The sequence below is a fragment of the Streptomyces sp. MMS24-W38 genome (assembly GCF_059889265.1).
Genome location: NZ_JCBCPP010000001.1, coordinates 6,901,622 through 7,016,964, shown reverse-complemented (window position 1 = coordinate 7,016,964; position 115,343 = coordinate 6,901,622). Strand labels below are relative to the sequence as shown.

General features: G+C 70.8%; 88 protein-coding genes and 22 pseudogenes (1 of these 110 cut by a window edge). 58 read left to right on the top strand and 52 right to left on the bottom strand.

The window, feature by feature from the left end; translation table 11 throughout:
- Positions 1–582 precede the first annotated feature (582 nt).
- A complete protein-coding gene (locus AC6F7H_RS30955; RefSeq protein ID WP_500760920.1) occupies positions 583–1,869 on the top strand; it encodes an ATP-binding protein in 1,287 nt (428 codons plus the stop codon).
- A 334-nt stretch (positions 1,870–2,203) separates the two neighbouring features.
- On the opposite strand, the gene AC6F7H_RS30950 is transcribed toward AC6F7H_RS30955, so the two are convergent.
- Positions 2,204–3,205 carry a zinc-binding alcohol dehydrogenase family protein gene (locus AC6F7H_RS30950; protein WP_500762159.1) on the bottom strand — a complete coding sequence of 334 codons (1,002 nt, stop codon included), beginning with the start codon at positions 3,203–3,205 and terminating at the stop codon, positions 2,204–2,206.
- 200 nt (positions 3,206–3,405) lie between these two features.
- Here AC6F7H_RS30950 and AC6F7H_RS30945 point away from each other — a divergent pair.
- Positions 3,406–4,113 (top strand): annotated as a pseudogene (locus AC6F7H_RS30945) (IS6 family transposase); the annotation flags it as partial.
- Positions 4,114–4,376: 263 nt separating this feature from the next.
- Complete coding sequence (locus AC6F7H_RS30940; RefSeq protein ID WP_500760918.1) at positions 4,377–5,810, top strand: L-lactate permease; 1,434 nt, start codon at positions 4,377–4,379, stop codon at positions 5,808–5,810.
- A gap of 277 nt (positions 5,811–6,087) precedes the next feature.
- Here the strand turns inward: AC6F7H_RS30940 and AC6F7H_RS30935 are convergent.
- Positions 6,088–6,808 (bottom strand): annotated as a pseudogene (locus AC6F7H_RS30935) (IS6 family transposase).
- 870 nt (positions 6,809–7,678) lie between these two features.
- Here AC6F7H_RS30935 and AC6F7H_RS30930 point away from each other — a divergent pair.
- The 6 genes and pseudogenes from AC6F7H_RS30930 to AC6F7H_RS30905 all read left to right on the top strand — a co-directional run.
- Complete coding sequence (locus AC6F7H_RS30930; RefSeq protein WP_500760916.1) at positions 7,679–8,299, top strand: hypothetical protein; 621 nt, start codon at positions 7,679–7,681, stop codon at positions 8,297–8,299.
- A gap of 217 nt (positions 8,300–8,516) precedes the next feature.
- A pseudogene (locus AC6F7H_RS30925) lies at positions 8,517–8,639 on the top strand (IS6 family transposase); the annotation flags it as partial.
- Between the two features lie 346 nt (positions 8,640–8,985).
- The gene (locus AC6F7H_RS30920; RefSeq protein ID WP_500760914.1) at positions 8,986–10,224 is read left to right on the top strand and encodes an IS110 family RNA-guided transposase; all 1,239 of its coding nucleotides are present in this window, start codon (positions 8,986–8,988) and stop codon (positions 10,222–10,224) included.
- Positions 10,225–10,350: 126 nt separating this feature from the next.
- Positions 10,351–11,604, top strand: coding sequence for an IS256 family transposase (locus AC6F7H_RS30915; RefSeq protein WP_500760911.1), 1,254 nt, complete (start codon positions 10,351–10,353; stop codon positions 11,602–11,604).
- A 5-nt stretch (positions 11,605–11,609) separates the two neighbouring features.
- Complete coding sequence (locus tag AC6F7H_RS30910; protein ID WP_500762157.1) at positions 11,610–12,119, top strand: GNAT family N-acetyltransferase; 510 nt, start codon at positions 11,610–11,612, stop codon at positions 12,117–12,119.
- Between the two features lie 30 nt (positions 12,120–12,149).
- A pseudogene (locus tag AC6F7H_RS30905) lies at positions 12,150–12,755 on the top strand (IS6 family transposase); the annotation flags it as partial.
- Between the two features lie 95 nt (positions 12,756–12,850).
- Here AC6F7H_RS30905 and AC6F7H_RS30900 read toward each other — a convergent pair.
- Together AC6F7H_RS30900 and AC6F7H_RS30895 are read right to left on the bottom strand one after the other, a co-directional pair.
- Positions 12,851–13,813, bottom strand: a pseudogene (locus AC6F7H_RS30900) (hypothetical protein); the annotation flags it as partial.
- Between the two features lie 350 nt (positions 13,814–14,163).
- A complete protein-coding gene (locus AC6F7H_RS30895) occupies positions 14,164–14,610 on the bottom strand; it encodes an anthrone oxygenase family protein (protein WP_500760908.1) in 447 nt (148 codons plus the stop codon).
- Positions 14,611–14,701: 91 nt separating this feature from the next.
- On the opposite strand from AC6F7H_RS30895, the gene AC6F7H_RS30890 reads away from it, so the two are divergent.
- The 5 genes and pseudogenes from AC6F7H_RS30890 to istB all read left to right on the top strand — a co-directional run bounded on the left by AC6F7H_RS30890 (position 14,702) and on the right by istB (position 19,695).
- Complete coding sequence (locus tag AC6F7H_RS30890) at positions 14,702–15,280, top strand: TetR/AcrR family transcriptional regulator (protein WP_500760905.1); 579 nt, start codon at positions 14,702–14,704, stop codon at positions 15,278–15,280.
- Positions 15,281–15,790: 510 nt separating this feature from the next.
- Positions 15,791–16,513, top strand: a pseudogene (locus tag AC6F7H_RS30885) (transposase); the annotation flags it as partial.
- Between the two features lie 22 nt (positions 16,514–16,535).
- Positions 16,536–17,037, top strand: a pseudogene (locus AC6F7H_RS30880) (winged helix-turn-helix domain-containing protein); the annotation flags it as partial.
- A gap of 307 nt (positions 17,038–17,344) precedes the next feature.
- Positions 17,345–18,940 (top strand): IS21 family transposase, encoded by a 1,596-nt coding sequence (istA, locus tag AC6F7H_RS30875; RefSeq protein WP_500762154.1) that lies wholly within the window; start codon positions 17,345–17,347, stop codon positions 18,938–18,940.
- The gene (gene istB / locus AC6F7H_RS30870) at positions 18,937–19,695 is read left to right on the top strand and encodes an IS21-like element helper ATPase IstB (RefSeq protein ID WP_500760902.1); all 759 of its coding nucleotides are present in this window, start codon (positions 18,937–18,939) and stop codon (positions 19,693–19,695) included. Before istA ends, istB begins: the two co-directional genes overlap by 4 nt.
- 73 nt (positions 19,696–19,768) lie before the next feature.
- Here istB and AC6F7H_RS30865 read toward each other — a convergent pair whose 3' ends face one another.
- A complete protein-coding gene (locus AC6F7H_RS30865; protein ID WP_500760900.1) occupies positions 19,769–20,479 on the bottom strand; it encodes a hypothetical protein in 711 nt (236 codons plus the stop codon).
- Positions 20,480–20,623: 144 nt separating this feature from the next.
- On the opposite strand from AC6F7H_RS30865, the pseudogene AC6F7H_RS30860 reads away from it, so the two are divergent.
- Positions 20,624–20,839: pseudogene (locus AC6F7H_RS30860) on the top strand (transposase); the annotation flags it as partial.
- Positions 20,840–21,068: 229 nt separating this feature from the next.
- A complete protein-coding gene (locus tag AC6F7H_RS30855; RefSeq protein WP_500762152.1) occupies positions 21,069–21,452 on the top strand; it encodes a PPOX class F420-dependent oxidoreductase in 384 nt (127 codons plus the stop codon).
- A gap of 340 nt (positions 21,453–21,792) precedes the next feature.
- On the opposite strand, the gene AC6F7H_RS30850 is transcribed toward AC6F7H_RS30855, so the two are convergent.
- Both AC6F7H_RS30850 and AC6F7H_RS30845 read right to left on the bottom strand, forming a co-directional pair.
- A complete protein-coding gene (locus tag AC6F7H_RS30850) occupies positions 21,793–22,317 on the bottom strand; it encodes an Imm21 family immunity protein (RefSeq protein ID WP_500760897.1) in 525 nt (174 codons plus the stop codon).
- 169 nt (positions 22,318–22,486) lie between these two features.
- A complete protein-coding gene (locus AC6F7H_RS30845) occupies positions 22,487–22,930 on the bottom strand; it encodes a hypothetical protein (RefSeq protein WP_500760895.1) in 444 nt (147 codons plus the stop codon).
- A gap of 424 nt (positions 22,931–23,354) precedes the next feature.
- Between AC6F7H_RS30845 and AC6F7H_RS30840 the strand changes: the two genes are divergently transcribed.
- The 4 genes and pseudogenes from AC6F7H_RS30840 to AC6F7H_RS30825 form a co-directional block, all read left to right on the top strand.
- Positions 23,355–23,807, top strand: coding sequence for an SRPBCC family protein (locus tag AC6F7H_RS30840; RefSeq protein ID WP_500760893.1), 453 nt, complete (start codon positions 23,355–23,357; stop codon positions 23,805–23,807).
- 240 nt (positions 23,808–24,047) lie between these two features.
- Positions 24,048–24,437 (top strand): annotated as a pseudogene (gene tpg, locus AC6F7H_RS30835) (telomere-protecting terminal protein Tpg); the annotation flags it as partial.
- Positions 24,421–24,558: pseudogene (locus tag AC6F7H_RS30830) on the top strand (IS5/IS1182 family transposase); the annotation flags it as partial. The pseudogenes tpg and AC6F7H_RS30830, both read left to right, overlap by 17 nt.
- A gap of 52 nt (positions 24,559–24,610) precedes the next feature.
- A pseudogene (locus tag AC6F7H_RS30825) lies at positions 24,611–25,561 on the top strand (ISAzo13 family transposase); the annotation flags it as partial.
- Positions 25,562–25,577: 16 nt separating this feature from the next.
- Here the strand turns inward: AC6F7H_RS30825 and AC6F7H_RS30820 are convergent.
- Positions 25,578–26,936: an IS4 family transposase gene (locus AC6F7H_RS30820; RefSeq protein ID WP_500760890.1), complete on the bottom strand. Its 1,359-nt coding sequence runs from the start codon at positions 26,934–26,936 to the stop codon at positions 25,578–25,580.
- A 60-nt stretch (positions 26,937–26,996) separates the two neighbouring features.
- On the opposite strand from AC6F7H_RS30820, the pseudogene AC6F7H_RS30815 reads away from it, so the two are divergent.
- A pseudogene (locus AC6F7H_RS30815) lies at positions 26,997–27,746 on the top strand (helix-turn-helix domain-containing protein); the annotation flags it as partial.
- 26 nt (positions 27,747–27,772) lie between these two features.
- Here AC6F7H_RS30815 and AC6F7H_RS30810 read toward each other — a convergent pair.
- Positions 27,773–28,618: an IS5 family transposase gene (locus AC6F7H_RS30810; protein ID WP_500762150.1), complete on the bottom strand. Its 846-nt coding sequence runs from the start codon at positions 28,616–28,618 to the stop codon at positions 27,773–27,775.
- Between the two features lie 75 nt (positions 28,619–28,693).
- On the opposite strand from AC6F7H_RS30810, the pseudogene AC6F7H_RS30805 reads away from it, so the two are divergent.
- Both AC6F7H_RS30805 and ltrA (AC6F7H_RS30800) read left to right on the top strand, forming a co-directional pair.
- Positions 28,694–28,800, top strand: a pseudogene (locus tag AC6F7H_RS30805) (IS5/IS1182 family transposase); the annotation flags it as partial.
- 661 nt (positions 28,801–29,461) lie between these two features.
- Positions 29,462–30,934 (top strand): group II intron reverse transcriptase/maturase, encoded by a 1,473-nt coding sequence (gene ltrA, locus AC6F7H_RS30800; RefSeq protein WP_500754681.1) that lies wholly within the window; start codon positions 29,462–29,464, stop codon positions 30,932–30,934.
- A gap of 124 nt (positions 30,935–31,058) precedes the next feature.
- Here ltrA (AC6F7H_RS30800) and AC6F7H_RS30795 read toward each other — a convergent pair whose 3' ends face one another.
- The gene (locus AC6F7H_RS30795; RefSeq protein WP_500760888.1) at positions 31,059–32,720 is read right to left on the bottom strand and encodes an IS1182 family transposase; all 1,662 of its coding nucleotides are present in this window, start codon (positions 32,718–32,720) and stop codon (positions 31,059–31,061) included.
- 158 nt (positions 32,721–32,878) lie between these two features.
- On the opposite strand from AC6F7H_RS30795, the gene AC6F7H_RS30790 reads away from it, so the two are divergent.
- Positions 32,879–33,055: a calcineurin-like phosphoesterase C-terminal domain-containing protein gene (locus AC6F7H_RS30790; protein ID WP_500760886.1), complete on the top strand. Its 177-nt coding sequence runs from the start codon at positions 32,879–32,881 to the stop codon at positions 33,053–33,055.
- A 482-nt stretch (positions 33,056–33,537) separates the two neighbouring features.
- Here the strand turns inward: AC6F7H_RS30790 and AC6F7H_RS30785 are convergent, their stop codons facing one another.
- The 8 genes and pseudogenes from AC6F7H_RS30785 to AC6F7H_RS30750 all read right to left on the bottom strand — a co-directional run.
- A complete protein-coding gene (locus AC6F7H_RS30785) occupies positions 33,538–34,326 on the bottom strand; it encodes an ATP-grasp domain-containing protein (protein WP_500760884.1) in 789 nt (262 codons plus the stop codon).
- The gene (locus AC6F7H_RS30780) at positions 34,323–35,207 is read right to left on the bottom strand and encodes an ATP-grasp domain-containing protein (protein ID WP_500760882.1); all 885 of its coding nucleotides are present in this window, start codon (positions 35,205–35,207) and stop codon (positions 34,323–34,325) included. Before AC6F7H_RS30780 ends, AC6F7H_RS30785 begins: the two co-directional genes overlap by 4 nt.
- Positions 35,208–35,831: 624 nt before the next feature.
- A pseudogene (locus AC6F7H_RS30775) lies at positions 35,832–37,527 on the bottom strand (ISAzo13 family transposase).
- 101 nt (positions 37,528–37,628) lie between these two features.
- Positions 37,629–38,564 (bottom strand): AraC family transcriptional regulator, encoded by a 936-nt coding sequence (locus AC6F7H_RS30770; RefSeq protein ID WP_500760879.1) that lies wholly within the window; start codon positions 38,562–38,564, stop codon positions 37,629–37,631.
- Between the two features lie 56 nt (positions 38,565–38,620).
- Positions 38,621–39,547 (bottom strand): NADP-dependent oxidoreductase, encoded by a 927-nt coding sequence (locus AC6F7H_RS30765; RefSeq protein WP_500760876.1) that lies wholly within the window; start codon positions 39,545–39,547, stop codon positions 38,621–38,623.
- A gap of 410 nt (positions 39,548–39,957) precedes the next feature.
- Positions 39,958–40,395, bottom strand: a pseudogene (locus AC6F7H_RS30760) (transposase family protein); the annotation flags it as partial.
- A gap of 130 nt (positions 40,396–40,525) precedes the next feature.
- The gene (ltrA, locus tag AC6F7H_RS30755; RefSeq protein WP_500759461.1) at positions 40,526–41,962 is read right to left on the bottom strand and encodes a group II intron reverse transcriptase/maturase; all 1,437 of its coding nucleotides are present in this window, start codon (positions 41,960–41,962) and stop codon (positions 40,526–40,528) included.
- 589 nt (positions 41,963–42,551) lie between these two features.
- Positions 42,552–42,869: pseudogene (locus AC6F7H_RS30750) on the bottom strand (helix-turn-helix domain-containing protein); the annotation flags it as partial.
- A 99-nt stretch (positions 42,870–42,968) separates the two neighbouring features.
- On the opposite strand from AC6F7H_RS30750, the gene AC6F7H_RS30745 reads away from it, so the two are divergent.
- From AC6F7H_RS30745 to AC6F7H_RS30730, 4 genes are all read left to right on the top strand, one after another.
- The gene (locus AC6F7H_RS30745; protein WP_500760874.1) at positions 42,969–43,205 is read left to right on the top strand and encodes a hypothetical protein; all 237 of its coding nucleotides are present in this window, start codon (positions 42,969–42,971) and stop codon (positions 43,203–43,205) included.
- A 680-nt stretch (positions 43,206–43,885) separates the two neighbouring features.
- Entirely contained in the window at positions 43,886–44,878 is a 993-nt protein-coding gene (dhaK, locus tag AC6F7H_RS30740) for a dihydroxyacetone kinase subunit DhaK (RefSeq protein WP_500760871.1), read from the top strand.
- Between the two features lie 48 nt (positions 44,879–44,926).
- A complete protein-coding gene (gene dhaL / locus AC6F7H_RS30735) occupies positions 44,927–45,553 on the top strand; it encodes a dihydroxyacetone kinase subunit DhaL (protein WP_500760868.1) in 627 nt (208 codons plus the stop codon).
- Complete coding sequence (locus AC6F7H_RS30730) at positions 45,546–45,956, top strand: PTS-dependent dihydroxyacetone kinase phosphotransferase subunit DhaM (RefSeq protein ID WP_500760865.1); 411 nt, start codon at positions 45,546–45,548, stop codon at positions 45,954–45,956. Before dhaL ends, AC6F7H_RS30730 begins: the two co-directional genes overlap by 8 nt.
- 26 nt (positions 45,957–45,982) lie before the next feature.
- Here AC6F7H_RS30730 and AC6F7H_RS30725 read toward each other — a convergent pair whose 3' ends face one another.
- Positions 45,983–46,714, bottom strand: coding sequence for a glycoside hydrolase family 75 protein (locus AC6F7H_RS30725; protein ID WP_500760863.1), 732 nt, complete (start codon positions 46,712–46,714; stop codon positions 45,983–45,985).
- A gap of 208 nt (positions 46,715–46,922) precedes the next feature.
- Here AC6F7H_RS30725 and AC6F7H_RS30720 point away from each other — a divergent pair, with 208 nt between their 5' ends.
- Positions 46,923–47,951, top strand: coding sequence for a fibronectin type III domain-containing protein (locus AC6F7H_RS30720; RefSeq protein WP_500760861.1), 1,029 nt, complete (start codon positions 46,923–46,925; stop codon positions 47,949–47,951).
- Positions 47,952–48,115: 164 nt separating this feature from the next.
- Complete coding sequence (locus AC6F7H_RS30715; protein WP_500760858.1) at positions 48,116–48,652, top strand: hypothetical protein; 537 nt, start codon at positions 48,116–48,118, stop codon at positions 48,650–48,652.
- Between the two features lie 156 nt (positions 48,653–48,808).
- On the opposite strand, the pseudogene AC6F7H_RS30710 reads toward AC6F7H_RS30715, so the two are convergent.
- The 3 genes and pseudogenes from AC6F7H_RS30710 to AC6F7H_RS30700 form a co-directional block, all read right to left on the bottom strand.
- Positions 48,809–49,351, bottom strand: a pseudogene (locus AC6F7H_RS30710) (PadR family transcriptional regulator); the annotation flags it as partial.
- A 31-nt stretch (positions 49,352–49,382) separates the two neighbouring features.
- Positions 49,383–51,398, bottom strand: a complete 2,016-nt coding sequence (locus AC6F7H_RS30705) for an FAD-dependent oxidoreductase (protein WP_500760856.1) — start codon at positions 51,396–51,398, stop codon at positions 49,383–49,385.
- Between the two features lie 149 nt (positions 51,399–51,547).
- On the bottom strand, positions 51,548–51,919 hold the full coding sequence (locus tag AC6F7H_RS30700) for a hypothetical protein (RefSeq protein ID WP_202274544.1): 372 nt from the start codon (positions 51,917–51,919) through the stop codon (positions 51,548–51,550).
- 244 nt (positions 51,920–52,163) lie between these two features.
- Here AC6F7H_RS30700 and AC6F7H_RS30695 point away from each other — a divergent pair, with 244 nt between their 5' ends.
- On the top strand, positions 52,164–54,278 hold the full coding sequence (locus AC6F7H_RS30695) for a SpoIIE family protein phosphatase (RefSeq protein ID WP_500760853.1): 2,115 nt from the start codon (positions 52,164–52,166) through the stop codon (positions 54,276–54,278).
- Here the strand turns inward: AC6F7H_RS30695 and AC6F7H_RS30690 are convergent.
- Complete coding sequence (locus AC6F7H_RS30690) at positions 54,268–55,137, bottom strand: putative protein N(5)-glutamine methyltransferase (protein ID WP_500760850.1); 870 nt, start codon at positions 55,135–55,137, stop codon at positions 54,268–54,270. The genes AC6F7H_RS30695 and AC6F7H_RS30690 overlap by 11 nt on opposite strands.
- 367 nt (positions 55,138–55,504) lie before the next feature.
- Here AC6F7H_RS30690 and AC6F7H_RS30685 point away from each other — a divergent pair, with 367 nt between their 5' ends.
- The 4 genes from AC6F7H_RS30685 (at position 55,505) to AC6F7H_RS30670 (ending at position 59,373) form a co-directional block, all read left to right on the top strand.
- On the top strand, positions 55,505–56,110 hold the full coding sequence (locus AC6F7H_RS30685; RefSeq protein ID WP_500760847.1) for a sulfite oxidase-like oxidoreductase: 606 nt from the start codon (positions 55,505–55,507) through the stop codon (positions 56,108–56,110).
- A 73-nt stretch (positions 56,111–56,183) separates the two neighbouring features.
- Positions 56,184–56,903, top strand: coding sequence for a ferredoxin reductase (locus AC6F7H_RS30680; protein WP_500762148.1), 720 nt, complete (start codon positions 56,184–56,186; stop codon positions 56,901–56,903).
- Between the two features lie 190 nt (positions 56,904–57,093).
- Entirely contained in the window at positions 57,094–58,062 is a 969-nt protein-coding gene (locus AC6F7H_RS30675) for an acetylxylan esterase (RefSeq protein WP_500760844.1), read from the top strand.
- 243 nt (positions 58,063–58,305) lie between these two features.
- On the top strand, positions 58,306–59,373 hold the full coding sequence (locus AC6F7H_RS30670; RefSeq protein ID WP_500760842.1) for a right-handed parallel beta-helix repeat-containing protein: 1,068 nt from the start codon (positions 58,306–58,308) through the stop codon (positions 59,371–59,373).
- A 204-nt stretch (positions 59,374–59,577) separates the two neighbouring features.
- Here AC6F7H_RS30670 and AC6F7H_RS30665 read toward each other — a convergent pair whose 3' ends face one another.
- Entirely contained in the window at positions 59,578–61,269 is a 1,692-nt protein-coding gene (locus tag AC6F7H_RS30665) for a multicopper oxidase family protein (protein ID WP_500760840.1), read from the bottom strand.
- Positions 61,270–61,642: 373 nt separating this feature from the next.
- Positions 61,643–62,371 (bottom strand): class I SAM-dependent methyltransferase, encoded by a 729-nt coding sequence (locus AC6F7H_RS30660; RefSeq protein WP_500760838.1) that lies wholly within the window; start codon positions 62,369–62,371, stop codon positions 61,643–61,645.
- A gap of 88 nt (positions 62,372–62,459) precedes the next feature.
- Between AC6F7H_RS30660 and AC6F7H_RS30655 the strand changes: the two genes are divergently transcribed.
- From AC6F7H_RS30655 to AC6F7H_RS30645, 3 genes are all read left to right on the top strand, one after another.
- The gene (locus AC6F7H_RS30655) at positions 62,460–62,858 is read left to right on the top strand and encodes a nuclear transport factor 2 family protein (protein ID WP_500760836.1); all 399 of its coding nucleotides are present in this window, start codon (positions 62,460–62,462) and stop codon (positions 62,856–62,858) included.
- 439 nt (positions 62,859–63,297) lie between these two features.
- Positions 63,298–64,449 carry a transcription termination factor Rho gene (gene rho / locus AC6F7H_RS30650; RefSeq protein WP_500760834.1) on the top strand — a complete coding sequence of 384 codons (1,152 nt, stop codon included), beginning with the start codon at positions 63,298–63,300 and terminating at the stop codon, positions 64,447–64,449.
- 83 nt (positions 64,450–64,532) lie between these two features.
- Positions 64,533–65,723, top strand: coding sequence for a D-alanyl-D-alanine carboxypeptidase family protein (locus tag AC6F7H_RS30645; protein ID WP_500760832.1), 1,191 nt, complete (start codon positions 64,533–64,535; stop codon positions 65,721–65,723).
- 21 nt (positions 65,724–65,744) lie between these two features.
- Here the strand turns inward: AC6F7H_RS30645 and AC6F7H_RS30640 are convergent, their stop codons facing one another.
- Complete coding sequence (locus AC6F7H_RS30640; protein ID WP_500760830.1) at positions 65,745–66,761, bottom strand: asparaginase; 1,017 nt, start codon at positions 66,759–66,761, stop codon at positions 65,745–65,747.
- A 23-nt stretch (positions 66,762–66,784) separates the two neighbouring features.
- Entirely contained in the window at positions 66,785–67,522 is a 738-nt protein-coding gene (locus AC6F7H_RS30635; protein ID WP_500760827.1) for a FadR/GntR family transcriptional regulator, read from the bottom strand.
- A gap of 134 nt (positions 67,523–67,656) precedes the next feature.
- Here AC6F7H_RS30635 and AC6F7H_RS30630 point away from each other — a divergent pair, with 134 nt between their 5' ends.
- Positions 67,657–68,703, top strand: a complete 1,047-nt coding sequence (locus AC6F7H_RS30630) for a fatty acid desaturase family protein (RefSeq protein WP_500760825.1) — start codon at positions 67,657–67,659, stop codon at positions 68,701–68,703.
- A gap of 48 nt (positions 68,704–68,751) precedes the next feature.
- Here AC6F7H_RS30630 and crcB read toward each other — a convergent pair whose 3' ends face one another.
- The 6 genes and pseudogenes from crcB to AC6F7H_RS30600 form a co-directional block, all read right to left on the bottom strand.
- Positions 68,752–69,126: a fluoride efflux transporter CrcB gene (gene crcB / locus AC6F7H_RS30625; RefSeq protein WP_500760822.1), complete on the bottom strand. Its 375-nt coding sequence runs from the start codon at positions 69,124–69,126 to the stop codon at positions 68,752–68,754.
- The gene (locus AC6F7H_RS30620; protein WP_500760819.1) at positions 69,123–69,509 is read right to left on the bottom strand and encodes a DUF190 domain-containing protein; all 387 of its coding nucleotides are present in this window, start codon (positions 69,507–69,509) and stop codon (positions 69,123–69,125) included. The genes crcB and AC6F7H_RS30620 overlap by 4 nt, the downstream gene beginning before the upstream one ends.
- On the bottom strand, positions 69,506–69,952 hold the full coding sequence (locus AC6F7H_RS30615) for a fluoride efflux transporter FluC (RefSeq protein ID WP_500760816.1): 447 nt from the start codon (positions 69,950–69,952) through the stop codon (positions 69,506–69,508). The genes AC6F7H_RS30620 and AC6F7H_RS30615 overlap by 4 nt, the downstream gene beginning before the upstream one ends.
- A 166-nt stretch (positions 69,953–70,118) precedes the next feature.
- Positions 70,119–70,415, bottom strand: a complete 297-nt coding sequence (locus AC6F7H_RS30610; protein ID WP_500760813.1) for an ArsR/SmtB family transcription factor — start codon at positions 70,413–70,415, stop codon at positions 70,119–70,121.
- Between the two features lie 229 nt (positions 70,416–70,644).
- Positions 70,645–70,874, bottom strand: a pseudogene (locus AC6F7H_RS30605) (arabinogalactan endo-1,4-beta-galactosidase); the annotation flags it as partial.
- 81 nt (positions 70,875–70,955) lie between these two features.
- A complete protein-coding gene (locus tag AC6F7H_RS30600; protein ID WP_500754954.1) occupies positions 70,956–72,197 on the bottom strand; it encodes an IS110 family RNA-guided transposase in 1,242 nt (413 codons plus the stop codon).
- Positions 72,198–72,685: 488 nt separating this feature from the next.
- Here AC6F7H_RS30600 and AC6F7H_RS30595 point away from each other — a divergent pair.
- From AC6F7H_RS30595 to AC6F7H_RS30580, 4 genes and pseudogenes are all read left to right on the top strand, one after another.
- Positions 72,686–73,666, top strand: a pseudogene (locus AC6F7H_RS30595) (LacI family DNA-binding transcriptional regulator).
- Positions 73,667–73,736: 70 nt separating this feature from the next.
- The gene (locus tag AC6F7H_RS30590; RefSeq protein ID WP_500760810.1) at positions 73,737–74,126 is read left to right on the top strand and encodes a MarR family winged helix-turn-helix transcriptional regulator; all 390 of its coding nucleotides are present in this window, start codon (positions 73,737–73,739) and stop codon (positions 74,124–74,126) included.
- Between the two features lie 106 nt (positions 74,127–74,232).
- Positions 74,233–74,568: pseudogene (locus AC6F7H_RS30585) on the top strand (IS982 family transposase); the annotation flags it as partial.
- A 20-nt stretch (positions 74,569–74,588) separates the two neighbouring features.
- Positions 74,589–74,807: a hypothetical protein gene (locus AC6F7H_RS30580; RefSeq protein WP_500760808.1), complete on the top strand. Its 219-nt coding sequence runs from the start codon at positions 74,589–74,591 to the stop codon at positions 74,805–74,807.
- A 126-nt stretch (positions 74,808–74,933) separates the two neighbouring features.
- Here the strand turns inward: AC6F7H_RS30580 and AC6F7H_RS30575 are convergent, their stop codons facing one another.
- Positions 74,934–76,352, bottom strand: a complete 1,419-nt coding sequence (locus AC6F7H_RS30575) for a sugar porter family MFS transporter (RefSeq protein ID WP_500760805.1) — start codon at positions 76,350–76,352, stop codon at positions 74,934–74,936.
- A gap of 253 nt (positions 76,353–76,605) precedes the next feature.
- Between AC6F7H_RS30575 and AC6F7H_RS30570 the strand changes: the two are divergent.
- Positions 76,606–77,015, top strand: a pseudogene (locus AC6F7H_RS30570) (IS982 family transposase); the annotation flags it as partial.
- Positions 77,016–77,035: 20 nt separating this feature from the next.
- Here the strand turns inward: AC6F7H_RS30570 and AC6F7H_RS30565 are convergent.
- On the bottom strand, positions 77,036–77,440 hold the full coding sequence (locus AC6F7H_RS30565; protein WP_279337404.1) for an SseB family protein: 405 nt from the start codon (positions 77,438–77,440) through the stop codon (positions 77,036–77,038).
- Positions 77,441–77,654: 214 nt separating this feature from the next.
- Between AC6F7H_RS30565 and AC6F7H_RS30560 the strand changes: the two genes are divergently transcribed.
- Together AC6F7H_RS30560 and AC6F7H_RS30555 are read left to right on the top strand one after the other, a co-directional pair.
- On the top strand, positions 77,655–79,100 hold the full coding sequence (locus AC6F7H_RS30560; RefSeq protein ID WP_500760802.1) for a glyceraldehyde-3-phosphate dehydrogenase: 1,446 nt from the start codon (positions 77,655–77,657) through the stop codon (positions 79,098–79,100).
- A gap of 184 nt (positions 79,101–79,284) precedes the next feature.
- A complete protein-coding gene (locus AC6F7H_RS30555) occupies positions 79,285–80,259 on the top strand; it encodes a hypothetical protein (protein WP_500760799.1) in 975 nt (324 codons plus the stop codon).
- A 22-nt stretch (positions 80,260–80,281) separates the two neighbouring features.
- Here the strand turns inward: AC6F7H_RS30555 and AC6F7H_RS30550 are convergent, their stop codons facing one another.
- Positions 80,282–81,937, bottom strand: a complete 1,656-nt coding sequence (locus tag AC6F7H_RS30550; RefSeq protein ID WP_500760796.1) for an FAD-dependent oxidoreductase — start codon at positions 81,935–81,937, stop codon at positions 80,282–80,284.
- Positions 81,938–82,184: 247 nt separating this feature from the next.
- On the opposite strand from AC6F7H_RS30550, the gene AC6F7H_RS30545 reads away from it, so the two are divergent.
- From AC6F7H_RS30545 to AC6F7H_RS30515, 7 genes are all read left to right on the top strand, one after another.
- Positions 82,185–83,330 (top strand): SchA/CurD-like domain-containing protein, encoded by a 1,146-nt coding sequence (locus tag AC6F7H_RS30545; protein ID WP_500760794.1) that lies wholly within the window; start codon positions 82,185–82,187, stop codon positions 83,328–83,330.
- 68 nt (positions 83,331–83,398) lie between these two features.
- Complete coding sequence (locus AC6F7H_RS30540; protein ID WP_500760791.1) at positions 83,399–83,881, top strand: cupin domain-containing protein; 483 nt, start codon at positions 83,399–83,401, stop codon at positions 83,879–83,881.
- Positions 83,878–85,146 (top strand): beta-ketoacyl-[acyl-carrier-protein] synthase family protein, encoded by a 1,269-nt coding sequence (locus AC6F7H_RS30535; RefSeq protein ID WP_500760788.1) that lies wholly within the window; start codon positions 83,878–83,880, stop codon positions 85,144–85,146. Before AC6F7H_RS30540 ends, AC6F7H_RS30535 begins: the two co-directional genes overlap by 4 nt.
- Complete coding sequence (locus AC6F7H_RS30530; protein ID WP_500760785.1) at positions 85,143–86,399, top strand: ketosynthase chain-length factor; 1,257 nt, start codon at positions 85,143–85,145, stop codon at positions 86,397–86,399. The genes AC6F7H_RS30535 and AC6F7H_RS30530 overlap by 4 nt, the downstream gene beginning before the upstream one ends.
- A gap of 28 nt (positions 86,400–86,427) precedes the next feature.
- Positions 86,428–86,688, top strand: a complete 261-nt coding sequence (locus AC6F7H_RS30525) for an acyl carrier protein (RefSeq protein WP_109382202.1) — start codon at positions 86,428–86,430, stop codon at positions 86,686–86,688.
- 1 nt (position 86,689) lies between these two features.
- Positions 86,690–87,169, top strand: a complete 480-nt coding sequence (locus AC6F7H_RS30520; protein ID WP_363032667.1) for an SRPBCC family protein — start codon at positions 86,690–86,692, stop codon at positions 87,167–87,169.
- A gap of 28 nt (positions 87,170–87,197) precedes the next feature.
- Positions 87,198–87,533: a TcmI family type II polyketide cyclase gene (locus tag AC6F7H_RS30515; RefSeq protein WP_363032668.1), complete on the top strand. Its 336-nt coding sequence runs from the start codon at positions 87,198–87,200 to the stop codon at positions 87,531–87,533.
- Positions 87,534–87,713: 180 nt separating this feature from the next.
- Here the strand turns inward: AC6F7H_RS30515 and AC6F7H_RS30510 are convergent, their stop codons facing one another.
- The 14 genes and pseudogenes from AC6F7H_RS30510 to AC6F7H_RS30445 all read right to left on the bottom strand — a co-directional run bounded on the left by AC6F7H_RS30510 (position 87,714) and on the right by AC6F7H_RS30445 (position 107,011).
- Positions 87,714–89,252, bottom strand: coding sequence for a VWA domain-containing protein (locus tag AC6F7H_RS30510; RefSeq protein WP_500760780.1), 1,539 nt, complete (start codon positions 89,250–89,252; stop codon positions 87,714–87,716).
- Complete coding sequence (locus AC6F7H_RS30505; protein WP_500760778.1) at positions 89,249–92,149, bottom strand: hypothetical protein; 2,901 nt, start codon at positions 92,147–92,149, stop codon at positions 89,249–89,251. Before AC6F7H_RS30505 ends, AC6F7H_RS30510 begins: the two co-directional genes overlap by 4 nt.
- Positions 92,146–93,312, bottom strand: a complete 1,167-nt coding sequence (locus AC6F7H_RS30500; RefSeq protein ID WP_500760775.1) for a hypothetical protein — start codon at positions 93,310–93,312, stop codon at positions 92,146–92,148. The genes AC6F7H_RS30505 and AC6F7H_RS30500 overlap by 4 nt, the downstream gene beginning before the upstream one ends.
- A 5-nt stretch (positions 93,313–93,317) precedes the next feature.
- Positions 93,318–95,351, bottom strand: a complete 2,034-nt coding sequence (locus AC6F7H_RS30495; protein WP_500760773.1) for a hypothetical protein — start codon at positions 95,349–95,351, stop codon at positions 93,318–93,320.
- A gap of 476 nt (positions 95,352–95,827) precedes the next feature.
- Positions 95,828–97,900, bottom strand: a complete 2,073-nt coding sequence (locus AC6F7H_RS30490) for a protein kinase domain-containing protein (protein ID WP_500760770.1) — start codon at positions 97,898–97,900, stop codon at positions 95,828–95,830.
- A 12-nt stretch (positions 97,901–97,912) separates the two neighbouring features.
- Positions 97,913–98,113: a hypothetical protein gene (locus AC6F7H_RS30485; RefSeq protein ID WP_500760768.1), complete on the bottom strand. Its 201-nt coding sequence runs from the start codon at positions 98,111–98,113 to the stop codon at positions 97,913–97,915.
- 90 nt (positions 98,114–98,203) lie between these two features.
- On the bottom strand, positions 98,204–99,427 hold the full coding sequence (locus AC6F7H_RS30480; protein ID WP_500760765.1) for an RNA-guided endonuclease InsQ/TnpB family protein: 1,224 nt from the start codon (positions 99,425–99,427) through the stop codon (positions 98,204–98,206).
- A 384-nt stretch (positions 99,428–99,811) separates the two neighbouring features.
- A pseudogene (locus AC6F7H_RS30475) lies at positions 99,812–100,264 on the bottom strand (amidase family protein); the annotation flags it as partial.
- A gap of 80 nt (positions 100,265–100,344) precedes the next feature.
- Positions 100,345–102,339: a helix-turn-helix domain-containing protein gene (locus AC6F7H_RS30470; protein ID WP_500760763.1), complete on the bottom strand. Its 1,995-nt coding sequence runs from the start codon at positions 102,337–102,339 to the stop codon at positions 100,345–100,347.
- 75 nt (positions 102,340–102,414) lie between these two features.
- On the bottom strand, positions 102,415–103,224 hold the full coding sequence (locus AC6F7H_RS30465) for a 3-hydroxybutyrate dehydrogenase (protein WP_500760760.1): 810 nt from the start codon (positions 103,222–103,224) through the stop codon (positions 102,415–102,417).
- A gap of 54 nt (positions 103,225–103,278) precedes the next feature.
- On the bottom strand, positions 103,279–103,758 hold the full coding sequence (locus AC6F7H_RS30460; protein ID WP_500760757.1) for an NUDIX hydrolase: 480 nt from the start codon (positions 103,756–103,758) through the stop codon (positions 103,279–103,281).
- Positions 103,759–103,825: 67 nt separating this feature from the next.
- On the bottom strand, positions 103,826–105,439 hold the full coding sequence (gene lnt, locus AC6F7H_RS30455; protein WP_500760755.1) for an apolipoprotein N-acyltransferase: 1,614 nt from the start codon (positions 105,437–105,439) through the stop codon (positions 103,826–103,828).
- Positions 105,440–105,589: 150 nt separating this feature from the next.
- The gene (locus AC6F7H_RS30450) at positions 105,590–106,135 is read right to left on the bottom strand and encodes a phage holin family protein (RefSeq protein ID WP_500760754.1); all 546 of its coding nucleotides are present in this window, start codon (positions 106,133–106,135) and stop codon (positions 105,590–105,592) included.
- 90 nt (positions 106,136–106,225) lie between these two features.
- A complete protein-coding gene (locus AC6F7H_RS30445) occupies positions 106,226–107,011 on the bottom strand; it encodes a glutamate racemase (protein ID WP_500760751.1) in 786 nt (261 codons plus the stop codon).
- A gap of 39 nt (positions 107,012–107,050) precedes the next feature.
- Here AC6F7H_RS30445 and AC6F7H_RS30440 point away from each other — a divergent pair, with 39 nt between their 5' ends.
- The gene (locus AC6F7H_RS30440; protein ID WP_500760749.1) at positions 107,051–108,244 is read left to right on the top strand and encodes a glycosyltransferase; all 1,194 of its coding nucleotides are present in this window, start codon (positions 107,051–107,053) and stop codon (positions 108,242–108,244) included.
- Between the two features lie 19 nt (positions 108,245–108,263).
- Here AC6F7H_RS30440 and AC6F7H_RS30435 read toward each other — a convergent pair whose 3' ends face one another.
- A complete protein-coding gene (locus AC6F7H_RS30435) occupies positions 108,264–109,529 on the bottom strand; it encodes a TerD family protein (protein WP_500762146.1) in 1,266 nt (421 codons plus the stop codon).
- Positions 109,530–109,820: 291 nt separating this feature from the next.
- On the opposite strand from AC6F7H_RS30435, the gene AC6F7H_RS30430 reads away from it, so the two are divergent.
- The 4 genes from AC6F7H_RS30430 to AC6F7H_RS30415 all read left to right on the top strand — a co-directional run bounded on the left by AC6F7H_RS30430 (position 109,821) and on the right by AC6F7H_RS30415 (position 114,472).
- Positions 109,821–110,276, top strand: a complete 456-nt coding sequence (locus AC6F7H_RS30430) for a DUF6643 family protein (RefSeq protein ID WP_500760746.1) — start codon at positions 109,821–109,823, stop codon at positions 110,274–110,276.
- A 74-nt stretch (positions 110,277–110,350) separates the two neighbouring features.
- Positions 110,351–111,178: an MOSC domain-containing protein gene (locus AC6F7H_RS30425; protein ID WP_500760744.1), complete on the top strand. Its 828-nt coding sequence runs from the start codon at positions 110,351–110,353 to the stop codon at positions 111,176–111,178.
- A 147-nt stretch (positions 111,179–111,325) separates the two neighbouring features.
- Entirely contained in the window at positions 111,326–111,931 is a 606-nt protein-coding gene (locus AC6F7H_RS30420) for an Rv1733c family protein (protein WP_500760740.1), read from the top strand.
- A gap of 108 nt (positions 111,932–112,039) precedes the next feature.
- On the top strand, positions 112,040–114,472 hold the full coding sequence (locus AC6F7H_RS30415; RefSeq protein WP_500760737.1) for a right-handed parallel beta-helix repeat-containing protein: 2,433 nt from the start codon (positions 112,040–112,042) through the stop codon (positions 114,470–114,472).
- A 31-nt stretch (positions 114,473–114,503) separates the two neighbouring features.
- Here the strand turns inward: AC6F7H_RS30415 and AC6F7H_RS30410 are convergent, their stop codons facing one another.
- A protein-coding gene (locus AC6F7H_RS30410) for a hypothetical protein (RefSeq protein WP_500762144.1) crosses the window boundary here: on the bottom strand, positions 114,504–115,343 show its 3' end. It continues 1,425 nt past the right edge of the window; only the last 840 of its 2,265 coding nucleotides appear in the window; the start codon falls outside the window, past its right edge; its stop codon occupies positions 114,504–114,506.

Genomic DNA, 115,343 nt, shown 5'->3' with positions numbered 1-115,343 from the left:
ACAAAGACCCTCAATAAGGTGGAATTTCCAGGTCCGCGGAACCAAGGCATGTGGGCAATCCGGGGACACCCTTCTGCGCGACCACTACGACCAAGGACCGGTGTCAGGCCAGGATCGTGGCGGGCGCAACCGTGAAGACCCAGCCCGGCGTATGCCATCGACCCCGCCGGAGCTGGGCCGCTCGCCGTACTGCCGCCGTCCCGCACGGGCGAGCATGAGCAGACCGCACCGTCCGCCGTGGTCGAGGGAGCAGCTGCTGCCGCGAGGTGGCCGGGCCCGTCGTGGGCGCTCCGCTCAGCGCGGCGCCGTCGCGCCGACCGCCCGCCGGACCTGGCATGAAGGAGCACCAGGAGCACGTGCTCACCGTCTGGGAATAGGGACGGGGTCGTAGGGGCGGAGCCGAACGGCGGCGAGCCCACAGGGGCAACATCACGCTGAGCTACATGTCACTTGGTTCCCTGTACGTTGACGGCACCCTCGTTCGACGCGCGCCCGGAAGGCGCACATGGGGAGAATGAAGCAAGGATCCGCGGCGGGGCACTACCTGAGCCGGGGAGCGGTGGTGGCCCCCTCTCGAAGGTGATGACGATGCCGGCGTGGCGATTTCGGGACTTCCACGACGATGATCTGGACCGCGCCATCCAGATCTGGGACCAGAACCAGCAGGTGGACGAGGCTCCCGCCGTTTTCCCGGTATCGGAGGTCGTGGCCGCAGCCAGGGCCGCAGGACCGGCCGTGGTGGCGGTCGTCGGCGACGAGCTGGTGGGCGTCGGCGTGGCGCAGGTCTCCGGTGAGAGGGGCTGGATCATCCTGGTGGCCCTGGCCGGGACGGGGCGCAGCCGCGGCATCGGAAGCTTCTTGATCGCCGAGCTTGAGCGGCGCTTGCGGTCCCAGGGAGTCCGCCGGATCGGCGCGCTCCTGGCCCCGGGGGCGACGGGAGCCGTTGCCTTGGAAAATTCAGGCTACCGGTCCCGGACCGGGTTCGTCTTCTACGAGAAGGTCGAGCAGCTCGGTGCGAGCGACGCCGACCTCCTGGCGGAGCTGGGGGGAAGGATGCTTCCCGGGGATCTGTGGGACAGCCTTGCGGGAATGGAAGAGGTGAAGGAAGCCATCGAGCGGCGGATCGTGCTGCCGCTGGCCCGGCCCGCGCTGGCCGAGCAGTATGGAGTGAGGCCGCCGAAGGCGGTCATCCTCTTCGGGCCGCCGGGCACCGGCAAGACCAGCTTCGCCCGAGCGGTTGCCTCGCGGTTGGGGTGGCCCTTCGTGGAACTCTTCCCGTCCCGGCTTGCGTCGTTCCGGGAGGGAGGACTGGCGGCCTCGCTGCGGGATGTGTTCACCGAGCTGGCCGAGCTGGAGACGGTGGTTCTCTTCATCGACGAGGTCGAGGAGATCGCTTCTGCCCGGTCCGGTACGGCTGTCGACCCCAGTCATGGAGTCACCAACGAACTGCTCAAGCTGATCCCCGGCTTCCGCGACCACGACGACCGCCTCTTGATCTGCGCCACGAACTCCGTCCGCTTCCTCGACCCTGCGTTCCTTCGGCCCGGCCGCTTCGACTACGTCATCCCGGTCGGCCCGCCCGATCCGCAGGCCCGTTCGGCGGTCTGGCGACGCTACCTCGGGGCCGCCGCCGCCCACGTCGATCTCCGCCGTCTGGTGGAGGCAAGCGCAATGTTCACACCGGCCGATATCGAGTTCGCTGCTCGCAAGGGCGCCCAAACCGCCTTCGAACGCGAAGTCACCCAGGGGAAAGGCGCACCGGCCGGCACGGAGGACTACCTGCAGGCCATCGCACAGACCCGTCCCACACTCACCGACCAGGCACTGACGGACTTCGCCGAGGACACCGAGGAGTACGTACGCATGTGACTCTGCGCGTCATCCCGCGAGTTCGCCGTGGTCCTCGGTTCCTCGGCATGGGGCCTGACCAGGCACCTCGTCACCTTCGGCCTGTGCGTCTGTGCGTCTGTGCGTCTGTGCAGGACTCATGACGGTACTTCAGGAATCCCGAGGGGCCGTCATGATCTATGCGGATCCCTCGCTTCCGCCTGCCGGGCTGACCTGCAGCAACGGGAGATGAAAGCCAGGACGAACCCGCAGGATGTCGCATAACACACGCCGCTCGCGGCGGAACTTCTTCAACCACTCCGTCACCCGCTACCGCGACCTCTCGGGGCACGTCCAAGGAGTGCGTCGCGGCGGGTCATCCGGGCACGAGCACGGCGGCGCCGCTGACCCGGTCGGCGGCCAGGTCCCTCAGAGCCTGGTCGGCGCGGCTCAACGGATACGGGCTGACGGTGACCCGCACACCGATCCGCGCGGCCGTGTCCAGGAAGTCGCGGCCGTCCTGCCGGGTGTTGGAGGTGACGCTGCGCAGATTCCGCTCTTCGAAGAGGTGACGACGGTAATTGAGCACGGGGATGTCGGTGAGATGGATGCCCGCCACGGCGAGCGTTCCCGAACGGTCCAGTGCCTCCAGTGCCACGGGCACCAGATCCCCTACCGGTGCGAACAGGATCGCCGAATCCAGTGGTTCGGGCGGGCGGTCGTAGGCGCCGCCCACGGAGGAGGCACCCAGGTCGAGGGCGAGTTCACGGGCCCGTGCCGAACGGGTCAGCACGTGCACGGTTGCTCCTTCGGCCAGGGCGACCTGCGCCGCCAGGTGGGCCGAGGCCCCGAAGCCGTAGATCCCGAGCCGGCCGTTGGGTGGCAGGGCGCTGCGGCGCAGAGCCCTGTAGCCGATGATCCCGGCACACAGCAGCGGTGCCAGCAGCACGGCGTCCTGGTCGTCCGGGAGCGCGTAGGCGTAGTCCGCCGGAACGAGGGTGACATCGGCGAAACCGCCGTCCGCGTCCCAGCCGGTGTAGAGGGAGGCCGGGCAGAGGTTCTCGCGACCGGCCCGGCAGTAGCGGCATCGGCCGCAGGCGCTGCGCAGCCACGCCCCACCGGCTCGGTCGCCGACCCGGAACCCCGTGACGGACTCGCCGACGGCGGCCACGCGGCCGACGATCTCATGACCGGGAACGGTCGATGCCCGGTGCGGGCGCAGGTCGCCTTCGGCAAGGTGCAGGTCCGTGCGGCAGACGCCGCACGCCTCGACCCTCAGCAACAGCTCACCAGGCCCCGGCGAGGGCACGGTACGCCGCACGGACACCAGTGGGCCGTCCGCGATCGGACCAGGACTCTCGACAGCCCACCCGGTCAGCATGTTCGAAGCCGACGCGCGCACCATGTTCCCAGCCTGGCGCCGGTCGGCAGGTCCGGCAAACGCTCGCCGCAGAACGGCAGGCCGCAACCGCACGCCGCTTGGTGCGGCAACGGCCCTCGGCCGTTGGGGCGGCACTGTCATGTTGGCTGGCCGGGTGGGATGATCTTCTGGTTGGTCGTGCCGGGGAGGGTTCGCTCGTGTCGTCCGCGCCACCGTCGTACCCGGGGCACCGGTACCCGGTCGAGGTCGTCTCCCACTGCGTGTGGCGGTACCTCCGCCTCCCGCTCGGCTTCCGCGAGGCCGGGGAGCCGATGCTCACCCGCGGCGTCATCGTTTCCCACGAAACCGTCCGACGGTGGTGCGCGAAGTTCGGGCAGGCCCACGCCGACGGCCTGCGCCGCCGCCGGCTCCGGCCCGGGACACGTGGCATCTCGACGAGGTCTTCATCAAGATCAACGGCGAGCGGCACTACCTGCGGCGGGCGGCGGACCGGCACGGCAACGTGCTGGACATCCTGCTTCAGCCGAGGCGCGACGCCCAAGGCCGCCAAGCGGTTCATGGCCAAGCTGGTGAAGAAGCAGCGTCGGGTGCCCGGGGTGCTGGTCGCCGACAGGCTCCGCTCCTACGGCGTGGCCCGCCGGGAGCTGACGCGCTCGGTCGAGCACCGCTCGCACAAGGGCCTGAACAACCGCGCCGAGAACAGCCACCAGCCCACCCGCCGACACGAACGCGCGCTGAAGAGCTTTTGCTCCGCCGACGCCGCGCAAAGATTCCTGTCCGCCTTCAGCGGCATCTCACCCCACTTCAGGCCACGCCGGCACCTGATGACCGCCGTCGGCCACCGCGCCGAGATGAACATCCGCTTCGCGATCTGGGACCAGATCACCAAAGCTGCAGGCCGGCCCCAGCACATCCCGACATGCCATCAGCCGGTCACACCTCACCAACGTGACAACGCCCGCCCAAGCCCTCGACCACGCACGCCCGCACACCCGCTGATTCACCACAAGGAGCAACAGATGTTCACTGGCTGCGCACCCCCGACCTCTGCAGGGACAGGCATCGACCCGAACCACATCCGCGTGAACACGACCGAGCACTGCGCCGCACCCGCCCATGCTGCCGCCAAGGGAATGAGCGCCTGGCTCGACGGCGCCGAAAGCGTGCTATGACCCCGGATACGGTCGGTTTCCTCGTCGCTCTCGCGCCCGTCCTCGTCGTCCTGACCCTGCTCGCGTTCCGTCTGGCCTCGCTGTGGGCCGGCGCCGTGGGTCTGGCCGTCGCGCTGGTCGGTGCCGTTGTTTCCTTTCCGCTCGAAGGTCCACAGGTCGGGGCCGCTGCCTCGGGGATGGCCCCGACCGTCGTGGAAATCGCGGTCCTCCTGCTCGGCGGGGTCGGGCTGGCCGAAGCGATGACCCGCGGTGGTGCGCAGGACCGGATCGCCGCCTGGCTGGAGGGCGCCGAGACCAGTACCGACCACACCGTGACGCTACTGCTGCTCGTCTACGGGATGACGCCGTTCATGGAATCGGTCACCGGCTTCGGCCTGGGCGTGGTCATCACCGCCCCGCTGCTGATCCGCCTTGGCCTGACCCCGGTCAGGGCCGTCGTCTCCGGGCTGCTCGGCCTGGTGCTGGTTCCGTGGGGCTCCCTCGGACCCGGCACCCTCATCGCCGCGCAGCTCGGCGGGCAGGACTTCGCCCGGCTCGGGGTGTGGTCGGCGCTGCTCAGCCTGCCCATACTCGTGGTCAGCATGGTCGCGGTGCTGGGCCTCAATTTCGGCCGGCCCACGCCGCGTCAGCTCGTTCTGGCCGTCGGGGTCGTCCTTGCCGAATGGGGTGCCCTGCTCGTGGCGAACCTCACGGTCGGGACGCCACTGGCCGGCGTTCTCGCCGCAGCCGTGGTCATCGCCGGCCTCCTCGTCGTCACCCGGGTCGGCAACGGCCCGCTGCCGCGCATGTCCCGGCCACTGCTCACAGCCGTCGTGCCGTACCTCGTCATCGTCGGCGGCATCCTTGTCACGAGGGTCCTGCTGGCCGCTACGGGCACCCATGACGCGATCGAATGGACCGCGAGCCCTGCGCTCTGGCTGGTCATCGCCGCCGCTGTCGCCGTCGCGACCGCCGGCCTGCCCGCCGCCGATCAGTGGCGCCTGGTGCGGCACGGGCTGAGGCGATGGGTGCCGATCGCCGGGAACGCGCTGGTGTTCATCGTCCTCGGGATCGTCATGGCCGCGACCGGTATGGCCGAGCATCTTGCCACCACTGCAGAGCACTCCGGCTACGGCTTCGTCGCCGCGATCCCCGCCATGGGCGCTCTCGGCGGCTACCTCACCGGCTCGAACACGGGCGCCGCCGCGATGTTCTCCCCCGCCACCACGACCGCCGCCACCGGCCTCGGCGCGAACCCGCTGATCGCCCTCGCCGGGCAGAACGTCGCCGGGTCCTTCGCCATCATCGCTTCACCACCGCGGATCGCCCTCGCTGTCGGCGTCGCACTCGCTCCCGGTGAACGCCTCCCACGAGCCATGAGCGTCATACTGCTCGGCGCCGTCGCCACGACAGCGCTCATCCTCGGCGTCATCGTCCTGAGCCTTGCCTGAACTTTGGAAGAAACCCCATCGAATGCCAACGGCCTTCTGGCCGTGTCCATGGACAGGCCCCGTCGGGCAGGCCCCGGCGCGGTCCGGTAAGTGGCGTCAGCGTCGCCGGCATGCCGGAGGGGCGCACGTGCGGGAGATCTCGTGCTCCCACCGCTTCCGTATTACGCCTTGCCCCCGGGGTGACAGGAAACGATTCTGGGGCGCTGTCACGTTGTGGAGTGTGTGAGTGCCTGATGGCGCGTCGGGGTGTGGTGAGGGTCGGGTTTCGGGCCGGTGTTCAGGCCGCGGCAGGCCGGCCGACGGCGCCGGTGATCTGGTCCCGGACGGCGAAGCGGGTGCTCATCTCGGTGCGGTGTTCGGGGGGGGGCGGTCATCAGGTGGCGGCGGGGCCGGAAGCGGGGGGAGATGCCGCTGAACGCGGCCAGGAACCGCTGCGCCCCGCCGACGCCACGGAAGCCTTTCCTGGCGCGTTCGCGCTGCCTCGTCGGCTGATGACTGTTCTCCGCCCGGTTGTTCAGGCCCTGGTGCGAGCGGTGTTCCACCGAGGGCATGACCGCGCGGTGCGCCGCGCCGTAGGAGCGGAGCTTGTCCGTGACGATCCCCCTCGGCACGGCCCCGATTCCTTTGCGGAGCCGGCGGAAGAAGCGCCTGGCCGCGGCCTTGTCGCGCCGGTTCTGGACGAGGACGTCGAGGACGTTGCCGTTCTGGTCGACGGCCCGCCGCAGATACTTCAGCCCGCCGTTGATCTTGATGAAGACCTCGTCCAGGTGCCCCTTATCACCGGGCCGGGGCCGGCGGCGCAGGCCGTCGGCGTAGGCCTGGCCGAACGTGGCGCACCAGCGCCGGATCGTCTCGTACGAGACGAGCACACCGTGCTCAAGCATCGGCTCCCCGGCCTCCCGGAAGCCGAGCGGGAAGCGGAGGTACCGCCAGACGCAGTGGGAGACGATCTCCACCGGGTACCGGTGCCCCGGGTACGACGGCGGCGCGGACGACACGAGCGAATCCTCCCCGGCACGGTCAACCACAAGATCATCCCACGCCGGTCAGCCAACGTGACAACGCCCGGTGGGCGGCTTCTGCGGCCGCCCACCAAGTTTTGCGACAGCATGCCGCCCGCCGTCGGCGACGGGACGGCGGCCTGCCCGCGCCGTCCGCGCGCCGGCCGGTGCGGAGGCCGGCGACGGGGGCGGACGGGTGAGTGGAAAAGCGCGAAGGGGCCGAGCACCGGACACGCCGACCCCGGGTGTCCGCGACTGGCTGGCGGCGAGGGGCATCATGTTCCTGGCCTGCTCGCGCGGTGGCGCGCGGGGACCCGGTGACCCGGGTTCCGGTTCGCCGGGCGAGCCGCCCCCGCCACCGTGGACACAGCCCGTTGCGGGTGGCGGGCACGTGTTCAGGGCGCTCGGGTGGGCCCGCCGGCCGGCCGCGGGTGCCCGGTGCCGGGGACCTGGGGCCGGCGTCAGGTCGTCGCCTGCACCGGGACGTTCTGCAGGAACGCCCCGGTGCGAACGGCGGCACGTCACCGGCCTGCCCGCGCGCCCGGGCACCCCGCCCGCCGCCCGGCAGCACCACGCGAAGAACGGTTTCACCCGATGTGTCAACGAGCGACACGCCGCGGCCACGGGTGAGCAGACACGCGAAAAGTCCCCCGGACGGCGTATCGGGGCATCAAATCCACTACAGGAAAAGTCATCTGATTCACTGTCAGCACGCCATGACACGTCATGAAGGCTTCCGCTATGACCTGATTGGAGTCAATCCGCTGACTTCCCCTTATGTCTCGATATGACAGGTATGGGAATCGGTCAGTACGTTCATCACAAGTCGGCTGGCCAGCCGATTTCCCGAGACAGGAGAAGCGCGTGATGAAGACCCGTCCCAACGTTGTTACCGCGGCCGTCGCGGCCGCCGCGGCCCTGGCCGCCACCGGTATCACCTATGCCTCGGCGTCCGCCTACGAGCCGGCCCAGGCCGCCCCCGCGGTCCAGCAGGCGGCCGCCCCGGCCGCGGCCCCGATGGGCGGCGAGTCCGGCCAGGAAAACGAAGGCCGAGGCTTCGAGGGCAAGGGCAACGAAGGCCGAGGCTTCGAGGGCAAGGACCACGAAGGAAGGGGCTTCGAGGGCAAGGACCACGAAGGAAGGGGCTTCGAGGGCCGGGGCTTCGAAGAGAAGGAATTCGAAGGCCGGATCCACATCAACGAGCGTTCGTTCTCCGCCCGCCCGGACGGCTGCATCACCGTCGCGAGCGGCCTGGGCTCCAAGAGCTTCAACATCCGCAACGACAGCAAGAGGACCGTCGAGTTCTTCCGCGGGGTGACCTGCGACAACGGCGCCCCCGTCGCAACGGTCGGCCCCCACAGCGAAGCGAACGGCATCAAGGTGCACCACACCAAGGGGGTCCGCGTCAAGGACGGAGTGGTGGGCAGCTTCCGAGTCGTCCACCGCTTCGGCGGACACGGCGGATTCGGCGGACACGGCGGATACTGACCGAACCGCCACCCCGGCACCACGCAAAGACCCCGGCCCGCTGGAATCGGGCCGGGGTTCTGCCTGCAGCATCCCACCCCGAACACCCGCTTTCACGCACCCGCCGGGCACCCCAGCGTCAATCCGGACAACGACGCCCTGCCAGCCCAGCGGCGCTGTCACGTTGGCTGACCGGGTGGGATGCTCTTCGGGTTGATCAGGCTGGGAGGGATCGTCCGTGGACAGCGCGCCGTCGTACAGGGGGCATCGGTATCCGGCCGAGGTGATCTCTCACTGCGTGTGGCGGTGCTTCCGCTTCCCGCTCAGCTTCCGGGAGGCCGGGGAGCCGATGCTCCAGCGGAGCAATGCTCAAGACCTAATAGCAGTACACGGTGACGGGTGACCCCTACTCAAGACCTGGAGCTGGACTCCTCTCCACAGGCAGAGGGCCCCGTCACCGTGCATCTGCCGGAGTACGTCGCACATCTCCACGATGACGTCATGATCGTGACCTGAGCCGTCCGTACGGCCACCTCTCCCTCACTACGCGAGCCGCCGAGCTCCTTCCAGAGACCGGGGACCGTGCGGGGAGCTGGGGCTGCGAACTGCTCATCGGATGTCGGGCCATCGAGCCCTCCTATTAGGTCGCGGCGCGCCCTGCGCAGGTTCACACACCAGGAAGAGCACGAAGAGCAGGGAGCTTGAAGTTGACGATCACGTGCGGGATCGACTGGGCGGAAGACCACCACGACGTGGCCCTGGTCGACGAGACGGGAAAGCTGGTCGCCAAGCAGCGCATCAAAGACGACGCGGACGGTTTCCGCCAGCTGCTTGCCCTGCTCGCTGAAGCCGGTGACTGCGCTGAGGCCCCGATACCGGTTGCGGTGGAGACCGCCCGCGGCCTGCTGTTCTCCTGCCTGCGTACCACCGGCCGCAAGGTGTACTCGATCAACCCGATGGCGGTGGCCCGCTACCGCGAGCGGCACCGCAGTGCCCGCGCGAAGTCCGACCACGCCGACGCAATGACGCTGGCCAATATCCTGCGGACCGACGCCGACGTGCACCGGCCGCTGCCCGCCGACTCTGAACTGGTCCGGGCGATCGCCGTCCTCGCCCGCGCCCAGCAGGACACGGTGTGGAACCGCGCCCAGCTCAACAACCAGCTGCGCTCGCACCTCAAGCAGTACTACCCGGCCGCCCTCGCGGCGTTCGCAGTCCGCGGCGTGGGCCTGGACTCCAGGGAGGCCCGCGCGGTCCTCGCCGTGGCACCCGACCCGAACGCCGCCGCCCGCCTGCCCCGTGCCCAGCTGCGGGCCGCCCTGCGCAGATCCGGACGGCAGCGGAACACCGAGGTCTGGGTGGAACGGCTGCGCACCGTTTTCACCGGCGACTACCTGCACCAGCTGCCGCTTGTCGAGCAGGCTATGGGGCGGCAGACCCTCGCGCTGGTGTCCCAGTTGGATGCCGCCTGCCGGGCCGCCGACGACCTCGCCGAGGCTGCGGCCGAGGCGTTCGCCGGGCATCCGGACGCCGAGATCCTGGGCAGTTTCCCCGGGATCGGGCCGCTGACTGGCGCACGCGTCCTGGCCGAGATCGGCGACGACCGCACCCGCTTCGCCGACGCCCGCGCTCTGAAGGCGTATGCCGGCTCGGCGCCGGTCACCATCGCCAGCGGCAAGAGCCACCTCGTGCGCCACCGCCGGGTGAAGAATCAGCGCCTGGCCGCTGCAGGCTACGTTTGGATCTTCGGCGCACTGCCCTCCGCACAGGTCAAGGCTGAATACGACAGACGCCGGGGCCTTGGCGACCGGCACACCGCCGCCATGCGTAACGTCTTCAACCGCTTCCTGGGATGCCTCCACCATTGCCTGCAGACCGGGCAGAAGTTCGATCCCGGCAAGGCATTTCCCGCTGCGTCCACGCCGCCGGTGACGCTCGCGGCTTGACTTCTTAGCAAGCTCGGATGTCTGTGGATCGGCCTCGGGTTGGGACGTGAAAGGGCGTACCTTCCCGAGTGATCGATAGGTCACCGAGTAGACCGACGTTGCACCGTCGGTTGGGAAGGCACGCCCATGCTCAGCGTAGTCAACGAAGACGGCACCACGGAGTCCGGCTCCTTGATCGACGAGATCGTCCGGGAGGGCGCCCGCCGCATGCTGGCGGCCGCGCTGGAGGCCGAGGTCGATCAGTACATAGCCGATCTCGCCGCTGAGAAGGATGAGGCCGGGCGGCGCCTGGTGGTCCGCAACGGCCGCCACCGGCCGCGCACCGTGACCACGGCCGCCGGGCCGGTGGAAGTCACCGCGCCGCGGGTGAACGACCGCCGGGTGGACGAGGCTACCGGCGAGCGGGCACGGTTCTCCTCGAAGATCCTGCCGCCCTGGTGCCGCAAATCGCCGAAGATCAGCGAGGTGCTGCCCCTGCTCTACCTGCACGGACTGTCCTCCGGGGACTTCGTGCCGGCGCTGGAGCAGTTCCTGGGCGGCTCGGCCGGGCTGTCGTCGGCGACGGTGACGCGGCTGACCAAGCAGTGGCAGGCCGACCACGCCGCCTTCCAGGAACGCGACCTCTCGGCGTCCGACTACGTCTATGTGTGGGCCGACGGCGTGCACCCCAAGGTCCGCCTCGGTCAGGCCCGTTCCTGCGTGCTGGTCCTGATGGGTGTGCGCGTGGACGGCACCAAGGAACTGATCGCGCTCGCGGAGGGGCTGCGGGAGTCCACCGAGTCCTGGGCCGACCTGTTGCGCGACTGCCGCCGTCGCGGCATGCGCGATCCCGAACTGGTCGTCGGAGACGGCGCGATGGGCCTGTGGAGGGCCCTCGCGGAGGTGTTTCCCCAGGCCAGGCACCAGAGGTGTTGGGTTCACAAGATCCGTAACGTGGTCAACGCCCTGCCGAAGTCCGCGCAGCCCGGGGCGAAGAAGGCCCTGCAGGAGATCTACAACGCCGAGGACCGCGACCACGCCGAGAAGGCGGTACGCGAGTTCGCCCGGACCTACGAGGCGAAGTGGCCGAAGGCGGTGAAGAAGATCACCGACGAGACCGAGGAGCTGCTGGCCTTTTACGACTTCCCCGCCCAGCACTGGATTCATCTCAGAACGACGAATCCGATCGAATCCACTTTCAGTTCGGTGAAGCTCCGGACCAAGGTCACCCGGGGTGCGGGCAGCCCGGCCGCGGCCCTGGCTATGGTGTTCAAGCTCGTGGAGTCCGCGCAGGAGCGTTGGCGGGCGGTCACCGCACCCCAACTCGTCGCCCTCGTCCGCGCCGGCGCAGTGTTCAAGAACGGCGAGCTCGTCGAGCGCCCCGAGGCGGCCGCGGCGTGAGCATCATGACGGCCCGGACCATCAGCACCCGTCGGCTGGACCTGCTGCCGCTGCACGTCGAGCACGCCGAGGAGATGGCCGCGGTGCTGTCCGATCCCGCCCTGCACACCTTCATCGGCGGCACCCCGGACACTGCCCAGGCCCTGCGGTCGCGCTACCAGCGCATGACCGCAGGTTCCCCCGACCCGGCCGTGGCCTGGCTGAACTGGGTGATCCGGCTGCGTGACGAGTCCTGCCTGACGGGCACCGTCCAGGCGACGATCAGCCCCGGCGCCCGCGGCGCCGTCGCGGAGATCGCCTGGGTGGTGGGAACCCCGTGGCAGGGAAGAGGCATCGCCACCGAAGCGGCCCAAGGGCTCGCCGGCTGGCTCAGCCGGCCCTCGGTGCACGCCATCATCGCGCACGTCCACCCTGAACACCGAGCCTCCGCTGCCGTCGCCGCAGCCACCGGGCTCACGCCCACCAACGAATGGCATGACGGCGAGATCCGATGGCACCGGAGCGTCAGGCCGTAACTTCAGCGATCCACAGATCTTGACAATTGCTCCCTCCAGCGCGGCGTCATCGTCTCCTACGAGACCATCCGCCGCTGGTGCGCCACGTTCGGCCAGGCCTACGCAAACGGGCTGCGCCGCCGCCGGCCCCGGCCCGGGGAAACGGGGCACCTGGACGAGGTGTTCGTCAGGATCAACGGTGGGCTGAAGTACTTGTGGCGGGCCGTCGACGCCGACGGCAACGTGCTCGACATCCTCGTGCAGAGCCGACGGGACAAGGCCTCCGCCGGGCGCTTCTTCCGCCGTCTGTTGAAAAAGACGCGCGCGGTGCCGCGGGTGGCCGTCACGGACAAGCTCCGCTCCTACGGCGCGGCTCACTGCGAGGTCATGCCCTCCGTCGAGCACCGTCAGTCGAAGTACCTCAACAACCGGGCGGAGAACAGCCACCAGCCCACCAGGCAACGCGAACGGGCTATGAAGGGCTTCCGCAGTGTGAGCAGGGCCCAGCGGTTCCTGTCCGTGTTCAGCGGCATCTCCCCCCGCTTCCGGCCCCGCCGCCACCTGCTCACCGCCCCCGACTACCGAGCCGAAATGACCGTCCGCTTCGCCGTCTGGGACCACGTCACCGGAGTCGTCGGCGCGGCCGCAACGGCCTGACCCAGGCCGGCACTCGAGCCGACCACGCCCTGGCACACCATCAGGCCCGCGCACATCCAACAACGTGACAACGCCTCCATCAAGGTTTCCGGGCGTGGCGGTGAGGACGGCAGCGGAGCGCGCGACCAGCGGACGGGGTTGCCGTCGGGGCCGTCGGTGAGCCAGGAACCGTCGCCCAGGGGCACCAGTTCGTACGGGTTGGCCGTCTCGACGGCGATCTCGCCGCTGAGCGTGCCCGTGCGTACGTCGATCAGGTGGTGGCGGAACCACTCCTCCTCGTCCTGGCCCTCACCGCCCAGGGTGACGAAGGCCAGTTCGGGTGTCAGGTAGCCGCCGCTCCATTCGACGAAGGTCTCCTCCGGGTCGAACCCGAAGGCTTCGACGGGCAGGGTGAAGAGTACGTCCCCGCTGGGGTGGTGGTGGAAGGCGACGTCCGCCTGCCCGTGGTCGACGGTCATGAACTGCTGCCCGTCCGACGCCAGGTCGATCAGGCAGCGATCCCGCCACGGGTACGTCACGAACTCCGCCTCGCCGTCGGCCCCGGCCGTACTCCGAAGAATGACGGAGCCGTCCTGGCCCTCACCGATGTCAAGGTAGATGCTGCCGTCCACGGGGTGCGCGTGGTGGCCCGCGCCGTGCCCGACGGCCTCCAGCTCCCGGCGGGCGAGGACCGCCCCGCTGTCGGCATCGTGCACGACCCACTGGTCTCCGACCCCGCGTCCCGCCATCGCGTCCGGCCGGTAGGCCCACACGGTCCGGCCGTCCGCGGACAGCGCGCAGCCAGGCCGGTGGCCATGAGGCCGGTCGGAGTGCGGCTCGAAGTTCGATGCCCACACCAGGTCACCGGCGCGCGTGAGGCAGACGACGCCGTTCAGCGTCGTATACACGACTCGCTCCAGATCGGGCCGGACTGCCGCTTCCACGACCTCGTCGCCGGGCCGCGGCCGGAACACCGCGGCGGGCTCCAGCACCCCGAGAACGCCGGAATCCACCACGTAGGCATGGATCCACCCGTCGCGGTGACGTGTGATCACCCTCGGTTGCCGCGCAGGAATCATCCGCCGAGGCTAACGCGCGGTCCAGGCCGGCTGAGACCCGGGATCGGCGGGCGCGATGCCTTCCAGGGCGACCGCCTCCAACGGAAAGGACCGATCCGGTGACTGTCCTGTCGCAGCGCACCTTTCAGATAGCGAGCCGTTGGCCTGCTGGGATGCCAGGTCGTTCGAGAAGGCGGAGGCCTGGGGTTCTCGAACGACCTGGCTTTCGCGGAAGTCGCGATCTCGATCGAGGCAGAACCTCCGGTAGAGGGGGTCCGGGGTTCCGAGGGCGGTGTAGATCCACGCGAATCGTCGGCTACCGCCCGCGGAGCAGAGGAGTGCCGCCACCTGCGCGGTGTCGGCCCGCGGGCTCAGGCGAGGGCGGCGGCCAGCAGGGTGAAGGCGGCGATGATGACGGCGACGCGGACGTAGTGGAAGCGGTCCCAGCGGTTCTTCTGCTCCTTCCAGTCCTCGGGCCGGTTCTCGGGGGTCCACGTCTTGCCCCGGTTGTTGATCGGGACGAGCAGCAGGAGCGACATGATCACGCTCAAGATCAGCAGAGCGGCGGCGATGACGACCAGGCCGGCGCCGGGACGGTGCCATCCGGCGACGGCCCAGACGGCGGTGAGGACGAGCGAGGTGATGTACCAGACCGGCATCAGGGCGCCGAGCATCCGGGCCCCGTGGGCGCGGCCGAGCACGCCGCTGTCCTCGGGAAGTCCGTTGAGGATCGGGTTGATGACGAAGGCGACGGAGAACTCCACCCCCACCATCAGGCCGACGACCACGGTGGTGAACACCTCGAGTGCGTTGAACATGATGACCCCTCCAGGGATCTAGCGCCGCTAGACGATGAGGCAACGTTAGTGCTGCTGCCGCTCGATTGTCTAGCAGTGCTAGGGTCGAATCATGTCGGTACAGGAACGCAAGGAACGCGAACGGGCGGGCCGCGAGCGCCTCATCGTGGCGACGGCCCGCGAACTCGCCGAGCAGCAGGGCTGGGACGCGGTCACCACCCGCCGGCTCGCCGAGCGCATCGAATACAGCCAGCCCGTCCTCTACAGCCACTTCCGCGGCAAACGCGAGATCATCGGCGCCGTCGCCCTCGAGGGTGCCGCCGAGATGGCCGCAGCGCTGCGGGCCGCGGCCTCCGTCGCGGACGGCCCACGCGCCCGGGTCACCGCCCTCGCCCGCGCCTACCTCGACTTCGCCGCACGCAACCCGGCGGTCTACGACGCCATGTTCCAGCTCGACGGCGGCCTGGCGTTCGCGAAGGAGGACACCCCCGAGCCGCTGCAGGACGCCTTCGCCGCCCTGCTGGAGAGCCTCGGCGAGGTCGCCGGGGACGGCGTCCACCCGGCACTGTTCACGGAGACGTTCTGGGCGGCCCTGCACGGGCTGGCCACCCTGACCCGGGCGGGACGGCTGCCGTCGGAGGACACCGAGCGGAGGCTGGAGCTGCTGGTGGACCGGCTCGCCATGGCCTGACACACCGTCCGAGCGGACGGGTAGCCAGAATCCTCGGGCCTGGCTGCCGTCCTGCGGCATCGCTTCTGATCACCCGCGCCCACGCGGCGCAGCCGCAGCTCGCAGGGACCCCGCGCCCCTGACGGGGACCCAGGTCCATCGCCACCCCCTGCTCCGCATACCTGCCGAAAACGACCATGACAGGTACCGCGAGAACCGGACCAGGAAAATGAGATCACCCCCTACGTACGGGGCAAACGTCGTCGCTCAGCGCGCGACGCAATGAGAATTGTCCCGTCTCATTAGATCTTGCAGGGGCAGGGTCGTTGGCCTGCGGGGTGACAGGTCGAACCGCGACTTACTGGTGGAATGACAAGGCGTTTTGGAAGCTCCGTGGGCGGTGTAGATGGCGCGTCTCATGGATCATGGCGAGGGTGATGCCGTCTGAGCAGGACCTTGTCAGGATGGCGAGACGCTTGACGCCTGGTTTCGCACTGAAGAGGGCAGTTTCCTGATCAGGGGCCGCAGCAGTGGAAGAACGGCCTGTGTCGCCCCGAGGCCCACGCCCTGCTCAAGGCCTCCCCCACCCCACCCGCGCGGCCCGTCTGCCCCGCACACAGCTCCAAGCCACCCTCAAAGCGCGCCGGACGCCAGCGCGGCATCGAGGCGGAGGCCGACCGGTTGCAAGAGGTCCTCCGCGCCGAGTGGGCCCACCAGCCTCCGCTCGTGGAGGACGCCCTCGGCGAGCAGATGCTGGCCCTGCTGATCCAGCTGGAGGCCACCTGCACCGCCGCCGACCGGCTCGCGAAGGCGGTGGAGGAGGTGTTCCCTCAACACCCGGACGCTGACATCTACCTGTCCTTCCCCGGCCTCGGCATCCAGCTCGGCGCCCGGGTGCTCGCCGAGGTCGGGGACGACCGCACCCGCTTCACCGACGCCCGCGGCCTGAAGGCATACGCCGGCTCCTCGCCCATCACCCGCGCCTCGGGCAAGAAGTCGTCCATCACCCGCCGTTGGGCCAAGAACGACCGACTCAACGCGGCCGGCTACCTGTGGGCCTTCTCCGCCCCCAACGCCTCACCCGGCGCCAAAGCCCACTACCGCCACCGCCGCGACGACTGCGGCGACTGGCACGCCGGCGCCCAGCGCCACCTGTTCAACCGCATGATCGGCCAGCTCTACCACTGCCTCCAGCACACCGAACTGTTCGACGAACACACTGCCTTCCCCGTCGAACTAGCCGAAGCCGCTTGACACGCTGAACACCTGAGGTGTCTACAGCATTTCCGGGGCGACCCGGCTGATGCGCCGGGTCGGCTTCACCCCACAGATGCCCGCCCGCCGGGCGGCCGAGCGCGACGAGGCGGCGATCACCGCCTGAAAGGAGAGCACCTGGCCGGAGGTAAAAGGACAAGGGCAGCCGCCGGCGGCTGGATCTGCTTCGAGGACGAGGCCAGCCAGCAGCAGCGTCGGCCCCTGGGGGCGCCCCCAGGGGCCGACGCGGACACACCCCGCTGGTGAGGGTGTCCGGCCGCCGAAGCTCGGGCTGGATCTCCATGGCAGGACTGATCGCGATGCGGCCCGGGTCGCGGACCCGGCTGTGCTACCGCCTTCGGGTCCACCGCGGCCGCAGGGGCGAGCGGCGCAGCCTGTCGGAGGATGATTACATCCGGCTGATCGACAGCGCGCATCAGCTGGTGAAGGCGCCGATCGTCCTGCTCTGGGACCGGTTGGGCACCCACACCTCGAAGGCGATGCGGCAACTGGTCGCCGTGCGTGTCAGCGGTCAGGCAATTCCCCACGATCTTCATGATCAGCGTCACGTAATTCCCCACCCCCGTGGTCACGACTCCCCACCGGGACGCTGACCACCGAGGATGTCGCCGACCGTGCTCGAACTGGCGCAATGTTCCCTGTTTAGGGTGGTTTGAGTCACTGCGTACCATTCCCTGCGAATCGGTCGGGTTCCCCATGGGCATGCCGGTGCCGGGTCGAGGACCTGGGACCTCTCGGAGTCGTCGCGGTCCCTCGATCCGCGAGCCGAGAGGCCGACGGACACGCCGGATGGCAAGGAGAACGTTCACCGTGGTCGACATCGTCGAGATCTACGTGCACTGGTACGCGGGCCGCTCCAAGAGCCAGGTGGCCGCCTCGCTGGGGGTGGACCGCAAGACGATCAGGAAGTACCTGGCGCCGGCGGAGGCGGCCGGGATCACCCCGGGCGGGCCACCCATGAGTGAGACGGACTGGGCCAAGCTGGTCAAGAGCTGGTTTCCGGAGCTGGCCGGCCGGAAGCTGAACCAGGTCAGGTGGGCAGAGATCGAGCCGCACCGCGACGACGTCAAGGAACTGCTGAAGACGACGACGGTCACCACGATCCACCAACGCCTGCGGGATGAAGGCAAGTTGCAGGTGTCGCTGTCGACGTTCCGCCGCTGGGTGCACGAGAACCTGCCCGAGGAGGCGGCCCGCTCCAAGGTCACGGTGCTGCGGGAGGACGTCGAGCCGGGCTCGGAGGCCCAGATCGACTACGGCTTCCTGGGGCAGTGGATCAACCCGGCCACCGGCAAGCGGCACCGGATCTGGGCGTTCGTGATGGTGCTGCCCGCCTCCAGGCACATGTTCGTGCGCCCGGTGGTGCACATGGACCAGCACGCCTGGACCCTCGCGCACGTGGAAGCGTTCCGCTTCTTCGGCGGCATCCCGCGGCGTCTGGTGCCGGACAACCTGAAGACCGGGGTGGACAAGCCGGATCTCTACGACCCGCAGATCAACAAGTCGTATGCCGAACTTGCCTCCTACTACGGCACGTTGGTGGACCCGGCTCGCGCCTTGAAGCCGAAGGACAAACCGCGGGTGGAGCGGCCCATGCCCTATGTCCGCGACTCGTTCTGGAGCGGGCGGACGTTCACCTCGACCGAGCACATGCAGGCCGAGGCCCTGACCTGGGCGAGGAACGTCGCCGGGCAGCGGCAGTGCCGCCCGCTGGACGGCGCGAAGCCTTTGTCCGTGTTCGAGGCGGTGGAGGCACCGGCCCTGCTGCCGCTGCCGCCCGAGCCGTTCGTGCTGGCCCGATGGTCGAAGGCGATGGTCGGCCCGGACATCCACGTCAAGGTCGGCCGCACCCTCTACTCGTTGCCCTGGAAGCTGATCGGCCGCCGCGTCGATGTCCGCTCCACCGCCACCATGGTGCAGATCTTCCACGAGGGGGAGCTGGTCAAGACGCACGCGGCCCTGGAGCAGGGCAAGCGCACCGACAGAGGCGACTACCCGCCCGAGAAGATCGCCTTCCAGATGCGGACGCCGATCTGGTGCCGCGGCCAGGCATCCCAGGTCGGGGACGCCTGCCGGGAGGTGATCGACCAACTGTTGGAGGTCAACGCCCTCTACCGGCTCCGCGCGGCCCAGGGGATCCTCGGGCTGCGGAAGAAGTACGGCGACACCAGGCTCGAGGCCGCCTGCCGGAAGGCGGTCGCGGTCGGTGATCCGTCCTACCGCACCATCAAGGGCATCCTGGTCGCCGGCACCGAGACCGACCCCGAACCGGAGACCGGCGACGCCGGGGCCGCGGCCTTCCTGCACGGGCCCGAGGGCCTGTTCGCCGCCACCATCCCCGCCCAGATGCCGGGCGATGTCCACGACGACCAGGACCGCGGTGACGCCGAGGAGGCCGCCCGATGAGCGTGATGACTACCGCCCTGCGCGACTCGCTCAAGACGCTGCGGCTGTCCGGGATGCTCGAGACGCTCGACGCCCGCCTCACCCAGGCCCAGGGCGGCGAACTCGGACACCTCGACTTCCTCCAGGTCCTCTGCCAGGACGAGATCAGCCGCCGCGAGAGCGTCGCGCTCGAACGCCGCCTGCGCAAGGCCAGGTTCGAGCAGCAGGCCACCTTGGAGGGCTTCGACTTCACCGCTTCCCCGAAGCTGCCGGCCGCCCAGATCCGCGATCTGGCGGCCCTGCGCTGGCTCCACTCCGGCGAGTCCGTCATTTTGTTCGGCCCGGTCGGCGTCGGCAAGACGCACGTTGCCCAGGCCCTTGGCCATCAGGCCGTCCGCCAGGGCGCCAATGTCCGCTTCGCCAAGACCAGCCGCATCCTGGCCGAGCTCGCCGGCGGCCACGCGGACCGCACCTGGGACAAGCGCCTGCGCGAGATCGTCCGCCCCGACCTGCTCATCCTCGACGACTTCGCGATGCGCCAGCTGACCGCACCCCAGGCCGACGACCTCTACGAGCTCGTCTCCGAGCGGCAGGGCCGGTCCCTGGTCATCACCAGCAACCGGGCGCCCAGCGACTGGTATCCCCTCTTCCCCAACCCGGTCGTCGCCGAGTCGCTGCTGGACCGGCTGATCAACGCCAGCCACCAGGTCATCATGAACGGCCCCAGCTACCGGCCCAACAAGCGTCCCAAGGGAGCGGCCGTCCCGGCCAAGTAGCCGATGCCGACGCCAGGGGCTGGGGAATTACGTGACCACAGCCCCTGCGGAAACGCTGACCGTCGGCAGTCGGTCAGCTCTGCAGCCAGATCCGCAGCGGGCCGATCGTCTCGAACCCGTGGCGGACGGCAGCATTCAGGTCCTCACCGTGCTCATAGCCGACCACGGGCAGGCCGGGGAACAGCCCCTGCACCGCGTTCAGCACCACCGGCCAGACCGCGTCACCGCTACCCTCCCGCGCGAAGACGTTGGAGATCCCGACCACCTGGTCGCTGCGGCTGGCCACCGCCCCGGCGACCACGTGGCCGTCAGCGGAGCGACCGGCAAGCACGAAGGTGGCCGGATCGTCGAGCAACTCAGGCCGGAACAGGTCCGCGTTGCCCGCCCCGCCGTCCCAGGCGAGCGCCCAGGCCCGCAGCATCTTTGGACTGCGGACCGCGTCCCAGGCAAGGTCCGGAGCGGCGGCCGGAGCGCTCGCCGGGCGGTGGATCCACTGCGCGTCGAACAGCACCTGGAAGCCCGCCTGCGTCAGGTCGAGGTCGGCGAAGCTGTCCTTGACGCAGGCGCCGGGCACCCCAATATCGATCCGGGCCAGCAGCGCAGCCTCATCGGCACCCGGCACCAGCGTCACCGCGTCGGGGTAGTACAGCGGCGTCCGGACCGGAGCGGACCATGCCTGCCGACCGAACTCGCTGCTCACACCGTGCGATCGGCTCATCACCGCGCACCACTCTGCGTTGTTGCGGGCAGCCGCCTCGATCGGGAACCGCTTTGTCGCCGTCACGAGTGTGGATCATGGCCTGCCCGGGCCAGCGCCGTCGAACGATTTTGTTGCGGCCGCAGGGCGAACGCTCCGCGCTCTCTCGCCGGCTCCTGGGGAATTACGTGACCACACCCCCTGGGGAATTGCGTGACCGTCGACACCGTGCGGCCTTGGTTGACGGTCTTCCTGCTGCCCGCGTATGCGCCGGAGTTGAATCCGGTGGAGGGGGTGTGGTCGCAGTGCAGGGGAAGCCTGGCCAACCTCGCCGCCGGGACGGTCGGCCGACTCGCGGCCTTGGTCCGCAACCGGCTCAAGAGCCTGCAGTACCGGCCCACGATACTCGACGGCTTCATAGCCGAGACCGGACTGTCACTACCGTGACCCCAAAGCGCCGAAGTCAGTAACCACCAGGGGCGCGCAGGCTTGCCCTCACCTGAGGTCCCGAGAGCGTGCAGGTCGTGGGCCTGGCGGGGCCCGGCCAGGGCGGCCCGTTACGGTTGAACCGTCGGCCTCCCCGCCTCTTCGAGCTCGTGGACGTCGCGCTGAGCCGTTCGCACCGAGGAGACCGACGTTGGACATCAGAGCATCGCAGCCTGCTGACGGGGACGACATGTTCTGGCGGGAGCGCCGCACGTGCTTCCTGACCACGCTCAGGCCTGACGGCACTCCGCACCTCACCCCAGTCGGCGTCACCTACGACCCCGAGGCACGGATTGCCCGCGTCATCACCGACGGCGGCAGCAAGAAGGCGCGCAACGTCCGCGCCGCCCTGGCCGTCGGCACCGAGGCACGCGTGTCCGTGGGGCAGGTCGAAGGCCGGCGCTGGTGCACTCTCGAAGGCACAGCCGTGATCAAGGACGATCCCGCCTCCGTCGCCGATGCCGAGCGCCGGTACGCCGAGCGGTACAAGCCCCCGCGGGTTAACCCGAACCGGGTCGTCATCGAGATCACCGTCAGCCGCGTTATGGGCACCGCGAAGCCCTCCGGGTGGTGATTCCCAGCCTCGACCCGGGGGCGGCATACAGGCAGGCTTTCCGTGGCGTTGTCCCGTTGTTGAGTGCGTGGGTGTCTGACGGGGCGTTGGGGTGTGATGGCGCCGGGTGCGAACCTGCGTCTCCATGTCACCGGTTTCTGGAGTGGTGACACCAGCGCCCTCCAGCGCTGGTTTCAGGTCGGTGAGCTGGGAGTTCGCCACCCGGTATGGGGTGGTGGTGACCGCGGGGTGCGGTTTTTCGCTGTGACGGCTCGTGAGGTTGCCGCAGGCCGCGGGGTGTCCTTCCGGTGCAGATTCGCAAGCGGCCTGTGCGAGGACACCCGGCCCAGGCTCTTCCCGTTCAGGTGTCGGCGGGCAGAAGGTGAACCAGGCCGACCCGGGGCCCCTCATCCGTTTTGGTGTGGACCGCGCGGACCCTCCAGCGGCCGGCGGGCAGCGGGACCGGCGCCTGGGCGGGCCTCCCACCGCCGGGGTACTCGACGCCCAGTTCGGTGCCTGCCTCGACGGAGTCCATGAGCACGGCCGGGCCGTCCGTCACCCACGCGCCGCACTCCTCCCACACGGTGGCGGGATCCGCGAGCACGATCTCGGCCGCGGCCCTCGGCCCGGCCTCACCGTCGGCAGCGAGCCAGCGCAGGAAGGCCCGGCGCTCGGGCAGATAGCAGCTCGTGGCGGGCTCGTCCGCCAACACCAGCGCCTGCGCGCCGCTCTGCCCCACAGCGATCGCCCCGGCCGGGCCGTCCACCGCACAGGCCCGGTCGTAGTCGTCCGAAGCGGTTGCGTCTCCCACGACCATCCCCGTCTGCGTGCACCCGCCCCAGGCGGCCAGCGCCGAGAGGGGGACGACGACCAACGGGCCGCCCATCGACTCCACTCAGACCGGGCAGGCAGGGGCCGCATCGGCTGGGGTGGACGAGGAGACGTTCATCCCGTCAGTGTGCCCCCGGCCACTGACAACGCCTCGCCCGGGCGCACGCGGAAGCCAACAGCCCGGGGGCGGCCACCGACCACATGCGCCGTCGGTCGGCGTGCTGTCAGCGGAGGGTGTACTCGCACATGTGCTTGCCGTCGACGCCGCCCGGGTCCTCGGTAACCTTCTTCCCGTCCACGGTGATCGAGCAAGAAGCTGCGCCGAGCTGGCCGTTGGACAGCTTCACCGGCCCCGGCACGACGGACACGATGGTCCCGACCTTGCGTTCGGTGCTGTTCAAGGTGAGGCTGTCCGACTTCTTCCACGGCAGCGTGACCTGCTCGGAGCGGTTCGTGTCGAGGTTGTAGTAGACGCTGGACTTGCCCTCGCCGCCGACTTCGAGGGTGACCTGGTACGTCTTGTCCTGGCCCTCGGAGGCCGGCTTGGACGACGAGGTGGCCGTGCCCTTGTCGGCGCGCTCCTTCTTGGCGTCGTTGCCGCTGCTGCCGCACGCGGTCATCAGCCCGGCCGCCGCGATGAGCGCCGTGATGGTCGTTGCCCTGCGCATGTGTGTGCTCCCCCGTGGTGTGGATGTGACCCGGTGTGTGGAATGAGTCATACGGAGCATCGTAGGTGTGTGGTCCCTGACGTCGGCGGGTGGGCTGACGGCCGCCGGGCCCGGCGAGGGGGAACTCGTGAGGGTGTCGGTGGGCCAGTGCGATGTGTCGGGTTCGTGCCAGTGGAGTGGCCGGCAGTCGCCGGCGGCTGCTTTCCGCCGTCTTTTCGCTGGTCCCGGTGGGAGCGGGTGACGGTTTGCCGCTGACACGGGGATGACGCGGGCCTCGGATTTCCCTGTCATGAGGCGATGGATCCTCAGGTGGTCTGCTGACAGGAAGCCGAGAGGTCGCAGCACCCCGATGAGTTTCCGCGCCCGCGGGTGTCTACCGGTGTGACACCCGACCAAGGGCGAGACCGAGACCAGGAGACGAGACATGAGTGCTGAGCAGACCACCGCGGCCAACGGCTTCTCCTACACGTTGACCCGAACGTTGGACGCCCCCGTGGTGCAGGTGTGGCGCGCGTGGACCACCGCCGAGCAGTACGCCCGGTGGGCAGGCGCCGCTGCCGGCTCCGTCGAGATGGACGTACGGCCGGGCGGAACGTGGAAGGCGACGATGCTCACCTCCGACGGCGGACAGTTCCCGCTGACCGGCTCCTATCTCGAGGTCGCCGAGAACCGCCGTCTGGGGATCGGCATGGACGTACCCGGCAAGCCCGAGCCCGCAGCCATGACCATGGAACTCGACGAGCAGGACGGCCGCCACACACAGATCGTGCTCCGCCAGACCTGTGACACCGCTCAGGAACGCGACATGGCCGAGCAGGGCAGCACCATGCTTCTCGACAGCCTGAGCGCCTTCCTGGCCGCCGAGACGAGGGACTGAACGCTCTCCGCAGTCACCAGCGGGCCGTGGATCACGGGGCAGTCCGGGGACAAGCCCGGGCCTGCCCCCGGCCGACCGGCTACGCAGTTGCTCGCACAGCACGGATACTTGCCGCTGAAGCGGCTTGGCTGATCGGCGGTGCCGCTGGAACTCTCCGACATTTCTGCGGTGTCGAGCCCGCTCAAGCGTTCCCAGAACTCCCCGCCAGGCGTTGCCCCTTCTCCTCGCCAACACCACCAGGCCGACGCGCTCGGCATCTCCCAGCGCACCGTGGAGCGGTACGTGAAGGACCGGATCCGCCGGCCCCGTGCCGACCTCGCCCGGCGCCTGGAGGACGCGGTGCGCGCCCGCCGGTAGCCCCGCGTCCGCGAGCGCGCCCGCCGCCGGGCCGTCACCCGCACCGGCCTGGTCGTCGACACCCGCGCCCGGTTCGGCTTCACCGCCGCGCCCGGCACCACCGACGACGCCCGCCTCCGCCACCTCGCCCTCGCCCTGCCCCCGCAGCACGCGGCGCGCCTCTTCGACGCCCAGGAGACCGGCGCCAGTGAGCAGCAGCTGTGCGGCATGGCCGCCGAGGGCCTGGGTGAGGTCTACCTCCGCGACGGCGGACGCCGCGCCGCCGGCCTGGATGTCCGGAGCCGTCCACGACATCCGCGCGGCCCGCGAACACGGCATCATCGCTGCCCTGCCCGAAGCCGGCATCCGCTGCTGGGGGGACAAGGGGTACCACGGCGCCGGAGGCTCCCTAAGGGCGTGCAGATCTTTAACCCGTGGCTTCCCGCTCGACGGGTCGTTGCTCTGGTATGAGCGGGTTGGAAGGGCAACGGGACGTGCTGGCCGCCAAGTTCGAGGCGATCCTGCCGCATCTGGACGAGCGGCAGCGTCGTCTGCTGATAGGGGCAGAGGCCCGGTCGCTCGGCCACGGCGGAATCAGGGCGGTGGCCCGTGCCGCCGGTGTCCGTGAGGCCACTGTGTCGCTCGGGGTACGGGAACTCGACTCCGGTGAGACCCCGCTGGGACGTGTCCGCAGAGCCGGCGGCGGCCGCAAACGCGTCGTCGACCTCAACCCGGCACTTCGGGCGGCGCTCCTCGCCCTGGTCGAGCCCGACGTCCGCGGGGACCCCATGTCACCGCTGCGCTGGACCACCAAATCCACTCGCAGGCTCGCCGAGGAACTGACCCGCCAAGGCCACCGGATCTGCGCGGACACGGTGGGCGACCTGCTGCGAGAGGAGGGCTTCAGCCTGCAGAGCAACGCCAAGACCCTGGAGGGCAAGCAGCACCCCGACCGGGACGCCCAGTTCCGCTATCTCAACGACCAGGCCCGCCACCACCAGGACTGCGGCCAGCCGGTGATCAGCGTGGACACGAAGAAGAAGGAACTGGTCGGCCCCTTCAAGAACAGCGGCCGTGAATGGGAGCCCAGGGGCGAGCCGGTGCGGGTCGACACCCACGACTTCCCCGACCGCGAGCTGGGCAGAGCGGTGCCCTACGGAATCTACGACGTCGCCGCGGACACCGGCTGGGTCAATGTGGGCACCGACCACGACACCGCCGCGTTTGCCGTCGAATCCATCCGCCGCTGGTGGAACAAAGCAGGACGAGACGCCTATCCCACGGCGGGCCGGCTGCTGATCACCGCCGACGCGGGCGGCTCCAACGGGTATCGCACCCGCACCTGGAAGACCGAGCTCGCCCGGTTCGCAGCCGAGTCCGGCCTGACGATCACTGTCTGCCACCTGCCTCCCGGTACTCAATGCCGTTGTTTGACTACTGAACTATCGTCGCCTGCAGTGTGATGGTCCTGGCGGGTACGTGGCGTGGTAGGGCTTTCGGTTTGCCCTTCGGTCGGTAGGAGTACAGCGAGTTGGGCCGTTTCAGGAAGCGGTCTACCTCTCGCAGTCGGCGGGTGCCGCTGTCGAGTTTCCGGCGGACCTTCGCCGCCAGCGCGGTCAGGAACCTGCGGATCTTCGGCGGGGTGTCGGCGAGCTGACGGACCACGCTGCGTCGGGTGTGCTTGAGGACCTTGACGAACGAGATGCGGTCCGGGTCGATGCCGTTGCTGTCGGCAAGTTGCATGATGATGCCGGTCAGGCAGTGGTGCACGACCAGGTGCGCCCACACTTCCTGGCGCACCAGCTGCGGGTCGGTGGATCGCAGAACTTCCTGCCGGCCCCGCTGGAAGGTCTTGATCTGCCGATAGGCCGATTCCACCTCCCATCTTTCGTGATACAAGACCGCCAACTCCCTTGCTGGGTAGGCGTCGTGATCGAAGAGGTCGGTCAGCAGCCTGATCACTTCGCCCCCGTCGACGCGGTACTCGATCACGCGCACCAGCACACCGCCCGGATGGGCGCCCTTCTGCCCCGCGAGGTTCATGCGCGCCAGATAGGTGCCGTCGGGCAGGTGGCGTACCGGGCGGCGTGCCACACACGAGCGGGCCCGCAGCAGCAGGTGGGCACCGGCGCCGGTATACGCCTTCCATAACTCCACCCCGGGGAACCCCCGGTCCATGATCACGAGCATCCCGGAGGCCGAGGCGGCCATTGCCACGGCTGGGTCGCGTTCACCGCTGTTGTAGCCGCCCACCCGGGCGTCGATGGAAGAGTGCGTGCCGGTCTCGGTCAGCGTCACGACTCTCACCTGCGGAAACCCGCCCGGTTTCCCGCTGGAGTCTTTCGGGCCGCCGAAGGCGAGTCGGTTGGCCTCGTTGTCCGGCACGTCCAGCAGGAACCCGTCGACCGCAGCGAGACGCATCCCCCGGTAGAAGGCCCCGGCCAGCCCCGCAGGGGCCCGCGGACCGGCCAGGCGGTGGAAGATCCGCTCGACAACCTCCGGTCCCAGGCGCTCCCGAGCCCGGGTGAAAGACGCCTTGTGCGGGATGCACTCGCTCAACTCCTGTATTCCACCTACCAGTTGCTCTGCCACATCGTCGTAGGAGTCCTGGTGGAAGAGCGCAAGCGCGAGTGTGAAGTAGACCATGAACCCCGCCGGCAACGCTCCCGGCCGACGGTCCCGTTTGCGACACTCCGACAGGACCTCGTCCACCAACTCGGGCGTCACCCACTGTGTGATCAAGCCCAGCCGCACTCGCTCAGATACCCCGCTCCACGGATGCACACCCCGCATAACGGCGCGACGCTCAGTCCGTCACTACCAACTCAATGAACCTTCAAACAACGGCATTGTCCCGGTACTTCGAAGTGGAACCGGATCGAGCACCGGCTGTTCTCCCACATCACCATGAACTGGCGTGGCAGGCCCCTGACCAGTCACGAAGTCATCGTCCAGAGCATCGCCGCGACCACCACCAGAACCGGCCTGACCGTGCACGCCGAACTCGACACCAACCGCTACCCCACCGGCATCCAGGTCACCGACGACGAGATCGCCGCCCTGCCGATCACCCGCCACCGCTTCCACGGCGACTGGAACTACACCCTCCACCCCCAACCATCGCCGCAAGAGACCCCGGCCAGCCACACGACGAACCAGCAGCCGACGAACAACCCACCACCTCTGACGTCGCGTTCCCTGCGACACCCCGAACTCACCGGCATGTCCGACCGACAGCTCGGCGAACTGATCGACACACTGATTCCCGAGCTGGAACTGCAACGCGAGCAGACCCTTCGCACCCGTCGCGGGCACGAGCGCCTGGTAGCTCCCGGCACAGGCGCCAAAGCCAAACTCACACCCGAGGACCGGATCCTGGCCACCGTGCTCCACCTGCGCAAACTCGCCACCGTGAACCTCCTGGGCGAGCTCTTCGGTGTCGCCGCCGCGACCATCAGCCGAGCGAACCAGGAAGTCCGGCCTCTCCTGGAAGCACACGGCCACCACGTCAACGCCTCCACTGTCCGGTTCTGTACACCCGCCGACGTGGCCGCGTTCCTTACCTCAGACCCCACCCAAACGAAGATCAAAAGGACGAGTTAATAATCTGCACGCCCTAAGGGGTCCTTTCAGAATGCTGGGATCTTGCGGGCGAGGGTCATGCAGTGAGCAAGCCGGAGGAAGGCGTCGTGCATGTCGTCCCGGGTCTCCCAGCGGGTCCGTAGCCGGCGGGGGCCGTGGAGCCAGGCGATGGCGGACTCGGCGACCCACCGGATGCGGCCCAGACCCGAGCCGTGCGGCTGTCCGCGCCGGGCGATCTTCGGGACGATGCCGCGCTCACGCAGACGGCGGCGGTACAGCTCGTGGTCGTAGCCGCGGTCGGCGTACAGCGCGCCGGGCCTGCGCCGGGGCCGGCCCCGCTTGCCCCGCACCGGCACCAGGGCGTCGACCAGCGGCAGCAGCTGGGTGACGTCATTGCGGTGTCCACCGGTGTGCGACACCCGCAGCGGGGTGCCGTGCGCCTCGGTCAGCACGTGGTGCTTCGAGCCCGGCCGCCCGCGGTCAACCGGGCTCGGACCGACTTTTGGGCTGCTGCGCCCCCGCTTGGCCGGGACGTGGGTGGGGGTGCCCCCGGCGAAGCCAGGGGGAGCGTCGATGGTGGCACGGGAGAAGCCCAGGCGGCCCGCTTCCCGCAACCGGGCCAACAGCACCCGCTGCAGGTCCTCCCACACCCCGGCCTGCTGCCATTCGGCCAGCCGCCGCCAGCAGGTAGGCCCGGAGCCGAACCCCAACTCCTGCGGCAGGTACTCCCACTGGATGCCGGTGTAGAGGACGAACAGCACACCCTGCAGCGTCTTGCGGTCATCGATCCGCTTGCGCCCCGGGTGCCGGAACCGCCGCTCGTGCTTGGGCAGCAGCGGCTCGATCACCGCCCACAACTCGTCGCTGACCTCCCACGGCCTGCGCCGTGCCATGGTCACCCCCACGAAGCACGGGATCACGTACATCTCCACCGTGCCACAACAAGATCTTTCTGCAAGGACCTCTAAGAAACCCTCGCCGCCAGCTCCGAAGCCATGATCCACATCGCCTCGATCGACAATCTCGCCAGGCGCATAACGGACGAGAACACACAACTTGGCGAGTGACTCACTAGGGTATCAAGGGCAATCCGCCTAATTCAAACGCCCTCTCAGCTTGACTCTGTCGGGGATCTTGGTTGCGCCGTGAGGCGCTGTCGGTTCGAGTGGAGGTGGAAGACCTGCACCAACGCCCTGTCGCAGCAGGGATGTTGAAGCTGAGGGCAGCCTGATCCGGGTGGTGCCGGGGAGGGCGGGAAGCGGCCCTGACAAAGCCGGGACGTACCAGTACTGCCAGATGGTGCGGGTCCGGCGAGCGTGATGGAGAGGAGTACGCGAGGAACCGGCGTTTTACGTCTCTCAAAGCGACACCGGCTCGAACCTGGCGGATGGGGGCCGGGAGTGGCGCGTATCCGGGTCATCCGTTCGGGTGGTCCGGAGAACTCCTGGGGCGGTATTCAAGAGCTGTCCGGGAGGCCGTGGGGAAGGTCTGCGGCGTACTCGCGGCGATGCCACAGGGACACAGTCGGGCTCCTCCTTCATCGAGCGAACCGCAGTGAACACGGGAACCGTTCCGGTCCTTGCCCCGCACGCCGCGCCCGGCGGTGGGGGCGGGGCTGAGTCCACCGACGACTGACCGGTCCGGGACGGGGCGGAGCCGCCGTAGTACTCCGAGGCCGGGAGAGCCGGTCACATGGGGAAGGGCGGCAGCGGTATCGAGAAGGGAAGGATGCTGCAATGCCGGAAGACGCACTGCCGAACGGCGGTGCTCCGTCGGCGGACCCCGAACCGGGGCCCCGCCGGCGGGTATCGGAGATGCAGGCCAAGCTTCACCGTTGGGCGGCGGCCGATCCGGGCCGCAGGTTCGACGACCTGTTCAACTTCGTGCACGACCCGGCCACGCTGCGTGTCGCGTGGGACCGGGTCGCGGGCAATCAGGGGGCGCGGACTCCCGGCGCGGACGGGCGCACGGTTGTCTGGATCGAGTCCGAGATCGGCGTCCCGGTGTTCCTGGCCGACGTGCGTGAGCGGCTCAAGGCACGGGCCTGGCGCCCGATGCCGGTGCGTGAACGCATGATCCCCAAGCCCGGTGGCTCGGGGAAGGTCCGCAAGCTCGGGATTCCCCGGGTGGAGGACCGCCTGGTCCAGGCGGCACTGAAGCTGGTGCTGGAGCCCGTCTTCGAGGCCGACTTCGAGCCGGTCTCCTACGGGTTCCGGCCCGCCCGGCGGGCCCAGGACGCGATCGCCGAGATCCACTACTTCGGCACCCGAGGCTATCGATGGGTGCTGGATGCGGATATCGAGGCGGCCTTCGACAACGTCTCGCACCTCGCCGCCATGGACGCGGTGCGGGCCCGGGTCAAGGACAAGCGCGTGCTGGAGCTGGTCAAGGCGTTCTTGAAGGCCGGTGTCCTCACCGAGGACGGCCGGTATCAGGACACCCACACCGGCACTCCGCAGGGCGGGATCCTCTCACCGCTGATCTTCAATATTGTCCTGTCGGCGCTCGACGAGCACCTGCACGGGCCGTGGAAGGACGGCGGAGAGATGAGTACCAACTCCCGGCGGACGATGCGTCGTTACCGAGGGCTGCCCAGGTGGCGGCTGGTCCGTTACGCGGACGACTTCGTCGTTCTCGTGAACGGCACTCGCGATGACGTCGAAGTGCTGCACGAAGACGTCGCTCATGTGCTGGAGCCTCTGGGACTTCGGTTGTCACCGGCCAAGACCCGGATCGTGGACATGGCCGACGGGTTCGACTTCCTGGGGTTCCGCATCCAGTGGCGCCGCAAGCGAGGCACGAACAAGTGGTACGTCTACACCTTCATCGCCGACCGGCCCCTCCGGTCGCTGAAGGCGAAGATCCGTTCCCTGACACACAGGACGTCGCAACTCCCACCCAGGGGCGTGCTGATCCGTCTCAACCAGATCATGCGCGGCTGGGCCAACTACTTCAAGCACGCAGTGGCCAAAGACACCTTCAGTAAACTGGAGTACTTCGTCTGGTGGCGGGTGGTCCGGTGGCTGAGAGCCCTGCGTCGCTGGCGGTGGAAGGACGTCCGCCGGTGGCTCGCCGACCCCCGCGGGGGCTGGCGCCGCCCACACGCGGACGGGATCGAATTGTTCGACATCGAAGCGGTGACGGTCACCCGCTACCGCTACCGGGCGTCGAGGATCCCCAACCCCTGGACCAGCATCAACCACGCCTGACGGCAGGGACCGTGGAGAGCCCGTTGCGTTGAGAGGCGCACGGCGGGTTCGGCGAGAGGTCCGGAGAGACGGACCGGGAGCAATCCCGGCACCGCGCTCCGGGCCTACTCAGCAACTTCCGGGGTTAACTGCCGAGTTTTCGCCAGGACTTCGGCCGGGGGATTTTGTGTTGGTCGAGGTAGTTCTGGAAGGCGGTCGGCTGGCGGGACGGGGGCGCTTGCGTGGTCGGTGGCAGTCTGCTGAGGCGCTCGATGTTGACGGCGATGGCAATCAGGACGTGCTGGACGTGGGCTTTCTCTTGGCCGCGGTAGCGGCAGCGGCGCATGCCGTGGCCGTGGGCGAACTCGTTGACCGTGCCCTCTACTCCGGAGCGGACCGCGTAGCGGGTCTTCCATTCAGGCGTCTGCTGCTCGTCCCGGACGCGGACTTGGAGGTCGCGGAGCTTGCGCGGCGGAAAGCCGACGTTCCGTGAGCCGTCGCGCGAGCTGGTGCACCGGGCGCGGACGGGGCAGGGGTGGCACTGGCTCTTGGCGAACTTCGCCACGATCAGCGGGGCCGCGGTGGGTGAGGAGGTCGGGTAGGGGCCATGCCAGCCCTGGCTGACCTGGCCCTGGGGACAGGTGACTTGCCGGCGGTCGTAGTCGATGTGGAAGTCGTCCCGGCCGAAGCCCTCGCCTCGGCGGTGCTGGCGGGTGGGGTTGCCGGGCAGCGGTCCGGTGACGGTGACCTGATGTTGTCGGGTGGCCTGGTCCAGGTGGACCAGGGAGGTGTAGCCGCTGTCGACCAAGTGCTCGGCAGGCAGCAGGCCGCGGCGGTGCAGGCGGGTGTGGATGCCGGGCAAGACTTTGCTGTCGTGCGTGGTGGCCGCAGTGGTGGCCACGTCCGTGATCACGTTGGGGCCGTCGGGGGCGCAGGTCTCGGTCAGGTGAGCGGAGAACCCCTTCCATCTGATGATGTGTCCGTGGCGTGCGTAGCGGGCCGAGGTGTCGTAGGGAGAGACGATCGCCTGGGATGAGGGCGGCAGTCCGGGCCCGCCTTCCGTCTCGGCGGTGCGCCAGCGCAGGCGGCCTGCGGTGTCGCGGTGGTAGTTCTGCACCATGATCTGGCGCAGGGCCTGGACACGGGGGCCGGATGTGCGGTCTGAACCGTGCTGGTAGAGGTGTTCCAGGAGCCGGACGGCGTCGTTTCCGGTGGCGAGGATCTTGGTCTGGGGCTTGGTGGGGTTCTTGCCCAGGCGGACCGGCCGGCCGTAACGGCGTGCCCAGTCCTCGTCGACCAGTTCGTCCAGCAGGTGAGGAGAGGTGCCGGCGACTTCTTCCAGTGCGGCGCGTACCGCCTCGGTGATCAGTTCCAGGCGGGTCAGGTCGCGCACCGCGGCCAGGACGTGGGTGGAGTCGGTGCGCTGTGTGGTGCGCTCGCGCACCAGGCCGGACTCCTTGAGCCGGGCAAGTACGAGGTCGAGGAGGTGGTCAGCTCGGTCGCCTTCGGTGAGGCGGTCGCGAAAGTCGGCCAGCACGCTGTGGTGGAAGCCGGAGTCGTCCAGCTCCATGGCCATGGCGTACTTGAAGTCGATGCGGCAGCGCACCGCCTCGGCGGCCTGCCGGTCCGACAGGCCGAGCAGGAACTGCAGCACGCAGACGGTGGCCAGTTGAGCGGGCGAGAGGCCCGGACGCCCGTCACGCGGGTACCAGTCAGTGAAGTCCTCGTCGCGCCACAGCCCGTCGAGGCGGTCCCGCACCCATATTGCCGTCGTGCCGTCCGGGTTGCTCGCCCGCGCGATCTGCACGGTCAGAGGTGGGACTTGCTCACCAGAACGGGGACGGAGGGACAACGGGCACCTCGACAGCTGCATCGGTAACCGGAACTACCCGAGCATGCCCGTTGATCACGCTGCCGCACCGCGAAACTCCAAGATCCCCGACAGAGTCAAGCTCAGGCCCGGCGGTGGTCCTGACGCAGCTGTCCTACGGTATGCGGCTGCTGGCCGACAACACCATGCATCTGTGGCGTTATGACCTGCCGTCCGACCTCGCGGTAGGGACCCACACGGCTACGGTTACGGCGACCGACGTCTACGGACGTCAGTTCGTGGAGACGGTGGCCTTCGAGGTCACCGAGTAATTCGTGCCCTGAGGCCGACTTGATCGCCTGTGACGGACAGTATCCTCCGGGGCCAGGGCCCCGGAGGATACTGTCCGTCCCCAAGGGAGGAGCACGCCGCAGAGCCCTGACCGAGGCGGAACGCGCCGGTGAGCTTGCGAACAGTTGCTGCTCACCGGCTTTGGCGTACCCCCACGCCCCGTAGGGCCCCGGCCGCCTGGCGGCGTCTCATGGCACGGCGAGGGCGGGACGAACCACTGGCATCACCGCCCACCCCACCGCGCAGTGGGCGAGCCAGCAGGCTCGCCATCCGACCGCCGACCCCGGCGCACGCGTCGAGTCGCTCCGCTTCGTTCTCCGCGACCGCGACAACCTGCCGGTGTACGCCGCGGCGGTCAGGGCTCGGCGGCGGTCCCGGACTCCGGGACCCGCCGTACGAGGCGCTCCCGACCGCTCCTACCTGCATCTCCCGCACCACGGCATGCAAGCCGGTCCGTATCGGCTCAGTTGGCCCGGGACAGGGCCAGCGCTGCCAGAGCCTCGGGAGCGCCCGACTGGCCCCGGATGCCGGGGAAGGCGTTGATGTCCACGATCAGTGGGGCGCCGTGGCCGCGGTCGATGATGTCCACGCCGTAGACGTCGAGGGAGAACACCTCTCCGACGCGGTGCACCAGGGCCGACCATCCGGGCGGCAGGTCGTCGAGGCGAAGCGCTCGTGTGGGGCCGCGTCCCTCGGAGGAGAGTTCGGAGCGGCGCAGGCCGGCGAAGAGCCGGTCGCCGATCGCCCAAAGCTTGTAGTCCCAGCCGTCGTTGGGGGCGAAATCCTGGACCACGACCGGCTCGCCCGGATGGACGGCGGCCAAGTCCCGCAGGTGCGACGGGCTGTCGACGCGGGCCACCACATCGTGCCGCCGGCTGTGGCGGCTCTTGATCACCGCGGGTCCGGACAGCGCCGGCCCGGACGCCAGCCGGGCGAGGGTGGTGAAGGTGCGCGTGGCCGCGAAAGGGAGGTCAGCACTCAGGGCCAGTGCGGCCATGGACGTACGGTCCTGGCACAGCGCGGTCGCAGTGGCCGAGTTGATCACGCAGGCGCGACGTTGCTCCAGAACCCGGGCGAGTGCGAGGGCATGTGGCGTACGTGCCTTCAGCAGATAGACGTCAGCGAGCGGTTCGGAAACGGGCAGCGGCGTACGCGGATCCAGCACATCCACGTGGTGGTCGGGCGCGAGCAGGGCCGTAGTGAGGCTCAGTAGCGGGTGGCTGGGCTCAGACGTGATCAGACCGATTCTCATGCCGTCTTGCCTGCCGTCAGGGGGCCCGGAACGGCGCCGAGCGGCGGCTGCGCAGCCGCGGTCGCCCTGCCCGCGCCGGCCGCCAGGGCGAGGACAGCTCTTGCCAGGCGTACCGGCGCGTCGGGGACCTGGCGGAAGCTGGGAAAGTCGTTCACGTCGACGACCACAGGGCCATCCGGTCCCAGGACCACGTCCACACCGTACAGATCGAGGCCGTAGACCACGCCGACCTGACCAGCAATCGCGGCGATCTCGGCCGACAGCGGAACGCGGCGCTCCCGTACAGCGTGGTCCGGGTGGAGCGGGGAACGGCGCTCGGTGGCGTACAGCTCGTCACCGATGCTGTACACCTTGATGTCAACGCCAGAGTTGGGCACGTACGGTTGGGCAATGAGCATGCCCTCCCCCGCCAGGTCGGGGAGCATCTCGGCGAGCCGGCGCGGGGAGGACACCAGGTGCACGGCTCGGCCCGAGCTGCCGTCAGCGGGCTTGACCACGATCGGATACTCCGACTCGGGTATCTCCCCGAGCAGTTCGGGCAGCGCGGCCGCGTAGGTCGCAGGCAGGGGCAGCCCGCGGCTGAGGCCGATGGCGGCGGCCAACGCCTTGTCCCTTACGCCTCGTATCGCCCGGACGTTATTGATCGTCGTCAGGCCGGCCGAGGCTGCCGCTTCGAGAAGGGTGAGGCCCGGGCCGCCGGAGACCGTCTTGAGCACCCATGCGTCATGGATGCTCGTCTGTACGGCCTCTGTCAGGCGCAACAGGGAGCCACCGGGGCGCAACACGTCCACTTGGTGTCCCCAGGAGGCGAGTTGGCGGATCACTTCGACGGGCATACCGTCGTGGCGATACTGTTCCTCCACCAGAAAGCAGAGTTTCATCGTTCTTCCCCGTCACCGCCGGGCGCCCGTCTTACCGCCTGTCGTCCGGCATTCCGTAATGTCTTGTGGCGTTACAGGATGTCATGACCGGGCGGCCAGGAAGTCCTCTGCTGTCACGGGGGCGCTGTCACGTTGTTGGGTGTGTGAGTGCCTGACGGCGTATCGGGTGTGGTGGGGCCGGGTTCCGGCTTTCGTGCTCAGGCCGCGGCAGGCAGACCGGCGAAGCCGGTGACCTGATGCCAGAGGGCGAAGCGCGTGATCGTCTCAGCCTGGCTCCACCGCGTGAATTCTGATCACGCGGTGTGATTGGTTTCGGGGTGGATTTCCAGCTTTGGGCAGGGCGGGTTGCCGGATGGCCGTTCCGGTGGCGGGTTCTCCGAGGTCTTCCAGGTCGCGGGCGGGCAGCGGGTCCGGCGGGTCAGGTCTGCATGCGCCGGCCGGTAGCTGTCCACAGATCGGTAAAGTCGTCGGCTCAGCGCCAATGTTGGGGAAGATGCAGTACCACGCGTCGCCCTGGGCGGGCGATGCGAGCCGGGACGTGGATGAGGTGACGGCGGATCGTGCCGGTCCGGGCCCGTGCGGAGACGGGCCTTGTCCCAAGGCCAGGTAGTTGGGGCTTGCCGATCAATAACTCGCTGTCTTGATCTCTGGCGCGGGGACGCCGAGGTGTGTGGCGAGGTCGGTGAGGTCGCCGAGTGTGGCCAGGTGTGTCTCGGCGGGTTCGATGGCGTGTCCGATGTCGTGGAGGAGTCGGCGGGTTTGGCTGATGGCCCGGTCAAGGGTCACGGGTGTCACGGTGAAGAGCGGGGCGATGACGACCTGGGGAAGCTTGAACCTCTGGTAGAGGATGGTGGCCAGGAGCCGGTCGACGAGGGTGAGGCCGGGGCGTCGACCGGTGTAGAGGCCGGCGGCAGGGGTCTTCTGCCGGTCGCCGCCGCGTCGCTGATGGAGGTCTGCTTCCCGCTGAGCCGCGCGGGCCGCTGCCAACTCGGTGACCAGCGAGTCCCACTGCTCGTGCGGGATGCCGGTGAGGGCGGGATGGGTCAGCCAGTCGCGGCCGGGGCCGGCTTCGTTCTGGGGCGGGATCGGAAGGACGCCGTCCCGGCGGTGTTCCTGGGGGTGGAGGGTGTAGTTCCAGTCGCCGTGCCAGTCATGGCGGCTCAGTGGCAGGGCGTTCAGCTGCCCGTCACTGATGCGGACGCCGGTCTCGTAGATGGCGGTGTCAAGTTCGGCGCGGACTGTCAGCCCCGTGCGGGTGGTGGTCGCTGCGATCCTGTTCAGGATGACTTCATGGCTGGTCAGCGGCCTGCCCCGCCAGTTCATCGTGATGTGGGAGAACAGTCGGTGCTCGATTCGGTTCCACTTGGATGTGTCCGGAGGAAAGTGACACACGGTGATCTCCAGGCCGGTCTCGACAGCCAGCGCGGCCAGCTCGAACTTCCAGGCCCGGGTGCGGTAGCCGTTGGAACCGCCCGCGTCCGCGGTGATCAGCAGACGGTGCGAGCGCGGCCAGGTGTCGCGCCCGACCGCGTGCCACCAGCGGCGAACGGAGGCGACGGCGAAGGCTGCGGTGTCGTGGTCGGTGCCGACGTTGACCCAGCCCGTGTCCGCGGTCAGGTCGTAGATCCCGTATGGGATCGCCTTGCCCAGATCGGCATCGGGAAAGTCGTGGGTGCGAACCCGGACCGGATCACCTTCGCGACACCACTCGTGGCCGGCGTTCTTGTAGTTGCCGACCAACTCCTTCTTTTTGGTGTCCACGCTGATCACCGGGTCTCCAGCGGCCTGGAAGTCCTTGGCCTGGTCGTTGATATAGTGGAACTGCGCATCCCTGTCTGGGTGTTGGGCACCTTCGATAGTCTTGGCACTGCCCTGGAGACTGAAGCCCTCCTCGCGCAGCACGGCAGCCACGGTGTCCGCCGAGACCCGGTGCCCCTGCCGGGTCAGCTCGGCAGCCAGGTGCCGGGGCGACTTCGTCGTCCAGCGCAGCGGCGACATCGGGTCCCCCGCGTACATCTGGTTCCACCAAGGCCAGCAACGCGGGCCGAAGGCCCGGTTCCAGGTCCACCGCACGCTTGCGGCCCCCACCAGACCGACGCACCCGCCCCAACGGCGCCTCGCTGGACTCCAGTTCCGTCACCCCGCGCGACACGGTGCCCTCCCGCACCCCCGCCGCACGGGCAACGAGCCTGATGCCTCCATGGCCCAGCGACCGTGCTTCTGCTCCTATGGCCAACCGCCGCTGCCGCTCGTCGAGATGCGGGAACAGCGTCCCGAACTTCGCGGCCAGTGCTGCCTCGATCCCCTCCGGTCTCCCCATACCGCAACAACGATCCACAGAGCCGGAAGCGACGGCTTGTTTCCCGGCAAGCCCCAACTACCCGGCCTTGGGGGAACTTCACGTTGGTGGTGACCCTCCGGTCAGGCCGCGCGCACCTCACGGCGGTAACCGCCCGGGGCCTGCCCGTACTCGCGCTTGAAGGCCTTGGCGAAGGCGTACTCGGAGCCGTAACCGGTGCGCGCGGCGACCGCGGACAGCGGGACCTCGGACTCCCGCAGGAGCCGCGCGGCGGTCGTCATGCGCCAGCGGGTCAGATACGCCATGGGAGGCTCACCGACCAGGCCGTTGAACCGGCGGGCGAAGGCCGCACGGGACAGGCCCGCGCGGGCGGCCAGCGACTCCACGGTCCACTGGGCGCCCGGCTCCTCGTGGATCGCCGCCAGGGCCGGCGCGACCGCCGCGTCACCGAGCGCGGCGGCCCAGCCCTTGGCCTGCACGGCCGGACGTTCCTCCAGCCAGGCACGCAGGATGTACAGGAGCAGCGAGTCGATCAGCGCGGGCACGATGCCGACGGAGCCCGGCCGCGGCTGTTCCAGTTCCGTTCGCAACAGCTGGACGGCCGCAGCCAGTTCGGGATGTCGGACGGAGTTCGCAGGCAGATGGATGATCTCCGGCAGCTGTCGTACGAGGGGGTGCGGGCGGGCCTGGTCGAGGTGGTAGTTGCCGCACAGCAGGTTTGTGCGGGGGCCCTCGCCGCCGACGGTGACCGTGCCGAGCGGTGAACCCGGGCTGAACTGGGAGGCCCGCTCGACCTCGGCCGGGGTGTCGGGGTGGTCGGCCAGGATGTGACCGCGCCCGTCCCGCAGGAAGACCACGTCGCCCGGGCCGAGCGGGAGGGGCGGCTGATGCGCCGCGTCCTCCAGCGGGACGAGCCAGCACGTACCCGACAGCACCACGTGGAACCCCGCGCCGGCCACCGGGGGCAGCCGCAGCCCAAAGGGCGCCCGTCCGGTGGTCCGGACGGATGCCGGCCGGCCGGTACGCATCGAGGCCAGCGCCTCGGTGAGGATGTCCAACTCCCGCCCCTCTCCGTAGCTCTCCCGCTCTTCTTCCGCTCTCTGACCCGCCCTGCTCAGGCCACTGTCAGGATGACCTTGCCACGGGTGCGGCCGGAACCGACCAGCTCATGAGCCCTCGCGGCTTGTTCGAGCGGGAGCGTCACGGAGACGTGCGGGCGGATGCGGCCGGCGTCGATCAGGGCCGCGATCGCCTCCAGGGAGGCGTAGTCCGGTTCGACCGAGACCCCGGCGAAGCGGCGGCCCTCGTTCTCGACGCGGGCGGCGAGCTCGGTGTTCCAGTGCTCCATGATGCTGACCAGGGTGCCGCCGGGCTTCAGGACGCTCAGCGCACGCTCGCCCTCGGAGCTGGAGTCGAAGACGACGTCGATGTCCTTGGCCGCTTCGGTGTAGTCGGTGGTGCGGTAATCGATGATTTCGTCCGCCCCGAGTTCGCGTACGAAATTGTGGTTGGCGGCGCTTGTCAGGGCCGTGACGTGGGCGCCGCGCGCCTTGGCCATCTGCACCGCGAAGTGGCCGACGCCACCGGCCGACCGGTGGATCAACACCCGCTGTCCTTCGGTGACTCGAGCCGCGTCGACCAGGCCCTGCCAGGCGGTGAGCGCGGCGAGCGGCACGGCGGCGGCCTGCACGTGGTCGAGCGTCGCGGGTTTGCGGGCCACCTGGCGCGAGGGCACTGCTACGTAGTCGGCGTAGCCAGTGGCGGCGCGCGGAAAGAACGGCATGCCGAAGACCTCGTCTCCGGGCTTGAAGCGGGCACCGGGTCCGGCTTCCTCGACGACACCGGAGATGTCCCAGCCGACACCGAACGGCGGCTCGCCGAGGAGCGGGTAAGCGCCGGAGCGCACAGCCACATCGACCGGGTTGACGCCGCTCGCGTGAACGCGGACGAGGACCTCGCCGCCGAGCGGGGCGGGCTTGTCGCTCTCGGTGACCTCGAGGACCTCGGGGCCGCCGAAGGACTTCTGGATGACAGCACGCATGGTGAACTCCCTGTTGGGGTGGTGGTCTCGGGGCGACCGCCCCTCGTCTGTCTCCACGTTAGGAAGATCGAACGAGCTGCTGAATATCCTCCGGTCTTCGAAAGATGTCTGAGCGTCCACGGGAACGCCGGGCCGTGAGAGCCCTGGACCGTGCGGCCGGCGTTGCCGTGCACTCGGCATTGAACTTTACGGAACAGACCAACCCACCCCAGCCAAATGCATGGGGCCGCGCGGGCGTGGCGCCGTCCCGCGCGTTTCGCACGGCGCTCGGCCAACCCTTGGCTGTTGGCGGGGGCGGGCGGTCTGTTCCGTAAAGTTCATAGTCGGGCATCGAATTGGGTGCTCTCTCCAATCAGGCTGTTACGCGGTCGCGTCGGATGACCGTGGACGATGAGCCGTTTCCATCTTGATCAGCTGGTGAGTTCGAGAGTGACGATGGCGCGGACGACGGTGGTGATCCTCGTGGTGCTGCAGCGCAGTCTGCGAAGTACCCGCCAGCACTTGAGGGTGGCGATGGCGCGTTCGCCGAGGCTTCGGATCTTTGCGTGATCGCGGTTGTGGCGGCGGCGCCAGCCGCGCAGGTGCTTGCCCCGGATCGGGACGCGGACGGCGGGTCCGGCGCCCTGGCAGGCCTTGTCCGCCCAGCACTTGATGCCGTCGGCGGCGAGGGCGGCGGGGATGCCGTGGGTGCGGGCCGCGGTCAGATCGTGGACGGCGCCGGGCAGGGCGTCCGAGACCCAGAGCAGCCGTCCGGCCGGGTCGGCGAGGACCTGCACGTTCATCCCGTGGTGCTTCTTCTTTCCCGAGCAGTACGGGCGGTCGGCCGCAACACGGTCGATCGGCAGGAGGTGAGGTCGGCCCGGGGCGCCCTGCCGACGTTTCTGTCGGTGGGTTTCCCCGAGCCGCCTCCCGCACCCGCCGTGCGCGTCTCCACGCAACGGGCGCTCCACAAGTCCCGGTGGTTCAGCCGGTTTTCCCTCACGCGGAGCTCGGCCACGGCGAGGGGATCTTCGTTCCCCGATAGGAGTAGTAGACGATCTTTACTCCCGCCGGGTTGAACAAAGTCACCTCGCCGGTGGCGGGCCACCATCCGTCGCGGGTGTTCTTGCGACGGAGTTCCTTCCAACTGGTTCGCCGGTGCTTACGGCGAAGCCATCCAAATACCTGCTTCCAGGTGTAGGCCCGCAGGTAGTTGAAAGTCGCCTTCGACGAACCATGCCTGAAATAGGCGGTCCAGCCCCGCAGCACCCGGTTGAGCTGGTGCAGCAGGACATCGAGCGGCAGGTTCACGTCCCGCCAGCACAACTTCTTCACCTTGGCCATGATGGAGCGAAGCGCCTTCTTGGCTGGATAGAGGTAGACGAAGCGTTTACTGGTGCCTCGCTTCCGATGACGTTGGATACGCCAGCCGAGAAAGTCGAGACCGTCCTCGATATGGGTGATCAGCGTCTTCTCCCTCGACAGGCGCAGACCCATCGCGGAGAGCACGACTGCGATCTCCTCGCGCATTGCCTCCGCGTCAGCACGGGAGCCCGACACCGCCAAGCACCAGTCGTCCGCATACCGGATCAACCGGTAGTTGGGCAGACCATTTCGGCGGCGCTTGGCCCGCTGATGCGGCTTGGCCCGCGGTCCACCCGGCGCCTGGTCGATGTACTCGTCCAGGACGGACAGGGCCACGTTGCTCAGCAACGGCGAGAGGATCGATCCTTGCGGAGTACCGGCATCGGTCGCCCTCAGGGCCTTGTCCTCGCCGAGGATGCCCGCCTTGAGGAACGCCTTCACCAGAGCCAGAACGCGTTTATCCCCGACACGCTTTCGCACCCTGCCCATCAGGGCCGGGTGCGAGATTTCGTCGAAGCAGGCGGCAATGTCACCTTCCACGATCCACTCATAGGAGCGGGATGTCAGGTGGCGCACTTCCACCACCGCGTCCTGGGCCCGGCGCTTCGGACGGAACCCGTAACTCTGCGGGTGAAAATCCGCCTCGAAGATCGGTTCCAATACCAGCTTCAAGGATGCCTGGACCACCCGGTCGGTGACGGTCGCGATCCCGAGACGACGAAACTTGCCGTTCGCCTTGGGGATGAGCCGCTCACGTACCGGCAACGGGCGGAAACTGCGGTCCTTCAGCACCGACCGCAGCTCGTCGAGGAACACCTCAACGCCTCGCACGGCCTCGACATAGTGGGCGGTGTTTCCGTCCACACCGGCAGTGCGGGCACCCTTGTTACCCCGCACCCGAGCCCACGCGACCAGAAGGAACGCGGGATCGGTGACGAGGTTGAACAGATCGTCGAACCTGCGATGAGAATCACCGCTGGCCCACTGGTGCAGTTTGGTCTGAATCCCCAGTACCCGGCGCTCGCCCCAGTAAAGGGCCGACTCCAGCTCGTCGGTGTTCACCGGCGACATCCTCCTGGCATTCCAGTCTCCTCCCTGCTGACTTGCTGGTCCCCTTCGCCATGTGCACGCCTCTCGCGCGCTCGGACTACTACGGGACCTCCGCCCCACCCCGCGGCCCTCGGCCGGCGACGGGCCTGCCCTGGACCAGGCCGGCTGCCTGCTCCCGAGGGCGACCGGGGGTGGTTCCCACGTTCACTCGATGACCGGTCGACGAGGGAGGTGCCCAGCTCTTGCCCCGGCAGCATCGCCACGACTACGCCGCAGTTCTTCATCGTGGCCTCCTCACCGACGGCACTACGCGGCTTCGGAGTTGACCACCGAAGTGGCCACGCGCTGCATCCCGGCCCATATCCACCAGGTTGGAGCCGGTTCGCTCGCTTACGGGGCTTTACCACTGGTTCCTCGCGTACACCTTCTCGTCTCGCTTGCCGGGCCCGCACCGTCTGGCAGTGCCAGCACGTCCCGGCGTTGTCAGGGCCGCTTCCCACCCTCCCCGGCGTCCCCCGGGTCAGGCTGCCCTCAGCTTCAACCGGACTGCTGCGACAGCCCGGTGGCGGGGTCCTTTCACCCCCACCCGGTCATCAAGCGCCTCGTGGCGCACTGTGCCGTCGAGGATCACGTACGCCTTCCCGCGGATGGTGTGCATGGCCTGCTCCAGCGTCGGGGCGAGGGTGGCCAGGAGGCCGACGGCCTCGCGTATGGAGCGGTAGACCGTCGCGATCCCGACCCGGAAGCCGGCGGCGAGGCGGCTGTAGGTGTCGCCGCAGCGTAGGTGGGCGAGTACGAGCAGAGCCTGCCGGCCGCAGCTCAGGCGGCGCCAGCGAGAACCGATCCGGGGTCGGTGACCTGCCAGCAGACCGGAGAGGCGACGCAGGGTACGGCTGGACAGATCGATGGCAGACGGGTAGACAAGCACACGAGCTCCTGGCGGATGCGGTGATCTTGGTCGTGAACCCGTCTACCAGGAGCTTTTTCATGCCCGCCGCCGGGGCCCGCAGCCCAACCACCCGTCAGGTTGGAAGGGGCTCAGTGGAAGCAGCGCTTCCTCGAGGAGCTCGTCCTCACTGCACCCGTCGAGGTGCGCGGCAAGGTCGGCACGGCGATGCGCCTCTGCGACAGTGACGGGGCGGTGCGGGTGTGCCGCCAGGACCGGGACGGTCTTCGTCCCGAGGTGGCGGAGACAGCGGTGGCCGTCGGCAGCGCAGAACGCTTCGAAACCTTCCCGGACGAGTGCTTGATCAAGCCGGCGTAGCGCGGTCGGCCGGTCCGGCCCCTTGGTGAGGGCGTCGGCGGGACTCATCCGGTGGTCGATGAGCCTGCGGAAGGACTCCGGGGCCGAGCGGGACCGCCGTGCGGCTCGGCCGGCGTCGTGTCAAGGACGTCGGCCGCTCGACGGCGCCGGGGCGAGCCGTCGTGTATCCGGTCCGGGCCGAGCCCGGCGAAGAACTCGGGGAGGTACATGCCGGACCAATAAGGGAAACACTTCGGTTCCGATGAGCTGCCGGGATCGTCGGAGCCGGGGTTTTCGCACACCGGGCCACCAAGGGATTCGGGCGTTCTCTTCCTGAATTTCACGGCAGAGCCTCTCCCCGGCACCGCCGCGTCGGTCTCGCGGGCCCCGCCCTCATCGCGGCCCGCCGCACGACGAAGGCTGCGAGCCGTCCCACCTTCCGGGCACACCTGAGCGCCCGCGTACGTGACCTTCGCTCCCGCAAGGTCAATACTTCAGACAAGAGGACTTCAGCCGGCCCGCATCCGACCACCCAGCAGACTTGACGTTCCGTCATCAAAGTCAGCATTAAGTCAGCATCAGTACCGCCACAGCCCGCTCAAGGCCGCCACGGACCGTCGAGATCGAGAACTTCCCCTACCTGCTCTGACCAGCAAAACGCAGATGGAAAACCCACCTACTAACCTCCCTAGGAGGCACCCGTGAAGATGCTGATCAATGTGCCGGAGACCGTGGTCGCGGACGCGTTGCGTGGGATGGCGGCGGCTCATCCCGAACTCACGGTGGATGTGGAGAACCGGGTGATCGTCCGGCGGGACGCTCCTGTGGCCGGGAAGGTGGGTCTGGTCTCCGGCGGCGGATCGGGGCACGAGCCGCTGCACGGCGGATTCGTGGGACCCGGGATGCTCTCGGCGGCCTGCCCCGGCGAGGTGTTCACCTCCCCCGTGCCCGACCAGATGGTGCGGGCGGCGGCGGCCGTGGACAGCGGAGCCGGGGTGCTGTTCGTCGTGAAGAACTACACCGGTGACGTGCTCAACTTCGACATGGCCGCCGAACTCGCCGAGGACGAGGGCGTCCAGGTCGCGAAAGTACTGGTCAACGACGATGTCGCGGTGACCGACAGCCTCTACACCGCCGGCCGGCGCGGCACCGGGGCGACGCTGTTCGTGGAGAAGATCGCGGGCGCGGCGGCCGAGGAGGGGCAGCCGCTGGAGCGGGTGGAGGCCGTGGCCCGTCAGGTCAATGAGAACTCCCGCAGTTTCGGCGTGGCCCTGAGCGCCGTCACCACGCCCGCCAAGGGCAGCCCCACCTTCGATCTGCCGTCCGGCGAGCTGGAGTTGGGCATCGGCATCCACGGCGAGCCGGGCCGGGAGCGGCGGCCGATGATGACCTCGCGCGAGATCGCCGATGCCGCCGTCGACGCGATCCTCCAGGACCTCACCCCCCGCAATCCGGTCCTGGTCCTGGTCAACGGCATGGGCGCGACCCCGCTACTGGAGCTGTACGGCTTCAACGCCGAGGTGCAGCGAGTGCTCGGCGAGCGTGGTGTCCCCGTCGCCCGGGTCCTCGTCGGCAACTACGTGACGTCGCTCGACATGGCCGGTGCCTCGGTCACCCTGTGCCAGATCGACGAGGAGCTGCTGCGACTGTGGGACGCACCGGTGAACACCCCGGGACTGCGCTGGGGCGTCTGACGGGCACCGGGGTATCGGTTCACAGTGCCTATCTCGCAAGGAGTTCCAGTGCTCGACGCCGAATTCTTCCGCCGTTGGATGACGGTGACCGCCTCGTCCGTCGACCGTGAGGCGGAACGGCTCACCGCCCTCGACTCGCCCATCGGGGACGCCGACCACGGCAGCAACCTCCAGCGCGGGTTCACCGCGGTGCGGGCCGCGCTGGAGAAGGAGCCGCCCGCCACGCCCGGCGCGGTCCTGACCCGGTCCGGGCGCCTGCTCATCTCGAGCGTGGGCGGCGCGTCCGGGCCCCTGTACGGGACACTGCTGCGCCGCACCGGCAAGGCCCTCGGGGAGGCCACCGAGGTGAGCAGGCAGCAGTTGGCCGAGGCGCTGCGCACCGGAGTGGACGCGGTTCGGCAGCTCGGGGGCGCGGCGCCGGGCGACAAGACGATGATCGACGCCCTGGTGCCCGCGGTCGACGCGCTCGACGATTCCTTCGCCGCGGCGCGGGCCGCCGCCGAGGAGGGCGCGGTGGCCACGACGCCGTTGCGGGCCCGCAAGGGCAGGGCCAGTTACCTGGGCGAGCGGAGCATCGGGCACCAGGATCCCGGGGCCACGTCGGCGGCGCTGCTGATCGCCGGCCTCGCCGACGCCTCCGGCTCCGCCGAAGCCGCGGAGGCAGCCGGTGAGTGACGGAAAGCTGGTGGGGATCGTCCTGGTGTCGCACAGCGCGCAGGTGGCGGCCTCGGTCGCCGAGCTGGCGACGGGCCTGGCCGGCGCCGGTACCGCGGTGGCCGTCTCCCCGGCGGGCGGCACGGAGGACGGAGGTCTCGGTACGAGCGCCGAACTCGTCGCCGCCGCGGCGGCATCCGTCGACAGCGGCGCCGGGGTCGCCGTCCTGGCCGATCTGGGCAGCGCGGTGCTCACCGTGAAGGCGCTGCTCGCCGAGGGCGACGAACTCCCGGAGCACACCCGACTGGTGGACGCGCCGTTCGTGGAGGGAGCGGTGGCCGCGGTGGTCACGGCGGCGACGGGAGCGGACCTCGCGGCGGTGGAGGCCGCCGCGGCGGACGCGTACACGTATCGGAAGGTGTGAGGGCCGGGCTCCGGCGCAGTCGCCGTTCACTGGTCGCCGTCCACGAACTGCCGGGCGAGCCTCTCCCCCGTCGTCACCGCCGCCCGGCGGTCCTCGACGGGGGTCACCCGGCTGTCCCTGAACACGATGTAGGTGACACCAAAGGAGGTGCCGCCGCCCCGCGGGTCGGGACCGATACCGAGCGCTTCGGCCGTCGCGTAGGACGCCTCGCCGATGACGCCCGCGGGGCCGGTGTCGCCGACGACCGCGTACTGCACCCGCTCGCGGTACACGACGGCCACCACCGAGCCGCCTCGGACACCATGCGCCCGGTAGTCCCGGAGCGTGCTCGGCACCGGCACCACCACGAAGGGCAGGGTCTCGGATTTCAGGGGGCGGCCGTCGGACTGCGTGAAGGCGGTGGTGGCGGAGAAGTGCGGGTCGGTACGGGTGTTGCAACGAACACCGGGCTGTCCGTCGCAGTCGATGTCCATGTCGGCCTCCCGGAACACGACGTCGCGAGTGCCGCACACCGGGATGATGGCGCGGGCGCCCCGGTCGCTCCGGTAGTTGCCGTGGGAGGCGGGGGTGCAGTCACGCACCTCGGCCAGCAGGTCGGCGGCGCTGACGGCGCTGTCAGCGCTGTCAGCGCTGACGGAGTCTTCCTGCTGCACGACCGGTTGCTCCGTGCGGGCCTGGGACGAGGTGTTGTGGAGCGTCGCGGGGGCGAACAGGGAGACGCCGGCCACGGCCAGTACGAGCGACTGGACAGGGTTCACGGTGTGCGGGCCTCTCGTAGGGGACACTGACGAGCACTCGGCCGATCTCATCCCGGAGTGGTGCCGCGGCCACCGAGACAGGACCGTACGACGCACCCTCGGCCTCCTCACAAGGGCCCCGCCACATCCTCTTGATGTGGCCGCGTCAGCCACGCCATATTGGTACGGACCATTTCACCGTTTCCTGTGCCCTTCGGGAGGCAGAGCCGTGCGAGGCGTTCCTGTTGCCGTGCCCCCGCGCCGACGTGGCGTGCGCGGGATGCTCCGTGGCACGCTCTGCGGTGGGCTCCTGCTGATCGTCTCCTGTGGTGGGAGCGGTTCCGGGAACGGAAGCGGGAACGACGGTGAACGGCTGCCCGGGGCTCCGACGGGTGTCACGGCCGAGGCCGGCAGCGCCACCAGCGTGCATGTCATGTGGAACACCGTCGCCGCCGCGAGCGCCGAGGTGAGCCGGTACGAGGTGTATCGGGGCGCCACAAAGGTCAAGGAATTACCCGGTTCCGAACACATGGTGGATGTCACCAGGCTCCGGCCCGCCACCACGTATGTCTTCACCGTACGGGCGCGGGACACGGACGGGCGGCTCGGACCGCGCAGCCGGGAGGTCCGGGCGACGACACCCGCGGCCGCGGCGGCCGACCGGGCCGCACCCAGCCGCCCCACGGACGTCCGCGGCACAGCGGTCGGCAGCCGGGCGGTGCAGCTGTCCTGGTCGGCCTCGACGGACGACCGGGGCGTGCTCTCGTACGAGGTGTACCAGGGAGAGACGAAGATCCACAGCGTCGGCGGGGGTCAGACCGCCACCGTGGTGACGGGGCTGCGGCCGGGCACCCGCTACACCTTCACCGTCCGGGCTCGGGACGCCGCCGACAATCTCTCCCCCGCCGGCGCCCCCGTCCGCCTCACCACACCGGGCCGTGACGACGGTCGCGCCACGGCGCCCACCGGCTTCCGCGCCACGAGTCACCGCTCCGAGGGTGCCTACCACATCGACCTCAGCTGGGTGCCGCCGCGCGTGGACGGGGTGATCACCGAGTACGAGGTGCGGCTGGACGGCCGCGCGGCCACCTCACTCGTCTACGGAGGGGACGCGCCGCGCGACCGGGCGACGTACAGCTTCTACGCGGGTGAGGAGGCGGGGGTCACCCATCGGGTGCGGATCCGGGCCAAGCTGCCGGACGGGACCTGGGGCGGTTTCTCGGCGGAGCGCACGGTGACGACGGGCCCGCGCCGCTGAACACGTCTCGGTCCGGGCGACGGCAGTCGTCACCTGCCCGGCGGCAGCCGGAATGCGTCGCGGGCCGGGTACGCATTGGCTGGGCCCGTGGCAGCACGGGCGTTCCCCGATCCTCGGCGGCGCAAGGAATGTACCGCCGGCCGTGCCGCCGGAAGGCAGTTCACATGCGCTATTCGAAGCCACTGCTCCGTTCCGGTCTGACCGTGGCAGCCGCCGCCGCGCTGCCCCTGACCCTGACGGGCCAGGCCGCCTCGGGCCCCGGAATATCCGTGAGCACCACCGGTTCGACGGTCTCCGTCACCACCACCGCGTGCGCCCAGCTCAACGGCAGCTGGGGCACCGCCTCGCTGCTCGACGGCAGCCAGTCGAACTTCTCCCAGGGCCGCCAGGTGGCGCTGTCCGGGACCGGCTCGGGACAGTCCGCCGCCTGGTCGGACGTCCGCTCGGGAACCCACACGGTGATCGTGATGTGCTCGAACGGGACCACCGCGGGCACGCAGTCCATCGTCGTCGCCGATCCCGCTCCCCGCCCGGCGGTCTCCGATCCACCCTCGCCGACCCGCGGGGTGCTGGGCGGCGTCGGCGGCGGCTCCACGGACTACGGCACGGTGACACTGGTGGCCGGCGGCGCGCTGGTCGGCACCGGTCTCCTCGCCACGGCCTGGTACCTGCGGCGGCGCGGCAAGCCGAACCGCCTCTGAGACGGCGCCGGCCGCCATCACGTCCGACGCGCTCCGGTCGGGCGGCCGGCGTCACTTCCCTCCGGAGCCCGATCCGTCCGGTTCCGCATGCCCGGAGTCGGACGGATCCGTGGGGGCGGAGCCCGGCGAGTCGGTCGGCTCGGCCCGCCCGGTCCGCTCGGTGTCCGGCAGCTCCGCGAACTCCGTCAGCGCGTGCGCGAGCCACCGGGTCCAGAAGGTCTCCAGGTCGATGCCGGCCCGCAGCACCAGATGCCGGAGCCGGTCCTCCCTGCCGTCCCTGCCGGGCGGGAAGTCGCGCTGCTCAATGTCCTTGTACTCCGCCAACTGCCTTTCATGAAGCTCCAGATGGCGGCGAAAATCGGCCTCGAGCCCCCCGGTGCCGACCACCGCCGCCGCCCTCAGCCGCAGCAACAGCGCGTCGCGGAGCGGTTTGGGGTCCTGCGAGGCGGAGGTCCAGCGGACCAGTTCGGCGCGGCCCGCCGGCAGGACCTCGTAGGACTTCTTCTGCCCCCGGGCGGGCTGTTCGGCGGACAGCGCCCGGATCAGACCCTCGGCCTCCAGTTTCCCCAGCTCGCGGTAGATCTGCTGATGCGTCGCGGACCAGAAGTAGCCGATCGACTTGTCGAAGCGCCGGGTCAGCTCCAGCCCGGACGACGGTTTCTCGAGCAGGGCGGTGAGGATGGCGTGCGGGAGTGACATGGGATCGATCCTAGGGACGGGATGCGCCGCTCTACAGGGCCGCCGCCAGCTCCGTACCCTGCTTGATGGCGCGTTTGGCGTCCAGTTCGGCGGCCAGGTCGGCGCCGCCGATCAGGTGGACGGCGTGCCCGGCGGCGACCAGTTCCTCGTACAGGTCGCGGCACGGTTCCTGGCCGGTGCACAGGACGATCGTGTCCACCTCCAGAACGGTGCTCTCGCCGTCGACGGTGACATGCAGACCGGCGTCGTCGATACGGTCGTAGCGCACCCCGGGGACCATGGTGACGCCGCGGTGGCGGAGTTCGGTGCGGTGGATCCAGCCGGTGGTCTTGCCGAGTCCCGCGCCGACCTTGGACGTCTTGCGCTGGAGCAGGTGGACGGTGCGCGGCGGGGCGGGCCACTGGGGTGCGGCAAGACCGCCGGGTGTGCGGTGATCCATGTCGACGCCCCACTGACGGAAGTACGTCTCGGGGTGCTCGTGCGCCTTGTCTCCGCCGTCGGTGAGGAACTCGGCGACGTCGAAGCCGATGCCGCCCGCGCCGAGGATCGCGACCCGGGCGCCGACGGGGGCGCCGTCGCGCAGCACGTCGAGGTAGCCGAGCACGCTCGGGTGGTCGATGCCGGGGAGGTCGGGCACGCGCGGGCTGACGCCGGTGGCGACGACGACCTCGTCGTGGCCGGCGACGTCGTCGGCCGTGACCAGGGTGTCCAGGCGTACGTCCACGGCCAGTTCGGCGAGCCGGGTACGGAAGTAGCGCAGGGTCTCGTCGAACTCCTGCTTGCCGGGGACCTTCCGCGCGACGTTGAGCTGGCCGCCGATCTCGCTCGCGGCGTCGAACAGGGTGACGTCGTGGCCGCGTTCGGCGGCGCTGACGGCGCAGGCGAGCCCGGCCGGGCCGGCGCCGACGACCGCGACGCGCTTGCGGTGTCTGGTCGGTGACAGCACCAGTTCGGTCTCGTGGCAGGCGCGCGGATTGACCAGGCAGGAGGTGATCTGTCCACTGAAGGTGTGGTCCAGGCAGGCCTGGTTGCAGCCGATGCAGGTGTTGATCGCCTCGGACCGGCCGTCCGCGGCCTTGGCGACGAAGTCGGGGTCGGCGAGCATCGGGCGGGCCATCGACACCATGTCGGCGTGTCCCTCGGCGAGCAGTTCCTCGGCGAGTTCGGGGGTGTTGATGCGGTTGGTGGTGACGAGGGGGACCGAGACCTCGCCCATGAGCCGCTTCGTCACCCAGGTGTACGCACCGCGGGGCACCGAGGTGGCGATGGTGGGGATGCGGGCCTCGTGCCAGCCTATGCCGGTGTTGATGATCGTGGCGCCGGCCGCCTCGACGGCGCGGGCCAGTTCGATCACCTCGTCCAGGGTCGAACCGCCGGGGACGAGGTCCAGCATGGAGAGCCGGTAGATGAGGATGAAGTCCTCACCGACCGCCTCACGCACCCGGCGGACGATCTCGAGAGGGAAGCGCGTCCGGTTCTCGTACGAGCCACCCCAGCGGTCCGTGCGCCGGTTGGTCTGCTCGACGATGAACTCGTTGATCAGATAACCCTCGGAGCCCATGATCTCGACGCCGTCGTAGCCGGCCTGCCGGGCGAGGCGGGCGGCGCGGACGTAGTCGTCGACGGTGCGCTCGACCTCGGCGTCGGTGAGTTCGCGGGGTGCGAAGGGGCTGATAGGCGCCTGGAGCGGGCTGGGGGCGACCAGGTCCTGATGGTAGGCGTACCGGCCGAAGTGCAGGATCTGCAGGGCGATCCGCCCGCCCTCGCGGTGCACGGCCTCGGTGACGGTCCGGTGCTGCTCGGCCTCCGCGTCGGTGGTGAGCTTCGCGCCGCCCTCGAAGGCCCGCCCCTCGTCATTGGGTGCGATGCCACCGGTGACGATGAGGCCCACGCCGCCACGGGCACGGGCGGCGTAGAACTCGGCCATGCGCGCGAAGCCGCCCTCGGCCTCCTCGAGGCCTATGTGCATGGAGCCCATGAGGACGCGGTTGGGCAGGGTCGTGAAGCCCAGGTCGAGAGGGGTCAGCAGGTGCGGGTATCGGCTCATCGGGCCCTCCGTGCGCGGTGTGGTGCCTCTGTTGTAGAGGACGCGCACACGTTTATGCAACTAGTTGCACAAACATGACGGAGGGCGCGATGAGCCGGCGGCGCAAAGGACCGTGGGGGTGTCCGTACGCGCCGCCGCGCCCCGGCGGGTCACCGGCTTTCGAGGCGGATGTGCAGTTCCTCCTCCTGGTCGCCCGATACCGTGCTCAGATCGTGCACCGTGAACAGGGAGTCCAGGGTGGTGCGGAACCGGTCGACGGCCCAGTAGCCGCCGTACACGTCGGCGTCGACCGGCGACGACAGCCGGGCCGGGCGGGCGCCGCCCTCCTGCGGGGCGGCGACGTCGAACGTGCCGAGCCACACCATCGGGCGGGTCTCGTGGAACTTCTCCGGTACGTCGTCGGAGCACCGGTCGGACGTGTAGCACGCGCACAGCGTGTCGAAGACGATCCGCGCGTCATGCTTGTCGCACCCGCTGATCTCGACCGAGACGGATTCCGGGTGCGCTCGTTCACTGCCCATCGTGATCGCTCCTCTCGTCGCCACACCGGCTTCCCCACCCCTCCCCAGGGAAACACCGCCCGCGCGGGAGCACTACCCGCGCACCACCGGCGTGCCCGGGGGATCGCGGGGCACCCGCCGGATGAGAGGAAGAAGGTGGCGGGAGACGGTCGGAGCGGCGGAAAATCGCCCCCACGCGCGGTAGAACAAGGGATGACGGCACCGCGACGGCGTGCCGTGAGAATCGGCGAAGGCGGGGCGTGCGATGAGTTCAGCCGAGTCACCCCTGGTCGAGGGCGGCGGGGCGGCACCGGGGCCGGTCCGTCCCAGCGGGCTGCTCGACGTGCTGCGTGTGGCCTCGGTGGTGCTGGACCCCGAGGGGCGGATCGTCCTGTGGAGCCCCCAGGCCGAGGAACTGTTCGGCTACAGCACCGAGGAGGCGCTGGGCCGGTACGCCGCGCGGATCATGGTGGACGAGCGGTATCTGGACCTGGTGGTCAAGCTGTTCTCCGACGTCATGCGCACCGGGCAGAGCTGGGCCGGGGCCTTCCCCATCCGGCGCAAGGACGGCGGCACCCGGATGGTGGAGTTCCGCAACATGCGGCTGACGGACGACCGCGGCGCCGTCTACGCCCTCGGCCTCGCGGTCGACCAGTCGACCGTGCGCCGGATGGAGCGGGACGTGGCGCTGTCCACCCGGATCGTCGCCCAGTCTCCGATCGGGCTGGCCGTACTGGACACCGGCCTGCGGTACGTCTCGGTCAACCCGGCGCTGGAACAGATCAACGGCATGCCGGCCGACGACCATCTGGGCCGCACGGTCCGCGAGGTGCTGCCGCGGCTGGACGCCGACGCCGTCGAGGCCGCGGCGCTCCGGGTCCTGGACACCGGGAAACCGGTCGTCGACCAGTCCATGATCGGCCGGACCCCGGCCGATCCCGAGGTGGACCACGCATGGTCGGTCTCGCTCTACCGGCTGGAGAACGCGCTCGGCTCGGTGCTGGGCGTGGCCGTGTCCGTGGTGGACATCACCGAGCAGTACCGGGCGGCCGTGGAGGCCGAGACGGCCCGGCGCCGGCTGGCCGTCGTCGCCGACGCCTCGGTGCGGATCGGCACCACCCTGGACCTGGAGCGTACGGCCCGGGAACTGGCCGATGTGGCCGTGCCGGAACTGGCCGACGTGGCGGCCGTGGATCTGCTGGACGCGGTGGTCCGGGGCCATCGCAGCACCCTCGCCCCGGCCGAACCGGCGATGATCCGTGCGTTGGCGGTCCGGGGCGCGGGCGCGGGCTCGGACGACGCCCTGCGGGCGGCCGATCCGCCGGGCCAGGTGGCCCGGTACGGCCCGGACCGGCTGGTCACCGAGTGCGTACGCACCGGCCTGCCCGTGATGCTGCCGCAGGTGAAGGACGAACACCTCACCCGCATCGCCCGCTCCGCCCAGGCGACCGAACTGCTGAGCCGGGCGGGTGTGCACTCGTATCTGGCCGTGCCGCTCATCGCGCGCGGCGAGGTGCTGGGCGCGCTCGACCTCAAGCGCACCGGCAATCCGCGGCCGTTCGACGAGGACGATCTGCTGCTGGCCCGGGAACTGGCCGCCCGCGCGGCGGTGCAGATCGACAACGCCCGCTGGTACCAGAGCGCCCGCGACGCCGCGCTCACCCTGCAGCGCAGTCTGCTGCCCAGCCATCCGCCCCTCACTGGCGGGCTCGAGGTCGCCTCCCGCTACCAGCCCGCGGGCAGCACCAGCGAGGTGGGCGGTGACTGGTTCGACGTGATCCCGCTGGGCGGCGGCAGGACGGCCCTCGTGGTGGGGGACGTGATGGGCAGCGGCATCCCGGCGGCGGCCACCATGGGACGGCTGCGCACGGCGACGAACACGCTGGCCTCGCTCGGCCTCGATCCGGCGGTGCTCCTGGAGCACCTCGACCGGCTCGTCGGCGGTCTGGAGGATGCCATCGCCACCTGTGTCTACGCCGTCCACGACCCCCGTGAGCACCGGTGCCTGATCGCCAACGCGGGGCATCTGCCGCCGGTACGGGTACGGGCCGGCGGCACCCCGGAACTGCTCGATCTGCCCACCGGGGTGCCGCTGGGTGTGGGCGGCGTCAAGTTCTCCACGACCGTCGTCGAGATCGAGCCGGGCGACCGGCTGGTGCTCTACACCGACGGCCTCGTCGAGACCCGCCGGCACCCGCTGGACCAACGTCTCGACCGCCTGCTCACGCTGCTGCACGGCCCCGACCACTCCCTCGAGGACATGTGCGACCTGCTGCTGCGCACGCTGCACGAGCCCGACAACTTCGACGACGTGGCCCTGCTCATCGCCCGCGCGACGACTCCCGGCGGTACGGAACGCGCGGGCGGTCCTACCGTCTGACTCCGATCACGACATGGGCGTACTCCTCCTCTGATACGGCCCGGCGGGCCCGCAGCCCGGCACCGGTGAGGACGGCGGCGGCCGCGGGAGCCTGCCCACGGCTCGCCTCGACCAGGAGGCACCCGCCGGGCGCCAGCCAGTCGGGGGCTCCGGCGGCCACCCGGCGCAGCACGTCGAGCCCGTCCGTGCCGCCGTCGAGTGCGACGCGCGGCTCGTGGTCGCGGGCCTCCGGCGGGAGCAGACCGATCTCGCCGCTGGGCACGTACGGCACGTTGGCCGCGAGGATGTCGATCCGGCCGCGCAACGCTGCGGGCAGCGCCTCGAACAGGTCTCCGACGTGCACCTGGCCGCCGGCGTCCGCGACATTGCGGCGGGCACAGCGCACGGCGACCGGGTCGATGTCGGCGGCGTGCAGTTCGACCGCGCCGAGCCCGTCGGCCAGCGCCGCGCCGACGGCGCCCGAACCGCAGCACAGGTCCACGACGACGGCCGCGTCGGGTGCCTGGGCGAGCGCCTGCGTCACGAGGAACTCGGTACGGCGCCGGGGTACGAAGACACCGGGGGTCACGGCGATCCGTCGTCCCCTGAACTCGGCCCAGCCGACCACGAGTTCGAGCGGAAGCCCGCGCACCCTGCGCTCGACCATCGCGGTCGCCTCGTCCGGGGTGTGCGCGGCGGCGAGGATCAGCTCGGCCTCGTCCTCGGCGAAGACACAGCCCGCGGCGCGCAGCGCGGCGACGACGGAGTCCCGGTCGGCGGGCGCGGAAGGCGGGGCGGGGGGCGGCCCGGCGGACTGCGGCCGGGCGGAAGAGAACCGGGGGGAGGACTGCGGGACGGGCGAGGGAGACGGGGACGGCATGGAGGTAAGAGCCTTTCGGAAGCCGAAGGGCGCTCCCGCGGTCACCTACTGCGGGTGATCCGCGTCGCTTCGAGGTGAGAGCACCCGACCTGACACAGCGGTAATGGGTCTCACCTCCCTGGGCCGTCGACGGCTGGGACCGTCCGCAGCCGGGTCGTCACCCTACCCGACGACGCTGCCGGTCACACGGCGTTTTCCGTACGGCGCGGTGCACACGGCGCGGCGGGACCAAGGCCGGTGGGGCGGCCGGGGACCGGCAGGCGAGATCGGTGTACGGGTGTTCTCCGGCACCCCGTACGGTTGAAGCCGGAAACACCGGAAACACCAGAAACATCTGAGCACCACTCGCAACGGAATCGCCGATCACGTGAACATCACCCGCGGCTTCACCGGCCGCCCCCGCGTGGACCATCCCGGCCTGCCGCCCGGCCAGTACGACGCGGGCGACGAATGGCCCGTGCTGTCCGCCGAGGTCACCCCCGACCTCGCACCCGCCGACTGGACGTTCCGGATCGACGGGCTGGTGGCCGAGCCCCGTACGTGGGACTGGGAGCAGGCGCACACCCTGCCGGCCTCGGCGTACGAGGGCGCGATCCACTGTGTGACGGGCTGGTCGAAGTTCGGGGTGCGGTTCGGCGGCGTCTCCCTGGACACCTTCATGGATCTCGTCCGGCCCGACGGGTCCGCCACCCATGCCGTCGCCTACTCGCACACCGGCTACACGGCGAACCTGCCGCTCGCCGACCTGACCGGCGGGCGTGCCTGGATCGTCCGGGAGTACGACGGCCGGCCGATCCCGCCCGAGCACGGCGGCCCGGCCCGGCTGATCGTGCCGCACCTGTACTTCTGGAAGAGCGTCAAGTGGATCGCGGGCCTGCGGATCCTCGACCACGACGAGCCGGGTTTCTGGGAGGGCAACGGCTACCACGCGCGCGGCAATCCCTGGGAGGAGCAGCGGTACTCCGGTGACTGAGCGACTGACACTGCCACGAGGGCCGAACGATCCGGCTCCGCCCGCCCGGTTCGCCCCGCCGACACGGTTCGCCGTGCCCGGACGCATCGGCGTGAGCGAGCAGACGGCCTCGGTGTGGCGAACGGCGACACTGACCGGGATCCACCGTGAGACCCCGCGCGCCGCGACTTTCCGCTTCGCCGTGCCCGGCTGGCCGGGACACGTGCCGGGTCAGCACCTGCTGCTGCGGCTGACCGCCGAGGACGGCTACGTGGCTCAGCGCCACTACTCGATCGCGTCCGCACCGGACGGCTCCGGGCACATCGAGCTGACCCTGGACCATGTGGCGGGCGGCGAGGTCTCGGGCTGGTTCCACTCGGTGGCCCGGCCCGGCGACCGGGTCGAGGTGCGCGGCCCGCTGAGCGGCTTCTTCGCCTGGCCGGGCGACCGGCCCGCGCTGCTGCTGGGAGCCGGCTCGGGTGTGGTCCCGCTGATGTCGATGGTGCGGCACCACAGGGCCCGGGGCCTGTCACTGCCCCTGCGACTGCTGGTGTCGGCGCGCAGCCCCGAGGAGCTGATCTACCGGGGTGAGCTCGGCGCGGAGACCCTGCCCGTGTTCACCCGGAGCGCGCCGGAGGGCGTGACCGTGGGACGTATGACGGTCGCACATGTGGCGCCGCTCCTGTCCGACGCTCCCGAGGACGGGTGGGAAGCCTATGTGTGCGGTTCCAACTCCTTTGCCGAGCACGCCTCCAGGCTGCTTGTCGCGGCCGGCCAGCCCGTGGACCGGATCCGTATCGAGCGCTTCGGCTGATCCGCGCCGCGCCGGGGCCACCGCCGGACGGCGGCCCCACCGGGCACAAGCGCTTTCTGCGCTCTTCACCTGTGTGTCTCTGCTCTCGCATCGGGCGCGGACGGAGTCCCGCACGTGCTCTGGCGACTGCTCCCGCGGCCCACGTACGGTGTGATCGCTTCGTACTGTCTCCGTACAAAGGCGGTCCCTCATGGCCCTGTTCGACCTAGCGCTCGACGAACTGCGCGAGTACCGGAGCGCGTCCACGGCCCCGGAGGACTTCGACGCGTTCTGGTCCAAGACGCTCGCGGAGGCACGCGAGCACGACCTGGACGTCCGCTTCGAGCCGGTCGACACGGGCCTGTCCACGGTGCGGGTCCTCGATGTGACGTTCGCCGGTTTCGGGGGCCACCCGGTCAAGGGCTGGCTGACGCTGCCCGCCGGGGCCGAGGAACCGCTGCCGCTGATCGTGCAGTTCATCGGCTACGGCGGGGGCCGCGGTCTGCCCCACGAGCATCTGCTGTGGGCGTCCACGGGCCGGGCGCACTTCGTGATGGACACCCGCGGCCAGGGCAGCGCCTGGGGCGCCGGCGGTGGTACGGCGGACCCGGTGGGCGGCGCGCCGGCGTACCCCGGGTTCATGACGCGCGGCATCGACGCGCCCGAGAACTACTACTACCGCCGGGTGTTCACGGACGCGGTGCGCGCGGTGGAGGCGGCCCGCGCGCACCCGCTGGCCGATGCGGCCCGTACCGCGGCCGTCGGCGCGAGTCAGGGCGGCGGAGTCGCCCTCGCGGTGGGCGGCCTGGTACCGGACCTGGCGGCCGTCGCCCCGGACGTGCCGTTCCTGTGTGACTTCCCGCGTGCCGCGACGCTCACCGACCGGCATCCGTACCGGGAGATCGGTCTCTTCCTCAGGACGCACCGGGGCCGCACCGAGGAAGCCCTGCGCACCCTGTCCTACTTCGACGGCGTGCACTTCGCTGCCCGCGGCCGTGTCCCGGCGCTGTTCTCGGTGGCCCTCGAGGACCAGACCTGCCCGCCCTCGACGGTCTTCGCGGCCTTCAACGCCTGGACGCACGACGACAAGTCCATCGAGGTGTACGACTTCAACGACCACGAGGGCGGCGGCCCCTTCCAGGAGGCGGCCATGCTCCGCTGGATGCGCTCGTACGTCTGACCCCGCGAAAGCGCGGGGCCGGCACTCCGGCGACGTTTCGCCGTCCGGCCTGGTCGGATGGCGAAACGCCGCCGGAGCACCGGGTTCGAACCGCATTCGACCATGATCCCTGCCCCCGCCGCGCCCCTGTTCCGGCCGGGCAGTCGGCGACGGAACCGGCGAACAGGCCCGATCGGCTCCTTTCTGTATCCATATGGTCGCCAAGAGTGGCGACACCGCGGGGGCGCCCATAACGTCGGGATCATGAGGAAATACCAAGTCACGTGCCTTAGTTGCGCCATCGCGCCCCTCGTCGTCGGCATGGGCGCCCTCGCGCCGGCCGCCTCCGCCCGCAGCGGATCCGAGCAACTGGTCCGTCCGGACCAGTCCATCCAGGAGGCCGTTGACGCGGCCGCCCCCGGAGCCACCATCGTCCTGACGCGGGGCACCTACCGCGGAAGCGTCACGCTCACCAAGCCGCTGACCCTCCGGGGCGCGGGCGAGCAGACCGTGATCGTGCCCGGAAAGGACGAGGAGGCCGAGAGCGCGTGTGCCAAGGCGGGGGACGGCATCTGTGTCACCGGCACGGACGACCACCCCGTCACCGGGGCACGGATCCAGTCGCTGACCGTCAAAGGGTTCAAGAGGAACGGTGTCTCGGCCACGCGCACCGACCAGCTGGAGGTCCGCCGGGTGACCGCCCGGGACAACGGTCAGTGGGGCATCGCGCAGGATCGTTCCACCCGCGCCTCGTTCCGCTACAACACCGCGAGCGGCAACGGCGACGCCGGGCTCTACACCGCCAACGTGTTCGAGGCCGACGCGGAGAGCAAGACCCTCGACTCCCGTGGCACGGTGATCAGCGGCAACCGCCTGACGGGCAACCGGATCGGCATGACCACCCGTCGGCTCAGGAACCTCACCGTCGAGCACAACGTCGTCACCGGGAACTGCGCGGGTGTCTTCGTCGTGCTGCCGCGCACGGTGGGCGACCTGGCCATCCGCCGCAACGCGGTCTACGAGAACAACGAGTACTGCCCCGCCGCCGAGCGCCTGCCCCACCTCCAGGGGGTCGGCATCGTCCTTGTCGGTACGGAGAAGGTACTGGTGACGCAGAACTCGGTCCACGACAACGTGGGTGACTCTCCGTACTCCGGCGGGATCGTCGTGTTCGGCAGCATGGACGGCGTCCCCAACGAGCAGAACACCGTCCGCGACAACCTCGTACTGGGCAACGGTCCGGCGGACCTGGTCACCCGGGACGAGAAGGGGAAGGACAACAAGTTCGTCAACAACGTCTGCCAGGTGTCCGAACCGGCCGGCGCCTGCTGACCGGTTGGTCAGCCTCTCCCGCCCAGCGGGGGAACCCCACGCCGAGCGGACGTGACGGCATGCGTGCGGCACGGCGCCCGGAACGGCGAAAGGGCCGGCTCGGAGGAGAAACCCCTCCTCCGAGCCGGCCCTTTCGCCGTCAGCAGGTTCTGCCACAGGCTTCGCCCGGTGACGCGGCATCCCCCCGACGGGGCAGCCGCGTGGCTACTGGTAGCCGAGCGTCGTCATCATTCCGGACTCCGAGTGGTAGATGTTGTGACAGTGCAGCATCCACAGCCCTGGATTTTCCGCGTCGAAATCGGCTACCAGCTTGTGGTGCGGCAGCACCACGGACGTGTCCTTGCGGGCGCCGGGGGAGTCGGTGCCGGCCAGGCCGTAGGTGTGGCCGTGCAGATGGACGGGATGCCACATGTCCGTGCCGTTGAAGACGACCAACCGCACCCGCTCACCACGTTCGATCTTGTGAATGCGGTTCGGCGAATAGGGCCGGTGGTCGATGCCCCAGTCGAATTTCTTCATACTGCCGGTCAGGACGAGTTTGATCTGACGGTCGGGTTCACGCCGGTCCAGGGCCGCGGATTCGTGCGGCTGCAGCCGCCCGGCCGAAACCAGCACGTTCCGGTTCAGCTCCCTCGGACGCGCGGACGGCTTCGGCGCAGCGCCGCTGCCCGCGCGCAGGACGGCCATCGCCGATCCGCCTTTCCCCTCGGCGAGCGCGGTGAACGGGAAGACCCCGCTCTTCACGGTGACGAGCACGTCGTACCGCTCGGCCATGCCCAGGAGCAGCGAGTCGACCTTGTGGTGCTGTACGGGAAAGCCGTCGCTGTGGGTGACGGTGAGCTGGTGGTCCCCGAGCGCCACCCGGAACGCCGTCTCAGCGGCCGCGTTGATGATGCGCAGCCGGATGCGTTCGCCGGGCTTGGCCTTGAACTGCGTGGGGTCGACCGAAGTCCGCCCGTTGATCAGGTAGTACGGGTAGTCGACGTTGCCCGCGTGACCGCCGAGCAGTCTGCTGACGGCTCTCTTCATCACCCGGTAGGTGCCTTTACCGCCGTGCGGTGGCTCCGAAGGGTCGTCGTCCCCGTGACCCGGCGCATAGGCCAGGGGCGGCCCGTGCCCGACGTCGATCCCTCCCCGGGGGCGGGAAGGCGGGTCGTCACGCTCTTGCCCGCCGTGCCCCGAGCCGTGCCCCATTGCGGGTTTGCCCTTGCGGAGCTGCGCGAACACGTCCTCCGGGGTCGAGCCGTTCACCCCGTCGAGCCAGTCGTCGAGCACGATGACCCACTCCCGGTCGTAGGAGAGGGGCTCATGGGGGTCCTCCACGATCAGTGGCGCATAGAGACCTCTGTCGATCTGCACGCCCAGGTGCGGGTGGAGCCAGTACGTGCCGGGGTCCGGAGCCTGGAACTGGTACGTGAACGATTTGCCCGTGGTGATCGGCCGCTGCGTCACGTGCGGCACGCCGTCCATGTCGTTGGGCACGGCGATGCCGTGCCAGTGGACCGTGGTGGCTTCCGGCAGATGGTTGTTCAGGGTCAGTTTGAGCGTTTCCCCTGCGGTGATACGGACCTCGCGGCCTGGCAGCTCGTCACCGTAGGTCCACGTCCTGACGGTCTGCCCACCCCCCAGGTCGACCGTGCTGGGAGTGGCCGTGAGGGTCAGTCCCCGTGCCGACCGTTCGGAGCTCGGAGTCTCTGCGGGCGGTGCCTGCGTGCCGTCCCGCGGAGGGGCGGAACGCGCGGGCTCGGCGCCCGGAGCACCATCGATGCGGTTGCGGTCCGGTGCGCCGTCCGAGCAGGCGGCGAGCAGGCCGGATCCCACGGCGGCGATCCCGGCACCGAGTACGGCGCGGCGGGGTTGAGGAGAAGTCTGACGGTTGCGTTCCTGGCTGAACATGGCCCTCCGGTCGGTCGCACACGCACCCACCCCTGCCCAGAAGGGCCTCGAGTGGGGGTGGACGCAGCACGACCCAGCATGGGGCACAACGCCCGAAACATCCGGTACATCAAGAATCGTCGCCGATGTCGATCCGAGGTTCTCCCGCCGCGCGGGGGAGGCTGATTGGCTGGTCAGGGCGGGGTGACGTGGTTTCAGGTTCACCGGTTCGGCCGCTGCCTGGTCGGCGTAGCGTTTCTGCTCGACAAGGCCGACCAGGGTGCGCCCGCGCCGACCCGGGTCGGTGTGCCGTCCCGCTGCGTTCCCCACCGCCAGGCCGTTGGCCAGGACACGTACGGAAGTCCGGCTGAAGTGCCGAGGAGGCGCGCTCCGGCTACTCCTCGGGCCGCTGGGCGACGACCAGGCGGGCCCGGGGGCTGCCGTCCGGCCGCTGTCCGAAATCGGGCAGCGGGTGGAGTTCGACCCGGAATCCGGCCCGGTCCAGCTCGCGCCGGAGGTCGCCGAAGTGGAGGGCGCGGTAGTACATGACGAACGGCGGGCGCCACACCGCGTTGCGCACCCGCATCACCGCGTCGAAGCCCACCAGCATCCAGTACGCGAGTGAGCCCGGCCGGGGCGGAGCGACCACCGGGAAGGCGAACCGTCCCCCCGGCCGCAGCACGCGGTGGACCTGGGCGAACAGCTCCGGCAGCTCGTGCGGCAGGAAGTGGCCGAACGCCCCGAAGCTCACCACCAGATCGAAGGCGGGCCCGAACGGCAGCGCCCGCGCGTCCGCCCGCACATGACCGGCCGGCGGTCCCCCGGGCCGGGTCCGCTCGCGCGCGACGGCGAGCATGCCCGCGCTGAAGTCCACGCCGGTGACGCTTCGACGGCACACCCGCGCCAGTACGTCCATGCCCGCACCGGTGCCGCAGCACAGATCGAGCCCCGTGTCGAACGGCCCCAGCCTCCGCAGCGTCCCGGCGGTGGCGTCGAGCACCGAGTCGGGCGTACGGAAAGGGGTGTGGTCGAACTTCGGCGCGAGGAGGTCGTAGCCGCGCTCCACGGACGACAACGCCTGGACGGCGAGTTCCCGCAGACGCGGGCCTTCGGGGCTGAACATCGGATCAGCCTAGACCCAGGCGTGGCCCGAAGGGCCGAGGAGCTAGCCTCGTGCGCACCTGTGCGATCCCTTGATGTGAGGAGCTGTGATGCGGGCATTCCGCGAGGCTGTCGAGGCGCACGACATGGACGCCGCCGAAGCACTGCTGGCCGAGGACGTCGTCTTCACCAGCCCGGTCGTCTTCAAGCCCTACACCGGCAAGCCGATCACGGCGGCGATCCTGCGCACGGTGGCGGAGGTCTTCGAGGACTTCCGGTACCTCCGGGAGATCAACGACGTGAACGGCCGTGACCACGCGCTCGTCTTCTCCGCGCGGGTGGGTGACCGCGAGATCGAGGGCTGCGACTTCATCCATGTCGACGACGACGGCCGTATCGACGAATTCACCGTGATGGTGCGCCCTTTGTCCGGCGCGCAGGCACTCGCGTCCGCCATGGGCGCGCAGTTCGAGAAAATCGCGCGTGAGGAGCGGGACCGCTTGGCCTGAGCACACTCGGGAACGGCGGAGCACCGCCCGACCGCCCGACCGCCTTCGCCCCAGGGCCCGCCGACCGTCCCGGCGGGCCCTTCTCCGGCTCGTACGCCGTCGCCCTCGACCGCGCTCTCGCGCCCCGTGGTACCTTGGCGGCAGCACTCGTTCAGCGCCTCCACGCACACCGCAGGCGTCGGTGCCGTTTCCTCTCTTTCTTCTTTCGTTCTTCTCTGTTTTTTCACCGGTTCATCGGTCCGCCGATCCGCCCGTCGTTTCCGACCGGCCGTCCGGCTTTCCACACCACCTCGTGAGCAGGGCTTCATCGCCACGGCCGAGGTGCTGTTCCCCGCGGCCCGGGGTTGCAGACGCACCCTCCGGCACGGTTCCCCCTTTCCTTCGTATGTCCGTTCCGCCGCATGTTCTTCCCCCGCCGTCCACGAAAGGTCCGACCTCCGTGACCACCACCGCACTCCCCCGCCCCTCCGTCCACCAGCAGCCCCGGCCCGTCAGCGGTGTCCTCGACATCGACGCGGCCGGGAAGGCGCAGCTGCGGGCCGGCACCTGCCTGCCCTCCCCGTCCGACCCCGACGTCTCCCCCGCGCTGGTCCGCCGGCACGGCCTGCGCAAGGGCGATCACGTCGAGGGGCTGCGCGGCGACCGGCGCGGTCTCACCGAGGTCGCCCGGGTCAACGGCCGTACGCCCGACGCGCTGCGCCACCGGCCGCACTTCGGGGACCTGACGCCGCTTCACCCGCGGGAGCGGCTGCGTCTGGAGCACCCCGCGTCCGGTCCGGCCGGGCGCCTCGTCGATCTGCTCGCGCCCGTCGGCAAGGGGCAGCGCGGTCTGCTCGTGGCCCCGCCGAAGACCGGCAAGACCGTTCTGATCCAGCAGCTCGCGGCGGCCGTGGCGGGCAACCACCCCGAGTGCCGGCTGATGGTCGTACTGCTCGACGAGCGTCCCGAGGAGGTCACCGACATGCGGCGCTCGGTGCGCGGCGAGGTGTACGCCTCGACCTTCGACCGGCCCGCGAAACAGCACATCGCTCTTGCCGAGCTGGTGATCGAGCGGGCCAAACGGCTGGTCGAGGCGGGCGAGGACGTCGTCGTCCTGCTCGACTCGCTGACCCGGCTCTGCCGGGCGTACAACAACGCCGCGCCCTCCGGTGGCCGCACCATGAGCGGCGGTGTCGACACGTCCGCGCTGATCGGGCCGAAGCGGTTCTTCGGCGCCGCCCGCAAGGCGGAGGAAGGCGGCTCGCTCACGATTCTCGCCTCGGCCCTGGTGGAGACCGGCTCCCGCGCCGACGAGTTCTACTTCGAGGAGCTCAAGGGCACCGGCAACATGGAGCTCCGGCTGAGCCGCGAAGCGGCCTCCCGCCGGCTGTTCCCGGCCGTCGACATCGTCCCGTCCGGCACCCGTCGTGAGGAACTGCTGCTCACTCCGGAGGAGTTGACGGCCGCGCGCGGCCTGCGGCGGGTTCTGCGGCCCCGGGACGGGCAGGCGGCCGGCCTGGAAACCCTGCTGGAGCGAATGCGGGAGACCCCCGACAACGCGACCTTCCTCCGGCGCGTCCGGCCGACCCTGCCCGGTGGCCGGCCGACGTAACGACATGCGGCATCCGGGTGCTCGCGAAGGGCCTCCGGCCCGGTCACCACGGCCCTCCAGGGTTCCATTCCTACGTTTGCGGTATGGCTATCGGATTTGCTTCACGGGCTGCCGTGTCCACCTGCGCCCTCTGCACGGCGGGCCTGCTGGCGCTCGCACCCGCCGCGGCGACCGCCGGTACGCGTCCGAACCCCACGCCGCAGGCCGGCTCCGGAGCACGCGCCGCGCCGGACTCACTGCTGTACCGCTCCGGCACACAGGTGCGCCCGCACGCCGAAGCACCCGAGGTCCCGGAGCTGTCCGCCCGATCGTGGCTGGTGGCCGACGCCGACTCCGGTGAGGTGCTCGCGGCGCACGACGCGCACCGCAGGCTGCCGCCCGCCAGCACGCTGAAGACCCTGTTCGCCCTCACCGTGCTGCCCGTCCTGCCGGGCGGCCTCCGGCACACCGTCAGTGAGGAGGAGCTTGCGGACATCGGCCCCGGCAGCAGCCTCGTCGGGGTCGCCGAGGACCGCACCTACCGGATCTCCGACCTGTGGAACGGGGTCTTCCTCAGCTCCGGCAACGACGCCGTGCACGTCCTGGCCGCGCTCAACGGCGGCTGGCGGGTCACCGCCGAGCGGATGCAGGAAAAGGCCCGCGCCCTGGGCGCCCACGACACCTGGGTGAAGTCGCCCGACGGTTACGACGCTCCCGGCCAGGTGTCCTCGGCGTTCGACCTGGCGGTCTTCGGCCGGGCCGGACTGCACAGCCCCGACTTCGCACGGTACTGCTCCCGCGTGGAGGCGCCGTTCCCCGGCCGTGACGGCGGATCGTACGGAATCCTCAACACCAACCGGCTGCTCACCGGCGCCAAAGGCGTGGATCGCTACCCCGGCCTCGTCGGGATCAAGAACGGCTACACCAGCAATGCCGGCAACACCCTCGTGGCGGCCGCCCGCAGGGACGGGCACACCCTCGTGGCCACGGTCCTCAACCCCCGGTCGGGCGGCGGACACACCGTGTACGAGGAGGCACGCGCGCTGCTGGACTGGGGGTTCGAGGCGTCCGGCCGGGTCGATCCGGTGGGGTCGCTGGACGCCCTGCGGGCCACGTCGCTGCCGGGACCCCGGGGCCGGCCCGCGGCCGGTCCGACCCCGACTTCGGCCCCCGAGGTACGGGAGGCCGAGCAGGGGCGGTCGGTGGCGTGGACGATCACGTGCACCGCGCTGCTGGGCGCGGCGGGCGTGGCTCTGTTCCTGCGGCTCAGGTGGGGTCCGGCCGTACCGGGGTGATTCCCCGCCCGCGCGGACCGCTCACCGCGCACCGGACCGGTCGAGCGGGGCGAGCGCGGGTGCGAGGCGGACGTCGCCGACCGGGCGGCCGCCGCCGAGCAGCGGTTCGCCCGCGAATCCGGTGAGCAGGGCCGGGTCGACACCGGCCCGGGCGAGGGCGGCGGCGGTCACCGGGACACGTGCCCGGCCTGCGCCGTCGGAGATCTTCACGGCCACGGCACGGCCATCGGGCAGGGCCGCGACCTGGACGCCCTCGTAGCCGTCCTTGGCGAGCAGCCCGGGGACGGCCCGCATCAGGGCGGCGACGTCCCGGCCGGAGCCGGAGGCCATCTCGGGGTGTTCCCGCATCGCGTCGGCGACCCGGGCCTCGGGGGTGCCGGGCGCGGCGGTGATGACGCGGGCGGCGGCACGGGCGAGTCCGTGCAGGGAGACGGCGAACAGGGGCGCGCCGCAGCCGTCGACGGTCACCCGGGCGACGCGCTGCCCGGTGAGCTCCTCGACGCTCGCGGCGATCGCCCGCTGGAGGGGGTGGGCGGGGTCGAGGTAGTCGTCGAGGGACCAGCCGTTGAGCTTCGCGGTGAGCAGCATGGCGGCGTGCTTGCCGGAGCAGTTCTGGGCGAGCCGGGAGGGCGGGCGGCCGTCGCGCACCCAGGCGTCCCGGACGGCCGGGCCGAGCGGCAGGTCCGGGACGTTGCGCAGGTGGTCCTCGGTGATTCCGGCGCCCGCGAGGACGCGCCGGACACCGGCGAGGTGGCGTTCCTCGCCGGAGTGGCTGGCCGCGGCGAGGGAGAGCAGTTCACCGTCGAGCGGCAGCCCGGCGCGCACCATAGCGACGGTCTGGACGGGCTTGAGCGCGGAGCGCGGGTAGCAGGCGGCCTCGATGTCGCCGAGCCGGAGCCGGACCTCGCCGTCGGCGCCGAGGACGACGACGGAACCGTAGTGGACGCCCTCGACGACCCCGCCGCGGACGAGGTGGGCGACGGGTGCGTGGAGGGGTTCGCGGACCGGGGGTGCGGCTGCGGAGAGAGGGATGTTCATCAGGATCGGTCTTCCGTGGTGGTTCAGGATCGGTCTTCCGTGGTGGTGTCCGTGGGAGTGTGCACGCCCGGCGGGCGGACGATGGCGGCGAGAGTCGTCTCGACGCGGTCGAGATGGTGGGACATCGCCGCGAGGGCGTCGTCCTCGGAGCCGTCGGTCAGCGCCTCCACGATCGCCCGGTGCTCGCGGTTGGAGTGCTCGCGCCGGCCCCCCAACTGGTTCAGGAAGGCGGACTGGCGGGCCAGCGCGTCCCGGATCTCCTCGATGACCCGGCGGAACACGGGGTTCTGGGTGGACTCGGCCACGGCGAGGTGGAAAAGAGTGTCCATGGCGACCCACGCCGTGGTGTCGGTCTCCCGGTCCATCCGGTCCAGCAGGTGGTTCAGCAGGTCGAGGTTCTCGGGGGTGCGCCGCCGGGCCGCGTACCGGGCGACCGGGAGCTCGACGTGGCGGCGCACTTCCAGCAGGTCACCGGCCGCGTAGTCGCCGAACGTGGGCTCTCCCACCGCATCGGCCACGACGAAGGTTCCCTTGCCGGTCCGGGACACGGTCAGGCCCATGGTCTGCAGTGCCCGCAGGGCCTCGCGCAGCACCGGCCGGGAGACCCCGAGGGTGCGGCACAGCTCCGCCTCGGAGGGGAGTTTGTCGCCGATCGCGTACGCGCCCCGCTCGATGGCGTCGCGAAGGTGGGAGAGAACCGCTTCCATCGCGCTCACGCGCCGCGGCCCTGACCCACCTGTCTGGCTGTCTGACAGGTTCACTGAAGTGATCCTGCGGGCGAACACGGGGGCTGTCAAGCGGGGGCGGCCCGGTGTTCGCGGTGGGGTTACCCACCCCCTCGTTCCGGGGGTCGACCTCATTCTGCGGCCGGGCAACCGTTCACATACTCAAGTGCATGGCCAACCCGACGGTGCTCACCGGAACCCCGCCCACACGCGACCGCGAGAAGGGGAGCGACTTCGCCGAACTGTCGCGGCGCATAGCCGCAGAAGGGCTGCTCAGGCGCCGCCCGCTCTACTACACCCTGCGCTTCGGGGCCCTGGCCCTCGCACTCGCGGGAGGTGTGACCGCCTTCCTCCTCCTGGGCGACAGCTGGAGCCAACTGCTCGTCGCGACGGCCCTGTCCGTGGTCTTCGGGCAGCTCGCACTCGCCGCGCACGACCTGGCACACCGCCAGGTGTTCTCCCGTCGGCGCCCCAGCGAAGCCGGTGGTCTGCTGGTGGCCGACGTGCTGCTGGGCATGAGCTACGGCTGGTGGATGAACAAGCACACCCGCCACCACGCGAATCCCAACCACGAGCAGAAGGACCCGGATGTCGCCCCCGACCTCCTGGTCTGGTCACGACGCCAGGCGAGCCGGGCCCAGGGCATCGCGCGGTTCATCGGAAAGCACCAGGCGGCGTTGTTCCTTCCGATGCTGACGCTGGAGGGCCTCAATCTGAGTTTCAGCAGCTTCAAGGCGCTGCGCAGCCCCTCGGTGAAGCGGCCGGTGCTGGAGGGGACGCTGCTCGTCGCCCACTTCGCCGTGTACTTCGGTGGCCTGTTCACGGTGCTCTCCCCCGGCAAGGCGCTCGCTTTCCTCGCCGTCCACCAGGGTCTGTTCGGGATCTACCTCGGCTCGGTGTTCGCCCCCAACCACAAGGGCATGCCGATGATCGAGGAGGGGACGCGCCTGGACTTCCTGCGCCGTCAGGTCCTCACCTCCCGCAACGTCAGGGGCGGTGTGTTCGTCGACGTCTTCATGGGCGGGTTGAACCACCAGATCGAGCACCATCTCTTCCCCAGCATGCCGACGCCCGCCCTCGGCCGGGCCCAGGTCATCACCGAGCGGTACTGCGCGGAACTGGGCATCCCGTACTGCCGGACAGGGCTGTTCGCCTCGTACGGCACGGCGCTGCGCCACCTCAGGAGCGTGGGGGAACCACTGCGCGAGGCCCACTGAGGGGGCTGCGGCTCGCACGCGCGGCGGCGGAAGCGGCCGGGGCGTCCGTCACGCCCACAGCGCGTCGGCCAGGGCCGCGCCGGCGAACGCCGCACCCAGGCCGGCCGCGACGCTCGCCACGACGTTCACGGCGGCATAGCGGACGGCCCCCGCCTCGGCTAGGCGGAGGGTCTCGTAGGAGAAGGTGGAGTACGTGGTCAGGGCGCCGCACAGACCTGTTCCGAGCAGCAGCTGGAGGTACGAACTCGCGGCGCCCTCCGCCGCCGCGCCGGTGAGCAGGCCGAGCGTCAGACAGCCGGCCACGTTCACCGTGAAGGTCCCCCAGGGGAACACCGAGTCGTACCGGGACTGCACCGCGCGGTCGGTGAGGTAGCGCAGGGGCGCCCCGATGACGGCGCCGAGGACGACCAGCAGCCAGTTCACGGCCTTTCGCCCTTCGTCCCGGGAGCGGCGGGCGGGCCGGGAGGGCGTTCGTGGCCCGGGTACCGGACCACTTCGCAGGCGTCGAGGGTCACCAGGCCCTCGGTGACGAGCGCGTCGAGCTCGGGCAGGAAGGCCCGTACCCGCTCCTCGGTGTCGACGACGACGACCGCCACCGGCAGGTCCTCGCTCAGGGACAGCAGCCGGGATGTGTGGACGAGCGAGGAGGCGCCGAATCCCTCGATGCCGCGGAAGACGCTGGCGCCCGCCAGTCCCGCCGCGTGGGCCCGGTGGACGATCTCCGAGTAGAGCGGCCGGTGGTGCCAGGTGTCGTTCTCGCCGATGAACACGGTCAGGCGCAGCGCACTGCCGGTCAGCCCTGTCATGGCTGCCTCCTGTTCAGAACGCGACGGGTCACGGACGCGGCCGCCCACACGGCGCCGAGCGCCGCGAGCGGGGTGACGGCGAGGTAGGTGAGGGCGAGGCCGCGGCTGCCGCCGTCGAACAGGTTCCGGCCGTCGACGGCGTAGGTCGAGAAGGTCGTGAAACCGCCGAGGACTCCGGTGCCGAAGAACGGGCGGACCAGGGGGTGGGCGGTACGGACCTCGGTGATGATCACCATGAACACGCCGATCACGGCGCAGCCGGTGATGTTGACCCCCAGGGTCGTCCAGGGAAACCCGTCCGCCGGTGTCGGCCACCACAGGGAGGCCGCGTACCGGGCGGTGGCGCCCGCTCCCCCGCCGAGGGCGACCACTGCGACGACGGGAGCGGTGGCACGCCGGGCGGGGCGGCGTCCGCGGAGAACCTCGGTGGGCGGGGCTGTCACGGGCGTACGTCTCCTACTCGTCGAGCGGCCCGGACGTGCGGGCGCGCGCCTCCACAAGTAGGGACCGTTGGCGGCGTGCCGCGGTTCGGGTACGGCGGGCCCCACCGCCGCGCCACGAGACGTGCTCGCGGCCGAAGGCCACCCTAACGCCTGGGGTGCGAGAGGGTCACTTCACGCTGCCGTGGCCGTCGCGCGGTGGCGTGCGCCACCAGCCCTTCTCGAACACCGCCGCGACCTCGGCGATCCGTACCTCGTCGCGCCGGTAGTACGGGCGGCCGGCGACGTGGCTGGTGCGCAGCAGGCCGATGGCCGTGAGCAGCCGGAGGTGGCCGAGGGCCACGGGGTGGGGCATGCCGAACCGGGCGGCGACGGCTTCCGCGGTGACGCCGTGTGTGGCGTGGCCGGGCTCTCTCAGCCACGTCAGGATGCGCAGTCGGGTCCTGTCGGCGGGAGTCCTCAGCATGCCGTCCACCTCCGCCCCGGCGTCCTCTCCGGGCACGTCCACTGTCCCGCGACCGGAGCCCCCGTGTCATGCGCTCCGGCACCTTGTCCGAGAGTCGGCCCACCCTGGCCACAAGGCGGTGGAACAGCACATCGCCTCGAGGGAACGGGCCCGGCCGCACAGGCACCGTGCGTGCGGCCGGGCCCCGCCGCGACTCAGGAACTCACGGACTCACCGGTGGCGGAACCACGCCGCCGCGGCCGCCGGGCTCGGTGTACGAGGCGCCGGTGTCGCCTTACTCGGAGTACTCGGAGTACTCGACCAGCCGTCGGGGACGGCCACGCCTGAACCGTCGGCCTCGAAGCCGCCGTCGGTGAGCGTGCTCGCCGCGGTCGCGGTCCGGGCGGGGAGTGCGGTGAGGGAGAGTCCCGCGGTGAGCGGCAGCAGCAGGGCCCGAAGGGTGCGTCTGGGATGGACCACGGGTGTTCGTCGTCCCTTCCGACCTGGGGCCGGGAGCCCCATTGCGGGGCCACGAAGAAGACATCCGATGCGGAAGATCTGTCAAGCGGCCTCGGTGAGTTGAACGTCTGACGGGACGGGGAAGGCGACGGTTTCGCTGTAGCAGACGCGGTGGGTCAGGCAGTGGTGGAGGCAGCCGATCATGCGGTTGAACAGGTTGCGCTGGGCGGAGGTATGGCGGTCTCCGGCCTCGCGGCGGCGGTCGTAGTGGGCTCGGGCGCCATCGGAGTGGGACATGGCGGCGAAGGCCCACATGTAGCCGGCAGCCGCCAGCCGCTGGTTCTTGACCCGGCGGGCCAGGACAGCAACGCTCTTGCCCGAGGCCCTGGTGATCGGGGCTGATCCGGCGTAGGCCTTCAGGCCGCGTGCGTCGGTGAACCGGGATCGGTCGTCGCCGATCTCGGCGAACACCCGGGCGCCGCTGAGAGCGCCGAGCCCTGGGAAGCTGGTGATGATCTCGGCGTCCGGGTGCTTCTCAAAAGACTCCACCGCGGCCTGTGCGAGGTCGTCGGCGCTGGCGCAGGCGGCCTCCAACTGCCGCAATAGCGCGAGTGTCTGGTGTCCCATCGCCTGCTCGACCAGGGGAAGTTGTCGCATCTGGGACAGGCGAAGCGCGGTGTGGAGACGGTCGGCCTCGGCGTCGAGGGTGTTCTTTCGGCCGGCCTTCTTCAGCAGGGACCGTAGCTGGGCGCGGGTGAGATGGGCGGCCCGTTCAGGGGTGGGGGCGGCAGCCAGCAGGGTGCGAGCGATGGGGTGGCACACGCCCTCGCGGCGGATGCCCACCGCGGCGAGGAAGCCGGGGAAGTACTCGTGCAGGTGCGAGGTGAGCTTGTTGGCGGCCTGGGTGCGGTCCCACACCGCGTCCTGCTGGGCGCGGGCGAGGACCGCGATGGCCTGGGCGAGTTCGGTGTCGGCGGGCAGTCGGCGGTGGGCGGCGGCGTCCGTGCGCAGGATGTTGGCCAGCACCATCGCGTCGAGGTGGTCGGACTTCTTGCGGGAGACCGCGTGACGGTCGCGGTAGCGGGCGGCGGCCATCGGGTTGATTGCGTAGACGGGGCGGCCGGTCGCGCGCAGGCAGGCGACCAGCAGGCCCCGGGAGGTCTCGATGGCCACCGGGATCGGGTCCTCGGCGGTGTCGCCGTGCTCGGTAAGGAGCTGCAACAGCTCGGCGAGCCCTTCGGCGGTGTCGTCGATCCGGGTTTTGGCCCGTAACGTTCCGGTGTCGTCGACAACGGTCACGTCGTGGTGGTCGCTGGCCCAGTCGATGCCGCAGAACACCTTCACAGTGCTTCACGTCCTCTCGATCGAGTCGCATATCGTGGCTGGTCACAGCCGTGTGGGGCACGCGTCTCCCTAATGGAAGGGCTCGATGGCCCGTCATCCGATTAGCCGTTCGTGACCCCAGCGACCCGCACGGTCCTCGGTCTTGGGAGGAACTCGGCGGCTCCCGAATACGGAAGAGGTGCTCCCTGCGGGTGGCTCGGACCACAAGCGTCAACGGTCTGATCATGTGCTCGGTCACGGTGCCGGTGCCGGTGCTCGCCGCTCTTTTTCGAGGGTTCACATCCGGGTAACGGGAAGGCGTCGCACCAACATCGGCCTCCAGCCCTACGGCCGGGAGGCTGGGGGGAAGACGGCGACGGACGACCGAATCTCATCACAGGGGTCGGGGCCCCTGGTCTACGGTGCGGTTCCCGATATCGCCGTCTGCTCCCCTTCCTCCACCGCCCATTAGGTAACGGGGCAGGCGCAAGCCGCCGACGATCCACGACGTGGCGCGTGAGGCAGGGGTCTCGCGCGGCACCGTCTCACGCGTGCTCAACGGCGGCCACTACGTCAGCCCGGCCGCCGCGGAAGCGGTCAACTCCGCGATCCGGAGAACCGGATACGTGGTGAACCGGCACGCCCGCTCGCTGATCACCGGCCGGTCGGACTCGGTGGGCTTCCCGCTGGCGGAGCCGCAGGAGCGGTTCTTCGAGGACCCCAACTTCAACGTCCTGCCGCGGGGTTGTACGCAGGCACTGGCCGCGCACGACATCCCGCTGCTGCTGATGATCGCCGGGACCCAGGACGAACGGCGGCGCATCGTGCGGTACATCACTGCGGGGCACGTCGACGGGGTGCTGCTGGTGTCCAGTCACTCGGGCGATCCGGTGGCCGAGGAGCTGCGGGCGGCCGGCGTGCCGCTGGTCGCGTGCGGCAAGCCGATCGGGTTGGGCTCCAAGGTGAGTTACGTGGCCGCGGACGACCGGGACGGCGCCCGTGACATGGTGCGTCATCTGCTGGCCCGGGGCCGGCGCAGGGTGGGCGTGGTGACGGAACCGCTCGACACCCCGGGCGGGGTGGAGCGCCTCACCGGGTAACAGGAGGTGCTCGCCGAGGCCGGCATCGAGACCGACGAGCGGCTCATCTTCTCCGGTGACCACAGCCGGGCCAGCGGTGAGGCGGGCGCGGAGCGGCTGCTGACCCGTGCGCCGGACTTGGACGCCGTGTTCGTCGCCTCCGATCTGATGGCGCAGGGGGTGCTGACGGCGCTGCGCCGTGCGGGGCGCCGGGTACCGGAGGACGTGGCGGTCGGCGGCTTCGACGATTCCCCCGCCGCCGTCGCCACCAGCCCCGGCCTCACCACGATCCGCCAGCCCTGGGACCGCATCAGCACCGAGATGGTGCGGGTCCTGCCGGCCCGGATCGGCGGCGAGGACCCGGCCGCGGTGATCCTCCCGACGGAACTGGTGAAGCGCGAGTCGACGTAGCACGCCGTCCCCGGCCTCCCACGGGAGCGCACACGGTCGTTGAAAAACCAACGAGTGCTACCGTTCACCTATGGCAGTTGAGGCGGTGGACTCGCGGCTCGAGGAGCGGTGGCGGGAGATCCTGTCGGTGCACGCGCGCACCCTGGGCGAGATCGACCGCGCGCTGCATCCGTACGGTCTGGGGGCCTCCGACTTCGAGGTGCTCGACATCCTGGCGGCCTCCCCGCCCGCGGAGGGCGAGCAGTGCAGAGTGCAGAACCTGGCCGGGCGGATCCATCTCAGCCAGAGCGCGCTGTCCCGTCTCATCGCCCGGCTGGAGAAGGACGGCCTGGTCGCCCGGAGCGTCTGCGCGGAGGACCGGCGGGGCGTGTACGTGACGCTCACCCGAAAGGGCCGCGACCTGCACGCCGAGGTACTGCCGCTGCAGCGCGCGGCCCTCACCCGCGTGCTGGGCGGATAGCCGCCGCCACACCGGGCGGCCGCGGCGGCGATACGCCTGGACGAGGCTTTCCGAATGCCTGCGGGCATGAAGCGAGGCTGCTCAAGATCCGTTTGCGACGGCGGGCTTGACCACCCTGGTGACCGCACTGGACGTGAAGATCGACGATGACCGGGCCGGGCTCGCCCGGCTGCCGGGCAGGCCACCGGGACCGAGGCACTCCGAGTCGCTGCGCCTGGCCGTCATGCGAGCCCTGCTCGGTTTTCACGGCGCGGCACGTCGGCTGCGGCACGTACGCGCCCCCTGCCGCGGTATGTTCCCGTACGTCCCGCGGAACGTCGGCCGCAACAAGCGCCCACGGGCCGCGCTGTCGCAGGTCAAACGCCTGAACCGGATCCTCACCGAGGAAACCGGCCTCTGGCACGACACCGTGTGGACCTGTGACTCCACGCCAGTGCCCTGCCGGGTGCCCGCTTCCTCCCCGTGCCGGCCGACAGAAATCTGAAGATCGAGGCGGACCAGGTGCCGGTCTTCCTGCGCGAGATCGCCCTGCTGCGCGCCCCTCTCGATCTGATCGCCTTCGGCACCGGGCACCCGCGGACGGCCGAGGAGCACCAGGAGCAGATCCAGCTCCGGCTGCGGATCATCGAGGAAGCCGCTCTGCGAGCCCCGGGGATCGGCGGCGGTGTTCTCATCCGGTGACGTACGGGATGCGGTGGCGTACGAAAACCGCCGCCCCGCTCGGGCAGTGACCGAACGGGGCGGCGGACGGGACGAGGAGAGGGTCGGCGGGGACTTGGGCCCTTCTCCTCGGGACTGCGCCAGGAGTCACCCCATCTCCTCCAGCGCCTTGCCCTTCGTCTCCTTGATGAACTTCAGGACGAACGGGATGGAGAGCGCCGCGAAGAACGTGTAGATCAGATAGGTGCCGGAGAGGTTCCAGTCGGCCAGCGACGGGAAGCTCGCGGTGATCATCCAGTTGGCGATCCACTGGGCGGAGGCGGCCACGCCCAGGGCGGCGGCGCGGATCTTGTTCGGGAACATCTCGCCGAGCAGCACCCAGACGACCACACCCCAGGACAGGGCGAAGAAGAGGACGAAGAGGTGGGCGGCGACCAGGGCGACCAGGCCCTGGGTGGCCGGCAGCTTGCCGTCGACCAACGGGTGCGAGAACGCCCAGGCCTCCAGGGCCAGGCCGACGACCATGCCGGAGGAGCCGATGAGCGCGAGCGGCTTGCGGCCGATGCGGTCCACGAAGATCATCGCGATCACGGTGCCGATGATGTTGATGATCGATGTCGTGAACGAGTAGAGGAACGAGTCCGTCGGGTTGATGCCGACAGACTGCCACAGCGTCGCGGAGTAGTAGAACGCGACGTTGATACCGACGAACTGCTGGAATGCGGACAGGCCGATGCCGATCCAGACGATCCGCTTGAAGAGGAAGCTGCTGCCGAGCAGGTCCTTGAAGGTGGACTTGTGCTCGCGCTTCATGGCGTGCTCGATCTCGGCCACGCGGGCGTCGAGGTCGACGCCCTTGCCCTCGACCTCGGCGAGAACCTCGCGGGCGCGCTCGCGGCGGCCGACGGAGAGCAGGAAGCGCGGGGACTCGGGGATGACGAAGGAGAGCATCCCGTACAGCACGGCCGGGACGACCATCACACCCAGCATGACCTGCCAGGTCTCCAGGCCGATCAGCTTGCCGCGCTGGTCGCCGCCGGCGGCGTGGAGCAGACCCCAGTTGACCAGCTGGGAGGTGGCGATGCCGACGACGATCGCGGCCTGCTGGAAGGAGCCGAGCCGGCCGCGGTAGGCGGGCGGGGCGACCTCGGCGATGTAGGCGGGGCCGATGACCGAGGCCATGCCGATGGCGAAGCCGCCGACGATGCGCCAGAAGGCGAGGTCCCACAGGGCGAAGGGCAGGGCCGAGCCGATGGCGCTGACGGCGAACAGGGCCGCGGCTATCTGCATGCACCGGATACGGCCGATGCGGTCGGCTATGCGGCCCGCGGTCGCGGCGCCGACGGCGCAGCCGATCAGGGCGATGGCGATGACCTGGGCCAGCTCCGCGGATCCGATGCCATAGCGGCTCCGGATGGCCTCGACGGCGCCGTTGATCACGGAGCTGTCGTAGCCGAAGAGGAAACCGCCCATGGCGGCCGACGCCGCAATGAAGATGACGTGCCCGAGATGTTCGGGATGAGCCGTACCGGCTCCTGGCCCGGGGGCCTGCTCTGTGCTGGTCACGTGTACTCCTCGGGCGCACCGGCAACGCTGCCGGAGTGGGGTCAGCCCTTCCAGGTGAAACCTGAAGGAAAAAGCAACGCCGCAGAGACCGTGTCTTCACATGTCGAAGCCAACACCCCTGCTACCGCGAGATTTCACCGCCCGCCGAGTGGGCTTGCGTTCAAATGTTGCATTCAATTACCGGACATGATCCGACTACCCCGAAGTCGTGGAGGCACGCGGGGTCCATGGCACAGGAGTTCCCGGGCAGCGGGCCCCGGCCGGCCCGAAGCTCGATGAGCGCGCGGCCCCGGCGGCGATGCCGGAGGTCGACGCCCCGCCCGTGCGGGAACGGCCCGGCCTGCCGCTGATCACGGACCAGGGGTTCGCGTCCAGGGCCTTTGCGCGGTCTCTGGCCGAGCAGGTCATCACGCTCCTGCGGCCGTCGAGGAGACGCGAGGCCGCCCGCCCCAAAGAGCCGAAGCCCAAGAAGGCCCGCCGGCTGATCGAGTCGGTGCACGACACCCTCACGGGCCGGCTCGCCCGGAACACCCCAGCGGTCGCACCGGCGGGGGCGTGGCGTGCACGTCGCGCGGCGCGTCCTGACGCCGGCCGCCGCGGTCCGGCACGCCTTCCGGCACCGGGCAGGCGGTCAGCCGCTCACTGACCGCCCACGACCACTGAACGTGTTCGGAAAGACCCGTCTAGGGTCGGGCCAGCAGGGTGCGGACTCCCTCGGACGTCAGCGTGAGGCGGTGTTCGGAGCTGCCGTCGATGGTGAGGGACAGCTCGTCGGCCGGCCACTGCGCGGCCAGGGCGCCGAGCGGTACCAGACGGTAGCGGGAGACGAACGGAAGCAGGCCCGACATCTCCAGTTCCGAGGTGAACACGGGCACCACCTGGATGCCGTCCGGCTGTTCCATCACCGGCAGCGCGACGGCGCCGGGGTCGGCGGCCGTCTCGTCGCCCGTGTCGTCGGGCACGGGGATCAGTACGTCACTGTCGGCGAGGGCGTCCAGAGCCGCCGTGTCCTCGGTGTTCTCCGAGAGAGCGTCCAGAGCCCGCTGGGCGGGCGTGGGTCCGTTGTTCTCGTGCGCGGGTGTCTCCATGGCTGTTTCCCTCGTAGCGGTGGTCGTACGGACCGGAGCGGATCGGTGATCGGAACAAGATCCGCTCCGGGCACGGTCCTGCACGCGTACCCGATCGCGCGGGACGCAACCCTGCCGGAAGGACACCCTCTGAGAGGCCGGAAGGACACCCCCTGAGAGCCCCTCAACCCGCATGGTTATCATATGAGCGCCGCCTAGCTCGAAAGATAATCCTGTGACTGTCAACGAAGACTCGTTCACCAACTGGAAGCACCGCGAGGAAATCGCGGAGTCGATGATCCCGATCATCGGGAAGCTGCACCGCGAGCGGGACGTCACCGTCCTGCTGCACAGCCGCTCCTTGGTGAACAAGTCAGTGGTCTCCATCCTCAAGACCCACCGCTTCGCCCGCCAGATCGCCGGCCAGGAACTCTCGGTCACCGAGACGCTGCCGTTCCTCCAGGCCCTCACCACCCTCGACCTCGGTCCGTCCCAGATCGACCTCGGTCTGCTCGCCGCGACCTACCGGACCGACGACCGGGGACTGTCGGTGGCGGAGTTCACCGCCGAGGCCGTGGCAGGCGCCACCGGCGCCAACAAGATCGACCGCCGCGAGCCGCGCGACGTCGTCCTCTACGGTTTCGGCCGCATCGGCCGTCTCCTCGCCCGCCTGCTCATCGAGAAGTCGGGCTCGGGCAACGGCCTCAGGCTGCGTGCCGTCGTGGTCCGCCGGGGCGGTGAACAGGACATCGTCAAGCGGGCCTCGCTGCTGCGCCGCGACTCGGTGCACGGCCAGTTCCAGGGCACGATCACCGTCGACGAGGCGGCCGGCACCATCGTCGCCAACGGCAACACGATCAAGATGATCTACGCCGACGACCCGACGCAGGTGGACTACACGGCGTACGGCATCAAGAACGCCATCCTCATCGACAACACCGGCAAGTGGCGCGACCGCGAGGGCCTCTCACAGCACCTGCGCCCCGGTATCGACAAGGTCGTGCTGACCGCCCCCGGCAAGGGCGACGTGCCCAACATCGTGCACGGCGTCAACCACGACACCCTCAAGCCGGACGAGCAGATCCTGTCCTGCGCGTCCTGCACCACCAACGCGATCGTCCCGCCGCTGAAGGCGATGGCGGACGAGTACGGCGTGCTGCGCGGCCACGTGGAGACCGTCCACTCGTTCACCAACGACCAGAACCTGCTGGACAACTACCACAAGTCCGAACGCCGTGGCCGCTCCGCGCCGATGAACATGGTGATCACCGAGACCGGTGCCGCCTCCGCCGTCGCCAAGGCGCTGCCCGACCTCGAGGCGACGATCACCGGCAGCTCGATCCGGGTCCCCGTACCGGACGTGTCCATCGCGATCCTCAACCTCCAGTTGGGCCGCGCGACCAACCGCGCCGAGGTCCTCGACCACCTCCGCGACGTGTCGCTCACCTCGCCGCTGAAGCGTCAGATCGACTTCATCAGCGCCCCCGACGCGGTCTCCAGCGACTTCATCGGCTCGCGGCACGCGTCGATCGTCGACGCCGGCGCCCTCAAGGTCGAGGGCGACAACGCGATCCTCTACCTCTGGTACGACAACGAGTTCGGCTACTCCTGCCAGGTCGTCCGGGTCGTCCAGTACGTCTCCGGCGTGGAGTACCCGACCTTCCCGGCCCCGGCTCCCTGACCGACGGACGAACAGACAGGGCGGGGCGGGACCGGCAAGCGGTCCGGCCCCGCCCCGGCGGTGTTCGCCCTGCTCGGACCCCATGTGCCGGCCTGATGGACGCACGGTGTGACCCAAAGGGCCGGATCGGTAACGATCGCCTCGTACCGGTTGCCCGGCCCAATAAAGTTCCTAGTCTGCGGGCATGTCCCTCTTCAGCAGTCGTACCAGTAAACGTCCCCGAATCGTCCCCGCCCTCGACGACGCCGACCTCGCGCGCGTCCTCAAGCAGTTGAACAAGCGCGGTGGGAACGTCAAGCAGGCGGAGGTGACACTCGTCGCCACGCTTCTCGAGGAGACCGGGGACGACTGGGACCGACGCGGCCACCGTGTCTCCGTACTGGCCGACTCGACGGTCGAATCGGGGTCGGAGCTGGCGTCCGCCTGGCTGGCCAAGGAGCCGGAGAACCCCGACGCGCTGGTGTTCCACTCCAGGGTCGGCCTGGTCCGCGGCCTGCGGGACAGGCACCTGGAGGACGCGGGGCGGTTGGTGACCCAGTGCCGTCGGGCCGCGGAGCTGAATCCGGCGGATCCGTTGCCCTGGGTGACCCTGCTCGGCATGGCCCGGATCGAGCGGTACGCGCAGGGCGAGGTCAACGCCATCTGGCGGGAGGCCACCGGACGCGACCGCTGGCACCGCGAGGCGTATCTGCAGATGCTCGCCCATCTGTCGCCGGAGGAAGGCGGTTCGAGTGCGGCCGTCCTCGACTTCATCGATGTGGTGCGCGCCCGTATACCGGCCAACGCGCCGTGCGCCGCGATCGAGGTGACCGCGGCCGTGCGGCAGTACCAGGGACTGGTGGCGCAGGGCGGCGTCCGGGCCATGACGGCAGGTCAGCTGTGGGAGGGCGGACAGATCGCGGCCTCACTGGAGCAAGCCGCCTCCCTCTGGGCGAAGCCGGGATTCTTCCAGCACGCGGCGGCCCAGGCGGATCTGAACGTGCTGGCGTACGCGCTGTGCGCAGCCGGCCGGGCCGCCGACGCGCACCCGGTGTTCCAGGCGCTTCAGGGCACGGTGACCCCGTGGCCGTGGAACGACGACGGGTCGGCGGTCCAGCGGTTCGAACAGCACCAGGCCAAGGCGGAGCGGGGGCGGCAGGGCGGCGTCGGAGGAGCCTGACGCCCCCGCTCCACGCCCCTCGTCAGTCCCGTGGCCGGGCCAGGATGTCCGCGACGGCGTCGTGCAGCGCCGTCGCGGCGTCCGGAACGGCCCCTTCGGAGCGCCACGCCACGAACCCGTCGGGGCGGACCAGAACCGCGCCGTCCTCGGTGACGCCGTGGGCCCGCGCCCAGTCCACATCGGCGTCCGGTGTCAGGTCCGCGGTCGGACCGCTGCCGATCCGGTACGAGTCGAGCGGCACCGGCAGGCGCTTCGCCACCTGCTCCGCGGCGGTGTGCCAGGCGCTGTCCTCGGAGCTGAGCAGCACCAGTGACCGCTCGTAGAGGTCGATGGTGGAGACGCGGGCGCCGGCGCGGTCCAGCCACAGGTGGGGGGCCCGGCTGCCGGGCTCCCCCGCCAGTTGCAGGCCGTCGGGGACGACCGGCGCCGCCGGGTCACTGCCGAGGACCGCGCCCCGCGGATAGCGGTAGCCCAGCGCCACGTTGAGGATTCCGCCCTTCGGGCCCTTGCTGCCGGCGCCCGCCTCGGGCGTGTAGCCGGGGTGACTGTGCTCGACCGAGCGGTTCGAGGCGCGGGCGCTGGTCGCCTCCGCGACCGGACGACGCTCGGCGTCGTAGGAGTCCAGCAGTCCGGGTCCCGCCCAGCCGCCGAGGACGGCGGCCAGTTTCCAGGCCAGGTTGTGCGCGTCCTGGATGCCGGTGTTGGAACCGAACGCCCCGGTGGGCGACATCTCGTGGGCCGAGTCACCGGCGAGGAACACCCGGCCGTCGGCGTAGCGTTCGGCGACCCGTTCGGCGGCGTGCCACGCGGCCCGGCCGGTGATCTTGACGTCGAGGTCGGGGGCTCCGATCGCCCGCCGGATGTGGGCGACGCACCGCTCGTCGGTGAACTCCTCGAAGGTTTCGCCGTGTTCGGGGTGCCAGGGGGCGTGGAACACCCAGTTCTCGGCGTTGTCGACCGGGAGCAGCGCCCCGTCGGCCTCCGGGTCGGTGAGGTAGCAGAGGATGAACCGCCGGTCGCCGACAATGCTCGCGAGGTCGCGGGAGGAGAAGGTGACGCTCACGTTGTGGAACAGGTCGCCCGGTCCGTTATGTCCGATGCCGAGCCGCTCCCGGACAGGGCTGCGCGGGCCGTCCGCGGCGACCAGGTAGTCCGCCCGGATGGTGGTGTGCTCGCCGGTCTCCCGGCTCTTGACCCGCGCCGTCACACCGTCGCCGTCCTGGTCGAACGACATCATCTCGGTCGCGAAGCGCAGGTCGCCGCCGAGTTCGCGGGCGTGTGCGAGGAGCACCGGTTCGAGGTCGTTCTGGCTGCACTGGCACCACCCGCCGGGGCTGAACCGGGCCAGTCCGCCGCCGGGGTCGATCTCCTTGAAGAGCCACTCGCCGTCGCCGTCCACCAGGCTCGGCGTCTGCATGATCCCGTGGTTGTCCGCGAGGACCGACGCGACCTCTCTGATCTGCTGATCGACTCCGGCCACCCGGTACAGCTCCATGGTGCGCACATTGTTCCCGCGCCCGCGTGGATGGATCGACGTGCCCGGGTGACGTTCGACGAGCGTGTGCGGCACCCCCAGACGTCCCAGGAACACGGACATGGACAGGCCCACCAGGGAACCGCCGACGATCAGGACGGGCGTGCGGTGGCCGATCTCGTCGGCCGTTTCCGAACGGTTCATTGAACTGCCTCCAGCGTCGCCCGCGACGGGCGTGGAAAAGGATGCCGGATCCATGCCCGGTACAGGTCGTTCCGCGTCCTGGTGGCACCCGGTTGACGCGGGGTTCACCCACCTGCCCCGTGGCGCTCGCGCACATCACGGGGCCCGTCGACGATCGATGCAGGACGACCCCGGACCTTCGGATGCGGCGGCCGTTCCCGACCTCCAGTGAAGAACCTTCCGTGAAGAATGAGGAGAGGTGCGCCGGATGACCACCACGGGACGCACGACGGACCGCACGACGGGCCGCATACCGCAGTCGGCGTTCGACGGCTCCAGGCTGCGGGTGACCCTGATGCTCGACCTGTACGACGGGGCCCAGGAGCAGTTCCTCGACGCGTACGAGCACATGAGCAGCATGATCGCGTCCGTCCCCGGTCACATCAGTGACCAGCTCTGCCAGTCGATCGAGAACCCCTCGCAGTGGCTCATCACCAGCGAGTGGGAGAGCGCCCCGCCCTTCCTCGCCTGGGTGAACAGCGAGGAGCACATCGAGACCGTCCGCCCGCTGCACAGTTGCGTCCGCGACACCCGGTCGATGCGTTACAGCGTCCTGCGCGAGATGCGGGACGGCCAGCCGCTCACCGGACGGGCCGCCGCGGACCTCCAGACGCAGGCCCGCGTCGGTGAGAGCGTGGCCCGACACGCCCTCACCTTCACCGTCAAGCCGGGCACCGAGTCCAAGGTCGCGGAGCACCTGGCCGGGTACGCTTCCCCCAAGGCCGCGCTGAACGACACCACGCGGTTGCGCCGCACCTCCGTGTTCATGCACGGCAACCGCGTGGTGCGGGCCATGGAGGTGGAGGGCGACCTGGCCACGGCGCTGCGCCACGTGGCCGACCAGCCCGAGACCCGAGCGGCCGAAGAGGCCATCAACCCCTGTCTGGAGCATGCCCGGGATCTCAGCGATCCCGGCTCCATGCGGGTGTTCTTCACCAGGGCCGCGCTCCCCGCCGTGCACCACGTCGACAGGGACGGGCCCCGGCCCGCGGGTCTGCGGCGGCATGCGCTGTACTACCCGGCCGTCGAGGGCCGCGGGGAGGAAATGGCCCGGTTCCTCTCCCACCAGGACGAGGCCGCAGCCGAAGAACCGGACGGCCCGGTGTACTCGAGCACCGTCTTCCAGCGCGACGACGTCGTGGTCCGTCTGATCGACGCCACCGGCGACCTCGACCTCGACCCCCTCGCGGCGCTCGGCATCAAGGGCGCGGGGAAGGCGGCGGAGCTGGAGCGGCTCCTGGACGGCGCCGCGGTCGGCGTCGAGGGCCCGCTGGACTCGGAACGCAACATCAACCGGCTGCTGTCGCACGCCGACATGCTGCCCGTCACCGACCGCAGCACGGCGGATTCCTGACGGCAAACCGTGGGGACGTCAGCGGCCCGCGCGCCCGGACGTCCCCGCCACACCCGGAGGTACCAACCATGTCCAAACAGCATCCACGCATCGTGGACCTGAGCGAGACGGAACCCAACCGACGGCGCGGGGGCGACCTCAGAACCCTGCTCACCCCGGCCACGGTGGGTTCCACCAGCGGCTTCATGGGACTGGCCGTCATCCAGCCCGGCGAGCGCATCGGCGAGCACTACCACCCGTACTCCGAGGAGTTCGTCTACGTCGTCAGCGGCGCCCTCGAAGTCGACCTGGACGGGGAACCGTTCGCGCTCCGGGCCGAGCAGGGGCTGATGATCCCGATCGACATGCGGCACCGGTTCCGCAACGTCTCCGACGCCGAGGCCCGCATGGTGTTCCACCTGGGTCCGCTCGCCCCGCACCCGAGTCTCGGTCACGTCGACACCGAGGAGAACGCCGGTTCCGTGGCCGGTCCCCAGCTGACCGTGGGCGGGCCGGGTGCGTCCGGGCCGGGGCAGGACCGGCCGGCCGATCGCAGTGAGGCCATGAAATGACCCGGCGAGTGGCCGTCACCGGTATCGGTGTGGTCGCTCCCGGCGGCACCGGAGCGACGGCGTTCTGGGATCTGCTGGCAGCCGGCCGCACCGCGACCCGAGGCATCACCCTGTTCGATCCGAGCGGTCTTCGCTCCCGAATAGCTGCCGAGTGCGACTTCGACCCGTTCGCCCACGGCCTCGACCCTGACCTGTGCCAGCACGCCGACCGGTACATCCAGTTCGCCGCGGTGGCCACCGCCGAGGCGGTCCGCGACTCCGGGCTCGACGCCGCCACCGACGACCCCTGGCGCACCGCGGTGTCGCTGGGCAGCGCGGTCGGCGGCACCACCCGGCTGGAGCACGACTACGTGCAGGTCAGCGAGCACGGCAAGCGCTGGGACGTGGACCACCGGCAGGCCGACCCGAAACTGCACATGGCGTTCCAGCCGAGCACCCTCGCCTCGGTCGTCGCCGAGCGGTTCGGCGCGCGGGGCCCCGTGCAGACCGTCTCCACCGGTTGCACCTCCGGCCTCGACGCGGTCGGTTACGGCTTCCACACCATCGCCGAGGGCCGGGCCGACGTCTGCATCGCCGGGGCGTCGGACTCCCCGATCTCGCCGATCACGATGGCCTGCTTCGACGCCATCAAGGCGACCTCGCCGAACAACGACGACCCGGAGCACGCCTCCCGGCCGTTCGACGCCCGCCGCGACGGCTTCGTGATGGGCGAGGGCGCGGCGGTCCTCGTCCTCGAGGAGTACGAGCACGCCCGGGCCCGCGGCGCGGAGATCCACTGCGAGATCAGCGGGTACGCCACGTACGGCAACGCCTACCACATGACCGGTCTGACCACCGAGGGCCTGGAGATGGCGCGGGCCATCGACAGCACGCTCGACCAGGCCCGTCTCGACCCCACACTGATCGACTACGTCAACGCGCACGGCTCCGGCACCCGGCAGAACGACCGGCACGAGACGGCCGCGGTGAAGCGGTCCCTCGGCGCCCACGCCCACGAGACGCCCATGAGCTCCATCAAGTCGATGGTGGGGCACTCGCTCGGCGCGATCGGCGCGATCGAGGTGGTCGCCTGTGTGCTCGCCCTGAAGCACCAGGTCGTACCGCCGACGGCGAACTACGAGACCCCCGACCCCGAGTGCGACCTGGACTACGTGCCGCGCACCGCCCGTCCGCGGAGGCTGAGGAACGTGCTCTCCGTCGGCAGCGGATTCGGCGGTTTCCAGTCCGCGGTGCTGCTGACCGGGCCGGGTGGGAGGACCCGATGAGCACTCAGCGCACTCAGCGCCCCCGCCGCGCGGCCATCACCGGCATCGGTGTGATCGCGCCCAACGGACTGCGGACCGACGCCTACTGGAAGTCCGTCAGCGAAGGCGTCGGCGTGCTGGACCGGATCACCCGCGAGGGCTGCGGACATCTGCCGCTGCGGGTGGCGGGCGAGGTCCGGGCCTTCGACGCGGCGGCCCTCATCGAGGACCGTTTCCTGGTCCAGACCGACCGGTTCAGCCACTTCGCGATGGCGGCGGCCGCCCTCGCCCTCGACGACGCCGGACTCGGCAGCGGAGATCCCGCGGAGCCGTTCTCCATCGGCGTGGTCACCGCGGCCGGTTCCGGCGGCGGCGAGTTCGGACAGCGGGAGCTGCAGAAACTCTGGGGGCAGGGCCCGCGGTTCGTCGGCCCGTACCAGTCCATCGCCTGGTTCTACGCCGCGAGCACCGGCCAGATCTCCATCCGCGGCGGCTTCAAGGGCCCGTGCGGGGTGGTGGCGAGCGACGAGGCCGGCGGGCTCGACTCCCTCGCGCACGCCGCCGGGGCGGTCCGGCGCGGCACCGACACGATGATCGTCGGCGCCGCGGAGGCACCCCTCGCCCCCTATTCGATGGTCTGCCAGCTCGGCTACCCCGAGCTCAGCACCGCCGAGGACCCGGACCTGGCCTACCGTCCGTTCACCTCGGACGCCTGCGGGTTCGTGCCCGCCGAGGGTGGCGCCCTGCTCGTCGTCGAGGACGAGGAACGCGCCCGCGGACGCGGGGCGCCGGTGCGGGCCACCGTGGCCGGCCATGCCGCCACCTTCACCGGTGCCTCCCGCTGGGAGGAGTCCCGGGAGGGGCTGGCCCGCGCGATCCGCGGCGCCCTCGACGAGGCGGGCGCGGCCCCGGAGGAGGTCGACGTGGTGTTCGCCGACGCCATGGGCGTCCCGGAGGCGGACCGCGCCGAGGCGCTGGCGATCGCCGACGCACTCGGCACGCACGGCACACGGGTGCCCGTCACGGCGCCCAAGACCGGTTTCGGCCGGGCCCACTGCGCGGCGCCCGTGCTGGACACGGTGGCCGCGGTGCTCGCCATGGAACACGGTCAGGTGCCTCCCACACCCAACGTGTTCGACATCTGCCACGACCTCGACCTGGTGATGTCGCGTGCTCGGCCCGCCGAGCTGCGCACGGCCCTCGTTCTCAGCAGGGGACTGATGGGCTCCAACGCGGCGCTGGTCGTGCGTCGCGGTGGCGAATCCGCCCGGTAGTGCCGGGCGGGAAAGGAGCAGACAACCCATGATCACCACCGAAGTGACCTTCGATGAACTGGCCGCCCTGATGAAGAAGGCGGCCGGCATCACCGTGGACCCCGCGGAACTCAGGCAGGCGGCGGAGTCCCCCTTCGACTCCTTCGGCCTCGACTCGCTCGGCCTGCTCGGCATCGTCGGCGAGCTGGAGAACCGGTACAGCGGGTCGCTCCCCCCCGACTCGGAGCGCTGCAGGACGCCCCGGGAATTCCTCGACCTCGTCAACAGCACCCTCAAGGCTGGAGCCTGAAGTGACAGGACACACCGAGAACAGCATCACCATCGACGCTCCCTTCGACCTCGTCTGGGAGATGACCAACGACCTCGAGAACTGGCCGCAACTGTTCAGCGAGTACGCCTCCGTCGAAGTGCTCTCCCGCGAGGGGGACACCACGACGTTCCGGCTGACCATGCACCCGGACGACAACGGGAAGGTGTGGAGCTGGGTCTCCGAGCGCACCCCCGACCGCGCCACGCGGAGTGTGCGTGCCCGTCGCGTCGAAACGGGGCCCTTCGCCCACATGGACATCCTGTGGGAGTACGAGGAGCTCCCGGACGGCGTCCGGATGCGCTGGACCCAGGACTTCGCGATGAAGCCCGACGCCCCGGTCGACGACGACTGGATGACGGACAACATCAACCGCAACTCGCGTACGCAGATGGCGCTCATCCGGGACCGGATCGAGCAGGCCGCCCGCGACCACAGGGGCGCGTCCGTCACGTCCGGCTGACCGCCGACCCACCCGGAAAGGACCGTCGATGCACCACGCACTCATCGTCGCCCGTATGGCGCCCGGTTCGGCGCCGCGGATCGCCGACGTGTTCGCCGCCTCCGACCGGGGCGAACTCCCCCACCTGATCGGAGTGAACCGCCGCAGGCTCTTCCAGTTCGGTGACGACCTGTATCTGCACCTCATCGAGTCCGAGCAGGACCCGGCACCCGCCATCGCGAAGGTGGCCGGGCATCCCGAGTTCCGCGGCATCAGTGAGCAGCTGGAGGCGTACGTCAGCCCGTACGACCCCGCGACGTGGCGCAGTCCCAAGGACGCCATGGCTCAGTGCTTCTACCACTGGGAGCGCGACGGCGGCTCCTGAGCGGGCGAACCGAACAGCCCCGAGGCCGCCGATGCCGCGCATGTCGCGGAGCCGACGGCCTCGGGGCTGAGCCGTGTGCGGATCACCCGGATGAGCCGTGGTGCCACGCCACCCGGCGAAGCGGCGTGGGCCACCCGGCGGCAGAACTCGCCCAGGGCTGCCGCCGGGAAAGCGCTCCGCTCAACCGCGCTGCGTGGGCATGGGCACGTAGTGGAACTCGATGCCGCACAACAGCACCGTCTCGCCGGGGGAACAGACGATCTCGCGTTCCGGCCGGTCGGCGGTGCGGCAGCGCAGGAGAATGGGCGGCTGCTCGCGCAGCGGTCCGGGGACGCTCCTGATCCTCACCGATCCGTTGCTCTCCAGCAGCGGTGAGAGGTCCGCGGTGACCTCACGGCGCCCCTGCAGGGGGATCTGCACCTGCTGCCGGGCGTCGACGCCTTCGGCGGACACCGTGCCCCGCACCGGGCGGTACCGGCGCAACAGCAGGACGGTCACCAGGGCGAGGGCCAGCAGGAGGGCCCCCAGCAGGACGGCCCAGCGCACCGGGTCGACGGAGACCTGTGCCGTCCCCCGCACCGCCAGGGATTCTCCGGCGGGGGACGCGGCCAGCCGGGCCGGCCGGTCGACGAACCGCTCGGCGGCCCGCGCCACCGGCGTGCTCACCCGGCCGTCGACGGACAGGTGCCAGGTCTCGGCCCGGGGACCGCTCCCCCACCCCTTGCGATGAGCGGTGACGGAGCTCAGCGCGAGGTCGATGTCGTGGGACTCCCCGGGCTTGAGGTCGACCGAGCGGGGCAGCTCGCCGACCGGCTCGACGCCCTCGGGGAGCCCTTCGATCCGCAGGTCGCCGATGTGCACGGGCAGCGCGTCGGTGGTGGCGGTCAGCCGTACCCGGAGGTCGGATCCGGCCGGCACCGGCCCGTTCTCCGGCCTGTCCGGCCACGAGACGGACACCCCCTTGCCCTGGTCCCCGGCCACGGCGAGGTCGGCCTGCCGCAGGCGGGTGTCGTCCTGAGCCGCCGTCATCGCGGCCCGGGTCCGGGACCCCGACTCGTCCAGCATCCGGTAGCCGGGGAACACCTTGGCCAGGACGTCCTCGACCTCGGCGCCGGGGGCCAGGGCGATTCCGTAGCCGGTCAGGGTGCGGTCGGCGGGCAGTCCCGAGGCCTGCTTGCGCAGGGCGGACCAGCCGCTCGCCGAGAAGTCCCGGTACTTGGTGTCGTCGGGTGCGTGCAGTTGCGCGTCGGACAGCAGCAGTACCCCGCCGACGTCGGTGCCGGCTCTTTGCAGGCCGTCCAGCGCCTGTTCGAAGGCGCGCCCGAAGTTCGACGCGGAGCCGTCGGGGGTGGCGGGCAGTGCCTCGTCGAGTTCCGCGAGCGCCTCGTCGCGGGAGACCATCTCGCAGGTGCGCGCACCGTCGCTGAAGGGGATCAGGCAGACCAGGTCCTCGGGGTGCAGGGACTTCAGGAAGGTGGGAAGCACCGCTCGGACCTTCGCGTACGAGCCGCCGTTCGCCATGGACTGCGAGGTGTCGACGGCGATCGCGTAGCTGGCCCCGCGGGTGCCCACCACCGTGTCCAGGAACTGCTCCAGATCACCGGCGTCCGCGGCCCGCGCGGGGGCGGACGGGCCCAGCACGGGCCCCAGGGCGAGGAAGGCGGTGGCCAGCGCCGCGGCGAGTGCGCGCCGGGCAGGCCGGGTGGGGGTGTCGTTCATCGGTCGCTGCTCCCTCTGTTCCACTTCTTGTGCTTGCGCGGCGTTCTCGGTGCCAGGTTGAAGACGGACATCAGCCGTATCCGCCGCAGCTCACGCACCCGGGAGCGGCGGGCCCTGAGCTCCCGCTTCGCCTCCCGGAACACCGGCCCGGCCAGCCATCCGCCGCCGCTGTGGCCGGAGGCGTGGCCGGCCATGATCAGGCTCCTGATCTCGTGCAGGATGTCCGCGGTGAGGTCGACGCTGCACTGGTGATCGGTGAGCAGCGTGCGTTCCAGGTGGCCGAAGAGCGCGTCGCGTTCCTTTTCCAGGGCCCTCTCCCACCAGCGGCCGGTCAGTTCGAGTGCCCGGCGGCCCGCGCCGGAGCCCAGGTCGAGGGTGAAGGGCGCCCACGCCACCGCGATGTCCCGGGGGGAGCGGAGTTGCTGGACGGCCCCGGCGAGGACGTCCAGTGGGTCGGGTGCGTCGCCGGTCCGGTTGCCGGTGCCGATGACGGGCGGGCGCCCGCGGCCTTCGCGGGGTGCGGCCGCCGCCCCACCGGCACCGGTCCCGGTGGCGGCCTCGGTCCCGGTGTGCTGTTCCCGGGCGGCCCGGTGCACGGCCTGGTTCTCCTGTGCCTGGCGGGCGGCCCGCAGTCGGGCGTTGTGGGCGGCTTCCTGATCGGCGAGGCGTCGGGCCTGGACTGCCCGGTCCGTCTCCAGGGCGGCCTGCCGTCGCCGCCATGCCTCGTTCCGGGCGTCGACGCGGCGGCGCAGTTTCTCCGCGGCCGCCTCGTCCGGCACCCGCAGCAGGGCCGTCAGCACGGTGGACTCGCCTTCCTTGCCCCAGGGTTCGCCGAGTACCGGCGTGGCGAGCTCCCTCACGAGCAGTGCCAGGAAGGGCGCCAGTTCCTCGCCCCGGAGGATGCCGTGCAGGCTCTGTGCGTAGGCGTGGCACGCCGACTCCCGCCACGGGGGTCCGGCGGCCGGGGCACCCAGCAGGCAGTTCAGGACGTCGGCCCGCGCCCGGCAGTGCTGCCACACCTCCGTGTCGGTGGCGAGCAGGGTCCGCAAGGTGCCGCGCGCGTCCGGCCGGCCCGGGCCCGCGGGGTCGCCCGGGCGCGCCGGGGTCTGGACCGGGGGTTTCCGAGATCCGCCCCGGCCCCGGAAGGAAAGCCTGGAGGTGGCTCCGTCGTCGCCCGTCGGTCCGCTCTCCCCTCGTCCGGCGGCGACGGAACAGAGTTGCGGCCACAGCCAGCGGACGGCCTCGGCCGTCCAGTCGGGCTGCCCCGAACGGACGGTGGCGGTGAGCACGTGGAGGGCGTCCTCGGCAGTGGGACGCGGTTCGACGAGGGCCGCCTCCTTCCGTTCGCCCACCGCCAGCACCGCCCAGGCCCGCAGCCAGGCGGGGGCCTCGTGCGCGATGGGCTCGAGCAGGGCCAGCCAGCCCGCGAGCCGCATGGGGTCGGCCGATTCCCGCACGAGCACCGCGAGGGTGAGCCGGCGCGTGTCCCGGAGCACGCGCACGGCGTCGGCCCGGCCGTCGGCCGCCCTGCCCGGGCCCAGCAGGCACAGGCAGTCGGCCGCGTACCGCAGGCGCTGGGCGTCGGCCGGTTCCCCGCTGCCGGGCAACAGCCACAGCACCTCGGCCTCCTTGCGGCGCAGTTCGACCAGCCGCCAGAGCTCGTCCAGCCTGGCGCGGCACGAGGTGCTGTCCGCGGCGGCGGAGACACCGCTCAGCACCACGTTCAGCAGGGCCTCCGCCATCAGCGCGGAGACCCGCGGTCCCGTCTTCTCGTGCACCCAGTGACGGCTCAGCGCGTCGTGCACCTCCCGGCCCCCGGGTTCGACGGCGTAGTCGATCCCGCACCTGACGAGCCGTAGGAAGCCCTCGGAGTCCGTTTCCTCGCCGTCCGTCAGGCTGTTCAGCCCTCTGGTCACCAGCTGCACGGACTGCTCCCCGGTCTCCACGGCGTGCACCGCGGCGCGGAAGGGGTCGAGCCGGTCGAGGACGCCCAGGACGGCCCCCGGTTCGGCCGGTGCGACGGAGGCGTCGAACTCGCGCAGGCCGACGGTGACCGCGTCGAGTCCCAGGCCCTCGACCAGGCGGGAGAGCCGTCGCCGGTACTCCTCCGGGGCGCCGGCCGGAACCTGCGGGAGGGTGCCCAGTTCGACGCAGCGGGCGGACGGCGTGTGCGCCGGTCCGAAGGCCAGGTGGGTGTGCGGCTCGTCACCGCCGTCGACGCAGCTGCCCACGGCCAGCCCGCTGCGCACCCCGTACGGCAGGAAGCCGACGATCGCGTCGAACACGGCCAGCCGGGCCCGCGCGCCGAGGGAGCCGCCGCCGGTGATGACGACGGGACCGCCCTGCAGCAGGAGCGCGGCCGCGGCCGCGGCCCAGTCCACGGCCGCGGCCCGCCGCCGATCGCTGTCGCCGGCGGTGCCGGGCACATGGTCGGCGATGGTCTCCAGGCCCTCCAGCAGGCCGTTGTCGGCCGGGGCGGGCACCTCCAACGGGATGGTCTCGTCGTGCTCCGGCGGCAGACGCAGGGAGGCCACGGCGTCCCACAGAGTGACGTACTCCGCCCGTCGGCGCACCAGTTCGGCGGATTCGAGCAGCACGTAGCGCGTCGGCGTGATGTCCCGGTTCGCGCCGTCGCGCAGGGTGGAGGACTCCATCACGGAGACGCCCGTCCACTGCTGGTCGGTGAAGGACAGGCCCACCACGGAGACCCAGGGCAGCCGGTCGCGCGTGGCCGCCGCGGAGGGCGGGTTACCGAGACTGGCGTCGGTGATGTAGTCGGAGAACGTGGCGCGGCGCCGTGCTCCCCCGGTGCAGCGCAGCACGTCGTACTCGTCCAGCGAACCGGCCTGTTTGCTGTACCAGGCCCACCATGCCTTCACGGTGAACGCGTCGTTCACGGACGGCCCCCGTTCCGCATGCCGAGCAGCAGGGCCACCAGCGGGTCCATGACGTTGTACGGGCGGAGCGGGCCCACGATGCGGTACCCCCCGTCGACGACGTTGACGTTCCCGAAGCGGCGCAGGTCGATGGATCCGCCGGGCATGGTGCCGAACCCGATCGCCGAGGTGGTGAAGAAGTGGAGGCGCGCGGGATGGAAGTGGGCGCGCAGGGTCTGCCCCACCAGTCGCATGGTGCTGCCGTGCAGGTCGTCGGCGAGCCAGTCGAAGAAACCGGCGGGGTCGGACACCACGGGCACGCCGTTCGGTCCGAGGTCGGTCCAGCCTCCGCGCCGGGCCCGGTCGAAGACCTCCGGGTCGTCGAACTTGGTGAGACACACGGCGAGATGGTGCGGAAGATAGGGTCCGTCCAGCCGGTTCTCCTGCATGCAGAGTCGGGTGATCCGGGTCAGGGTGCCGTTGAGGTAGGCGAACGAGTCGCTGTCCTGCGCCTCGCGCAGCGGGTCGAAGAGATAGACGAGCCCCTGTGCCCTGGCCAGGTGATCTATGCTCCGGGCGGCGATGCCGTCGCTCCTGAGATCCTCGTAGGCGCCGCCGGGCACGTCGAGCACGCTCAGCTCGAACTCCAGCCGGTTCGCGGGCCGCCTGCGCCACAGGCGGCGCCTGCCGAAGGCGGTGCCGCTCAGGTCGCCGCGAAAGCGCCAGGCGTACGGACGCACGGCCTGGGTGGCCGGGGGGAAGACCTTGTCGATCGCCAGCTTCCGCGCCGTCTCCACCAGAAACCTCTCCGACACGTCGTCGGACGGCACCACCTGCCAGCGGCCGAACGGCCCGGCCGGGTCGAGCGCGGCGAGCCGGAGGGCGCCCAGGAACGTGGTCTTGCCCGAGGCCGGGGAGCCCCAGACGCCGATCCGGGTCGACACCTCCCTGGTCTGCGGGGCGGGGGCGAACTCGACGGGTGCGGCATGGGCCGGCTCGTTCTCGGCCTCCTCGATCTCCCCGTGCTGATCGGGTTTCTCCGCCCGCTCGTCCTGCTCGACCGGCGCGGCACGGATCTCGGATCGCCAGAGGTGTTCCATCGGCGCCGACCCGGCTTCCCGGAAGCGGCCCGCCGACGACAGGGACGGTGGGAACCGGGTCTCGTCCGGATCTTTTTCAGTCATCGTGCTCACTGTCCTTCTGGCTGAGTGGTACCGCCGGCGAACCGAGTCGCGCGCCATGGCGGTGGGCGGGTCCGCGGACCGCCGGTCCGGTGGCCGGGTCGGTCAGCAGCCCGAGGGCCTCGGCGGGGTGGCCCAGGGCACCGTTGACGCACGAGGCGACGTCGTCGGGTGTGTGTCCCGAGGGTGAACAGGTGGTCGCGGCCGAGGGCGCGCCAGATCTGCCGGAGCCGCTCACGGGTCCTGGGCCGCCAGCTTCCGAAGGTGTCCACGCCCACCGTGTCGCGTACACCGATGACGGTCAGGTCGGGGCAGGTCACCGTACGCAGCCGGTCCAGGGCTTTCTCGTAGTCGTGCTGGTCGGGGCAGGGCAGGCTGAGGTCGGCCTGCTGACGGGCGGGGTGGGGCGGCCTGCGGGCCAGCACGAGCAGCAGGTGCCGGGCCCCGTCGCGCCAGTGCCGCCAGTGGGCGGCTTCGTGCAGGGCGTCCTCGAGCGGCGCACCGTAGTCGTGGCGTACGGGCCGTACGGGGAAGTGGCGGACCGCCTCGACCGCTGCCTCGGCGGAGCCGGGACCCCAGAGGCTGAGGACGGACTCCCCGCCGCGTTCAGCGCGCACGGGAAGGACCTTGTGGTCCTCGTATCCGACGAGTCCGACCCGCAGGCCCTTCGGACCGCCCGTCCCCGCTGCGGCTCTCGCGTCGTGGCGGCCGGGTTCAAAGTCCGGGGGGAAGGCGTTCCCGAGTTGCCGGAGCACCGACCGCAGGAAGCGGACGCGGCGCTCGAACTCGTCCTCGGTACCGCCGAGTTCGAGCAGCAGCAGCACATCGGCCGCGGCGGCTGCGGGCCCCGCCGCCCCGGCGGAGTGCGACGGCGTCCGTCCGTTGCGGTCCTCGGTGAACAGCTCCGGTTCTGTGAAACGGAGTTGCCCGTTGCTGTCGAGGGCCACCGTGACGGTGGTCCGGCCTCCCGGCCGCACCCTCGTGCGTGCGGCGCGCAGCACCGGCCAGTCCTCCGCCCGGACTCCTTCCCTGGCCGCCACCAACGGCAGGGCGAAGACGCCCTGCCCCCTCCGGCCGACGCGGACACCGGTACCGGTGTCCGTACCGATGCGCGGATCCACTTCCGTGTCCGTACCCGTAGCCGCATCCGTGGCCGTGGCCGTGTCCGCCAACAGCTCGACGGAGGCGAACAGTTCGCCTTCCCGGGGCAGGGTCGTACCGCCCGGGAAGAGGATGCGGGCCTCGGCTGTCGTCCGCCGGTCCGGCGGGCCGCCGCGGGCGGCGCGGGTGAGCAGGGCGTAGCCGTGCCGCAGCGGAACCCGACGGCAGACGCTCGCCACGATGTCGTCCAGGGTGCGCGTGTCGGAGGCGTCCAGCAGCATCCGGGCCGCCGCCGGCGCCCTGGTCGTCAGCGCCTGTGCCGCGTAGCCCGGCCAGCGCCAGCCGTGGGCCTGGCCGACGAGGATCAGCGGCACCGCGCGGCCCTGGGCACGCGCGGCGTGCAGGGGGGCCAGCGTCGTCGCCAGCGCACGGTGGACGGCGGGCTCCCACGCCTCGTCGGTGGCCCGCGGCACCTCGTGGGTCCCGTAGGGAGGCGCGGCGCCGATGCCGCCGGCCAGCAGGAAGGCGCGTTCCGTCGTCGACGCGGGCAGCCAGGGCGCGGCGTCCGGCCACCGTACGTCACCGCCCGGGGGGTCGTGCGTCCATCCGGTGCCCTGCGGGCAGCGGCCCAGCACCCGCAGGGCCAGCCCGGAGGCGGAGATCCCGAGGACACAGACCGCGTCGTACTCGCCGGCCGCGAGCGCGGTGAGCACGGACAGGGCGCCGGTGGGGCTGCCCGGGTCGGCGTCCTTCCGCTCACCCGGGCCGAAGGGGTCGAGGGAGCCGAGCGGGCGGGGGGAGCGCGGACTGCCTCCGGGCGCCGTTGCGGGGGCGCGGCGGATCAGGGGGCGCAGGCGGGTGTCGACGGTGCCGCCGGGCGGCACACCGCGGGCCCGGCCACTCGCCGTCAGGTGCCGGGTCGCGAGGACGGCCGCGGCCATGTCCCAGGACCAGCAGGCGGCGATCTCCGCGTCCCGTGCCGTCGGCCCGACGGCCGCCGCCGTCCGCTCCCAGCCACAGGCCGTACATCGCCGCCCGGCGTCGCCCGACCAGCAGACGGGGCAGTGGCCGGGTTGCGCGGCGTCGTCGTGCCCGAGGTCCGGGGGCCGTGGCCGGATGTGCTCGGGTCCGTCGCGGCGGACGCTCGTCACGCGCGGCGTCCACGGGCCGGGGCGGGGTCACCGCTCATGGCTGCCGGCCCGGTCTCCGGCCACCTGTCGCTGTTCACGGTTCCCCCCTCGGACCGCAGCCCCCGCCACCGCCCCGGACCACAGAACCCCCGGTCATGGGCTGTGAGCTGAGAACGCGTCAGCGATCGTAGTGGGACTCTCACTCCTCTGTCAGAGGAAAAGGCGAAATCTCTCATTCTCGTTCCTGATATGCATGTACATCACATGGTGTACGGGTATGAAGGAGTTCAGTTCACGGCCGGACACCTGCCGCCGGCCAGGGACAGCCTGCGCACCGCGCCGTCGAGGCCGACCGCGATCAGACCGTCCTCGACCGGGCGCAGCCCTGAAACGTAGGGCAGTTCCCAGCGCCCCAGCGGACGGCCGTCGTGGGCTCCGAGCAGCCGGATCCCGCCCTGGTCGGCGACGCACACGGCCGAACCGTCCACGAGGACGTCCAGGGCACACGGGGCCGCCCCGCCGAGCACCGACGTCGTCCACAGCGGGCGGCCGCCCCCGGCGTCCAGAGCGGTCACCGCCCCTTCCGTGGTCACGACCACGACAGCCCCGCCGCATCCGACGGCGGCCAGGTGCACGGTGCCGCCGACCGGCGCGGCCCACACGTGCTCTCCCGTCACCCGGTGGAGCGCGTACACCCTCCCGTCCGCCCCCGGTACGACGACGACCTCGTCGAGCACCGTCACGCCGGCCGGTCCGGCGGCACGCAGGTGCACACTCCACAGCCGGCTCCCGTCGTCCATCCGGCGGCACACCACCTGGCCACGGTCGGTGCAGTAGACCGCCCTGCCGACGGCCACCACCGGCCGTCCCGTCACCGCTCCGGCGTTCTCGACGGCCCAACCGCGTTCCCCGGAACGGAGGTCGAGGGCGTGCACGCGGGTCCCCTCGGCCACGAAGAGCCGGTCCGGGTCGTCACCGAGGGCCCCGGACCAGCCGACAGCGTGGACCGCCGCTGTGTACCGGTGCCGTGCGTGCGCGGGGCCGGCCGCGGCCAGCCGGACATGGTGCACCGCTCCGTCGGCGGCGCCCAGGACCACCGCGTCCCGTGCCGGAACCAGTCCTCCTCGCACCGGTGCGCCGAGGTCCAGGCGCCACAGGGGCCGCCCGCTCCGGTACTCGACGCCGTAGAGCACCCCGCCGGCCGTGGCGATCAGCACCATGTCCCCCATCAGCCAGGGAGGAACGCGCAACCAGTCGTGGCAGTGCCACGCCCATCGCTCACCGGCGGCGGGTGCGGGTAACGGGACGGTGGCGGGTACCGTCGCGGGCGCGGGCACTGTCGGGGCGAGGCCGTGGTCCGCCCTGCTCCCGGGGCGCGACCGTACCCGCTCCCTCGTCCCGTCCGGCGCCCGCCCGCTCTCCTGTTCCCCCGCCTCCTCCCGTGTCAGGCGGTCGGCGCACGGCCCGATGAGGGAGCGCAGCGCGTCCAGGTGACGCCTGAACACACTCAGCGCCGCGGGCGGGTAGGGGATGCGGTCCACGTCCGTCGCGCGGGCCAGCGCGGCACGCACGTCGTCCATCGTCGGACGCTCGGTGTCGGTGAACCGGAGGCACGCGGTGACGATCTCACGCAGCGGGCCGTCCTCCAGGCCGGTGATGTCCGGTGGCTCCGTCAGGGCCCGCAGCCGGATGTCGAACTGGTTGTGCCCGTTGTAGGGGGGATGTCCCGTGGCGGCGAACAGCAGGGTCGCGGCGAAGGCGAAGACGTCGGCGGGCCCCTGCGCGCGGCCGAGGCCGCTCGCCTGCTCGGGGGCGGCGTACTGGAAGCTGCCCATGGCGTCCGCGGTGACGGTCACGCCGGGTTTGGCGGCGAGCCGTACGAGGCTGAAGTCGATGATCCAGGGACGGGTCGCGGTGACGAGCACATTGCTCGGTTTCAGGTCCCGGTGGTAAAGCCGGGAGCCGTGCAGGTCGGCCAGGGTGCCCGCCAGACGGCGGCCGAGTACGAGCACCGTGTCCTCGGGCAGCGGGCCGGAGCCGTCGACCAGCTGTTGCAGTGAGGGGCCCGGGATGTACCGCGTGGCCAGCCAGGGGCGGCGGGCGTCCGGATCGGCCCCCAGGAGTTCGGGGATGCCCTCTCCCCCGGCCCGGTCGACGGCCTCGATCTCACTGTGGAAGCGGGGTCTGAGCCGCTCGGACTCGGCGATGTCGGTGCGGATGAGTTTGACCGCGGCGAACCGCTCCCGCCCTCCCGGTTCCTCCCGGCCCAGGAACACCTCGCCGAATCCGCCCGCGCCGATCCGGGACAGCAGCCGGAACCTGCCCAGCTGCCTGGGGTCCTCACGCCTCAGTGTCTCCATCGAGGGCACCGGTCAGACCTCTCCGTGTGTGTCGGCCCGATGGCCCGGCCGGTCTCGTGGCCCGTCGTCGCCGGGGAACGGGGCGGGGGCGGTGCGCAGGGCGAGGGCGCGCAGCATGCCGTCGGTGCCCAGTTCCTGCTGCAGCAGCCGCAGCCGGGCCAGGTGGGTGCGGGCGGTCGGGGAGAGGGGCTCGGGCGGGATCCCCTCGTCCACGACACGCCGCCGTGGTGACGACGCCTTCGTTTGACTTGCTCCTCGGGCTGAAGCCCGGGGATTCCGGCCTTCTCGATCGTTGCTGTGCCGCTACGCGGCACGGGGTTCGGTCGGGAATCCGTGGCTTCCTGTTTCTTCGCGCTGTGCCAGAACGGGTTCTGGTCTTACCGGCGCTCCGCAGGCCGATGCCGCCAGTCCGGCGGCCGTCTTCACGTTGATCGCGGCGTTGGTGTCCCGGTCGTGGACGGTGCCGCAGGCGGTACAGGTCCACTCCCGGACGTCGAGGGGTTTGGGTCCGTCCTTGACGCCGCAGGTGGAGCAGGTCTGGGAGGTCGGCTCGAACCGGCCGATCTTCACCAGGGTCCGTCCGTACCGTTCCGCTTTGTACTCCAGCATGTGCACGAACGATGACCATCCTGCGTCGTGCACGGACTTGGCCAGCCTCGTGCGGGCCAGTCCCGCCACCGACAGGTCCTCCACCGCGATCCCTTGGTTCTCGGAGATCAGTTTCGTGGAGAGCTGGTGATGGAACTCGCGGCGCGCGTCGGCGACCTCGGCGTGGGCGCGGGCGACCTTCAGGCGGGCCTTGGCCCGGTTCTTGCTTCCCTTCTGCTTGCGGGACAGCTCCCGCTGGGCCTTCTTCAGTTTCTTCTCCGCGCGGCGCAGGAACCTCGGGGAGTCGATCTTCGTGCCGTCGGACAGGACGGCGAAGTGGGTCAGGCCGAGATCGATGCCGATGGTGCGGTCGGTGTCGGGCATCCGGGCAGCGTCGGCGGCGGGGTCGGTGTCGATGACGAAGGAGGCGAAGTACCGGCCGGCCGCGTCCTTGATGACGGTGACGGAGGTGGGGGTGGTGGGCAGCGTGCGGGACCACTTCACCTTCACCGCCCCGATCTTCGGCAGGTTCAGACGACCGCTGTCGGTGATGCTCCAGCGGGCGTTGGCGGTGAACCGGATCGACTGCCGGGCATCCCCGCGGGACTTGAAGCGGGGCGGGCCCAGCTTCGGGCCCTTGCGGGTGCCCTTCAAGGAGGCGAAGAAGTTGCGATATGCGGTCTCGGCGTCCCGCAGGGACTGCTGCAACACCACCGCGGAGACCTCGCCCAGCCAGGACCGTTCCGCTGTCCGCTTGGCCTCGGTGATCAGGCGCGTGGACAGCTCGCCGATCGTCGGGAACGTCCCGCCCGCCGTGCGGGCGTCTTCACGGGCGCGGACCGCGTCGTTGAACACGACGCGGGCGCACCCGAACGCCTTCGCCAACGCGGTCTGCTGACCGGTGTCCGGATACAGGCGGAAGCCGTACCGAAGCTGCATGACCGTCACCCTACGTACCTGAGTTGTGGGTGAGATGCAGAAGATCAGAACTGGTCGGCACTGTGTTCTCGTCATGCATGTGCATTTGGTCTTCGTGACCGGGTTCCAGCACAAGGTGTTCACTGGTGCCCGCTTGAGGCGGATGGAGGAGATCAGCGGCACCTCCTCACTGTGGTCGGGCAGTACATCGAACAGCAGAACCGGCCGCTGTGAGCACAGCCCGGCTCCGCCAGGAGAAGCGATCACGACGCTCCGCGCCGCAGACGGTGAACCGCCGTGTCCGGCTCCGCCGGACCAGATGCGGCGACGCTCCGCGTCGCGACCATCAGATTCGCTTCACCACCGGGCTGAAGCCCGATGCACTGCGAATGAATCCCGGTAGACCGTGTTCCACGGGTTGCGAACGGGCTCGGCGCCCTCGTACTCCGTGGTGGGGCTGAACCCGAACTCGGGCAGCCGGGTCTTGCCCAGCACCGTGACGCCGGTGCTCAGGAACTGCCGGGCGAACGGCGCGTGCCGCCGCGCGGTCGCCGGGGTGAAAGCGGCGCTGCCGTGGCCGGTGGGCAGTCCCCGGTAGTCGGTGTTGTCCTTGACGAATGTCGGCACCCCGGCGAAGGCACCGCCCGCCCCGCCGACGTGCGCCGGGACCTCGGCGTGCGTCTGGACCGCGTTGAGTCTCGCCTCGACCGACCGCACCCGCTCCGCCGCGTCCCGGGCGGCCTCGGCGGCACCCACCTCCCCCCGCCGGATCGCCGCGGCGAGACCGACGGCGTCGTGTTCCCCCAGGGCGTCGTCCCGGAAGGCGTGCACCGCGCCGCGTTCCTCGAAAGTCGTCACCGCTACCTCAGCTCCCGGCCGTACGGATGGTTGCCCGGCATCATTCCGTACCGACAAGTAACACGCGAGAGGTCCGCCCGTCAGCTCCGTCCGGGTGCCGACGGGTCCGCCGGTGCCGAGAACCGGTACAGGCGCAGGGCCAGCTGGATCTCCAGGGTGCGGGCCGGGCTCTGCCAGTCGTCGCCCAGCAGGCGGCCGACGCGCTCCAGGCGCTGGGCGACCGTGTTCACGTGCACGTGCAGGTCGTCCTTGGTACGGGCAGGGCTCATACCGCAGGCGAAGTACGTGTCGAGGGTGCGCAGCAGTTCGGTGCCGCGTCGTTCGTCGTACGCGACGACCGGACCGAGGGTGCGGTCGACGAAGCCCGCGATGTCCCGCTCCCCGGCCAGGAGCAGCCCCAGGAAACCGAAGTCCTCGGCGGCGGCACCGTCGCCGGAGCGGCCCAGCACGCGCAGGGCGTCGAGACAGCGCCGGGCCTCCGCGTAGGCCGCCGCCACGGTGTCGGGGCGGGCGGTGAGGTGCTCGACCGGGGCGGACGCGCCGACGGTGACCGGCTCGTGCACGGCCGTTCCCAGGTGCCGGGCGGTACGACGGGCCAGGTCGGTGGCGGTGTCACCGGGGGCCAGGGGCAGCAGCAGGACGGCACCGCCGTCACGCGCGGAGGCGAGACCGTGGCGGGTCGCCGCGAGGTGCGACGCCGCGGCCCACAGGCGCCGACGGGCCTCCGCCTCCTCGTCGGCGTCGGCTGCGGCGCCCTCCAGGCGGGCGCTGAGTACGGCATGCGTCGCGTCGAGGTCGGCGTGCAGCCGGGCCGCGCGCTCGCGCAGCAGGCGCGGGTCGCGGTCGCGGGCGTCGAGCAGGTGGTCGAGCAGTTCGCCGCGGACGCGCTGCTCCGCCTCGGCGGCGGAGCGGCGGGCGAGCAGCAGGAGCGAGGTGACCATGGCGGCGCGCTCCAGAGTGCGCTGGTCGACGGGGTCCAGGCCGGGGTGGCCGCGCAGCACGAGGGCGCCGAGGAGTTCGTCGCCCGCGGCCACGGCGGCGATCCAGTCGCGGCCGTGCCGTACCGCGTGTCCTTCCGCACGGGACGCCTCGATGGCCTGGGCCGGGGCGTTGGCGGCCTCGGTGAACTCGACGGTGCCGTCCAGGACCTGGGAGACGGCGGCGGCCACGTCATGGACTCCGCCGCCGCGCAGGACGAGTTCGGCGAGCCGGTCGTGGACGTCGGAGGCGCGTTCGATGACCCCGCTGTGCTCCTGGATGATCTCGTTGGCGCGCTCCAGGTCGGCGAGGGCCGAGCGGGTCTCGGCGAGCAGGTTCGCGGTGTCGATGGCCGCCGCGGCGAGCGCGGCGAAGGAGCCGACCAGGGCGACCTGTTCCCGCTCGAAGACCCGGGCCCGCCGGTCCGCGGCGAACAGCACGCCGATGACGGTGTGCCCGAGCATGAGGGGAACCCCGAGGATGGCCACCAGTCCCTCGTCCCGCACGCCGGTGTCGATGGAGAGGGTGTGCTCGAAGCGGTCGTCGCGGAAGTAGTCGTCGGTCACATAGGGGCGGGCGGTCTGGGCGACCAGGCCGCCCAGGCCCTCGCCCATGCCGAGGCGCAACTGCTGGAAGCGGGCCGCGACCGAGCCCTCGGTGACCCGCATGTAGGTGTCGCCCCGGGCCGGGTCGTTCAGGCTGAGGTAGGCGACGTCGGTGCCGAGCAGCGAGCGGGCGCGCTGCACGATCGCCCGGAGCACGGCGTCCAGGTCGCGCAGTCCGGCCAGGTCGTGCGCGGTCTCGAAGAGCGCGGACAACTCGGCCTCCCTGCGGCGCCGCCCCTCCAGGTCGGAGCGGACGCGCAGGGCGAGCCGCCTGGCCTGTTCGAGGGCGGCGATCCGCTCGGCGGGCAGTCCCTCGGCGCGGGCCAGGAGCACCGGCTGCTCGTAGGCCTCGGCGGACGCGCCCCGGGCCAGGAGTTCCAGGAACGGCGTCTCGGCACTGCCGTACGCAGAACGGTCGTCAGAACGGGCCCGGCCCGGCACTGTCGGACCGGGAACCGGGGGCTCGGTGGACTGCACGTGATCGCGGGACATGGCCTCAGGATTCCTCATCCCGCGGCCGCCCCGTCAGGCCTGTGGACAACTCGGCCGGTGGGTCCGGACGGTGGCTCAGTGCGCGGTCCAGCCACCGTCCAGTACCAGCGAGGTGCCGGTCACGAAGGACGCCTGCGGGGCGCACAGATACGCCACCGCCTCGGCGATCTCCTCCGGTTCGATGAGCCGTTTGACCGCGCTGTCCCGCAGCATGACCGTGGCCACGACCTGCTCCTCGGGGATGCCGTGCGCACGGGCCTGGTCGGCTATCTGCCGCTCGACCAGCGGGGTGCGCACATAGCCGGGGTTCACACAGTTCGAGGTGACACCGTGGGGTGCGCCTTCGAGGGCGGTGGTCTTGGACAGCCCCTCAAGACCGTGTTTGGCGGCCACATAGGCGGACTTGTATGCCGAGGCACGCAGCCCGTGGACCGAGGACACATTGACGATGCGGCCCCAGCCCTGTCCGTACATATGGGGCAGGGCTCCGCGGATGAGCCGGAACGGCGCCTCCAGCATCACGGTGAGCACCGTGTGGAACACCTCCGGCGGGAAGTCCTCGATCGGCCGTACCAGTTGCAGTCCGGCATTGTTGACCAGCACGTCCGTGCCCACGGCGACGAGTTCGGCGGCGTCCAGGTCCATGAGGTCGAGAACGTGCGGCTCGACGCCGCCCCCGAGGCCCCGGGCCTGCTCGGCCAGCTCCTGCAGGCCGGCGGCGTCCCGGTCGACGGCTCTCACCTCGGCCCCGGCGGCCGCGAGCCGCAGCGTGCAGGCGCGGCCGATACCGCCGGCGGCGCCGGTGACCAGAGCGGTACGGCCACCGAGGTCGAGCGGGGGAACATGGGGAACACGGCGAGCGCGGCGGGCGTGGGGCGCGGTCATGTCCCGACCCTAGGCAGCGCCCCCGCCTCGCCCCATATGGTGACGCCCCACAGTTCAGCCGGAACCAGTGGAGTCGAACCATGTGGGTGCATCGGCCATGGCTTGCTTGATCCGGAAGCGCCCGAACTCGTTGAGATCCGGCAGCGCGTCCACGGCGAACCAGCCGACGTCCAGCGACTCGTCGTCGTTGACCCGTGCCTCACCGCCGACGGCCCGGCAGCGGAACGTGATGTCCATGTACTGGCAGATGTCTCCGTTGTCGTAGGTCACCGGGTTCAGCGCCTGAACCAGGACGACGCGCTCGACGACGCAGTGCACCGCGGTCTCCTCCTCGACCTCGCGCACGGCACAGGCCGCGGGCTGCTCCCCCGGGTCGGGGATGCCGCCGATCACCGACCACTTACGGGTGTCGGACCGGCGGTTCAGCAGCACTCTGCCCTCGTCGTCGAAGACGAGGGCGGTGACCCCGGGGAGCCAGAGCAACTGGTGGCCGGCGGAGGCGCGCAGGGTGCTGATGAAGTCAGGAGTAGCCATGCCGTGACCTTAACGGGCGGGTCGGGCCGCTCCGCGGCGCTTCAGGGCGTGTGTGCCGGGCGTACGACTACGCGCCACCGGCGCGCCGCCCGCGCACACCGGCGGCCACGGCCCACCCCAGGCCGCCCGCGGCGACCAGGACGAGAGCGGTCTCCGGGAGGACGCCGAGGCGGGTGGCGGGGGTCTGCGAGGAGCGCAGCGGCACCTCCTGCACCAGGGAGTCGGCGACGAACATGCCGGTCTTCTGGCTGACCGTCCCGTCCGGCATGATGATCGCACTCACCCCGCTGGTCACCGGTACGGTGACGGTACGGCTGTGCTCGACGGCGCGGACCCGGGACATGGCGAGCTGCTGGTAGGTCATCTCGCTGCGGCCGAAGGTCGCGTTGTTGCTGGGTACGGAGATCAGCTGGGCGCCGTCCTTGACGGTGTCGCGCACCGCCCAGTCGAAGGCCGCCTCGTAGCAGGTGACAAGGCCGACCCCGGCCCCGGCCATGGTGAACACGCCCGGTTCGGTGCCCCGGCTGAAGTCCTGGCGGACCATCGACGTCCAGTCGTCGTTGATCGCCCCGACCAGGGAGCGCAGCGGAAGGTATTCGCCGAACGGCTGGATCTGCCGCTTGTCGTAGGTGTCGACGGGGCCCTTCACCGGGTCCCAGAGGACCTGCTCGTTGAGCAGCCTGCCGTCCTTGCCCACCACCACGGCGCCGACCGAGACGGGCACGCCGATCGCCTTGGCCGCCCGGTCGATCACGGCGTACGCGTCGGCGTTGGCGAAGGGGTCGATGTCGGAGGAGTTCTCCGGCCACAGCACGATGTCGGGCCGCTCCACCCGGCCCGCGTCGACCTCCGCGGCCAGGCGTTCCGTCTCGCGCGCGTGGTGGTCGAGAACGGCCCGCCGCTGCGAGTTGAAGTCGAGCCCCAGCCGCGGCACATTGCCCTGGACGACCGCGACGGTCGCCGTACCGGTCTCGGCCGTGTCGCTCACCAGCGGCCGGGCGGCCACCGCGGCCACGGCCGGCACCGCCACGCTCAGCGCGCCGACGGCCGCCGTGACGCGCCGCACGGTCCCGGTACGGCGGGCGTCCACAGCCACCCGCACGATCTCGTACAGGCCGAAGCCGCACAGCACGACCGCGAAGCCGAGCACCGGGGTCCCGCCCAGCGCGGCGAGCGGCAGGAAGACGCCGTCCGCCTGCCCGAACGCGATCTTGCCCCAGGGGAACCCGTGGAACGGCACACGCGCACGTGCCGCCTCACCGGCGATCCACAGCGCGGCGGCCCACACCGGCCACCCGGGCAGCTTCGACACCGCGGCGACACCCGCGCCGACCAGCGCGACGAAGAGCGCCTCGATCACGGCGAGGGCGATCCACGGACCGGGTCCGACCTCCACGCCCGTCCAGACCAGGAGCGGCAGGAGGAAGCCCAGCCCGAAGAGATGGCCGAGGCCGAGCCCGGCCTTCCAGCCGCGCCCGCGCAGCACCCAGCCGAAGACGGCGAAGGCGGGCAGCGCCAGCCACCACAAGGTGCGCGGCGGGAAGCTGATGTACAGGAGCAGCCCGGAGAGTGCTGCCGCTACGGCCGGAACGAGGCGCGCGAGCCGCCTGGACCACGCCCTGGGCGCGGTCTGCGGCGGCATCGGGGCCGACTCGCCGACGGAGGTTGCGGTGACGGTCACCCGGAGAGTCTACGGCGCGTGACCTGGGCGCCGACCGCACGATCGCCCGGCTGCGGAGCACGGCCCGGCCGGGGCCTGGCCACCGGGCGGCACGGTTCGCGCTGCGTCTGCCGACCGAGGGGATCGCGGTGACCGCTCTCCCCCGGCAGGTCAGTGGACCGGGCCCGGCCGGTGCGGGTGCAGGCGGTCGCGGATGACGCGTACCGCTGCCTCCGCGTCGTCCACGGTGATCGTGAAGGTGTGTCCGTCCCACAGGCTCAGGACGAGGCCCTCACCGCGGCGCACGACGACCGCCGTGCCCTTCTCGGGCCGCCAGCGATAGCCCCAGCCGCCCCAGTGCCGCGGGGTGACGTGCGGTACGAACTCGGCTCCGGCGACGTGCGACAGCGGGATGCGGCGGCGCGGCACGCCCATGTGACCGCAGCGCACCTCGAGGTGGTCCTCGTCGACACGCAGCGCGACGTGCACGAAGGCGAGCGTGCCGAACAGGACCAGCAGCCCGGCGGCGATGCACCCGACGACTGCCATGACCAACGGCGCGACGCCGGTCGTCCACGTCGAGTCGACGGCCAGCACGATGCCGAGCGTCATGCAGGCGACACCGACGAGCGCCAGGAGCCACTGCATGCGGTTGGTCGCGCGGCCGGTCCAGACATGGGGGTACGGGGGGTGGGCACTGCGGGGGTGGTCCCTCATGCGCTTGAGGCTACTTCGGTTTCGCCGTGTGGGTACGGGGTCGCACGGCGTCACTGCGCCGACCGGGCGTGAACCGGTCCCTCGACGGTCTCACCCGGCGGGGGTGACCGCCTGCAGCAGCCGGCCTTCCGCGTAGGCGAGGGCGGCCGGCGGAAGCGTGCCCTCGCGGCCGCTCAGCAACACCGTGAGGGTGCCGGTCGCCGGGGCCTCGGGGGCAGGCCGTTCACCGACCCGGCGCATGGCCTGGGCGGCGACCGCTCCGGCGGAGCCGTGCAGGACCAGTGGCGGCCGGCCGGGGCGCCGCACGGCGGCCCGGATGCGTTCGGCGACCAGTTCGTAATGGGTGCAGCCCAGGACGACGGTCGTCACGTCCTCCGGGGTGAGTGCGGCGGCGGCGGCGACGGCCGCGTCGATCGCGTTCTCGTCCGCGCGCTCCACGGCCTCCGCAAGACCCCAGCAGGGCACCTCGGTGACGGTCACGCCGTCGGCGAAGTCCCGGATCAGATTCCGCTGGTACGGGCTGCCGGTCGTCGCCGGGGTGGCCCAGATGGCGAACGGCCCGCCGCCGGCGGCCGCCGGCTTGATCGCCGGGACGGTGCCGATGACGGGCAGGACCGGTTCGAGGCGGTCGCGCAGGGCGGTGAGGGCGTGCACGGTGGCGGTGTTGCAGCCGACGATCAGGGCGTCGGGCCGCCGTGCGGCAGCCGCCTCGGCGACGGCCAGGGCGCGGGCGGTGAGGTCCTGGGGAGTCCTGGGGCCCCAGGGCATGCCGTCGGGGTCGAGGGAGAGGACGAGATCGGCGTCGGGGCGCAGGCGCCGTACCGCTGCGGTGGCCGCGAGCAGGCCGATTCCGGAGTCCATGAGCGCGATCTTCACCCGGCCACGATAGACGATGAGCCGCTTCCGGCCGCTTCCGTGGGGCAGACTGCGCACGTGAGCGCCGTAGTGTGGACCGCCGCCGTGTCCCTCGCCGCCTGGCTGTGGCTGCTGCTCTTCCAGGGCTTCTTCTGGCGTACGGATGTCCGGCTGCCGTCCCGGCGGGAGCCCGAGGCGTGGCCGTCGGTGTGCGTGGTGGTCCCCGCGCGTGACGAGGCGGCGGTGCTGCCCGCGAGCCTGCCGTCGCTGCTCGCCCAGGACTACCCCGGGCGGGCGGAGGTCTTCCTGGTCGACGACGGAAGCACGGACGGCACCGGGGAACTCGCGCGTGAGCTGGCGGGCCGGCCCGGGGGCCTGCCGCTGACCGTGGGCTCGCCCGGTGAGCCGCCGGCCGGCTGGACCGGCAAGCTCTGGGCGGTGCGGCACGGCATCGAGCTGGCACGCGCGCGGGCGCCCGAGTACCTGCTGTTGACGGACGCCGACATCGCGCACGCGCCCGACAGCCTGCGCCGGCTGGTCGCGGCGGCCCGTACCGGGGGGTTCGACGTCGTCTCGCAGATGGCGCGGCTGCGCGTGGAGAGCGTCTGGGAGCGGCTGGTCGTACCGGCGTTCGTGTACTTCTTCGCGCAGTTGTATCCGTTCCGCCGGATCCGGCGGAACGGAACGCGGACGGCCGCGGCGGCCGGGGGCTGTGTACTGCTGCGCGCCGAGGCGGCCGAGCGGGCGCGGATCCCCGACGCCATCCGACAGGCCGTCATCGACGACGTGGCCCTGGCGCGGGCGGTCAAGGCCGGCGGCGGACGGGTCTGGCTGGGGCTGGCGGACCGGGTGGACAGTGTGCGCCCGTATCCGCGGCTGGACGACCTGTGGCGCATGGTGTCGCGCAGCGCGTACGCGCAACTGCGGCACAGCCCGGTGCTGCTGGCCGTGACGGTCGTGGGGCTGGCGCTGGTGTACCTGGTGCCGCCGGTGGCCGTCGTCGCGGGACTGGCGGCCGGGGACCGGGGGGCCGTGGCCGTCGGTGCGGCGGCCTGGCTGGTGATGACGGGAACGTACGTCCCGATGCTCCGCTACTACCGGCAACCGCTGTGGCTCGCTCCCCTGTTGCCGTTCACCGCGTTCCTGTACCTCCTGATGACGGTCGATTCGGCGGTGCGGCACCACCGCGGGCGGGGTGCGGCCTGGAAGGGCCGCACCTACCCGCGTCCGGGCGCGCTGCCCGAGGAGGGCTGAGCCGGCCGGTCGTCGAGGGTCACTTGCGGCCCGGGGTCCAGTTCATGCCCCATCCGTAGGCGCGGTCGACGGTGCGCTGGGGGCTCACTCCCCGCTCGGGCACCAGATAGCGGGCCTCGCGCTGGACGACGAGGTCACCACCGGTGTTGGTGATGAGGGCGAGGGCGCACACCGTGGAGGGGACGGTGCACTCGTCGAGCGAGAAGTCGACCGGGGCGCCGTGCTGCGGCTGGAGGGTGACCGTGGCGTGCAGGTCGGCGAAGGAGCGGGCGCCCTCGTAGATGGTGACGAAGACGAGGACGCGCCGGAAGTACTGCTGGTGGTCGAGGTTGACGGTGAGGTTCTCGCCGGACGCGACGGCGCCGGTGCGGTCGTCGCCGTCCAGGTGGATGAACGGGGGCCGCCGCAGGGATCCGAAGGCGTTGCCCAGGGCCTGGACGACTCCCTTGCTGCCGTCGGTGAGTTCGTACAGGGCGCACAGGTCGAGGTCGAGGTCGGAGTGCATGGCGACCGGGCGGCCCAGCTTGCCCGCCCAGCCGGAGAACTGTTTGCGCACCTGCCAGTTGAGGTTCTCCCGGAGGACACCCGAGGTTCCGCCCTGTTTGGTCAGCGAGACGGCCGGGGCCTCCTTGGTGAGCGTCACCTTGGTGAGCCGGACCGGCGCCGGCGACGTGGTGGGCGCGGGCGGGGTGAGGGGCCGGGCCGCGGGGGCCGGAGGAGGCGTGACGGCCGGGGGCGTCGAAGGCGGGGCGGGGGCGGCGTGCTGCGGCTCGTCCACGGTGATGCCGTAGTCGGTGGCCAGGCCCTCGAGTCCGTTGCTGTAGCCCTGCCCCACCGCGCGGAACTTCCAGGCTCCCTGACGGCGGTAGAACTCGCCGAGCACGAAGGCGCTCTCGCTGGTCGCGCCCATGCTGTCGAACCGGGCCGCGACGGTGCCCTGCGCGGCGTCCCTGACCTCGATGTACAGGTCGGGGATCCGGCCGAAGGTGCCACCGTCGGAGGAGGCCGCGAGGATCACGGTCTCGACACCGGGCTCCACGCGCGTGAGATCGACGAGAAGGGTGTCGGTCACCTGGCCGCCGGCGCTCCGCTTGCCCTCGTGCCGGACGGCTCCGGAGGAGTGGGCGGGTTGGTTGTAGAAGACGAAGTCGCCGTCGGAGCGGACCTTGCCGCCGGCCAGCAGCAGCGCGGAGGCGTCCGCGTCGGGGACGCCGGGGCCCGGGCGCCACCCCAGTTCCACCCTGAGTGCCGCGGTCGGCACCGGTGTGTTCGATCCCTTCGACATCGACATGCCCGCCCCCATCACGTGTCACCTCGCCAGGTCACACCCGGCGTCCGTCGGATCTCGTTCGCCCAACCTAGTGCCCGCGCGAGGGAAGTCCCACGGGGCATGCGCGGAGAAGTGACGACCAGCCGGTAACCCGCCCGGAACTCGGCTTTTACCAGAAGGTCACCCGAAGTAACAGCCACTTCCTCCAAGTTCGCCCGTTTTAGTGATCCCTGGTCGTTGAGGACACGGAAAACAACCCTCTTATCGGTCTCCCCAACCAGCACATCGTGGGCTTAACTTATGGCCATGACCTCCCCCCGCTCCACTTATGGCGGCGGCTACTACTCCGCCTCCTTCCCGGACACCCCGATCTACGACTCGCTCGTGGCCGAGCGGGGCACCCCGCAGATCGCCCCGATCCGGGTCCCCTCCGCCTACGACGTGCCGGGCAGCCATCTCCCTGCACTTCCCTCGGCGTTGCCCGCCCTCCCGGCGGCCCCCTCCCAGCCCGCCTACGGTTACCCGCAGGCGCAGCAGCCGGCCCCGCTCCAGCAGGCGCACGCGCCGCACGTCCCGCAGCAGGCCACCGCGTACATCCCGCAGCAGGCGACCGCGCCGCGCGGCTATCCCCAGCCCCAGTCGCAGCCGCCGCGTCCGGCCGCTCCCGGCTCGGGCTACGAGGCGATGCGCCCCGCGACCCCGCGGCCGGCGCCCGCCCCGTACCAGGATCCGTACAACAACCAGCAGTACCGCGGCTACTGATCCCCGGGCACGGAGCCGTTCCGCGGGCCGCCCTGCCCCATGGAGCCGTCGCCGTCGGCCGGCCCGACGACTCCATGGGGACCGCACTGCTGCACTCGATTCACGTACATCCGGTCAAGGCTTTCCGCAGCCTGTCCCTCCGGGAGGTCTCCGTGGAGCCCTGGGGGCCGGCCGGGGACCGGCGCTGGATGCTGATCGACGACGGGGGGAGGGTCGTCACCCAACGCGGTCATCCACGCCTCGCCCTGGCCGCCGCCGACCTCCTGCCCGGCGGCGGTCTCCGGCTGTCCGCGCCCGGAGCGGATCCCGTCACGGTGCCCGTCCCTCCTTCGGGCCGCACCGAGCGGGTGCGGATCTTCCGCGACGACATCGAGGTGGTCCCGGCCGCCGACGACGCCGTGCACGCCTGGTGCAGCGCCTTTCTCGGCATCGGCGTACGCCTGGTGCACCTGGACGACCCGGCCACGCGGCGGCCGGTCGATCCCGAGTTCGCGCTGCCGGGCGAAACCGTCAGCCTCGCCGACGACTACCCCCTGCTGCTCACCACCACCGCGTCCCTGGACGCCCTCAACGTCCTCGTCGCCGAGGGCGACCACGCGGGCGAGGGGCCCCTGCCCATGAGCCGCTTCCGGCCGAACATCGTGGTCGGGGGGACCACCGCCTGGGCCGAGGACTCCTGGTCGCGCATCACCGTCGGCGAGGTCGCCTTCCGTGTCGCCAAGCCCAGCGGACGGTGCGTGGTGACGACCACCGACCAGCGCACCGCCGAGCGCGGCCGCGAGCCCCTGCATTCGCTCGGCCGGCACCGCCGGTTCGGCGACAAGCTGGTGTTCGGTCAGAATCTGGTCCCCCTCTCCCCCGGCACGATCCGGGTCGGCGATCGGGTCACGGTCCTCGCCTGACCTCCCCGCCCGCTCGATCCCGTGCGTGGGCCGCGTCCACCGGCGAAGGGTGATGTGCCTCTCTCTTCCACGGAACCCCGCACGAACCGTTCCGTCGGGAGCTATCACGGAGGTGGGAATCAGGGAAGCGGGAGGGCGGTGCGGCCGGTGCGGGCGATCAGCGGACTGTGGCGCTGGCGGCACAACCCGCTGTGCCGCCCGACCGATCTGGCCGAGGGCTGGGTGAGGCTCGTGGCGCTGTTGCTCGTCGTCCTCGCCGCCCCGGTCGCCGGGGTCCTCGCCGGGGGCGCCACCGAGGACGTCCTGCAGCGTTCCGTGCGCGAACAGCACGAGAACCGGCACCATGTGCGGGCCACGGTGATACGCGAGTTGGACCCCTCCCCGCTGAGCGTCGACCCGGAGGGCTCCGTCGGCGGGGAGCCGCGCACCCGGGTCCTCGCCCGCTGGACCGCCTCCGACGGCACCGAGCACAGCGGCCCGGTGTCGACGCGTCTGAAGGACCCTCGGCCGGACGACCGCTTTCCCCTGTGGACCGACGCCGGGGGCCGCATCACAGCACGGCCGATGGACACGGTGACGGCGACGACGCACGCCGTGCTCGCCGGCTTCGGCGTGACCCTGCTGACGGCTGCTGCGATCGAGGGCGTCAGACGGCTGGTCGTCCGGCGCATGGTCCACCACCGGTACGTCCGCCTGGACCGGGCCTGGGAGAGGGCGGGCCCCGACTGGGGCAGGACCGGCACCGGAAGCTGACGGCCTGGTGCCTCTGGTCAATGCGACAGCCGTGCGCACGCTACGGTGGTCCGGCCGGAGCATTCGACGGCAAACCCGCGTACGACAAGGTGGGGGCACAGCTACGCCATGGCACAGGGCACGGTCCAGGTGACGCACACCGGCACATCGCGATGGCGGCGCCGCACAGGTGAATACACGTCGCTCGCCGCCGCCCTGGAGGCCGCGGCCGAGGGCGACATCCTCACCGTCGCTCCCGGAACCTACCGGGAGAACCTCGTCGTGGAGCGGGCGGTGACCCTGCGCGGACCCGAGGGCTCGCCCGGCTCGGTGCGCATCGCCCCCGTGGACGGGGTCCCGCTGACCGTACGCGCGTCCGCGATGGTCCAGGACCTGCATGTGGAGGGGCAGGACTCCGCGGCGCCGGCCCTGCTGATAGAGGAGGGCACTCCGGAACTGCGGGACGTACGGGTGGTCACCCGGTCGGCTGTCGGCATAGAGGTGCGCGGCAGCGCCCGGCCGACGGTCCGCCACTGCACGGTCGACAACCCGGCGGGGGTCGGCATCGCCGTACTCGACGGCGGGGGCGGGGTGTTCGAGGAGTGCGAGGTCGTCGCCGCCGGACAGGCGGGCGTCGCGGTACGCGGGGGCGCGCACCCCCGGCTCGAGCGCTGCCGCGTGCACCACACGGCCGGCTCGGGACTCACCGCCACCGGGGAGAACTCGGCGCTGGAGGCGGTGGGTTGCGAGGTCTACGAGGTGCGGGGCAGCGGTGTCCAGGTGACCGGCCGGGCGACCGCGCACCTCACCGACTGCGAGGTGCACCGCACCACCGGCGACGGTGTCACCCTCGACACCGACGCGGTACTGACACTGGCCGACTGCCGTATCCACGACATCCCGGAGAACGCGGTCGATCTGCGTTCCCGCTCCGTCCTCACCATGACCCGCACCGTCGTTCGGCAGTTCGGCCGCAACGGCCTGTCGTTGTGGGACCCGGGCACCCGCGCGGACGCCAACCAGTGCGAGATCTCCGACAGTACCGGCGACTATCCGGCGGTGTGGGTGAGTGACGGCGCGACCGTCGTACTGGACTCCTGCCGGGTGCACGACGTGCCGGACGCCCTGTTCGTCCTCGACCGCGGTTCACGCGCTGACGTGGTCGACAGCGACCTGTCGCAGGTACGCAACACCGCGGTGTCGGTGAGCGACGGCGCCACCGCGCAGCTCGACGACTGCCGGATCCGGGAGGCGGCCACGGGAGCCTGGTTCCGGGACCACGGCAGCGGCGGCACCCTCAGCAACTGCACCCTGGACGGCATGCAGACCGGTGTGATCGTCACCAAGGGAGCCGATCCGACCGTCGAACGCTGCACCATCGATTCCCCGGCCGAGGCCGGTGTCTACGTCTCGGCCGGTGGCCGCGGCAGCTTCCTGGGCTGCCGGGTCACGGGCAGCGGCGGGTACGGCTTCCACGTGATAGACGGCAGCCGGACCACACTGCGGAAGTGCCGCACGGAGCGCTGCGCGCGCGGTGGTTACGAGTTCGCCGAGAGCGGCGGAGCGGCCGGGGCGGGCGGTCCCGTGGTGGAGGACTGCACCAGTGACGAGAGCGGCCATCTCGCGTCGCCGACGGCACCGGAACCGGCCGTGCAGACCGTGGCCCACTCCCCCGGTCTGCTGGGCGCCGTTCCCGGGCCCCGTGCCGGACAGGCGCCGCCCGCCCCCGCTGCCGAACCGGAGAAGGAGCTGCGGCCGTCGAAGACCGTGCTCGGTGAACTCGACGCGCTGGTGGGCCTGGAGAGCGTCAAACGGGAGGTGCGGGCCCTCACCGACATGATCGAGGTGGGCCGGCGCCGGCAGCAGGCCGGGCTGAAAGCGGCCTCCGTCAAGCGCCATCTGGTGTTCACGGGCTCCCCCGGCACCGGCAAGACCACGGTCGCCCGCCTGTACGGCGAGATCCTCGCCTCCCTCGGCGTGTTGGAGAAGGGCCATCTGGTCGAGGTCTCCCGGGTCGATCTGGTCGGCGAGCACATCGGTTCCACCGCGATCCGCACCCAGGAGGCGTTCGAGAAGGCGCGCGGCGGTGTGCTGTTCATCGACGAGGCGTACGCGCTCTCCCCCGAGGACTCCGGGCGGGACTTCGGCAAGGAGGCCATCGACACGCTGGTGAAGCTGATGGAGGATCACCGGGACGCGGTCGTGGTGATCGTCGCGGGGTACACGGCGGAGATGGAGCGGTTCCTGTCCGTCAACCCGGGGGTGGCGTCCCGTTTCTCCCGGACCATCACCTTCGGTGACTACGGGTCCGAGGAGCTGTTGCGCATCGTGGAACAGCAGGCCGAGGAGCACGAGTACCGGCTGGCGGCGGGTGCCTCGGAGGGGCTGCTGAAGTACTTCACGGAGATCCCCAAGGGGCCCGCGTTCGGCAACGGCCGCACCGCGCGGCAGACGTTCGAGGCGATGGTGGAGCGGCACGCGAGCCGGGTCGCCCAGCTGCCGGAGCCGAATACGGACGACCTGACCCTGCTCTACGCCGACGACCTGCCCGAGCTGCCCTGATCCCGCCGCCGCGCGTCACGCGGCGCGGACCTCACGCGGTGGGCGCGCCGGAGCCGCTGCGGACGCCGCCGTCGGGTTCTCCCGTGTGCCGCGGTGCCGGAACCTCCGGCCGCAGCCGGGCCAGCAGCCGTCGGCGTTCCTCGGCGAAGGCCGGGTCCGCCTGGTAGTCGGAGTGGCCGAGGATCGGCGCGGGCAGCGGGTGGGCCTCGGTGCGGCCGTACGCCAGGGGGTCCCCCAGCGGAGGGCGGTCCACCTCGGGGCCGCGGTCGCCGGGCAGCCGCACCGGGCCGCCGATGGGGTCGGTGAGCCGGTGGAGGTTGCGCCAGCAGTCGACCTCCTGGTGCAGGGCGCCGAGCGCGGCGGGTCCGAAGTGGGCCGGGAACCAGCGGCCGTAGAGCCGTTCCAGCGGGGACCCGTAGGTGAGCAGTGCGACGCGGTTGCGGGTGGCGGGGGTGAGCTGCCAGGCCGCGGCGGCGGCGAGGACGCTTCCCTGGGAGTGTCCGGAGAGCACCAGCCGTCCGCCGGTGGACCGCGTCCAGGTCTCGATCCGCCAGGTCAGGTCCGGCACCGCCCGTTCGGCGTAGCAGGGTGGTGCGAAGGGGTGGGCGGCGCGCGGCCAGAAGGTGCCGACATCCCACAGGATGCCGATCGTGCGCCGCGCGGAGGCGTCCTTGTAGGCGCGCCGGCCCCAGGTGACGAACAGGATGAAGCCGAGTCCGATCAGCCAGGAGCCCAGTGCCTGCGCCGTCTCGGCGGCGCCGTGCACCACGGCGTAGGTGCCTTCTGCGGCCTGGCCGGGCGTCCGGTCGGTGGTCAGGGCGCCGACGAGGGCGCCCGCGCCCAGCAGCAGGGTCGCGGCGGAGGTGACGGC

Excerpts from the sequence above, each read along its gene's own strand:
- AC6F7H_RS30955 (WP_500760920.1), top strand. The coding sequence starts at position 583 with ATGACGATGCCGGCGTGGCGATTTCGGGACTTCCACGACGATGATCTG.
- AC6F7H_RS30940 (WP_500760918.1), top strand. The coding sequence starts at position 4,377 with ATGACCCCGGATACGGTCGGTTTCCTCGTCGCTCTCGCGCCCGTCCTC.
- AC6F7H_RS30930 (WP_500760916.1), top strand. The coding sequence starts at position 7,679 with ATGAAGACCCGTCCCAACGTTGTTACCGCGGCCGTCGCGGCCGCCGCG.
- AC6F7H_RS30915 (WP_500760911.1), top strand. The coding sequence starts at position 10,351 with ATGCTCAGCGTAGTCAACGAAGACGGCACCACGGAGTCCGGCTCCTTG.
- AC6F7H_RS30910 (WP_500762157.1), top strand. The coding sequence starts at position 11,610 with ATGACGGCCCGGACCATCAGCACCCGTCGGCTGGACCTGCTGCCGCTG.
- AC6F7H_RS30895 (WP_500760908.1), bottom strand. The coding sequence starts at position 14,610 with ATGTTCAACGCACTCGAGGTGTTCACCACCGTGGTCGTCGGCCTGATG.
- AC6F7H_RS30890 (WP_500760905.1), top strand. The coding sequence starts at position 14,702 with ATGTCGGTACAGGAACGCAAGGAACGCGAACGGGCGGGCCGCGAGCGC.
- istB (WP_500760902.1), top strand. The coding sequence starts at position 18,937 with ATGAGCGTGATGACTACCGCCCTGCGCGACTCGCTCAAGACGCTGCGG.
- AC6F7H_RS30855 (WP_500762152.1), top strand. The coding sequence starts at position 21,069 with ATGTTCTGGCGGGAGCGCCGCACGTGCTTCCTGACCACGCTCAGGCCT.
- AC6F7H_RS30850 (WP_500760897.1), bottom strand. The coding sequence starts at position 22,317 with ATGGGCGGCCCGTTGGTCGTCGTCCCCCTCTCGGCGCTGGCCGCCTGG.
- AC6F7H_RS30845 (WP_500760895.1), bottom strand. The coding sequence starts at position 22,930 with ATGCGCAGGGCAACGACCATCACGGCGCTCATCGCGGCGGCCGGGCTG.
- AC6F7H_RS30840 (WP_500760893.1), top strand. The coding sequence starts at position 23,355 with ATGAGTGCTGAGCAGACCACCGCGGCCAACGGCTTCTCCTACACGTTG.
- AC6F7H_RS30820 (WP_500760890.1), bottom strand. The coding sequence starts at position 26,936 with ATGCGGGGTGTGCATCCGTGGAGCGGGGTATCTGAGCGAGTGCGGCTG.
- AC6F7H_RS30810 (WP_500762150.1), bottom strand. The coding sequence starts at position 28,618 with ATGGCACGGCGCAGGCCGTGGGAGGTCAGCGACGAGTTGTGGGCGGTG.
- ltrA (WP_500754681.1), top strand. The coding sequence starts at position 29,462 with ATGCCGGAAGACGCACTGCCGAACGGCGGTGCTCCGTCGGCGGACCCC.
- AC6F7H_RS30785 (WP_500760884.1), bottom strand. The coding sequence starts at position 34,326 with ATGAGAATCGGTCTGATCACGTCTGAGCCCAGCCACCCGCTACTGAGC.
- AC6F7H_RS30780 (WP_500760882.1), bottom strand. The coding sequence starts at position 35,207 with ATGAAACTCTGCTTTCTGGTGGAGGAACAGTATCGCCACGACGGTATG.
- AC6F7H_RS30765 (WP_500760876.1), bottom strand. The coding sequence starts at position 39,547 with ATGCGTGCTGTCATCCAGAAGTCCTTCGGCGGCCCCGAGGTCCTCGAG.
- ltrA (WP_500759461.1), bottom strand. The coding sequence starts at position 41,962 with ATGTCGCCGGTGAACACCGACGAGCTGGAGTCGGCCCTTTACTGGGGC.
- AC6F7H_RS30715 (WP_500760858.1), top strand. The coding sequence starts at position 48,116 with ATGCGCTATTCGAAGCCACTGCTCCGTTCCGGTCTGACCGTGGCAGCC.
- AC6F7H_RS30705 (WP_500760856.1), bottom strand. The coding sequence starts at position 51,398 with ATGAGCCGATACCCGCACCTGCTGACCCCTCTCGACCTGGGCTTCACG.
- AC6F7H_RS30700 (WP_202274544.1), bottom strand. The coding sequence starts at position 51,919 with ATGGGCAGTGAACGAGCGCACCCGGAATCCGTCTCGGTCGAGATCAGC.
- AC6F7H_RS30695 (WP_500760853.1), top strand. The coding sequence starts at position 52,164 with ATGAGTTCAGCCGAGTCACCCCTGGTCGAGGGCGGCGGGGCGGCACCG.
- AC6F7H_RS30690 (WP_500760850.1), bottom strand. The coding sequence starts at position 55,137 with ATGCCGTCCCCGTCTCCCTCGCCCGTCCCGCAGTCCTCCCCCCGGTTC.
- AC6F7H_RS30675 (WP_500760844.1), top strand. The coding sequence starts at position 57,094 with ATGGCCCTGTTCGACCTAGCGCTCGACGAACTGCGCGAGTACCGGAGC.
- AC6F7H_RS30670 (WP_500760842.1), top strand. The coding sequence starts at position 58,306 with ATGAGGAAATACCAAGTCACGTGCCTTAGTTGCGCCATCGCGCCCCTC.
- AC6F7H_RS30665 (WP_500760840.1), bottom strand. The coding sequence starts at position 61,269 with ATGTTCAGCCAGGAACGCAACCGTCAGACTTCTCCTCAACCCCGCCGC.
- AC6F7H_RS30660 (WP_500760838.1), bottom strand. The coding sequence starts at position 62,371 with ATGTTCAGCCCCGAAGGCCCGCGTCTGCGGGAACTCGCCGTCCAGGCG.
- AC6F7H_RS30655 (WP_500760836.1), top strand. The coding sequence starts at position 62,460 with ATGCGGGCATTCCGCGAGGCTGTCGAGGCGCACGACATGGACGCCGCC.
- AC6F7H_RS30645 (WP_500760832.1), top strand. The coding sequence starts at position 64,533 with ATGGCTATCGGATTTGCTTCACGGGCTGCCGTGTCCACCTGCGCCCTC.
- AC6F7H_RS30640 (WP_500760830.1), bottom strand. The coding sequence starts at position 66,761 with ATGAACATCCCTCTCTCCGCAGCCGCACCCCCGGTCCGCGAACCCCTC.
- AC6F7H_RS30630 (WP_500760825.1), top strand. The coding sequence starts at position 67,657 with ATGGCCAACCCGACGGTGCTCACCGGAACCCCGCCCACACGCGACCGC.
- AC6F7H_RS30620 (WP_500760819.1), bottom strand. The coding sequence starts at position 69,509 with ATGACAGGGCTGACCGGCAGTGCGCTGCGCCTGACCGTGTTCATCGGC.
- AC6F7H_RS30610 (WP_500760813.1), bottom strand. The coding sequence starts at position 70,415 with ATGCTGAGGACTCCCGCCGACAGGACCCGACTGCGCATCCTGACGTGG.
- AC6F7H_RS30590 (WP_500760810.1), top strand. The coding sequence starts at position 73,737 with ATGGCAGTTGAGGCGGTGGACTCGCGGCTCGAGGAGCGGTGGCGGGAG.
- AC6F7H_RS30565 (WP_279337404.1), bottom strand. The coding sequence starts at position 77,440 with ATGGAGACACCCGCGCACGAGAACAACGGACCCACGCCCGCCCAGCGG.
- AC6F7H_RS30555 (WP_500760799.1), top strand. The coding sequence starts at position 79,285 with ATGTCCCTCTTCAGCAGTCGTACCAGTAAACGTCCCCGAATCGTCCCC.
- AC6F7H_RS30550 (WP_500760796.1), bottom strand. The coding sequence starts at position 81,937 with ATGAACCGTTCGGAAACGGCCGACGAGATCGGCCACCGCACGCCCGTC.
- AC6F7H_RS30545 (WP_500760794.1), top strand. The coding sequence starts at position 82,185 with ATGACCACCACGGGACGCACGACGGACCGCACGACGGGCCGCATACCG.
- AC6F7H_RS30540 (WP_500760791.1), top strand. The coding sequence starts at position 83,399 with ATGTCCAAACAGCATCCACGCATCGTGGACCTGAGCGAGACGGAACCC.
- AC6F7H_RS30535 (WP_500760788.1), top strand. The coding sequence starts at position 83,878 with ATGACCCGGCGAGTGGCCGTCACCGGTATCGGTGTGGTCGCTCCCGGC.
- AC6F7H_RS30530 (WP_500760785.1), top strand. The coding sequence starts at position 85,143 with ATGAGCACTCAGCGCACTCAGCGCCCCCGCCGCGCGGCCATCACCGGC.
- AC6F7H_RS30525 (WP_109382202.1), top strand. The coding sequence starts at position 86,428 with ATGATCACCACCGAAGTGACCTTCGATGAACTGGCCGCCCTGATGAAG.
- AC6F7H_RS30515 (WP_363032668.1), top strand. The coding sequence starts at position 87,198 with ATGCACCACGCACTCATCGTCGCCCGTATGGCGCCCGGTTCGGCGCCG.
- AC6F7H_RS30510 (WP_500760780.1), bottom strand. The coding sequence starts at position 89,252 with ATGAACGACACCCCCACCCGGCCTGCCCGGCGCGCACTCGCCGCGGCG.
- AC6F7H_RS30500 (WP_500760775.1), bottom strand. The coding sequence starts at position 93,312 with ATGACTGAAAAAGATCCGGACGAGACCCGGTTCCCACCGTCCCTGTCG.
- AC6F7H_RS30495 (WP_500760773.1), bottom strand. The coding sequence starts at position 95,351 with ATGGCCGCGGCCGTCCTCGCGACCCGGCACCTGACGGCGAGTGGCCGG.
- AC6F7H_RS30490 (WP_500760770.1), bottom strand. The coding sequence starts at position 97,900 with ATGGAGACACTGAGGCGTGAGGACCCCAGGCAGCTGGGCAGGTTCCGG.
- AC6F7H_RS30480 (WP_500760765.1), bottom strand. The coding sequence starts at position 99,427 with ATGCAGCTTCGGTACGGCTTCCGCCTGTATCCGGACACCGGTCAGCAG.
- AC6F7H_RS30470 (WP_500760763.1), bottom strand. The coding sequence starts at position 102,339 with ATGTCCCGCGATCACGTGCAGTCCACCGAGCCCCCGGTTCCCGGTCCG.
- AC6F7H_RS30465 (WP_500760760.1), bottom strand. The coding sequence starts at position 103,224 with ATGACCGCGCCCCACGCCCGCCGCGCTCGCCGTGTTCCCCATGTTCCC.
- AC6F7H_RS30460 (WP_500760757.1), bottom strand. The coding sequence starts at position 103,758 with ATGGCTACTCCTGACTTCATCAGCACCCTGCGCGCCTCCGCCGGCCAC.
- AC6F7H_RS30450 (WP_500760754.1), bottom strand. The coding sequence starts at position 106,135 with ATGAGGGACCACCCCCGCAGTGCCCACCCCCCGTACCCCCATGTCTGG.
- AC6F7H_RS30435 (WP_500762146.1), bottom strand. The coding sequence starts at position 109,529 with ATGTCGAAGGGATCGAACACACCGGTGCCGACCGCGGCACTCAGGGTG.
- AC6F7H_RS30430 (WP_500760746.1), top strand. The coding sequence starts at position 109,821 with ATGACCTCCCCCCGCTCCACTTATGGCGGCGGCTACTACTCCGCCTCC.
- AC6F7H_RS30425 (WP_500760744.1), top strand. The coding sequence starts at position 110,351 with ATGGGGACCGCACTGCTGCACTCGATTCACGTACATCCGGTCAAGGCT.
- AC6F7H_RS30415 (WP_500760737.1), top strand. The coding sequence starts at position 112,040 with ATGGCACAGGGCACGGTCCAGGTGACGCACACCGGCACATCGCGATGG.